Source organism: Hamadaea sp. NPDC050747 (assembly GCF_040654195.1).
In the GTDB taxonomy this organism is placed as follows: Bacteria; Actinomycetota; Actinomycetes; order Mycobacteriales; family Micromonosporaceae; genus Hamadaea.
The window spans coordinates 283,920-398,124 of record NZ_JBFAHM010000001.1; the positions used below are offsets into that span (position 1 = coordinate 283,920).

A 114,205-nucleotide genomic window follows, 5' to 3' on the forward strand; every position below is an offset into this window, starting at 1 on the left:
GGTGGAAAACCTGCTCGGCGAGCGCGGCCGCGGTTTCAAGCAGTTCCTCACGATCCTGGACGAGGGCCGGGTCGCCATCGCCGCCCTCGCCACCGGGCTCGCTCAGGGCTGCGTGGACGAATCCGTCGCGTACGCCCGGCAGCGCGAAGCGTTCGGCTCGCCGATCTCGGCGTACCAGGCGGTCTCCTTCATGATCGCGGAGATGGAGACGAGCGCGCAGACCGCACGGCTGGCCTGGCGGGACGCGGCTCTGCGGCTGGTCGCCGGGCAGCCCATCCGCAACGCCGCCGCGATCGCGAAGCTGTACGCGGGCGACGCCGCGATGACGAACGCCCGGAAGGCGACGCAGATCCACGGCGGATACGGGTTCATGAACGAGTTCCCGGTCGGCCGGTTCTACCGGGACGCGAAGATTCTGGAGGTCGGCGAGGGCACCTCGGAGATCCAGAAGATGGTGATCTCGCGGGAGCTCGGGCTGAGCTGATTTACGCCGATCGGCGGGGCTGAGTCGGGTTCCGGACATCCCCGCCGATCGTGAGATGCTCTCATGCCGGGATGCGGATCTGGGCCGGCTGGCTGACACGAGGGCGATGGCTGATCGTCGCCGGGTGGGCACTGCTCGCGATTGCGGGCGGTGCTCTCGGTGGCAGCGTCTTCGACCACGCCCAGAACGTCGGCCAGCTCTCCGCCGACGCCGAGTCGCTCCGAGCCGAGGCCCGGCTGCAGCAGCTCAAGCCGGAGGGCGAGACCGTCTTCGCGATCTCGCGCGACGTCGACCCCTACGACCCGGCGCTGGTCGCCACCACGACCGAGGTCGCCCAGCAGGTACGCGGTCTTCCCGGCGTCCACGAAGTCGGCGACCTCTACACCGCGCCGGGCGGTCAGATCGGCCAAGGCAACCGGAGCACGCTGGTCCGGGTCACCTTCGAGCCCGGGGCGTCCGAAGCCGAGATCGACGCGGCCGTCGCGGTGCTCAGGCGACTGCCGAACGTGCTGGTGGGCGGTAAGCCGCTGGCCGAGTGGGCCTTCGCCGACCAGGCCGTCGCCGATGCCGCCCTCGGGGAGGGCCTCGCGCTGGCCGCGTTGACTCTGCTCCTCGTCGTCGTGCTGCGGCGGGGTGCGATCGTCCCGCTGGCCGCGGCGGTCGCGGCAATCACCACGACCCTGCTCGCCCTCGCCGGGCTCGCCCGCCTGGCGCCGATCAGCGAGTACACGGTGAACGTGGTGACGCTGCTCGGACTCGGGCTGGCCGTCGACTACTCGATCCTGCTGCTGTGGCGGTACCGCGAGGCGAACGACCTGGCCGTCGCGCTGCGTACGGCGGGGAGAGCAGTGCTCGTGTCCGGCGGGATGGTCAGCGCGGCCATGGCCGGACTAGCCGTCTTCGGTGAGCCCCTGCTCGCTGCGATGGCTTTGGGCGGGCTGCTCGTGACGGTGGTCGCCACGGCTGCCTCGCTCACGCTGACTCCTGCGCTGCTCGCCATCCTCGGGCCGCTCGCGCGCTCACGCGGACCGCTCCGTGCCCTCGGCCGGCCCGGCGCTTCCGCGCGCTCAAGCGGACCGCTCAGCGCTCAAGGGTCCTTCCGGGTGATCTTGGCGAGAAGAGGTCGTTATAGCGACCCTAACTCGCCAAGATCGATTCTGGAGCGGCTGGCCGCCGTCGCCCAGAAGGGGCCCGAATCGGTCGCCTTCGCCAGCGCCGCGTTGCTGATCATCCTGACCCTTCCGTTCGTCGCCGCCGAGCTGCGGAACACCGACGCGCGCGGACTGCCGAGCAGCGCGGAGGCGCGGCAGGCGTACGAGGTCTATCTGCGGGATTTCCAGCGCGGTCAGGCCGACGTCATCACCGTCGTCGTGGACACCGGCAGTGGCGGGGCGGCGATGCGGGACTACCTCGACCGGCTCAATCGCCTGCCCGGGGTCGACCGGCTCCAACTCCGGCTGGAGATGCCGGCCGACGCGACCGTCGTCGACCTGACTCCGGCGAGCTCCAGCCAGGGTCCGACCGTCGTCCGGGCGGTCCGGGAGGTCCCGGCTCCGGCGAAATCCCTGGTCGGCGGGCCCGCCGCCGAATTAGCGGATTACCAGGATTCGGTTACCGGTCATTTTCCCGTCGTGCTGACAGTCTTGTTGGCGGCCGCCGGAGCGCTGCTCTTCGCGCTCACCCGGTCGGTCGTCATTCCGGTGAAGGCGGTCCTGCTCAACCTGCTGACCCTGGGGGCGTCGCTCGGCGTACTCGCGGTGGTGTTCGGCGGCCGGCTCGACGTCACCACGCCGGTGCTGCTCTTCGTCTTCATCTTCGGGCTGACCACGGACTACGAGGTCTTCCTGCTCGCCCGGATCACCGAGGAGTACCGAGCTGACCGCACTCCTGGCGGCTCGGCCAGGAGCCTCCCCGGCAAGTACGCCACCGACGAGGCGGTCCGGCGGGGCATCGCGCGTACGGGTCCGGTGGTGACCCTCGCCGGACTCAGCCTGATCCTTGTCTTCCTCGGCTTCGTCCTGGGTGGCCTGTCCGCCGTACGCGAGATCGGGGTGGGCATGGCGGTGGCCATCGCCCTGGACGTGACCGTCGTCCGGGGTCTCCTGCTGCCGGCCGCCATGACGCTCCTCGGCCGCTGGAACTGGTGGCCCGGCGACAAGGACGGCGAAGCGTCGGGGGCGAACCGGGCACCGGGCACCGAGCGCGTTCCCAGCGAGGTCCCAGCCGCCGCCCGGAAGATCACGAGCCGATAACACAGCAGGACACCAGGGCACGTTTGTGTCGGAAACACGCACGCAACCTGGTCAAACGGCCGACACGACCTGCCGTCGGCGACCTTGGCTGGCTACTCTTCGAGGCCGTGGAACCCGCAGCCGAGACGCGTAGTCCGTCCATGAAGGACGGATTCGCCGTGCTGCTCCGGCGGCACCGGCTCGCGGCCGGGCTGACCCAGGCCGAGCTGGCCGAAGCCGCCGAGGTGGGCGTCCGCACCGTCCGGGACCTGGAGGCGGGACGCAGCGTACGCCCGCAGCGGTCCACGGTCGAACTGCTGGGTGCGGCGCTCGGCCTCCAGGGGCGGGATCTGACCGTCTTCGTGGCCGTCGCCCGGGGGCGTACGCCGGCAGACCAAGGCCCAGGCCTGGCCAAGCCCCGGGCGCTGCCGAACGCGGGGGAGTTGATCGGGCGCGATCGGGATCTCGCCGGGCTCACCGAGCGTCTGCGGACGACGGCCGGGGTCACCACACTGGTCGGGCTGGCCGGGTCGGGCAAGACCGTGCTGGCCTTGACCGCGTCGGCTCAGCTGCGGGACGAGCTGCCCGGGGGAGCGGTCGGCATCAAGGTGTCGCCGGACGAGGGGGAGTCCGGAGTACTGGACAGCATCTGCGCGGTCATCGGCGTCGGGCACCCGGACGGGCTGGCCGAGGCGTTCCGTCAGCCGACATTGTTGCTGGTGGACGCGGTGGACCGGTCGCGGCCCGCGGTCGCCGCCGCCGTACGCCGCCTCGTCGCGATCGCTCCACAGTTGCGTATCGTCGCCACCGCGCGCGGTCCGATCGGGGTGGCCGGCGAATGGGTGTGGCCCGTCGCGCCGCTGCCGGTGCCACCGGCCGGCACGCGTACGCTCGCGGAGGCCCGAAAGCATCCCGCCAGCGCCCTGTTTCTGGAGCGCTGGGCGCGGCACCGGGGAGACGCCCCGCCCGAGTCCGAAGTAGCCGCGATCACCGACCTCGTACGCCGCCTCAGCGGGCTGCCGCTGGCGATCGAGCTGGCAGCGGCCCGAGGTCGGCTGCTGGACCCCAGCGAGATGCTGGCACGGTTCGGGCAGGACGGTGCAGTCGTGGACGCGGCCGAAGCGGTCCGGGCGGCGGTCGTCGCGAGCTACCGCCTGCTGACTCCGGCGCACCGCCGAGCGCTGCGGTACCTGTCCACCTTCACCCACCGCTGGTCCATCGAGCTGGCCGAGGAGCTGCTCGCCGAGCTGGACGTCGACGTCGTGGAGTTGCTCGACCGGCTGACCGATCTGGGTCTGGCGACGGTGCGGGGGCAGGGCGCCGTCCGGTTCATGGTGCTCGAATCGGTCCGGGAGTACGCCCTGGAACAGGCCGAACTGGCCGAGGAGCTGACGTTGGCCCGCCGGCGGCACGCCATCGTCTTCGCCCGGTTCGCCGCGCGTACGGCGCCCATGTTCAGCGGGGCCCAGCACGGCGCGGCGATCGCGCGGCTGGACGACGTCGCGGGCAATCTCTGGTCGGCCCTGACCCATTCGGCCGACGACGATCCGCACACCGCGTTGTGCCTGGCCGCCAAGCTGCCCCGGTGGTGGCGCTTCCGGGGCCGGGACGTCGCGGGCCGCCGCTGGCTGCGGCGACTGCTGGACGACGAGCGCACCGCCGACGCCGATCCGCTCGTGCGAGCGTGGGCACTGGTGGGCGTGGCCCAACTGGCCAACGAACACGGCGCGGGGGCGGAGGAGATCGATTCGGCTCGGGCGGCCGTGCGGATCTTCGCCGAGCGCGTCGAGGTCACAGGCGAGCTGGCCGCGCGTACCGTGCTCTTCGCGTTGTGCATGGGCAGCGGCGACTTCGACGAGGCCCGCGAGCAGAGCCTCGAGGCGCTCATCCTGGCCAGTCGCACCGGGCGCGCCCGGGACATGGCCGTCGCCCAGAGCAATCTGACCTGGCACGACATTCGTGCTGGAGACCTGGTGGGCGCCCAACGGCGGCTCGCGGAGGTCGACCGGCTCACCGCGCGTACCGGGGACGTCCGGCTCCGTGCGCTCGGCCGCGGCAACCTGGCCGAGGTGCTGCGGCTCAGCGGGCGGCTCGCCGAGTCCGTCGTGGTCGGCACTCAGGCCCTCGACCTGCTCGCTGAGGTCGGTGACCCGAGCCACCGTCGCCGTCTGCTCACGACCATCGCGCTCGCCCAGGCCGAGAGCGGCGAGGCGGGTGAGGCCGACCGCATCCTCGCCGAACTGCGGGCCACCACGCCGCCCGAGGTCGAAGACCCCGCATGCGCGGTGGTCGAGGCCGCGATCGCGCTCGCCCGGGGCCACCGCAGGCTCGCCAGCAGCTGGTACGCCGCCGCAGCGGACGCCTACGAGGGCGGCCACGACCTGCGCGACGTGGTGCAGGCTCTCGTCGGGCTGGTGGCCGCCTCCGACGATCCAGCCGAGCGGCAGCGCGCCCGCGATCGCATCGCCGCCCTGCTCAAGACGAGCGGAATGGTGCTGACCGAACGCGAACGCGCCGTCCTGGCCTGACCCGGGCCGACCCCGCTCAGCTGGCTGTGGCGGTCGGCTCCGGGCTCGTCGTCGGCTCCTCCGAGGGTGGCGCGGTCGCCACGATGAGGCGGATGGTGTCGCCCGGCGCGACGACGGTGCCGCCCACGGGAACGGTCGTGATGACGGTGCCCGGCGTGCTTCCCGGATCCTCCTGGTAGGTCACCGAGTAGGTCAGGCCGAGCTGGTCCAGCCGGGACTTCGCGACAGCCTCGGTCTCCCCGGCGAGGTTCGGCACCTCGATCTGGGTGGTGGGAGCGCTGGTGGCCGTGGTCTCCGACGGGCTCGGCTGCGTCTGCGTCGGCGACGGGCTCGGGGCGGCCGACGTCGCGGTCGGCACCACGGCCGTCGGAATGGGCTCGGGCTCGTCGGACCGCCGGAGCAGGAGCACCACCGCCACGATGACGGCCAGCGCCACGAGGACGGCGACCACGCCGATCAGGATCGGCAGCCACCAGTTCCGGCCCGGTTCCTCGACGTCGTTCCAGTCCTCGGGCGGGACCGCGTCCCGGACGGCGTCGGGGCGTACCTCGGCCCGGCCGGTCCAGTGCTCACCCGGAGTGACCTGGGTGGCGTCCGAGCCAACGGGCGGCAGTTGTTCGGTCGGGATCGCCTCGGTCGGCGCGTCGTACGCCCCCGGCAGCGCCTGCGTGGCGTCCGGGGGAATGGCCTGCGTCGCGTCCGGCTCGATCGGCCGGGTGGCGTCCGGCTCGATCGGCTGGGTGGGCTCGGCGGGCTCGTCCGCAGGACTTGGCGATCTCTCCGACATGTGCCCGTCCTACCACGATTGCCGTACGCCTGCTGGCGCGGCGCGCTGACCACTACGGAGTCGGGCTGGCCGACGCCCCTTCGCCGCAGGTGATCTCCACGTGGTCGTTCCAGCGGGCGGTGCCGCCGGAGTCGGGGTCCGGCGACTGGCTGAGGACGACGCCCTCCTGGCCGGTCTTGTAGGTCGGCAGCAGACCGTTGTTGCCCAGGGGAACCCGGGCGTCGCGGCACGGAAGGCCGACCACCTTCGGCAGCACGGTCTCCGGCGGAGCGCCGGCCACGTAGACCTTGACGGTGATGCCGGCGCGGATCCGCGAGCCCGCCTCCGGGGAGGTCCGCGTGACGAGGCCGTCCTGACCGGCCTCGCCGAAGACGAGGACGACACCGAGCTTCGCCGTACGTAGCTGGGTGAAGTACTCGCGGAAGTCGCGGCCCTGCCCGTCCGGGAGCATGCCGGTCGCCGCCGGTGTCGTGGAGGTGGCCGACACCACCGGGCTGGGAGCGAAGGTGGGCGACTCGTCCACCGACGGCCTGGCCGACGGAGAGGTGGTGACCACCGAGGCCGATGTGGACGGCGCCGCTGAGGGGTTCGCGTTGGCGAGCAGGAAACCGCCGGTGGCCCCGATGATCGCGAGCACGGCGACGGAGGTCGCGATGGCCGCGATCATCGCCGGGCTGAGGCCCTGGCGTGGGGGATCGGCGTCCACTCTGGTCGCCCACGGGTCGGTCATCGTCGCTTACTCCTGTTCCCTGTTCCCTGGCGGCGCGTCACTCGCGGCGGCTCACAGTGTGCAACCCGGGAGCGACACCAAGCCCGTGTGCAGGCCCAACTGACACCAAGTTGACACATGTCGCGGTGGTACGGCGTCAGCGATAGTCTGCCCACCACTGGATACCTCGCGGGAGGACGAGACGATGTCCGCACGAGGCTGGACCGGATCGGTCGCCGTCGCGGCCGGACTGGCCGCCGGGATCGGCGCCGCGCAGCTCGGAGTCGGTTACGGCTTGGGAATCATCGGCTGGCTCGGCGACTCCGCGGGCTGGGCCGCGGCGCTGGCTTGGACTGTCTGGGTCGCAGCGCTGTCTGTGGCCGTGGCCGCACTCACCGTCGCTCGGCGTACCACTGTGGACTCGACCTCGTGGTCCCGCGGCCTGTGGCGGGCCTCGGTCGCCTGCGCCGCGGCCCTGGGTGGACTGGCCGTCGTGCCGTTGACCGCGCTGCCGGCCCGGGAGGTCTCGACGAGCGTGACCTTCGCGCCGGCCTGGGTCGTCGGCTGGTACGCGACCGCGGGCGTGCTGATCGGCCTGGTGCTCGCGGCGGTCGTGCTGTCGGCCCGCGCGGCGGCGGCGAACCTCGTGGCGACGGCGTCCTGGTGGTGGCTGGTGGCGGTGCTCGCGGTGGTCGACGCCGTGGCGGGCGGCCGTGGCCTGGCCCCGACGCAGTTGGGCGTCTGGCGGTTCACACAGGTCGACTCGGTGAGCGACGTCGAGGCGGTCGCCCTGGACCTGCCGGGCAGCGGCTGGTGGCAGTCGATCTACCTGCCCGGAGCGCTGCTCATGCTCGGATCCACCTTCCTCCTCGGGCTGCTCGCCGCGTGGCCGGCCGGTCGGCGGGGTGACGCTCGGGCCTCGGTGGCGCTGTCGGGCGTCGTGGGGCCGGTGCTGCTGGCCGCGGCCTCCGTGCTCGCCGCGCCCCGGCTGGCGGGCGCTCCGGCCGAGCAGGTCTCCGCGCTGCTCATCGCGCCGTACGCCGTGATCGCCGGGTTGGCGGGTTCGGTGCTGGCCGCCGTCCTGACCGCGGCCCGGCCGATCGCGCTGGAGGCCCCGGCAGCGGCCGTCGTGGAGCCCGCGACCGGGCAGATCTACACGCCGAAGCCGCAGGCGGACGCTGAGGTCGAGGCGAAGCCGGAGCCGGAGGCGGAGACCAAGCCGGGAGCGGCGCCGCTCATTCCCGCGCCCCGGAACCGTCGTCGTCCGCGTCCCGCAACGGGACGGGCCACGGTGGTGGAGCGCCCGGAGGAGCCGAAGAAGCCGGAGGACCCGGAGAAGCCGGAGAAGCCGGGCGCCTGAGCGCGCCGGCCGAGATGGTATTTGGCGCGAGCAGGGCCCCCGAACGTGTCCCGTTCCCCCGCTCGCGCCAAATGACACGGCATGAGATCGCTACGCCAGTCGCCCTGGTGTCCGACGAGCAACCGTCATGCCGACCCCCCCAAAGTGGGTCGCCCCCGTGCGACCGGATCTGCGGCAAACGCTATCAACGTCGCGCTCGTTGATCTGTCCATTTTGTTGGGGTATCACGGGGTCCGGACGCTGTGACAGCGGGTTCTGCCGCCACTTCTGCCTGTCAAAAGCGAGGGGAATTCTGGCAATGGTCCTAGCGTCCGATACCACCCTGGAGCGAACCCCTTAGGCTGGAAGCTCATTGCAACGACTCGGTTACCCACAGCAGCAGACCGAGAGCCGGGGAGGGCATATGGGCAAGGACGTCTCGGAGGGGACGTTCACCAGCGCGGATCGGATGCGGTACCGGCAGAAGGTCAGGCGATGTCTGGACACCTTCGCCCTGATGCTGGACGACTTCGCGTTCGACGCCGACGCGCCGACGACGGGACTCGAGATCGAGATCAACCTGATCGACGGCGAGCACGAGCCGGCCATGCGCAACCTCGGGATCCTCGAAGACCTCGAGGACCCCACCTTCCAGCCCGAACTCGGTCAGTTCAACCTCGAGATGAACGTGCCGCCTCAGCTCATCGGCGGCGACGGGCTGGCGCAGTACGAGAAGCGGCTCCTGGAGACGCTGGCCCGCACCGACGCGAAGGCCACCGAGCACGGCGCCAACCTGGTGCTCATCGGCATCCTCCCGACGCTGACCGTCGAGCACGCGATCCTGGACAACCTCTCGACCAACCCACGCTATCGCGTCCTCAACGAGCAGATCCTCAACGCCCGGGGCGAGCACATCACGCTGGACATCCGGGGCGTGGACCACCTGAAGATCGAGACCGAGTCGATCGCGCCCGAAGCGGCCTGCACCAGCCTCCAGTTCCACCTCCAGGTCTCCCCGGAGAAGTTCGCGAACTATTGGAACGCCGCTCAGTCGGTCGTGGCCTTCCAGCTCGCGGCGGGGGCGAACTCGCCGTACCTGTTCGGCCACCAGTTGTGGCACGAGACCCGGATCGCCCTGTTCAAGCAGGCCACCGACACCCGCCCGGACGAGCTGCGGGCGCAGGGCGTACGCCCCCGGGTGTGGTTCGGGGAGCGCTGGATCACCTCGATCTTCGACCTGTTCGAGGAGAACGTCCGCTACTTCCCGCCGCTGCTGCCGATCTGCGACGACGAGGACCCGCTGGAGGTGCTGCGGTCGGGCGGCGTACCGCACCTGGGGGAGTTGCGCCTCCACAACGGGACCATCTACCGGTGGAACCGTCCGGTCTACGACGTCATGAACGGCCGACCGCACTTGCGCGTGGAGAACCGCGTGATGCCGGCCGGGCCGACGATCGTGGACATGATGGCCAACGCCGCCCTGTACTACGGCTTGGTCCGCTACCACGCCGAGCAGGATCGTCCGATCTGGACGCAACTGAGCTTCAGTGCGGCCGAGGACAACTTCCACGCCGCGGCGCGCCGGGGCATCGCGGCCCCCATCTTCTGGCCCCGCGTCGGCGAAGTACGCGCGACCGATCTACTGCTGGACGTCATGCTCGCCAACGCGGCCGAAGGGCTCGACGGGTTCGGCGTTGACGCGGCGGTGAGCAACCACCTGCTCGGCATCATCGAGCAGCGGTGCCTCAGCGGGCGTACCGGGGCGACCTGGCAGGTCGACACCGTGCGGGCGGCCGAACGGCGGGGACTGGACCGCCCGTCGGCCCTGCGGCACATGCTGGCCCTGTACGCCGAACTGTCCAGATCGAACGCTCCGGTGCACACCTGGCCGGTGGAGTAGCACCGATCGGCCGTTGGCCGTCGAGCCCGGCAACTCCATAGTCCACTGTGTGCATCTCGGGGACATGAAGCCACGCCTTCGGCAGGAAGCCGTCGTGCTGGTGACCGTGCTCGGCGTCGCGTCACTGTTCTCGACGCTGGCGGTCGCCCACCCCGCACCTGGCCGGGCCGCTCCGACGTCGTCGCCCGCCACCGTGCCACCGAGGGTCGGCACCACGCTGACGCGCTCACCGACCGCCGTGCTGCAGCCGACTGCCGCGCTGCAGCCGACCGGGCCGCTGGAGCCGACCGGGCCGCTGGAGCCGACCGGCGCGTTGCAGCCGACCGCGCCGGCCTGGCAGCCGCGCCGATTTACCGTGGTCGGCACCGGAGACGTCCTGCTGCACCAGGGACTGTGGCGGCAGGCGCGAGCGGACGGGCACGGACGCGGGATGGATTTCCGGCCGCTGTTCGCCGGGATCAAGCCCGTGATCGCCGGGGCCGACCTCGCCGTCTGCCATCTGGAGACCCCCCTCGGACGCCCGGGCGGGCCGTTCACCGGATACCCGGTCTTCACTGTGCCGCCCCAAGTCGTCCCAGCGCTCAAGGACACCGGATTCGACAGCTGCTCGACGGCCTCCAACCACAGCCTCGACGCGGGACTCGACGGCATCCGGCGTACGCTCGACGCCCTCGACGCGGCCGGACTGGCACACACCGGAACGGCGCGGTCACCGCAGGAGCGCGCCACCACCACGATGCTGAACGTCGCGGGCGTACGCGTCGCGCAGCTGTCCTACGCGTACGGGTTCAACGGGATCCCGCGTCCGAAAGGCAAGGAGTGGGCGGCCAACCTCATCAAGACCGCCACGATCCTCGCCGACGCGCGTACGGCCAAGGAGCGGGGCGCCGAGGTCGTCATCGTCTCGCTGCACTGGGGTACGGAGTACCAGCACTCCGCCACCGCCGAGCAGGCCTCGATCGCGCGTACGCTTCTCGCCTCGCCCGACATCGACCTGATCCTGGGCCACCACGCGCACGTCGTGCAGCCCTTCGAGGAGATCGGCGGCGAATGGGTCGCCTACGGTCACGGCAATCTCGTCAGCACCCAGAGCTTCTCCGCCGACACCCGGGACGGGGTGATCTCCCGCTTCACCTTCGCAGAGATGGCGCCTGGCCGATTCCGTGTCGTGCTGGCCGAAGCGTTGCCCGTCTACATGCGGCTCGGGTCGGGAGCAGCGCGTGTGCTGCTCGTGTCGGCCTGCGTACGCGGAAAGGGCTCGACGGCGGCGGACTGCGCGGCCAGCGGCCGGCGGACGACCAAGGTGATCCGATCTCGGCGCGCCACGGTGCCCGTCGCATGAATACCCCGCGGAGTGCCCGTCGCATGAAGACCCTGCGGGGCGCCCGTCTCACGAAAAGACCCCGCGGGCCGGTCGGGTGCCCGCGGGGTCCAGTCAGCTCGACTTAGAGATCGAACTCCCCGTCCTTCGTGCCGGCGACGAAGGCGTCCCACTCGCCCGGCGTGAAGACCAGCGTGCCGCCGTCCCGATTCTTCGAATCACGTACGGCGATGGCGCCGCCGACGAACGCGACCTCGACACAGTTGTCACAGCTGGGACTGCTACGAGTGCTCTTGCGCCAGACCGCGTTGCTCAGGTCGACGCGAAACCCCTTTGTCTCGATCTCCACAGTGGCTCCTCTACTAGCTGCTGAATCCGTTCGGCGGACTGCTCCGGTCCGAGCGCCGCCGTATGGATGTGCTCGAAGAGATTCTTGTACCTCTCCAGCTCGTCGCGTTTGTCGATGAAGAGGCCCCCGGTGGCATTCTCCGCGAAGACCACGGATCGGTCGCCCGGTTCGCGGAAGTCGAGGATGGCGAATGTTCCGTCCATTCCCGCGTGTGAACCGATTTCAAACGGAAGCAGCTGAAGTGTCACGTTAGGCCGGTTAGCGGCGACGACCAAATGCCGCAACTGGTCGCACATGACCTCGTCGCCTCCGACTGGCCGGCTCACCGCGGCCTCGTCGAGCACAACCCACAGGTGGAAGGAGTCTTCCTGGTCCAGCAACGATTGACGCTGCATTCGGACACGCACCCGTGAGGAGATTTCTTCGTCACTGCGGCCGGGCAGGATGCCCATGGTGGCCCGCGCGTACGCCTCCGTCTGGAGTAGACCCGGAACGAGCTGCTGCTCATAGGTCCGTACGCGGACCGCCTCGGCTTCCAGCCCCACGTAGGCGCTGGAGAGAACTTGGCTGAAGGGATGCCACCACGCCTTCTGGCGGGCCTCCCGGGCGAGTTCGATCAATTCCTGGATCTCGGCCTCGCCCGCGCCGTAGATCGTGAGCAGATCCCGCACATCCCGCACATTGACCGAGGTGTGCCCGGTCTCGATGCGGGAGATTTTGGATTGCGAGCACTCCAGTTGGTCGGCGACGTACTCCAGTGAGTAGCCCGCGCGCTCGCGACGATTACGCAGCTCAGCGCCCAAACGTCGCCTTCGGACGGTCGGGCTTTTACGGTCGATGGTCACGGCGCACCTCCGCGACGGGTACATAGTCGGCGTACGGTACGCCCTTGAGCAGGGACAACCTCCCCATTGTCCGGAGTCTGCCCGCTATGAAACCGCACTTCAAGTGTCCGAACGCGCACATAGGGTCCGACAAACCGACTACCCGATCATGACGGATATCCGGTCATCCACCGCAGAGTGACAATCTGCTCCGTGCAACTTGCATTGATCTTCCTGATGGTGCACAGTGAGTGGGAAATCGGGCACTCATCGTGATCAACACGAGGCAACGTCCGGCGTGATCGTCATGCCTTGTGCCGTTTCGGCGCATGGCCGTTACTTCGTTAACGACTCAGATGAGGCGAACGACTCCCGGGAGGGCATCGTGACACCGAAGGCCGGCGACATCCTTCACGTCACCCGCGACGCGAGCGTGCAGTTCGCGACGCCGATCTTCTTCCGGGTCATCCGGGTGCACGACTGGCCGACTTACGACGGCTGGCTCTGGCTCGACGGCTACCAGCTCAACGCCGCAGGTGACGCCGTCGAACGCCGCTCGATCTTCGTGCAGGGCAACGGATTGCGCCAGGTCCGCCAGAACCCGGCCGGCACCGGCGCCGCGATCGGCGCTGGTCACCGTGGCCGCACGAACCTCCAGGATCGAACGGTGGCCGGAACCCATGTCCGTCCGGCCGTGCGCCACGCGTCGGCGGTCGCGACCGGCTGAAGCGACCGAATCGGCGCCCAGCCGTCCGATCGCCCGGTACGCCGGGCGGCCGGACGGCTTTACTCTTGCGGCTACTCAGCCGCCCTCGGCCCGCCCCAGCTGTCCGGTAGCCGACCCGCGAGTTCGCGGGGGATGACCTCGTCCAGCTGCGACCGGCGTCGTTCCGCGACCGCCCGGCGAGCCGCGGTCAGCCAGTCCGGAGTGGTCGCCGGCGAACCGATGCCGAATCGGAACCAGGCCGGTTGATCGGTCAGGCTCGCGTACCCCTCGATCAGCTCGTCGATCAGCTTCACGAGTTCGGACCGGGCGTTGCGGCCCGCGGCCAAGGTGACGTGGTGCTCGGCGAGGTACGCGGTCCGCCGGTCGGCTGTGGAACGCAGCCGCGCCCGAACCTCGGCCGCACGCCGACGCTGGACGGCCGCGATCACGGCGGTGGCCCTATCCCGCTTGAGCTGGCGTACGAGCGCCGCCCGGTGGGACGGGCGCAGCCAAGACAGTGGACTGGCCAACGCGGTCTGCGCCGCGCGGATCTGCAGCTGGATGCGTTCCTCGAACGCGGTGGCGAGGGAGAGCTGCCGATCGGCCTCGGCGAGCCGATCCGACGGCGGCGGTTCGGGCGCGGCGGCGTACACCCGATCGGCCTCGTCGACGAGGCGCCAGAGCCAGGCCTCCTCATCGCCCATCTCGTCCAGTTCGAGACGCGTACGCGTGGCCGGCCGGAAGGACTCGGCTTCCCCGGTACGCGCCGCCGGGACGGAGACGTGCCCGATCGTGACGTCCACAGAGGCGTCGGCGTCGCAGCCGCAGTTCCGGCACTGGGCCGAAGTGTTACGTGGATCAGCCACGCCGTCTCCCGCAGGGCAGTGAAAAGAGCACGGCCGTGCGTACAGGCGCGGGGAAACCGTCGCTTGGCCCATTCCGCCTCGTTGTATCAGAAAGTGGGGCCGCGATCGACGGCGACCCGCCGCGTGACCAGCAGTTTTTTGCGGGTACGCCCGCCGGCTCGAGGAGTGTGACCGTGACGATCAGCCAGGAGAACGCCGGCGCCGCGCCGACGCCCGAACGCCTGATGGGCCAGCTCCCAGGCTTCCAGCTCAACCCGGCCGGGTTGACCCCGAGCCAGGTGAACGGGACGGAGCAGCCGTCTCCGACGCCGAGCCGGTGGGCGGCGAGCGAGGCCGAGGTGGACGACGCCCGTCCGCTCGACAGCGGCGCGCCGATCGGTCTCGGGCTCGACGAGCCGGTCTTCCCGCCGCCCGCGTGGCTGGAGGAGACCGGGCTGGCCGACCACCCGTTGCTGCGGGGACTGCTTATGGAGCTGCCGCCCAAGGGCGCCGCGCCCTCGCCGGAGTGGCTCAACCGGTGGTTCGAGGCGGCTCGGGCGATTCTCGAGCTGCTCTACGTCCGTGCCTAGCCGGCGCTAGACGGGGAAGGTCGGGACGGGCTGCTCGGTCGGCGTGGGCGGGGTGGCCTTCCACAGCCCGATCCGCTGCGCGCCGAGCCGGGCGAGGTACTCCGGGTTGAGCAGCAGATAGCGGCGCCAGAGCCGCTTGGGCTCCAGGCCCAGCCGCCAGAGCCACTCCAGGCCGTAGCGCTGCATCCACGGCGGCGGCTTGCGCAGCCCACCGGCGTGGTAGTCGAAGGCGGCCCCCACCGCGAGCAGCGGCATCGCCAGGTGCGGACGCAGCGCGTGAGCGAAGTTCTCCTGGCGCGGGCAGCCGAGCCCGACCAGGACAATCCGCGCGCCCGACGCCGTGATCCGACCCGCGATCTGTTCGGCCTCGCCCGGCTCGACGGCGCGGAACTTCGAGGCCTCGATCCCGGCGAACTTCAGCGCCGGAAACATCCGCTGAAGCGCCGGGACGAGCCGGTCGAGCGTGGGCGGGGTCGATCCGTAGAGGTAGACCGGCAGCCCGGCGGCGGCGGCCCGCTCCAGCACGCGGAGGGTCAGCGTGGGTCCGTAGACGCGGTCTCGCAGACCGGCGCCGTGCAGCAGGTTGAGCGCCCACCGAACCGGCTGCCCGTCCGGCGTCACGAGGTCGAAGCTGTTGAGGCGGGCGCCGAGGGCGGGGTCGTGGACCCCTTCCATCACGCCGTGGACGGCCAGAGCGGTGACCGCCATCGGACGGCCCTGCTCAGCGGCGGCGATGATGCGGTCGGTGGCCTCCGCGTAGTCGGTCGCGTCGACGAGTACGCCGAGGACGCTGCGTTTGCGCGTCGCGACCGTGGTCACGAACGGGTCCACTTGTCGGCGTTGGCCTCGTAGATCTCGCGGAGGATCGCCGGGACGTCGTAGGTCATCCGCCAGTCCGGGTAGTGACTGCTGAAGCGGGACATGTCGCTGACGTACCACTGGTGGTCGCCGATGCGCGCCTGCTCCACGTAGTTGATCTGCGCCTCGTGACCGGTGATCTCCTGCGCGATCTGGAAGGCCTCGATGTGCGAGGTGTTGGAGAATCGGCCGCCGCCGAGGTTGTAGACCTCGCCGCTGCGCGGAGCGCGGAAGAAGGCCTCGAACGCGGTGAGCACGTCGTGCGAGTGGATCGCGTCGCGGACCATCTTGCCCTTGTACCCGTAGAGGTTGTAGGTCCGGCCTTCCATCACGCATCGCATCAGGTACGCGAGGAAGCCGTGCAGCTCGGCGGCGGAGTGCGCCGGCCCGGTGAGCGTGCCGCCGCGGAAGCAGGCGGTCTTCATCCCGAAGTACCGGCCGTACTCCTGGACGGCGACGTCGGCGGCGACCTTCGACACGCCGAAGATGGAGTGGAGGCTGCCGTCGATCGACATCTCCTCGGGGATGCCCTCGGCGTAGTACGGGTGCGCCGGGTCGAGCTCCCAGCGGGTCTCCAACTCGACCAGGGGAAGCCGGTTGGGCGTGTCGCCGTAGACCTTGTTGGTCGAACAGAAGATGAAGGCGGCCTCGGGGCAATGCTGCCGGGTGAACTCGAGGACGTTGAGGGTGCCCACCGCGTTGACGTCGAAGTCGGTGAACGGCTCCTTCGCCGCCCAGTCGTGCGACGGCTGTGCGGCGGTGTGGATGACGAGGGAGATGTCACTGCCGTAGCGCTCGAAGATCTTGGCGAGCAGCTCGCGGTCGCGGATGTCGACGTCGTAATGGGTGTACGAGTCGCCGAGCTCGCTGGTCAGGCGGACCAGGCTCCAGGCGGTCGAACCGTCGTCGCCGAAGAAGTACTTCCGCATGTCGTTGTCGATCCCGACGACCTGCAGACCCAGCTGGGCGAAGTGGCGGGCGGCCTCGGACCCGATCAGTCCGGCCGAGCCGGTAACCAGCGCAACACTCACCGTTAATACTCCTGGCCTGCGTCTTCGGGGCACGGGGACACCGGACAGCATAGCCGCGGAGCAGGCGCGGGCAACCGGCCGGGATTCATGGACGAAGCGCCGGAGGGAGTACGGCTGTCGGGTTGCCGACGCACTGCCCTGACATACAGTAAGGGCGCCGAGCCTCAGCTCAGCGCCCTTACGGCGGTGGGGAAGGAGGGAGTTGAACCCTCACGCCCTTTCGGGCACACGGACCTGAACCGTGCGCGTCTGCCATTCCGCCACTTCCCCAGAAGTGGACAGCCGGCACAGCTTACGCTATGCGTGCTGTCACCACCAACCAGGTTGTTCCCAAAGGCAGAGCCGGCGGCGAGAATTCACCGTTTGGGCCAGGTGGCGGCGCGGGAAGAAGATTAGCACGGCGATCTCGGGCGGCCGAATCGGCCGGTCGGGAAGGCAAGGTGGATTGGGGCGCAGACGTGACGGGTGGCGGGCGGATAGCATCATGTCCTCGGAACCCGAGGAGGACCGGTGAGCGTGCTGCAACGCTTTGAGAAGAGGCTGGAAGGCCTGGTGGAGGGCGCCTTCGCGAAGGTGTTCAAGGGCGTCGTCCATCCCGTGGAGATCCTGAACGCCATGCAGCGGGAGGCCGAAGCCCACAAGGCGATCCTTGCGGGCGGCCGCACGCTGGTGCCCAATCGCTATGTGATCGATCTCTCGCCTTACGATCACAGCCGCCTGGCGCCGTACGCGGCCGCCCTGGCGCAGGAGCTGGCGCAGTCGCAGGCCGAGTTCATCGGAGAGCAGGCCTGGACCGTCTACGGCGACGTGATCGTGGAGATCGAGCGCGGCGACGGGCTCGACACCGGGATGTTCCGGGTGACCGCCGAAGTCTTCACCGGCGCCGAACCCGGCGGCGGCTACGCCGAGCCCGCCTACGACGCGCCGCCGGCGTACCAGGGGTATGACCAGCCCGGCGGCTACGACCAGCCGGGGGGCTACGGCGCGCCGCAGGCCGGCGCCCGCAACGTGCGCTTGGTCTCGGCCGACGGCCGGACCTACCCGGTCGCCATCGGCTCGACCGTGATCGGCCGGGGCGACCAGGCGAACCTGCGGCTGCCCGACGTCGGCATCTCGCGCCGACACGCCCGGATCGACTACGACGGCGGTCAGGTCGTCCTGACGGACCTCGGGTCCACGAACGGCACGATGGTCAACGGCCAGCGCATCTCGGCCGTGGCCCTCAACCCGGGTGACATGATCCAGATCGGCACGACCACGCTGACCTTCCGCGTGGACGGCTAGCGGCCGTGCCGGAATTCGTTCTCGCCGCCGCCCGGTTCGGCTTCCTCATCCTGCTGTGGATCTTCGTGTTCACGGTGGTGGGCGTCATCCGCCGGGATCTCTTCGCCGGGGCGCGTGCGTCCCGGCTGGTCGCCGCGCCCCGCGGGGTGGGTGCGGCGGCGGCGGGACCGTCCCGACCGGCCAAGGTCAAGAAAGGCCGGGCCGCTCATCAGCTGGTGGTGACGGCGGGCGCCCTCGCGGGCACCCGCCTCACGCTGGGCGAGGCGCAGATCACGATCGGGCGGGCCGAGGACTCCACGCTCGTCATCACCGACGACTACGCCTCCGCCCGGCATGCCCGGCTGGTCCCGCGGAACGGTCAGTGGTTCATCGAAGATCTGGGCTCGACGAACGGCACTTATCTGGACCGGAACAAGGTGACCGGCCCTACCCCCGTACCCCTTGGCGTGCCGATCAGGATCGGCCGCACTGCCCTCGAGTTGCGACCATGACCCTCACCCTGCGCTACGCGGCCCGCAGTGACCGCGGCCTGATCCGAGACGGCAACCAGGATTCCGTCTACGCCGGGCCGCGGCTGCTCGCCGTCGCCGACGGCATGGGCGGCATGGCCGCCGGTGACGTCGCGAGCAACATCGTCATCGGTGCGATGGCCCCGCTCGACGAGGACGTCCCGGGCGATGCCCTGGTCGATGCCCTCCGCGGCGCCGTCGAAGCCGCCAACCAGCAGCTTCGCGACACGGTCGACGCCAATCCCCATCTGGAGGGGATGGGCACGACGCTCACCGCGATGCTCTTCTCCGGTACCAAGATCGGCCTCGTCCACATCGGCGACTCGCGGGCCTACCTGCTGCGGGACAACGAGTTCGCGCAGATCACCAAGGACGACACCTACGTGCAGATGCTGGTCGACGAGGGCCGCATCTCCGCCGAGGAGGCCAGCAGTCATCCGCAGCGCTCCCTGCTGACCCGGGCCATGGACGGCCGGGACGTCGAGCCGGAGTACTCGGTGCGGCAGGTCATGCCGGGCGACCGCTACCTGATCTGTTCGGACGGCCTGTCCGGCGTGGTCAGCGCGGAGACCATCGGCGAGACCATGCGCGAGTACGTCGACCCGTCCCAGTGCGTCGACCGGCTCATCGCCCTCGCCCTGCGCGGCGGCGGCCCCGACAACATCACCGTGATCGTCGCCGACGCCCACGACGAGGACATCGTCGAAGACGTGCCGGTGGTCGGCGGGGCGGCCGCCCGGGATCGTGGAAACGAGAGCGCCGGTGGCGAGTCGACGCCGGCCGCCCGTGCGGCCTCGCTGACCGCCAACGCCGCGCCACGCCCGGCCGCCCCGACCGAGCCGCAGAACTCGGCCGAGGACGAACCGCGGCCCCGCCGCCGTCCCTGGCTGACCGTGGGGATCCTGGTGGTCCTGGTCGGCATCCTTGGTGGCCTGCTGTACGCCGGCTGGCATTACACCCAGTCGCAGTTCTACGTCGGGGTGACCGAAGACGGCTACGTGGCCGTCTTCAAGGGCGTACCGGGGTCGATCGCCGGCCTCAGCCTGTCCGAGGTCGACACGGCGAGCCAGGTGAAGGTCGACGCGCTGACCCAGGTCGCTCAGGACCGCGTACGCAAGGGGATCGCCGCCGCGACCGAGACTGAGGCGCAGCAGATCCTGGCCGGTCTGACCAGTGACAGCCCGACGAACCCCAACCTGCTGCCGACCTGTACGCCGTCCGCCGGTCCCTCGGCGAGCGCGTCGGCGTCGGCCGCCGCCACCACGGGTGCGACCGCCACGACCGCGGCCACCGCCTCCCCCTCCCCGAACGACGGCGCGCTGAGTCCGGCCCCCTGCCGCTCGTAGAACTCCCACCGTGAGGATGCTGTGACCGCTGCCGCCGTCTCCCCGCCCGTCGCCGCGCCCCCGGCGGCGGGGAAGCGCGCGCGCCGGGCCCGCCGCACCGAGCTGATTCTGCTGGTGCTCGGCATGATCGTGGTGGTCGGCTACTTGGCGGCGGCCGAGGCGAACCTCCTCGACACGATCACGCCGGACTTCTGGGTGCCGGCCGGCATCCTGGGCGTGATCTACGCCGCCATGCACCTGGTGATCCGCTTGCGGGCGCCGTACGCCGATCCGGTGATCCTGCCGGTGGTGGCCACGTTGAACGGCCTCGGCGTCGTCTTCCTGCGCCGGCTCGACCTCGGCAAGGCGAAGACGGGCGAGCGGGCCGACTTGTCGATCTTCGCCGGGGAGGGCGGACGGCAGCTCCTCTGGACGGCCATCGCGGTCGCCATGGCGGCGGTGCTGCTCTGGTTCCTCACCGACCACCGGACGATCTCCCGGTACGCCTGGACGCTGGGCTTCGTCGGCATCATCCTGATGATGCTCCCGGCCATCCTGCCGAGGCGGTTCTCCGAGGTCAACGGGGCCAAGCTGTGGATCAAGCTCGGTTCGTTCTCGATTCAGCCCGGTGAGTTCGCCAAGCTGATGCTCGCCTCCTTCTTCGCGTACTACCTGGTACGCAAACGGGAGGTGCTGGCGCTGGCCAGCAAGCGAGTGCTGGGGATCGACTTCCCCCGGGGCCGCGACCTGGGCCCGATCCTCGCGGTCTGGGTGCTCAGCCTGGTCGTCCTCGTCTTCGAGAAGGACCTCGGCACCGCGCTGCTCTACTTCGGCCTGTTCATCGTGATGCTCTACATCGCGACCGAGCGGGTCAGCTGGCTGCTCATCGGTCTGATCCTGTTCTTCGGCGGCGCGTTCCTGGCGTACTTCCTGGGCAAGGTCATCGGTGGGCCGTTCGCCAACTTCTACGACCGGGCCAACATCTGGCTCGACCCGTTCAGCGGCGACCGGCCCTACAACGAGGGCTACCAGCTCGTGCAGTCCCTGCTCGGGCTCGGCACCGGAGGTCTGTTCGGCACCGGCCCCGGTGCGGGGTCGCCGGGCCAGGTTCCGGAGGTCCGCAACGACTTCGTCTTCGCCGGGATGGGCGAGGAGATCGGGCTCATCGGGCTCACCGCGCTGCTGTGCCTCTATCTGCTCATCGTGGTCCGCGGCTTGAAGTCGGCGCTCGGCGTACGGGACTCCTTCGGCAAGCTGCTCGCCGGTGGCCTGGCGTTCACCTTGGGTTTGCAGGTGTTCGTCATCGTCGGCGGGGTGAGCCGGTTGATCCCCCTCACCGGCCAGACCACGCCGTTCCTGTCCGCCGGTGGATCCTCGCTGATGGCCAACTGGTTACTCGTCGCCATCCTGCTGCGGGTCTCCGACGCGGCCCGCGCGCCGCTGGGTGCGCCGGGCGGCATGATCCGGCCGCCGGTGGCGACACCGGCTCCTGGCCGAGCCCCGGTGGGGACGGCCTCCGCTCCGGCCGGTGCGCTGCGACCCGCGCCCGGTGCCGGGCCGGCGCAACACCCGGCCCACCAGCAACCGCCGGCCCATCACCCGGCGTCGGGAACCCCGAGTGCCCCTCCGCCCGTCTCATCGGGCGTGCCCGCGCCCCTGCCCGGCACCGCCGAGCAGCCGATCCTCGGCGGTCCGGCCGACGACATCGACGGTGACGCCGAGACCGAGATGATCGACTCGCCGTCCCGCCCGAAGGAGAACCCGTGAACGCCCCACTGCGCCGCGTCGGAGTGGTCGCGATGGTCCTCTTCGGGCTGCTGTTCGCGAACCTGAACTTCGTCCAGTGGCACAAGGCCAACGACTACCGGACCAGCCAGTACAACGGCCGCGTGCAGGTCGCCGAGTACGACCGGCAGCGCGGCGTGATCCAGGTCAGCGGCAAGCCCGGAGCACAGTCGATCACCACCGAGGACAACCTGAAGTTCCTCCGGCAGTACCCGTACAAGGCCGAATTCGCCCACGTCATCGGCTACAAGCCGGTCAACGGCGAGGCGACCGGCATCGAGTACATCGAGAACGAGTTCCTCGCCGGGACGAGCGACCAGTTGTTCGCCGACCGGCTGCGGGACCTCTGGTCGAACGAGAAGACGCCCGGCGGGAACGTCGTGACGACCCTGTCGCTGCGGGCGCAGCAGACGGCGTACAAGGAGCTGCTGAACAACGCCAACGACGCGAAGGTCGGTTCGGTGGTGGCCCTCGACCCGACCACCGGCGCCGTGCTCGCCATGGTCTCCACGCCGAGCTACGACCCGAACCTGCTGGTCAGCCACGACACGAAGGCGGCCAACGCGGCGTACGACCGGCTCGCCTCCGACCCCAGCCAGCCGCTGCTGAACCGCGCGGTCAAGGAGACGTACGCCCCCGGCTCGATCTTCAAGGTGATCGACTCGGCGGCCGCCCTTGAGCGCGGCTACACGATGAACACCTCGATCCCGGCCGGCTCTTCGTACACCGCACCCGGGACGACGCACGCGATCAAGAACGCGGCGCCCTCGATCTGCCCGGAGGCGCAGGTCACCCTGATCGAGGCGCTGACCGAGTCGTGCAACACCGGCTTCGCCCAGCTGGGCGTGGCGCTCGGGCCGCAGGCGCTGACCGACACCGCCGAGTCCTTCGGCTTCGGCGATGACAGCCTGCGGGTCGGGCAGCTCGGCAAGGACAACGGGATCCTGGTCGCTCCGAGTCAGGTGGGCAGGCTGACCACCGACAGCGGCGGCCCGGACCAGCCGATCATCGCCCAGACGTCCATCGGTCAGGCCGACGCACGGGTCACGCCGATGCAGGCGGCGCTCATGGCGGCGACCGTCGCCAACGGTGGCGTCCAGATGCGGCCGTACCTCGTGCAGCAATTGCTCGGCCCGGACCTCACGCCGTACGACATCGCCTCACCGCGTCAGCTGCGCACGGCCTGCACCCAGGGTGTCGCACAGAGCCTGCAGGCGATGATGGTCAGCGTCGTGGAGAACGGCACGGCTAAGAAAGCGCAGATCGACGGCTATGTCGTCGGCGGCAAGACGGGCACGGCCCAGAACGCCGAGAACGCGAAAGACCACGGCTGGTTCATCGGCTTCGCGATGAAGGACGGCAAGCCCCTGGTGGCGGTGGCCGTCCTGCTCGCGAACGCCGGTTCGGGGGGTAGCGGCGAGGCCGCACGCATCGGCGGACAGGTCATGAAGGCCGTCATCGCCGACCGGGGAGGTAAGTAGTAATGGTGTCCCCAGGGACGCTGCTGAGTGGGCGATACCGGCTCGATGAGCGGATCGCCACCGGCGGCATGGGCGACGTGTGGCGGGGGACCGACGAAACGCTCGGGCGCACGGTCGCGATCAAGATTCTGCTCCCGGCGCTCCTCGAGGAGCCCGGGTTCTCCGAGCGCTTCCGGCTGGAAGCCCGCACGATGGCAACGATCAACCACCCTGGCGTCGTCGACATCTACGACTACGGCAGCGACCAGCAGGTGGCCTATCTCGTGATGGAGTACGTGGAAGGCGACGCGCTCTCGCGTACCCTCGCGCGCGTCGGGCGGCTCACGCCCGCGCGCACCATGGCGCTCATCGCCCAGGCCGCGGAGGCCCTGGAGGCCGCGCATCTCAAAGGCATCGTGCATCGCGACGTCAAACCCGGCAATCTGCTGGTACGCGCGAACGGCACCCTCGTGCTCACCGACTTCGGCATCGCCCGCTCCGCGGTCGCCTCGCAGTTGACGGCGGCGGGAGCAGTGCTCGGCACGGCCTCGTACCTGGCGCCGGAGCAGGCGGCGGGGCAGACGGCGACGACCGCGTCCGACATCTACTCGCTCGGCGTGGTGGCGTACCAATGTCTGTCGGGACGGCGGCCGTTCGACGGGGACAACCCGATCGAGATCGCGATGAAGCACGTCCGGATGACGCCGCCCGCGCTGCCGCCCGACGTGCCACCCGCCGTACGCGCGATCGTCGAGCGGGCGATGGCCAAGGATCCGTCGGCTCGCTGGCCCAGCGCGGCGATCTTCGCGGCCGCGTCGCGGCAGGCGGCGGCCGTTCTCAGCAGCGAACAGTCCGGTCGTGCCGCGTCGCCGAGTGCGCCCGTGTCGCCGGTGCCTTATTCGCCTGCGCCGTCATCGCCGGCTCGTCCGCCGGTCCGGCCCGTCACCGGCAGCCCGGCCGGTACGCCGGTCGGTGCCGGCCTGCCGCATCGCGTACCGGGACAGCCGGCGCAGCCCGTGCGCCCGGCCGCTCGCGTCAGCGTTCCGGCAGCTCCGGCACCGGTCTCTCCGTTGGGCGCCACCGGTGTCGCGACCGGTGGCCGCACCTCGACGGGGTACGCTGCCACTCAGGCCCCGAGTAGCGGAGGCTGGCGTACCTTTTGGATGATTTTGTTGGTTTTTCTGGCCATGGCTGCCATCGTGGCCATTGCCGCGTTCATCGGGTATACCGTCACCCGGAACACGACGGCGAGTGGTGCGGCTCACACATCCACCGTCGCGAACGTGACAAGACAGGCAAACATTTGGCAAGCTGACTCGGCCCGAGCAAACCTAGCCGAGACCTCCGCCGCGACCGCGGTGAGGGCGATCGCGACCGACACGGCAGGATCACGGGTCCTGGCGCCGACGAGCGAAGGACGACGGACGAGATGACGCAGGCCCGGCTGCTGGGTGGCAGGTACCAGGTCGGCGAGCTGCTCGGCTACGGCGGCATGGCGGAAGTGCACCGCGGGCGCGATCTGCGCCTCGGCCGGGACGTCGCGATCAAGATGCTCCGCACCGACCTCGCCCGGGACAACACCTTCCAGATGCGCTTCCGGCGGGAGGCGCAGAACGCGGCCGCCCTGAACCACCCGGCGATCGTCGCCGTCTACGACACCGGCGAGGAGCGCGCGCCGACCGGTGAGGCCCTGCCCTACATCGTCATGGAGTTCGTGCCGGGCCGGACGCTCAAGGAGGTGCTCGCCGCCGAAGGGCGGCTGATGCCCCGCCGGGCGCTGGAGATCACCGGCGACATCTGCGCCGCCATCGAGTTCAGCCACCGGCACGGCATCATCCACCGCGACATCAAGCCCGGCAACGTCATGCTGACGCCGCAGGGGCAGGTCAAGGTGATGGACTTCGGCATCGCCCGGGCCCTGGCCAGCGGAGCCACGACGATGACGCAGACGTCGGCCGTCATCGGCACCGCGCAGTATCTGTCGCCTGAGCAGGCCCGGGGCGAGGCCGTCGACGCCCGATCCGACGTGTACGCCACTGGCTGCGTACTCTTCGAGCTTCTGTGCGGGCATCCGCCGTTCGTCGGCGACTCGCCCGTCGCCGTCGCGTACCAGCATGTTCGCGAAGACCCGCCGCCGCCCTCGAACAGCAACCGGGACGTCACGCCGGACATCGACGCGGTCGTCCTGAAGGCGCTGGCCAAGAACCCCGCGAACCGCTACCAGTCCGCCGCGGAGATGCGCGCGGACCTGCTTCGGGCGGCGAACGGGCGGCCGGTGCTGGCGACGCCCGTGATGCGCGAGGACGAGACGCTGCCGCTGAACGCGCCGACCGCGCGCGTCGCCACCGGGCGCAACGGAGCCCGAGTCGGTACGCCCAAGCGCAAGAAGACGTCGGGCGCGGTGATCGCGCTGCTGTCGTTCCTCGGCGTGCTCGCGGTGATCGCCGTGACCGTCGGCCTGGTGCTCCTCAACCAGCCCAAACGGATCGGTGTGCCGTCCGTGCTGGGCAAGACGTACGCCGAGGCCCAGTCGGAGCTGACCGCACTCGGCTTCAAGACCAGTCCCGGCGAGCCGATCACCAGCGACTCCTGCGACAAGGACAAGGTCACCGACCAGACGCCGAAGGGCGGCCAGAAGGCCGACGCGAACTCCACCGTGACGCTGCGCGTCTGCACCGGTCCGGGCCAGGTCCAGGTGCCGAACCTGGACGGTCTCACCAGGACGAGCGCGGAGCAGCTGTTGACCCAGTTCGGTCTGGAGCCCGACTTCAAGCCGGTGGACAGCGACAAGCCGGCCGACTCGGTGATCTCCTACAGCCCCGGGAAGGGCACGACGGTGGAGAAGGGCTCCAAGGTCGTGGTCCAGATCTCCAAGGGCAACCGGGTGGTCGTCCCCAACGTCGTGGGCATGCCGGAACAGCAGGCCTGCACCAGGATCAAGGAGGCTGGCCTCACCTGCAAGATCGAGCAGGGTAAGGCGGTCACCGATCCTGCCAAGGACGGCCTGGTGAGCAGCCAAAGCCCCAAGAAGGACACGGTCGTCGACAAGAACACCACCGTCACGATCAAGGTCGACTACCTCGAGGAGACCAACCCCTCCGAGACGGCGTCGCCCACCCCGACGACGACGGGCTGATCAGGCCGTAGGGCTCAAGCGGCGAAGGCGGCCAGGCGACGCTCGTCGACCTCGGCCGCCAGCGCCTTCGCCGGCTCCAGCGCGTCGGGGAAGCCGCAGGCGGCGAGCCAGTTCGCCAGCATGAGGTGACCGCCCTCGGTGAGCACGGACTCCGGGTGGAACTGGACACCTTCGATCGGCAGCGTCCGATGCCGCATGGCCATCACGACGCCGCGGCCGCCGTCCGGGGCGACCGTCCAGCCGGTCACCTCGATCTCGTCCGGCAGCGTCGACTCCACGACCGCCAGCGAGTGGTAGCGGGTCGCGGTGAACGGCTCCGGCAACCCCTCGAGTACGCCGACGTTCAGGTGCGTCACGAGCGACGTCTTGCCGTGCAGCAACTCCGGAGCGCGGTTCACCGTCGCCCCGAAGGCCGCCCCGAAGGCCTGATGCCCCAGGCATACGCCGAAGATGGGCACGTCGCCGCCGCACTCGCGCAGGACGTCGAGGCAGATCCCCGCGCTCTCCGGCGCACCCGGGCCGGGGGAGAGCAGGATGCCGTCCGCCCCGAGCCGGGCCGCTTCGGCGACCGAGATCTCGTCGTTGCGGCGTACGTCGCACTCCACGCCCAACTGGCCGAGGTACTGGACGAGGTTGTAGACGAACGAGTCGTAGTTGTCGATCACGAGAACGCGCATGGTCACCCCACCGTGGTCGGAATCGGAACCGAGGTCGCCGACGGGTCGACGGAGTGCGTGGGCACCGTGTTGTTCGTCTCGGTGTCGTACGGGATCACGTCCTGGCCGGGGACGATCTCGCCGACCTGGACGTCGTCGAACGGCAGCAGCGGTTCGGCCCAGGGGAACGCGAAGAACCACATCAAGGCGCACAGACCGGCGACGGCGGCCACGCTCGTCGAAATCCGGACCCACAGCGGTCCCGGCAGGTGGCGCCAGATCCACGCGTACATCTGCTCAGCCCTTCAATTCCGCGGGGGGACCGTCGGCCCGGGGCCGCTCGGATCCGTCGACCAGGGCGGCGTGAATGATCAGCCGCTGGTAATTGTCCCACTTGGGATTGCAGGTGGTCAGGGTCAGGAACCGGTCCAGGGAGACGGTCGGGTTGCCCGGCGTGACCTTGTCGTTGGTCGACTTGGCCGCCGCCTTCACCTCCGGCGGGTTCGGCGACACCACCTCGACCTGGGTCGGTTTGACGATCCGGGTCTTCACCACCGCGTAGACGTACCAGGTGGTCCGGGTCTCCACCACGATCTTGTCGCCGACCTGAAGTTTGTCCAGATCCCAGAAGACCGAGCGCATCCGGTGGCCGGCCATGGCGAAGTTGCCGTCCTGGCCGGGCATCGCGCTCTTCGGGTAGTGCCCGGGGGCGTACCGGATGTCGGCCGGGGTGACGCCCTGGACCACGACCCAGTGCTTGTTCAGCCGGGGGATGTAGAGCCGGGCGATCGCGTCGCCGGGCGGCGCGGCCAGCGTGTTCGTGGCGGTGCTGGCGCTCGGCGTCGGCGTCGGGTTGTCCCAGGCCTGGGCGAGCTGCTGATTGAGGTCGCTCTGGTGCGAGTCGACGATCGCCGCCTTGCCCCACACCTCATACGCCGCGAACAGCAGGAGCACCAGCCCACACGTGATGAGCAGCTCACCCGTCGTCCGCAGGGTGGTCCGGATCACCGATCCGACGGTGACCCGGGTGTAGTCCGCGTACGCCGAGGCGTAGACGTCCTTGCGCCGGACGGCACGGATCGGTGCGCCCGAGTCGTCCCGGTCCCGCGGCGGCTTGCCGGGCTCGGCCGGGTCGCTCGGGTCGGCCGGAAGAACGTCGGGGATCTTGCCGATCAGCGAGGTCTCGTCGATCCGGGGGATGACCGCGGTGGCGTCGGCGGCCGGGATACGCGGAATGGTCGCCGTGGCATCGGCCGCCGGGATACGCGGAATCGTCGCCGTGGCGTCGTCGGCGACGGGCTGACCGCTGACGGGCTGACTGCTGACGGGCTGACTGCTGACGGGCTGACTGCTGACGGGCTGACCACTGACGGGCTGACCACTGACGGGCTGACCACTGACGGGCGCAGCGCTGACGGGGGCCGGACTCACCGGTGCCGGGCTGATCGGTGCCGGGCTGATCGGCGCGGCGCTGGTGGGCGCCGGACGCTGAGGCACCGGGCCGGTCGGCGCGGGGACCGGTGACGGTGCAGCGTCCGCCGGCACGACGGGCAGGACCGCCGTCGCGTCGGCCGGCTCCGGCCGGGCGGCGGGCGTGGGGCTCGGCTTCGGCCGGGGCGAACTCACCGGCTGCGCCGGCTCGGGGGTCTCCGCGGTGATCCGCGGGATGACCGTCGTCTCGTCGTCGGCAGAGTCAGGGGCGCGGTGCCGGCTCATCGGGCCACCTCGGCGTGGGTGAGATCGGTGGACCCCGTGTACGCGGGCGCGACGATCTCCGATTCGGAGACGACCTGGTAACCCAGCCCGTAATCGCGGACGGCGTCCTGGAAGGCGCGTACGCCCGGCTCGGCGTCGAGCGCGGCGCGTAGCCGGTTCGGGTCGCCGATGGCCTTGATGACGAAAGGCGGCGAGTACACCTGGCCCTCCAGCAGGATGGTGTTGCCGACGCAGCGGACCGCGCTCGTCGAGATGATGCGTACGCCCATGATCGTCATCGCCTCCGCGCCACCCGCCCACAGGGCGTTGACCACGGACTGGACGTCTTGCTGGTGGACGACCAGGTCGTCATTGGTGGCCCCCTCGGGACGGCTGCCGCCGGCCCCGGCCGGCGCGTCGTTGAGACGGACCGTGACACCGGGGCCCTTGAGGGCGACCAGCCCGGCGGCCTGCCGGCGGGCCTCGGCCTGGGCGCGCGCCTGCGCGATGGGGGTGTCCGACCCGGCCAGATTGCCGGTCAGTTCATCGACCTCGGTCCGCAGCCGGGAGGCGGTCGCCTGTTCCTCGGCGATCCGGGCCTGCTGCTCGGTGATCACCTGGGCCATTTGCGGCCGCCTATCCTCACGGAGGTCAGTCCCCGAGGCGACGTTTGCGCTGGTGGTGAACAGTACGCCGGCCGCGATCATGATCGCGGGGACGCCGACGGACCAGCCGAGGGACCGCCCGGTACGGCGGCGAGGCCGTAGGATACCCACTGCTCGCCCGACCGCCCGACGCCACGACGAGGAGCCGGATGTGTACTCCACCACTCCCCCTTCTCGTCATGGCGTGTCGATATGACTACGCTAGCTGTTGAACATTATTCAGGCCGGTCCGCGCCGTCATCCTCCGGTGCGGTGACCCGGTCCCGGAATTCGGGTCAAACCAGCCCCAGGGAGAACTACGGTGCCGAAGTCGCAGGTCCGCAAGAAGAAGGTCTACACGCCGCCGACCGACGTGCGGCCCACCGCTGCGATGGCCGACAAGCGGCCGAGCCCGATCTGGCTGCCCATCACCGCGGTGACGTTGATCGTTCTGGGTATCGCCTGGCTCGTCGTGTACTACCTCTCGCAGGGGGAGTATCCCGTACTGAGCTGGAACTACTGGAACATCGCGGTCGGGTTCGGCGCGATGGTCGTCGCGCTCGGCCTGCTCTCCAAGTGGCGCTGACCCGGTCTTAGACCACATAAAAGGCCCCACAGCCGAAGCTGTGGGGCCTTTTACCACTCTTCCGGGCGGTCAGCGCGTCCCGTCACCGAGGGTGGGCGGTGCGCCGCGCCAGCGCGACAGCGTATCCCGCAGGCAGGCCTCCGTCGTCCCGGTCGCGGGCGGATAAGCCGAGCGCTGACACGCCGTCGGCGCGCTCTGGGTCAGCAGGAGCACCAGCCAGTCACCGGCCACTCCGGTGGTGGTCACCGCGCGTACCTTCACGGTCCGCGTGCGGCCGTCGGCCGCCACGGAGAACCCGCTCGCCGAACTGGCCAGCACCGTGGGCGCTCCCCGCATGCCCGAGTTGTACGCCAACTCGTAGTGATCCAGCGTCGTCCCGGCCGGGAGGAAGCCGCCCGCCATGCTCAGTCCGCCGACCACGGCGGTCGTGCCCTCGTAGTACGCGTACCCCTTGGGAGCCGACGGGCGGTTGGCACAGCCGTAGATGTGGAAGTCGTCGACATACCAGTCGTAGTAGTCGGCGTTCGACGCGCTCGAGAGCCGGAACCGGAACTTGACCGTTTTACCCGCCAAGCTGGTCAGGTTGAGCCGGATGTCGGAGTAGCCCCGGGTCTGGGTGAGCCCGGTGTAGCCGAGCGCGGCGGGCGGAGCCTGCCAGGCCCCGTTGTTGATGCTGACCTCCAGCACCGTCGCCGCGCCGGTGGACCGCGACAGGGTGGACTGGGCGAACCGCAGGTACGCGTTCGCCGGAACCGTCACGGCTACCGGCATCGTCGCCGTGGCGCCGTTCCCGGTCGGGCCGCTCGCCCAGGTGTTCAGGGAGCTCGTGCCGGACGCGGCGTACTGGTAGGGGGCGTAGCCGGCGGGAAGCCCGGCCGGGATGTACTCCCAGTAGTTCGTGTTCGACAACAGCCAGCCGCCCGCCGACTCGAACCCGTCGAAGTACGCCGTGTCGATCGGCTGGGTGGCCGACGACGGGCACAGCGCCAGGTGGGTCACGCCGGTGCCGGCGAGCGTCTGGGCGCCCGCCATGTTGGTCTGCGTGATGGCCGCATCGACCGCACCGCAGTTCGCCGGGGTGATGCCGAACTTGCCGATCAGCTGTGTGCACGAGCTGCGGAGCGCGGCGGCCAGCACCGTGTAGTCCGCGCCCGACGGCAGGACGTGCATGACCCGCCACCAGAGCTGCGCCGACTGCCGGTTGGTGAGGCCGTTCGTCCCGGTCGCGATGAGGTACGCCGCCTTGTTCGCCACGCCGGAGTTGATGTGGACGCCACCGTTGTCGTCGTCGCCGTTGTACCAGTACTGGCCGCCGAGCGTGGCGGGCTGCCGGTAGCCGACGTCCGGGATGGCGGTCGGGTCGTCCATCCGGCGCAGCGGCACCGGAAGCGTCGATGACGCAGTCAGGTCCTCGCCCAGCCACCAGGCCTTCGCCGGGTCGTCCTGGGCGGTGGCGTACTGCTGGTCGAACAGCTCGCCCATGATGTCGGAGAGCGCCTCGTTGATCGCCCCCGCCTGGTACGCGTAGTACAGGTGTGAGGAGTACTCGGTGATCGCGTGCGTGTACTCGTGGGCGGTCACGTCGTCGACCACGAACCCGGTACCGAAGACGAATTGGCTGCCGTCCCAGAAGGCGTTCTCGTACGGGCAGTACTGCCGCACCAGGTACTTGTAGCAGGCGCGGACGGTGGCCCGAATCTGCGCGCCGCGCCCGTCGAAGGAGTCCACTCCGAAGGAGTCCTGGTAGAACGAGTGGATCGCGCCGAGCAGGTCGTATGCCTTGTTGACCTCGGCGACGGTGCTCGCGACGCCGCCTTCCTTCCGGGTGGTCGGCTGCAGGCCGAGCGGGCTGGTCGTGGTGCACGCGTAGTTGGCGGCGACGTCCACGTTGACGGCCGTGTTGGCGAGGTCGCAGATGACGCGGTAGCGCGCCGACTGCCGCTCGGACATGGTCAGCCGGGTCTGGCCGTCGAGCGCGTCCACCAGGACGGTCGCCACGTCGCCGCCGTTGCCGGCGCGTACGCCCACCTGCCAGGTCGGGCGGAGGCCGGCCGCGCCGGGGGCGCCGAGCACGGTCGGGTCGTACAAGGTCAGTTCCGGCGTGCCCGCCCGTAGTGTCGTCGCGTCGAGGCCGACCTTCTCCGCCGTCGACGCGACGGCCGTCGCGGCCGCGGTCGCCGCCGGGACGGCCGGCTTGGTGGCGACCGGCGACAGGCTCGACGTCTCGGCGATCGCAGACTGGACTCGCTTGCCGTGGCTCGTCACCACGATCTGGCCGCCCAGCACGGGCAGGCCGCCCGCCGTCTGCTGGTAGCGGCTGATCGTGTCGCCGCCGGGCAGCGTCGTGGTCTGGGACTTGCTGAGGGAGTGCGCAGCGGTGAGCCCGAAGGCCGCGGCGTATCGGGTGGTGAAGGCGTCGGCGCCGGCCGTGGTCAGCGCCTTGCCGGCCTCAGCCGTCGCGGCCGTGACCGTGCCGGCGGGCGAGACGAGGACGGTGTTCTTCCCGTTGCCGGCCGTCCGCAGTTCCCGGATGCCGGCGCCGATCGACGTCGACCCGTTCGGCGGCGTCTGGCTGCGCTGGTCGGCCGTCGTCGACGAGCCTGAAGTCGAGGTGGCCTCCGAAGCGGGGCCGTCGCCGGTGCTGCCGGCCACGGGGGCGGGCGACAAGGTCGCGACAGGGGCGTCGTCCGGGACGGCGCTCGCCACCGCAACCCCGGCCAGCGCTACGCCCGCGGCGAGGAGCGCCACGCGGGTGCGTGTTCTCAAGACTGGTCCTCAAGGGGTGAGGGGGAGGATGCCGCCCGAGTCTAAGGGCGCGAAACCACGTGGCGCTGCCCCGCCGACTCCCGCCGGACGAGCGGTCCTCGTAGGCTGACCGTACGCTGTGGCGTAGTAGACGTTACTGACGGGTAACTAAGACGGTAGGCTGAGCGGCACTGGAGCCGAGCAGAACGAGGAGTGGTGCATGGGCGGCGTGCAGATCGTCACCACGATCGGGGCTTTCGCGATCACCGCGGTCGCGGTCTTCCTGGTCGTCCGCGCGGTACGCAGCATGCTGGCGGTGATCCGGCTGGGCCAGCCAGACCCCACGCGTACGGGGAACAAGGGTGAGCGCCTGAAGGTCATGCTCGCGGAGACCGTCGGTCACACGCGGATGCTCAAGTGGACCGCGGTCGGCGTGGCGCACTGGTTCGTCATGGTCGGCTTCGTCCTGCTCTCCTCGCTCGTGCTGGAGGCGTACTGGGAGGTGGTCACCCCGACCGGCGAGCTGCCGATCATCGGCCACTGGGGCCTGTTCGGCGTGGTCACCGAATGGGTCGGCGTCCTCGGCATCCCGGCGATCCTCTACCTGATGGTCATCCGGCTGAGGAACCGCCCCAGCCGCCCCGGCCGCCGCTCCCGGTTCGCCGGCTCGACCATGTGGCAGGGCTACTTCGTCGAGTGGGTCGTCCTGCTCGTCCTGATCATGGGCATGCTCATCCGAGGCTTCAAGGCCGCCAACGGCCACCTGCCCTACCCGGTCTGGGCCGCGCCCGTCAGCCACGCGCTCGGCGACGTCCTGCCCGCCAGCGCGGCCGCCGTCTCGATCATCGGGATGATCAAGATCGCCGTCTCGATGATCTGGGTCATCGTCATCAGCCTCAACCTCACGATGGGTGTGGCCTGGCACCGGTTCGCCGCGTTCTTCAACATCTTCTTCAAGCGCACCGGGACCGAGCGCCCGGCGCTCGGCGCGCTCAAGCCGATGACGGACAGCACCGGTCAGCCGCTGAACTTCGAGGAGGCGGACCCGGAGAAGGACCTCTTCGGGGTCGCCCAGGTCGAGCACTTCACCTGGAAGGGCCTGCTCGACTTCACCACCTGCACGGAGTGCGGCCGCTGCCAGTCGCAGTGCCCCGCGTGGAACACCGCCAAGCCGCTGTCGCCGAAGCTGCTCATCACGAGTCTCCGCGATCACGCGTACGCGAAGGCCCCGTATCTGCTGGCCGACGAGAGCCACCGAGACCTCGACGTCCTCGCACTCGCCCGGGCGGAGAGCGAGCGGCCGTTGATCGGCGGCGCGGACGTGAACGGCGTCATCGACCCGGACGTTCTGTGGTCCTGCACCACCTGCGGCGCCTGCGTCGAGCAGTGCCCGGTGGACATCGAGCACGTCGACCACATCGTCGACATGCGCCGCTACCAGGTCATGATCGAGTCCAGCTTCCCGGCCGAGGCCGGCGTCATGCTGCGCAACCTGGAGAACAAGGGCAACCCGTGGGGTGCCCCGCCGAACACGCGAGAGGACTGGACCAAGGGTCTGGACTTCCAGGTTCCCCGAGTCGCGGACGGCGCCGAGTTCGAGTACCTGTTCTGGGTGGGCTGCGCGGGCGCGTTCGAGGACAAGGCCAAGAAGACCACCCGCGCGGTGGCGACGCTGCTGAACGAGGCCGGCGTCCAGTTCGCCATCCTGGGCAACAACGAGACCTGCACCGGTGATCCGGCCCGCCGGATCGGCAACGAATTCGTCTATCAGATGCTCGCCCAGCAGAACGTCGAGACGCTCAAGGAAGCCGGCGTCCTGAAGATCGTGGCGACCTGCCCGCACTGCTTCAACAGCATCGGCAACGAATACAAGCAGCTCGGCCTGGACGTCGAGGTCGTGCACCACACCGAGCTGCTGGCGCACCTGGTCAAGACCGGCAAGCTCACCCCGGTCCGCCCGGTCGACGGGGGCTTGACCTACCACGACCCGTGCTACCTCGGCCGGCACAACCGCGTCTTCACCCCGCCACGCGAGGTGCTCGGCGCGGCCCTCGGCGACCAGCCCGTACGCGAGATGCAGCGCACCATGGAGCGCTCGTTCTGCTGCGGCGCCGGTGGTGCGCGGATGTGGATGGAGGAGCGGATCGGCAAGCGGATCAACGTGGAGCGCACCGAGGAGGCCATCGCGACCGGCGCGGCCACCATCGCGGTGGGCTGCCCGTTCTGCTCGACGATGATCACCGACGGGGTGAACACCGCGGGGGCGGGGGAGAAGGTCGAGGTCGTCGACGTCGCCACCGTCCTGTTGCGGTCGGTCAAGCCGGAGCCCACCGCGGCAGCGGCGACGGCCGAGTAGGCGGCTTGTAAGATCCACGTCATCGACGGTCTACTGCTCACGGTCCTGCTGCCACTGGTGCTCTTCGTGCTCCTGACGGCGGGCAACGCCTTCTTCGTGGCGGCGGAGTTCTCGCTGGTCACGGTGGACCGGGCGGAGATCGACGAGCTGGCCGACTCCGGCGACAAGCGCGCACGCACGGTACGCCGTGCGTTGCGCGCTCTGAGTTTCCAGCTCTCCGGGGCGCAGCTCGGCATCACGATCACCGCGCTGCTCACCGGTTACATCGCGCAGCCGGCCTTCGACGTGCTGCTGTCCGGCCTCGGTCTCGGCCCGGCGATCAACCACGCCATCGCGCTCACCCTGGCCACCCTGCTGTCGATGCTCTTCGGCGAACTCGTCCCGAAGAACGCGGCACTGGCCCGCCCGATGCCACTGGCGTTACGGACCTCCGGACCGCTGCGCGTCTTCTCGCGTACCTTCACGTGGCTCATCGCGGCCCTGAACGGCAGCGCGAACTGGCTGGTCCGCCGGTTGGGGGTCGAGCCGCAGGAGGAGCTGGCCAGCGCGCGGTCGCCGGAGGAGCTCGGCCTGCTCGCGGCGATCTCCGCGCGGGCGGGCGCGTTGCCCTCGGACACTGCGCTGGTGCTCCAGCGCACCGTGCGGTTCGGCGAGAAGCGTGCGGCCGAGGCGATGACGCCGCGAGTCGACGTGGTCGGCCTGACCGCGACCGACACGGTGGCGGATCTGATCACGACGTCGATCGAGACCGGGCACAGCCGGTTCCCGGTGTACGAGCAGACCCTCGACCAGGTCACCGGGGTGGTCGAGCTGACCGACGCGCTGGCGGTGCCGCCCCACCGGCGTGCGGTGACCAGCGTCAACGCGGTCGCGCGCGAGCCGGTGCTCGTGCCCGAGTCGCTCGACCTGGATGCGGTGTGGGAGGCGCTCAACGCCGCCCGGGCCGAACTGGCGATCGTGGTCGACGAATACGGCGGCACCGACGGCGTGGTCACGCTGGAGGACCTGGTCGAGGAGATGGTCGGCGAGATCGCCGACGAGCACGACACCGATTGGGTCGACGTCGAGCTGACCGCACCGGCCGACGCCCGCGAGCACCTGGTGGACGGTGTGCTGCGCGAGGACGAGCTGCGGGAGCAGACCGGCTTCCGCCTCCCGGACGGCCCCTACGAGACGCTGGCCGGCTTCCTCATGGCCCGGCTCGGGCACATCCCGAGCGTGGGCGAGACGGTACGCGAGAACGGCTGGGAGTTCACCGTCGTGGAGACCGACCGCCACCGGGTCGAGCAGGTACGCGTCGTCCGCCCGGAGTCCGACGACGAGCACGAGGACGATGCCGCGTGACCGGTATCGTGATCATGATCCTCCTGCTGCTGGGCAACGGGTTCTTCGTCGGCGCCGAGTTCGCCCTGATCGCCTCCCGGCGTACCGTGCTGGAGCCGAAGGCCGCGACCTCACGGCGTGCGCGGTGGGCGCTGACCGCGATGGGGCAGATCCCACTGATGATCGCGGGTGCGCAGCTCGGCATCCAGATCTGCTCGATCCTGCTCGGTGCGATCGCCGAACCGGCCATCGCCCACCTGCTCGAGACTCCGTTCGAGCTGGTCAACCTGCCGGAGCAGCTGGTGCATCCGGTGTCCTTCGTGATCGCGTTGGCCATCGTCGTCTACCTGCACACGGTCCTGGGCGAGATGGTCCCGAAGAACATCACGCTCGCCGGGCCCGAGGCCTCGGTGGTCTGGCTCGGCCCGCCGATGCTGCTCTTCTGCACGGTCACCAAGCCGCTGCTGCTGGTCATGAAATGGCTGTCGCGCCGGGTCCTCAAACTCTGGCGGATCGACGCGGTGGACTCGGTGAAGTCGGTCTTCACCGCGGAGGAGCTGGCCGGCCTGGTCACTCAGGCCCGCTCGGAAGGCCTGCTCGATCCGGAGCAGCATGCCCGGATCTCCGGCGCGCTGGCGATGCATCAGCGTACGGCGGGGGACGCGTTGCGCCCGTGGGCCGAGGTCGACCTGGTCACCGACGACACCTCGCCCGCCTCGCTCGAAGTGCTGGCCACCCGGACCGGCCGGTCCCGGTTCCCGGTCGTTCAGCGGCTCAGCCGCCGCGTCCTCGGATTCGTGCACATCAAGGACGTGATCGGCATGAGCGGCGCGGCCCGGCGAGCCCCTATCCCGCCCGACGTCATCCGGCCGCTCGCCGTGGTGCCGCCGGAGCGCAGCCTCGCCGAACTGCTGCTGGCGATGCGTCGCGAACGCCGGCACATGGTGCTGGTCAGCGACGGGCGCCGCCCGATCGGCGTGGTGACCTTGGACGACGTCCTGGCGGCGGTCTCGGGTCGCTGACCCCTCCCAGCGATCATCGAGCTGCGTTGACCGCGAGTAAACAGGCGTGAGCAGGGTGAAGTTTCCGCACTGACGCCTTGCGTACGCCGAACGCCCGCCCCTAGGGTGATGAGCTGTGCCCCACCCCCGCACTCTCTACCGTGGACTGATTACGGCCCTCGGCGTGTTGCTCATCGGCTTGGTCCCCTCGACGGTCTACGCCGCGCCCAGCGTGGCCGAGATCGAGAAGCAGATCAACGAGGCCTGGGAGAAGCTCGAGCCCGCGATCGAGCAGTACAACAAGGTCCACAACGATCTGACCAAGAACCAGAAGAAGGCTCGCGACCTTCAGAAGAAGATCGCGCCGCTCAGCCTCCAGGTGCAGGTCTCGCTCGGCCAGGTCGCCGACATGGCGAGCGCCTACTACATGACCGGGCCGGCGTCGCGGCTGACCGGGCTGCTGAACGCGAAGTCGCCGGATCAGTTCCTGGACCAGTTGACGACGCTGGAGCAGATCTCGCAGACCCAGCAGCAGGCGATCGCGGGGGTCGCGGCGCAGCGGGACATCTATGACGGGCAGAAGGCCCAGCTCGACCAGCTCATCGCCACGCTCGCCCAGCAGGATGCCGCGTTGGCGGCGCAGAAGAAGTCCATCCAAGCGGAGATGGATCGCCTGCAGAAGCTGCGCATCCAGGCGTACGGGTCGTCGACGGTCGGTGGCAGCCTCCGGATCGGCGTCTGCCCGCCGGTGCTGCCGGGTGGTGCCCGCGCCACCGCGGTGAAGAGGGCGTGCTCCCTCATCGGCAAGCCGTACGTGTGGGGCGCTGACGGGCCGAACTCCTACGACTGCTCGGGCTTGACCAAGGCAGCGTGGGCGGCGGCAGGCAAGAGCCTGGAGCACTACACCGGCGCCCAGTGGAACGAGTCGCACTACGTGAGCCGGGCAAACCTACAACCCGGTGACCTGGTGTTCTTCTACTCCGATCATCATCACGTCGGCATATACGTCGGTAACGGGCTCATGGTCCACGCCCCGCACAGTGGTGACTACGTGCGAATGGCGTACATATCGAATATGCCGATCAGCCCCAGCGGGACGCGTTCCGTGCTTTAACGGACAATTGTGCCGAATTTCGGCACAATTGTCCCAATGAGGGGTCTCCGTCTCAGCCTGGGCAGCGGAGCCGGCCTGCTGGCCGTTCTGCTCGCGACCGTCCCGGCTCCCGCCAGCCCGACCGCCGCCGTCCGCACTCCGGACCAGCGGCGGGCCGCCGGTGAGGCCGTCACCCTCCGGTACGCCTTCGACGCGGGCTTGGCGGATCCGATCTGGGACGCTGATCGGACTCTCCGGCTGCACCCCGTCGGGGTGATGGGCGGTGCTCTGACAGCCAAGACCCGCGCCGGCACGGTGGCGGTCGGATATCCGCCGGTCTGTCCGGGTGACGAGGCCGAATGCCCGAGGGCGATCCTCGAGAGCGATCCGGGGCCGTGGCTGAATCCAGGGCAGGCCGACGTCGCATGGGGCGCGCAGGTGTTGCTGGATCCGCAGGACACCAGTGACGGCGAGAACATCGTGCAGAAGGGCTTCTCGACTCAGGGCACCCAGTACAAACTCCAGGTGGATCACTTCGCCGGCCTGCCCAGTTGCGTCGTCGCGGGATTGGTTTTCGGGGTCAACCGCATCTATGTCGCGCAGTGGCGTCACACCGTCGCGGACGGTGCGTGGCATCGGTTGGATTGCGTACGCCGAAGCACCGGACTGGCGTTGTTCGTAGACGGTGAATTGCGGGCGAGCACCGTGATTCCCGCGCAGTTGTCCATTGTGAACTCCGATCCGCTCCGGTTGGGCGGCAAGGGGATCGGGCCGTGGAACGACCAGTTTCACGGCATTCTGGACGACGTCTACGTCACGGTCGGGTAATTCATTGACTACACATTGAAGTGCGCGCGCGTCTCGGGTTGCGGTTTGATAACGCACGACTTTAGAGTCATCGAGGCGCAGGAAGTCGGTCGGCCATCCGGGGCGGCCCCTCGCGCCGCCGCCGAACCGCGACACCGTCGTGGACCGGGGACCCAGGTAAGTGAGGCGCGTGTCGCCTCGGGGGTGAATCCGCGTCAGCGGTAGCGCATCTTCCAGCGCGAACCCGGCAGCTAACCCGGTAGGCGGTGAGGGCGACTGCGAACGTCCTCGGTGGAAGAGGAGACCCACCCACGGTGGCCAGCCAACCCACCCGCAAGAAACGTGCCCTGATCACTCTCGCGCTCTCGGTCGTCGCCACGATGGGGATGCTGCTCAGCAGCGAGGCGGTCCGGGCGGACCCGTCGGTCAGCGCGCTGGAGAAGCAGATCGACGACGCCTGGAACAAGCTCGAGCCCGTGCTGGAGCAGCACAACGACACCAAGGAAAAGCTCACCGCCGAACGCAAGCGGCTCGAGGGACTGAAGAAGCAGCTCGATCCGCTGGAGCTCGAACTGCACGTGGCCAGCGCGCGAGTCGGCGAGTTCGCCGCCTACCTGTACACCGGCGGCAACACGACCGAGCTGAACGCCCTGCTCTCGGCCAAGTCGCCGACCGATGTCACGGACCAGCTGGTGCTGCTCGACCAGTTCTCGCGCATCCAGCAGGACAAACTGTCGGATGTCATCGCCAAGCGCGACGACCTGGCGAACAAGAAGAAGCCGATCGACGACAAGATCGCCGCGCTCGCCGACGCCGAGAAGAAGCTCAACGACCAGGCCAAGCAGCTCAACAGCCAGATCAAGACGCTGCAGGATCAGGTCCAGAAGTTGTACGCGACCACCGGCGGACTCGGCGACCTGCGCCCCGCCCCGTGCCCGGCGACCTACCCGGGTGGCAAGGCCGCCACTGCGGTCAAGTACGCCTGCCGCCAAATCAGCAAGCCCTACGTCTGGGGCGCCGACGGACCCGACTCCTTCGACTGCTCGGGCCTGACGATGGCGGCGTGGAAGGCGGCCGGCATCTCGTTGCCGCACAATGCGAAGTCGCAGTGGAACTCGGTCCAGCACGTGTCACGGGCCAACCTGCGTATCGGCGACCTCGTCTTCTACTACTCCGACATCCACCACGTCGGCATGTACGTCGGCAACAACTGGATCGTGCACGCGTCCCGAGCCGGCGTACCGATCATGATGCGAAAGATCGACGCCGCACCGATCTACGGGTACGGCCGCCCCTACGGCGCCTGACGGCTGCGCTTTCCCGCGTTCCCGCGTTCCCGCGTTCCCCCGTTCCCCGCTGGATCAGGGATCTCGGTCGAATCTTGCCCCAAGATTCGACCGAGATCCCTGATCCAGCGCTCGCTGCGGCGAGCGGTAGCCCCCTACGGGACAGTCACCTAGCTCGCACGACGGAGCGCTGAACCCGTCGCGACGGCGATGTCTCGCGCTCGGCGTACGACGAGCATTCTCGGCATGACTCGCCTTTCGTTCGTCCTCTTCGGATTCCTCTTGTCGGTGCTCCTGACCGTGGCCGGGCACCTCGACGGCAACGGCCTTTCGCCTTGGGCCCACACCATCAGCGACTACGCGGCCGCTGATCGCGGTGGGGCGGTGGAGACCGCCATGGGCCTCGCCGCGCTGGCCACCTTGGCGTTGCTGCCGTCGCTCCATCGAGCCGACCGGCTGGCCACCGCGCTGCTCAGCGTTTGGAGCGGCGCTCTCCTCGTCGCCACCGTCGTCCCGACCGATCCGGTGGGCGAGGTGCTCAGCACCACCGGCTATGTCCACCGGTACGCCTCCACCGTCGCGTTCGCCGCATTGCTGGCGGCCGGGCTGCGGCTGGGCTTTCGCCGACTCACCGCCGCCGGAGCAGCCGCCGCGCTGGCCATGCTCGCCTCCACCTACCTCCTCCACCGGTACGCCATCGGCCTGACCGAGCGCGTCATGGCCGCCGCCGAGTTCGGCATGTTGATCGCCCTCACCTGGCGGCTGCTGCGGGTGGCCGCCATCCGTCAAGGTTTCCTTGACGGCGCCGGGCGTGTCAAGCTAGCCTTGACAGCATGATGATCGAGAAGGCCTGCACGACGGACATCGGCCCGGCAGTGACCGCTGCCGGGCTGGCCGCCGTAAACGAGGCCAGCCGCCAGGCCGACCGCATCCTCGGCCCGCGCCCCCTCCCCGGGACGCCCGAATGGGAAGCAGAGCAAGGCGACGCCGCGACGACCCGCGACATCGCGACGGGACTGCTGCAACTGCGAATCGAGTTGGCGCTGGGGCTGGACCCGTTCGGCACCGTGCTGGGTCTGCGCCGCTGGGGAGCCACGTGGGAACTCATCGCCCGAGCCGCCGGCGTCAGCCGCCAAGCCGCGCACGAGCGCTGGGGCAGACGCGTACGCGAGACGCTCGGCCTCCTCGAGAGCGCCGAAGCCGACCTCTGACGAGGCCGGCTTCGGCTAACAGCAGTAGTTCTTCTTAGCCAGCTCGGAGAAGCTGCCGGGTTCCGGCGTTCGCGAACACTGGAGGATGCCCGTCGTCGAGTTGTCCCACGCGTGAACGTCGCCCATGATCGCGGACTGACCTGCGCAAGTGACCGTGAACGGGAGCGTCAGCTCGCCGACGCCCACGAAGCCGATGTACCGACCGGGCACTTTCACGTTGTCCAGAAACGAATCCACGCCGCTCAGCGGTGGGCTCTTCGCCTCATCGACGGGAATGCCGAGATCCTTGTTCGCCTGTGCGAGCAACCAACGGACCCATTCCTCCTCACGCGGGCCGTTGGCCACCTCAGCCACCAGCCGCGCCTCTGGCCGTACGACGCCGACACTGCGCTCGCCGGAACTACTGATCTCCAGCTGCTTCGCGCCGGTGAGAACCTTGACGGTGCTCTTCGCACCCCAGGTGACGGACGCCTGATCAGGCCGGCAGTCGACCACGCTCCCTGCGCTGGCCTTCGGCCCGACCGGTTCTGGAGCCGACGGCGTACAGGCCGCTAGCCCAGTCGCGAACGTCAGGAGGGCAAGCCCGGATACCAGTCTCATCTTCTCTCCTACCGAACGGTGACTTCGGCCGTGGCCAGCCGGACGACGCTCAGTATTAGCGCGACTGGGCCCGTGACCCTACCGCGAAGATCATGTCTTCGTCATGGGCAGGCGGCTCGGCTGCAGGGTCGCCGCCACGGGGCGAGAAGGAAGGGACCCCGGAGAGTCGAAAGCCCTGGTGGAGATCTAGGTCTCGACCAGGGCTCTTCGTATGGAGCGGGTGAAGGGAATCGAACCCTCACTGTCAGCTTGGGAAGCTGATGTTCTGCCATTGAACTACACCCGCAGGCGGCGCAACTCTATCAGGTCTGCCCCGGGGGTGCGTAACCCCGGCATCCGATGATCGGCTGATGTCTCTGCCACGATGATGACCGCAGCACGGCGACAGTCAAGGCCGGGCGTACTATTCTCGACCGTCGTCGATCCTCCGTAGCGTCCGAGGAACCCCCGATCCCGGGGCGCACTGTCGCGACACGACTACCGGCGTGTCGTGGGGAGGAGATGGCATGGCAGACGCAGGGCGTAAGCCCATGAAGCGTGCGGCCGGACTCGCGGTGGTCGCTGCGGCCGCCTTTGTGCTCAATGCTTCACCGGTGGCGTTGGGCGCGTTCGCGGCGACGTCGGCGGCTTGTTACGACCCGGTTGTGAGCGGCGCGGCCACTGCGAAGGCGAAGCCCGGCAGCGTCGGCAAGGTCGACCCGAACGAGTTGACCGCCGCGCAGACCGATGCCCGTGAGAAGGAGACCAACGCCCTGCTCAAGGGCAAGGGTAAGACGCCGGGCGCGGTCACGGCCGCCGCGACGATCACGATCCCGGTGGTCGTCCACGTGGTCAGCTCGGACGGCACGCGGGCCAACGGGAACATCCCGGACAACCTGATCACCGCCCAGCTCGACGTGCTCAACAAGTCGTACGCGGGCGGCTACGGCGGCTCGGCGACGGCCTTCCAGTTCCAGCTGACCAAGGTGAACCGGGTGGTCAACTCGGCGTGGTACCCGATCGTCTACGGCTCGCAGGGCGAGAAGGAGATGAAGGCGGCGCTGCGTGAGGGTGGCGCCGGCACGCTGAACATCTACACCGGTCTGCTCAGCGACGACCTGCTCGGCTGGGCGACCTTCCCGACGCGGAAGCTGTCGAGTTCGGACGGTGTCGTGATTCTCGCCGAGTCGGTGCCCGGTGGCACCGCGTCTCCCTACAACGAGGGTGACACGGCGACGCACGAGGTCGGCCACTGGCTGAACCTCTACCACACGTTCCAGGGCGGCTGCTCCAAGACCAACGACAAGGTCTCGGACACGCCGGCGGAGCAGTCGGCCGCCTTCGGGTGCCCGGTCGACCGCGACACCTGCTCGGCCTCGGGCACCGACCCGATCCACAACTTCATGGACTACACCGACGACGCCTGCATGTACGAGTTCACCGCGGGCCAGGCCCAGCGGATGCTCGACGGGTGGACGGCCTACCGGAGCTGACAGGATCTCGCCGCGTTGACTGACTGCGAGGTCAACGCGGCGAGAAAACGGGGGAACAGGGGTCTTGAGCCGGGGGGCGTCAGGCCGCGATCACATCCCGGAGCACTGCGGGAACATGCCCGCGTCGCCACCCTCGGCGGCGCGGGCTTCGCCGTTCGGGCGGGGATTCGCGCCACACCTGGGCCACGCCGGACCGGGCTCGCCCGTCGCTGGTGGGGCCCATGGGGGAGTGCAGCATCGCGACCTCGACGTGCAGTTCGAAGAGGCGCCAGTCGACCGAGTCGTCGGCGCCGGCTCGCGCGGCGATGCGGGCGATGACCGCGGCGTCCTCGACCGGCCGGGCCGTCCCGGTCAGGTACGCCTCGACGTCGGTCTCCTCGGCCGGGAAGGCGTGTAGCGCGTATCGGCCGTCGCGTTCGAGGTCGCGGCGTTTCGGCGAGTCGATGAGGAAGCAGTAGGCACCCTCCTCGGTGATGAGCGGGGAGACGGGGTGCACCCGCGGGCCGCCGTCGGACCGGACCGTGGCGAGGTAGCCCAGTCCCGGGCCGTACTGGTGGAACAGCGCACGGATCTGCGCGGCGAGCCGGGGAGATGCCGCGGCGAACTGCGTCCAGGAAGCCATACCACGATTCTATAGAACAGACGTACGAACACCTAGCCGAATCGCCGAGGTAGCGCGGAAGTAGTACATAAAGCCGGGCAGGTAGAGTCCCAGGGGTGCTGCTCTCCGACCGCGACCTCGTCTCCGAGCTGAAGGCCGGCAATCTGCTGCTCGACCCGTTCGAACCGGACCTGATTCAGCCGTCGAGCATCGACGTGCGACTGGACCGGCACTTCCGGGTCTTCAACAACCATCTCTACACGCACATCGATCCGGCCGTCCAGCAGGACGAGCTGACGGCGTGTGTCGAGGTGGACGACGATCAGCCGTTCGTCCTGCACCCGGGCGAGTTCGTGCTGGCCTCGACGCTCGAAGTGGTCACTTTGGGCGAGCAGCTGGCCGGCCGCCTGGAGGGCAAGTCGTCGCTCGGCCGCCTCGGTCTGCTCACTCACTCGACCGCCGGCTTCATCGACCCGGGCTTCTCGGGCCACGTCACGCTCGAGCTCTCGAACGTGGCCAACCTACCGATCAAGCTCTGGCCCGGCATGAAGATCGGCCAGCTCTGCCTCTTCCGGCTCTCGTCGCCGGCCGAGCATCCCTACGGCTCGTCCGTCTACGGCTCGCGCTACCAGGGGCAGCGCGGTCCGACGCCGAGCCGTTCGTGGCAGAACTGGCGGACCTGGCCCACGCGCTAGCTCAGGCCGAACATCTCCAGGCATGGGCGCAAACCCTCGATCTCCACGGGTACGCGTGAATGCTGCGACCAGCGTTCGCGAGTGAGTCGCAGCCGACGGGAAATGGCGGGCACGCCGCGCACCGCGTCGACCTGGACGCCGTCGGGCTGATAGCCCAGCTTCTCCGAGACGCGCAGCGACGAGTGGTTGTCCAGGAATGCGGCCGAGCACGCGCTCAACGCACCGAGGCCGTCGAAGGCCAGGGCAAGCACGGCGGCGCGCATCTGCGTACCGAGTCCTTGGCCGTGGAACTGCCGTCCCAGCCAGGACCAGCTGCGGACTTCCCGCGTGACGGCGTACTCCTTGGCGCTCAGGATCTGCCGGCCGATCGGCTCGCCGCCCCGGAAGGCGACCAGCCCGAGACTCCAGTCGTCGGGCCGCCATTGGCCGAGTTCGGCGAGCGCGCCCAGAATCACCCGGCGTCCGACGTCGGGCTGCTGTGTCCACGGGTGCATGAACGGCATGACGTCCGCGTCGTGGATCCCCGCCGCGGCGACGTCCCCCAGACGGGCGAGTTCGTCCAGCTGCGGCAGGCGCAGCTCCAGATCGGGCGTACGCACACGTAAGCCGTACAACGGGAGATGGGCTACCAGCACCGGGTCATCCTTGAGGCTGACCGGTCGCGGGGCAACCGGTTATCGGCGTACCCCTCCTCCGCCCGGTCAGAATGCGGTCGTCTGTCGGGTCAACCTCATCGTCGTAGCCGCCGCGATCCGGCATGCTAATTGCCGTACTCGAACGACTGCTGTGGTCGTCTCGCCGGCCACTTTCCCCAGGCACCCGCGCCGGCGTCGGCGCGGCCGCCATCCTGCTCCTATGCTTGGCCATCCTGGAGTGGGCAGACGGACCCGAGCCGCACTACATCGGCCTGATGGCGACGGCTCCGTTCCTGGCGGCCGCCTTCGCCCCGTGGCGATCCGTGCTGGTCGCGGGCGGCTTGGCCACCGCACTCGGGACCGTGTTCGCCGTGATGGGCGGTGCACGCGGCCAGACCACGTTGCTCAACGTCATCGGGATCGCCCTCGCGACCGGCCTGGCGTCAGCCGCCGCCGCGGTACGCCAGAAGCAGGCCGAGCGGATCGCCGAGCTGTCCCACCTCGCGATGATCGCCCAGCAGGCCGTGCTGCGGCCGCTCGGCCCGACCGTCGGCGGACTGTCGATCGCGGGCCGATACATCTCCGCGACGGCGGCGGCCGACATCGGCGGGGACCTGTTCGAGGCGGTCGAGACGGCCTACGGCGTACGCATCATCGTCGGTGACGTCCGGGGCAAGGGCCTGGAAGCCGTACGCCTGGCGAGCATCGTGCTCGGCTCCTACCGCCACGTCGCGTACGACCGGGCTGATCTGCGGGCCATCGTGGCCGACCTGGACCGGGCGGTCGCCCGCAGCGTCGGCGAGGAGGATTTCGTCACCGCGGTCCTCGTCGAGGAACGCGGTGGAACGCTGACCGTGGTGAACTGTGGTCACCCCGCGCCGCTCCTGCTCCGGCGGGGCAATGTCATCCCGCTCGAACCGCCGGCGCCGGCCCCGCCGCTGGGCTTCCTGCCCTCGGTCAAGGCCCGGGTGGAACGTCTGGAGCCCGGTGACCGGCTGCTGATCTTCACCGACGGGCTCGCCGAGGCCCGGCGGGACGGCCGGTTCTTCCCGATCGCGGAGCGCGCCTGGCGACTGCTCGGCCATGGGACCGTCGGCGACGGGCTGGCCTCCGTCGAGACCGCACTGGTCGAATGGGTCCACGGACGGTTGGACGACGACATCGCGCTCGTTCTGCTCGAATACACCGGTCCGCAGCCCGGTGGGCCGATGCCCAGCTGGGAGGTCGGCACCGCGCCGTCGTCGGCTCGGCCGGCCTCGGAGGGCGGCGGATCCCCGCCGCGGACGCCCTCACCCGGTCTGCCCCCCGATCGGCCGGACGCCGGGCCGATCCAGTCGAGCGGTCCGCGCTCTACGCGTACCGCTTAGGAGACGAAACGGGCCGTGCGGGCGCGACGGGCCTGGCCCATCGCGAACGCCGCCGGAAGGGCGCTCGGCGCGCGGTGCCGCCCGATGTAGCGGGCGGGGGTGCGGCTGTCGAACAGCCGGGCGATGATCACCTTCATAGTCCGTTCCTCCCCTGTCGAGTCACTCTCAGGAACGAAAGCCTCCGAAGAAGGTGACGGGGCGAGCGGCGTGTCGGGTTGCCCTGGTCGGACCGGGCCTACTCACTTTTCCGGCTTAACGGACGAAAGTGGCACTTCTTTCAACGTGCGCGGTGATTTCTCCCCGCCCGGTTACCGCTGAGTAATGTTTGCGCGCTACAGTCGAGGTTACTGATCGGTAACCGGCACACACCAAAGGGCTTGGGGAAGCGATGACGCACTACAAGAGCAACCTTCGGGACCTGGAGTTCAACCTCTTCGAGGTCTTCGACACGCCGTTCGGAACCGGCCCGTACGCCGACGTCGACGCGGAGACCGCGCGAGGCGTGCTGGCCGAGGTCGACCGGTTGGCGCGAGTGGACCTGGCGGCGAGCTTCGCCGAGGCCGACCGGAACCCGCCGGTCTTCGACCCGGCGACGCACTCCGTCACCGTTCCGGACGCCTTCAAGAAGTCCTTCCAGGCGTTCATGGACTCCGAGTTCTGGCTGCTCGACCTGCCCTCGACGGTAGGTGGCACGCTCGCGCCGCGCAGCCTGTGGTGGACCATCGCCGAGATGGTGCTGGGCGCCAACCCGGCGGTCTGGATGTACTCGTCCGGCCCGTCCTTCGTGAACACGATCCTCTCGGAGGGCACGGAGGAGCAGAAGAAGTGGGCGCAGATCTTCGTCGACCGCCGCTGGGGCTCGACGATGGTGCTCACCGAGCCGGACGCCGGCTCGGACGTCGGCGCCGGCCGGACCAAGGCCGTCCCGCAGCCGGACGGCTCCTGGCACATCGAGGGCGTCAAGCGCTTCATCACGTCCGGTGATCAGGACATGACCGAGAACATCATCCACTACGTGCTGGCCCGGCCGGTCGACACTCCGGGAGCCGGCGGTCCGGGCACCAAGGGCCTGTCGCTGTTCCTGGTGCCGAAGTTCCACTTCGACCCGGAGTCCGGCGAGCTGGGCGAGCGCAACGGCGTCTTCGCCACCAACGTCGAGCACAAGATGGGCCTGAAGGTCTCGGCCACCTGCGAGATGACGTTCGGCGGGCACGGCGTACCGGCCAAGGGCTGGCTGCTCGGCGAGGTGCACGAGGGCATCCGGCAGATGTTCCTCATCATCGAGAACGCCCGGATGATGGTCGGCACCAAGGCGATCTCCACCCTGTCGACCGGCTACCTCAACGCGCTGGAGTACGCCAAGGAGCGGGTCCAGGGCGGCGACCTCAAGTCGATGACCGACAAGACGGCTCCCCGGGTCACCATCACGCACCACCCCGACGTCCGCCGTTCGCTGATGCTGCAGAAGGCGTACGCGGAGGGTCTGCGCGCGCTCTACGTCTACGCCGCGCAGTGGGCCGACAAGGCGCGCATCGCCGCCGCTGCCGGTGACGCGGACGCCGCGAAGAAGGCGACGAAGATCAACGACCTGCTGCTGCCGCTCGTCAAGGGCGTCGGGTCGGAGAAGGCGTTCGAGCTGCTGGGCTCGGAGGCGCTCCAGACCTTCGGCGGGTCCGGCTTCCTGCAGGACTACCCGCTCGAGCAGTACGTCCGCGACTCGAAGATCGACTCCCTCTATGAGGGCACGACCGCGATCCAGAGCCTCGACCTGTTCTTCCGGAAGATCGTCCGGGACAACGGCAAGGCGATGCTCACGGTCGCGGCGGAGATCACCGAGTTCCTGTCGGACGACAACGAGAACAGCGAACTCAAGCAGGAGCGCGAGGCGCTGGGCAAGGCCGCCATGGAGTTCCAGCGGATGGTCGGCGTCCTGACCGGCTGGTTGGGTGAGGCGGCCGGGGGCGACCCCGACGCCGTCTACAAGGTCGGCCTGCACTCCCGCCGGCTCCTGCTCGCCCTGGGTGACCTGGTGGTCGCCTGGCTGCTCCAGCGGCAGGCGACCGTCGCGCTCGCCGCGCTCAACGGCGAGGTCAGCGAGGCGGACCGGGCGTTCTACACCGGCAAGATCGCGGCGGCGAAGTTCTTCGCCTCCGAGGTGCTGCCGAAGCTGGGCGCCGACCGCCGCATCATCGAGGGCGCTTCGCTCGACCTGATGCAGCTCGACGAGGCCGCGTTCTAAGTCCTCTCATGTGGACGGCGTCGGGCTTGAAGCTCGGCGCCGTCTGCCGTTCCGGTGAAGATTGCCACAACCTACGGTGTCGTAACCTACGGTGCCGTAACCTGATGACGTGAGCATGACGGCTGACCTGAAGCAGAAGCTGAAGCCGACCGACATCGGCAAGCCGCGCCTGCGCGGCTGGCTCCACGCGTACGCGTTCTTCATCGCCCTGGCCTGCGGGGCGGTGCTAATCACGCTGGCCGCCTTCCAGCCCGGCATCGCACCCGTCGTCAGCGTCGCCATCTACAGCGTCACCGTCTGCGGGCTCTTCGGGATCAGCGCGCTCTACCACCGTCGGGTGTGGAGCGAGCGCGGTTACCAGATCATGCGGCGGCTCGACCACGCCATGATCTTCATCTTCATCGCCGGGACTTATACGCCGTTCTGCGTACTGCTGCTGGACCAGAGCAAGGCGACCGTGCTGCTCCTCATCGTCTGGGCCGGCGCGATCGCGGGCGCGGCGGTGTCGCTGATCTGGCCGCACGCCCCCCGCTGGGTCTCCGCCCCGATGTATATCGCCCTCGGCTGGGTCGCCGTCGCCGTCCTGCCCGACATCCTCCACAACGGCGGTGTCGTGGCCCTCGTCCTGCTGCTGGCGGGCGGTTTGGCGTACACCGTCGGCGCGGTCTTCTACGCGCTGCGCCGGCCTAATCCGTGGCCGACGGTCTTCGGGCACCACGAGTTCTTCCACGCTTGCACCCTGGTGGCCGCTCTCTGCCACCAGATCGCGGTCTACTTCGCCCTCTACGCCTGACCCCCAAGATGGCGTCGGTACGGTGAGCGGATGGATCTCAACGCGGACCTCGGTGAGGGCTTCGGGCACTGGACTCTCGGCGACGACGACGCGCTGCTCGCCGTTGTGACCAGCGCGAACGTGGCCTGCGGCTTCCATGCGGGCGACGCGGGGATCATGCGCCGGGTCTGCGCGGGCGCAGCCGAACACGACGTCGCCATCGGGGCACAGGTCGGCTACCGGGATCTGGCCGGGTTCGGCCGCCGCAAGATCGAGTATGAGCTGCCGCAGCTCCGGGACGAGCTGATCTACCAAGTCGGCGCCCTCCAGGCGCTGGCGGCCAGTGAGGGCGCGCGAGTCCGGTACGTCAAACCGCACGGCGCCCTGTATCACGCGATCGATCATGTCCCGGCGATCGTCGAAGCCACCCTCGCGGTCGGCCTGCCCTTGCTGTGCGCGCCCGAATCACTCCTGTCGACCGAGGCCGCCGACTCCGGCGTACAAGTCGTCTTCGAAGGATTCGCAGACCGCGCCTACCGCGCGGACGGCACGCTGCTCCCGCGCGGCAAGCCGGGCGCGGTGATCGGCGACATCGAGGAGGTCGTGGCCCGCGCGTTGCTCATGGCCGTGGACCAGCGGGTCATCGCGCTCGACGGCACGGTCGTCCCGCACAACGTCGACTCGATCTGCGTGCACGGTGACACGCCCGGGGCGGTCACGCTCGCTCAGCGGGTACGCACAGCGCTGGAGTCAGCGGGGGTCGGCCTCCGTCCGGCGGTGTGACTGGGTCGTCTCGCCGCCCAAGGTCAGCATGCGGCAGGATTGTCGGATGCGAGTGAGGGCACCGGAGTTACGCGGTCGAGGCTGGTTGAACACGGGCGGCAAGGAGCTGAGGCTCGCCGACCTGCGGGGCAAGATCGTCATTCTGGACTTCTGGACGTTTTGCTGCATCAACTGCCTGCATGTCCTGGACGAGCTGCGCCCGCTCGAGCAGAAGTACGCCGACGTCCTGACGATCGTCGGGGTCCACTCGCCGAAGTTCGAGCATGAGAAGGATCCCGACGCGCTGGCGGCGGCGGTCGAGCGCTACGGCGTCGAGCACCCGGTGCTGGACGACCCGCAGCTGGAGATGTGGCAGCAGTACACGGCCAAGGCGTGGCCGACGCTGAGCGTCGTCGACCCCGAGGGTTACCTGGTCGCGAGCATGGCCGGCGAAGGGCACGCGGAGGGCCTGACGCGCCTGATCGAGCAGATCGTCGCCGAGCACGACGCCAAGGGGACGCTGCACCGGGGCGACGGGCCCTACGTGGCGCCGCTGCCCAGTAAGACCGCGCTGCGGTTCCCCGGCAAGGCGCTCGCGTTGCCCGGCGGCAGCCTGCTCGTCAGCGACTCCGCCCGTCACTCGCTGGTCGAACTCGCGGCAGACGGCGAGACGGTGGTCCGCCGGATCGGCTCCGGTACGCGTGGCCGCGCCGACGGTGGTCCCGCGACGGCCAGCTTCTCCGAGCCGCAGGGTCTGTGCCTGCTCCCGGCGAAGGTCTCCGACCAGGTCGGCTATGACGTCGTCGTCGCCGACACCGTCAACCACCTGCTCCGGGGCGTACGCGTGGAGACGGGAGAGGTCACGACGATCGCCGGCACCGGGCGGCAGTGGCGGTCGACGGTGGACTTCCACCCGCACGACGCGGTCAGCGTCGACCTGTCGTCCCCCTGGGACGTCGCGTACTACGACGGTCGCGTCGTCATCGCGATGGCGGGTATTCACCAGCTCTGGTGGTTCGACCCCATTCGGCGTACCGCCGGGGCCTATGCCGGGACCACGGTGGAGGCCTTGCGCGACGGCGACCTGGAGCAGGCGTGGCTGTCGCAGCCCTCGGGCCTGTCGGTCTCGGCGGACGGCAAGCGCCTGTGGCTCGTGGACTCCGAGACCAGCGCGCTGCGGTACATCGAGGACGACGAGCTGCACACCGCCGCCGGCCAGGGGCTCTTCGACTTCGGGCACGTGGACGGCCCGGCCGACACCGCGCTCCTCCAGCACCCGCTCGGCGTCTGCGCGCTGCCCGACGGCTCGGTTCTCATCGCCGACACCTACAACGGGGCGATCCGCCGGTACGCCGACGGCCAGATCTCCACGGTGGAAGCCGGATTGGCCGAACCCAGCGACGTCGTCGTGACCGCCGACGGTGCCGTCCTCGTGGTCGAGTCCGCCGCCCACCGGCTCGTCCGGCTGGCGCCGGGCGCCGTGGACTCGCTCGTGGACGGCGGCCGCCTGACGGTCGAACGCCCGGCCACCCCGATCAGCTCCGGCGAGGTCACGCTCGAAATCCTGTTCACGCCGCCACCCGGGCAGAAGCTCGACGAGACCTACGGACCGTCCACCCGGCTGGAGGTGTCGGCGTCCCCACCCGACCTGCTGCTCGAAGGAGCCGGCGTGACGACGTCACTCGTCCGGCGACTCGTCGTCAACCCGGATGTGGCGTCCGGCGTACTGCAGGTCGTGGCGCAGGCCGCCACCTGCGACGCCGACGTGGAACACGCCGCCTGCCACCTGGCTCGGCAAGACTGGGGCGTACCCGTGACCGTGGACGCCGCCGCTTCCGATCGGCTGGCGCTCGCGCTGCTCGCTCGCTGAGCCTGCTTCCTACGCTTCGCGCGCTGGCCGCTTCTTGCGCTTCGCGCGTTGTGCGCTTCGCGTGTTGTGCGCTTCGCGTGTTGTGCGCTGGATCAGGGTTCGCGGTCGAATCTTGCACGATGATTCGACCGCGAACCCTGATCCAGCGCTGATCTCTCGGCGGGCGGGGCGCCTACGCGACGTCGAACGTGTAGTCGGTGTACGTGAGCCAGGAGCCGTAGGCGTCGACCGCCCACACCGTCAGGACGTGGGATCCGGCTGAAGTCGGCGTCCAGGTCACCGTGGCCGTTCCGTCTTGTCCGGCGGTGACCGTCGCGTACTCGCCATAGTCGAACTGGTAGGTGTAGGCGGCCGTCCCCGGAAGCCGAGGCGTGAGGACGAACACCGCCTCCTCGCCGACTCCGTTCACGGTGGCGGTCACCTTTGGCCCGGTCAGCAGCAAGAGGAAGACCTTGTATTCCGGGCTCACCCAGCCGTTGGCGCTGCGGCCGCGTACGGCGAGCTCCGCGACGTCCGATCCCTCCGCGATGATCGTGACCTCAGCGGTGCCGTCCGGTCCGGGCGTCACCGTCCACTCACGATCGTCCAAGCGATAGGTGTACTCGACGATCGGCGAGATGCCCGGGTGCGGAGTGAACCGCACCGTCAACCGGCTGCCGTAGTCGACCTCGTAGACGCCGGACGGACTCTCCGCCCCGTTGACCGTCAGGCGGGGTGCAGTGTCCGCCACGAGGATCGTGTACCTGGCCTCCGGGCCGACGTTCCCAGCCCCGTCGATGCTGCGTACGTGCAGGACGTTGACGTTCCCCGGCGGGGACAACGTCAGCGTGGCGATTCCGCCGGGTGCGTCGGCCCGCAGGTATCCGGGCAGGTCGAACGGGTCACGCCAGATGGGCGTACCGTGCTCGTCCACCTGCCCGACCGGTACGCCGAACGAGCCCGTCCAGTCGTACTGGAAACCCACCACGTCCGCGACCCCGTTCGCGGAGAACGTGACGGTGCCGGGCGTTCCACCCGGCACCCACACCGACTCCGGGAAGTCCGCGCTCGTGACGACCGGCTCGGCTGCCGGACTTTCGCCGTCCGGGGTGAAGTAGCAAGTGGTGGACCAGTCGGAGAAGTCAGAACCGTCCGACACCCGCGCCTGCCAGGCATAGCTTCGGCCCGACGTGAACAGCGAGGCCGGAGCGAAGATGCTCGACTGGTAGCCGTTGCGGGCCCGTTCGGTGAACACCCTCCGCAGGTCGGGCTGGTCCGTAGGCCAGATCGCCCATTCCGCGGTCAAGTTGTCCGTGTCGTGGCTGTCGGCGTCGGCGAACATGGCGGACAAACCGATGGAGCCGGCCGAAACGGGGTTCCCCGGCGCCGTGGACGCACAGGGCCGCCCACGGTTGAACAGTTTGGCCGAGTCGACCGTGGGCGGAGTGTTCGATGCGACCGACAAGACGATGCTGTTGCCGCTGTTCAGAATGGCCCGGCCGTACTCCGCGTCACCTTCGACGTCAGCACCGACCCGGATCTCGAACGACACGCTGTGCAGCCCGGCCTGGACGGCTTCGCGTACCAGGTCGGTGGCCGGCGTGGCGATGATTCGCGGGCAGAGTCCGTCGCCCGCCCGGTCGGCGCCCAGCAGGGCGACCTCGGCTGGCGGGTTCGCCCACGTGGCGGCTCCGCCCGTCGTGGACCACACTTCGATGGAACGCTTCGAGCAGTCGGCGACCGAACGCTCCTCGAAGAACAGGTTCGCCGCCGAAATCTTCTTGCCGGCGTATGCGGTCAGGTCGAAGGTGACGTAGGAACGGGAGAGATGGTGCTTGCCTTCGGCGTCGCGCCAGGCACCGAGCGGCGCGGTGCCGAGATTGGCATCGCGCACGTCGACGCCGCTGTGCGCATCCCGGGAGTCGGTGTACACCCAGGCGGTGAGCGGCGCGCGATCGCTGTACGCGTGGGCGGCCGCCGGCGTGGCGGTGGCCGTCATCCAGCCGGCGACGGCGGACACGGTCGCAAGGACGGAGACGGAAAGCCTTCGTCTGGTGGTCGAGATCTTCACTTTGTCCTCCCCGTGTGCCGATCACTGATTTGTGACCTGCGCAGCATGGTAGGGGAGGAAGGCCCGTTCGGTGGGCCCGAGAGCCGGTGCTCTGGGATCAGGCGGCGATTGGCTGCGGTCGGCTGACCGTCTCCGCCGACGGCAGTTCGCGGCCGTCCTGCTCGGCCGTGATCAGGCGGCGGAGCGAGAGAGCCAGCAGCGAGGCGATCAGGCAGCCGCCCACCGTCAACGCCACCCAGATCCCAGCGCGGCCGCCGGCGATGAGCGGAGCGGCGGTCACCGGGCCGACGATGCCGCTGATGCTCCACACCATCGAGCCCAGGGCGTTGAAGCGGCCGCGCAGTTCGTCGGTGGCCAGCGCGTTGATCAGCGTCGGATTCACCGGCGAGATGAGCGTCTCGCCGAAGGCGAAGACCGCCGCACAGGCGATGACGGCGATGCTGGAGATCACGGCGTTTCGCCCGTCGACGACCCCGGCGACGCCGAGGATGAGCCAGGACGCGCCCATGATCACGCCGACGAGGGCGAGGATGCGCGTGCGGCTGCGGCCCTGGATGAGGCGGACGACGATGAGCTGGGCCAAGACGATGACCAGGGTGTTCGCCGTGAACGCCAGGGCCACGACCCGTTCCTTGACGTGCGCGACGTCGATGGCGAACGCGGTGAAGCCGACCTCGATCTGGGCGTATCCGCTGATCGTCATGACGACGCTGAAGGCCAGCAACCGCCGGAAGCCCCGATGCGAGAAGACCTCCCGGTAGCCCGCTTTCCGGGCGGCGGGCTGGTCGCCGGTCGCCGCCGGCTGGACGAGCCGTTGCCCGACCCCGCGCATGAACAGCAGGTTCAGGAACGGAATCAGGTACGCGACGGCGTCGAGCGTGTAGATCAGCTGGAACGTGCTGGGCCGCTCGATGTCGACGATCGACCCGGCGATCACCGAACCGACGCCGATGCCCAGGTTGAGCAGGGTGAAGTTCAGACCGAACGTCTTCTGCCGCTCGTGCTCCTCGGTGACCGAGGAGAGGATGACGTTGACGCCGGCCCAGATGATCCCGCCGCCGAGGCCGATCAGCGTGGCCGCCGTGAAGGCTAGCGCGACGTTGTCCACCAGGCCCATGCCGAAGACGCCCGCCGCCTCGACGAGCAGCATCGGGACCACGATCCGCCGGGCGCCCCACCGGTCGACGGCCCAGCCGCCGATCGGGCCGATGACCAGGGCGCAGACGGCGATCCACCCGATGACGAGCCCGGCGGTGAACGCCGAGATGTCCCGCACCTTCGTCAGATAGATGAACATGAAGGGCAGCGTCAGACCGCGGCCGATCGCTGAGAAGATCGTGGCCAGCAGGATGCGCCGAGCCTCGACACGATGGGGCAGCAGGTCATGCAGCATGCCCTCATCCTGGCGGCCAGGTACGACACTCGGCCAGCGAGTTTCCGTAAGGCGTGTCGGTGATCACACGCCTTACGGATGGTGGGCGGCCGCTGTCAGGCGACGGGCTCCAGGCAGTAGATGTCCGAACCCTGGGTCAGGGCGTCGTTCTGCGGGTTCGGGCAGTCCTTCTGGTCGGCGACCTTCTTGACGATTTTGAACGCGCCGGACCCGGCGGTGCCACAGTCCACGACCGACGCGGAATTGCCGGTGCGCTGGACGCACTGCCCGACCGCCAAGGAGTCGCTGCTGCCGCCGCCGCCGCCGAACAGCTTGTTGACGGCGAACAGTACGCCGAAGGCCACGCCGATCAGCAGTACGCAGGCCGCGATCACCATGACGAGGACCTTCGCCGTGCCGCCCTTGCTCGGGGCGGGCTCCGGTTCGGCGCTGAACTTGTCGAACCGGTTCTGATCCGGTGGCGTAGGCGTCGAAGGCTGCTGCTGTGGAGGTACGCCGGCCGGGCGTTGCTGCGGGATCGCCGGCTGCTGCTCACCCCAGGCGTTGGGGGGCGGCGTACTGGGCTGTTGCGGCTGGGCGGGCGGGGCGGACGTCGTCTGCGCCGGTCCCATCAGGTCGCTGTACGCCGACATCCCGGCCCCGCGTCCGGCCGGAGCCGGGCTGACCGGCGGCTGGACGGGTGCGGCCGGAGCCTGCGGCTGGGCCGGGGCGGCGGTCTGCGCGCCCGAGCCGTAAACGGTCGGCTGAGTGGGGCTTCCGTACACCGTGGGCTGGGTCGGCGCGCCGTAGACACCGGGCTGCCCGGAGGTCGGCGGTACGCCACCCGCCTCAGCGGGCGAAATCCGGCCGACCGACACCGACGCCCGGGCCGAAGCCTGTGCGGGGCGGCTCTGCGGACCGGCCTGCGCCGGGATCTGCGGGGCGGCCGGCTCGGGTGCGGCAGCGGGTGCGCCGTACTGCGCCGGGGCGGCCTGGGCCGCCGGGGAGCCGTAAGTCCCGGAGGCCGGAGCCGGGCTGGTCGGGGCCGGTGGCGCCATGGGGACGCTGGACGGTGGTTCGGACGCCGGGCTCACCGGCTGCGCGGCAGTCGAGCCGTAGACGCGGCCGGATCCGCGCGACTGCGGAACCGCCTCGGCCGGCGGAGCGATTCGGCTCGCCACGGGGACGGCGGCCTTCGCGACCGTGCCGGCGGCACCGGCAGCGGCGGCTCCCACTGCTCCGGCGGCGACGGCTCCGGCCACCGCAGCCGTCGCCGGGGCGACAGCCGGTGCGGGGATCGGCGCCGCCTCGGGCGATGGCGTCGGTGCACCGTACACACTGGACTCGACGGGGTTCGCCGGAGCCGGTGCGGGCGGAGCCGCCGAGCCGTAGACGCTTCCGCTGGAAACGGGCTCGCTGTAGGACGAGCCGTTGTACGCGGGCGCGGGGTCGCTGTAGGACGGAGCCGGCTCCGGGTCCGCGTACGACGGTGCCGGGTCATAGGAAGGCGCCGGGTCGTATGAGGACGACGGTTCATACGAAGGCGCCGGGTCATACGACGGCGTGGGTTCGTACGAAGGAGCCGCGTCGTGCGAGGGAGCAGCGGATCCGTAGACGCCGCCACCGGACGACGGTGCGGCCGGCGAGATCGGCTCCTCGAAGACCGACGTGTACGCACGCGGCTCGGAAGCGGGCTCGGGCGCCGCTTCGCCGCCGAACGGCGACCAGCCGGTCGAACTTGCCTCGGGGATCTCGAATGCCCAGCTCCCGGTACGCCCCTCCGGTGCAGCCGAGGAAGCGCCGCCCGTGGAGACGGGCGTAGCAGCCGCAGGCGGCTCCTCGACCGGCGGCGGGCCACTGGGCGCGAAGGACTGCCAGGCCGGGGGCGACGACTGCGCCCACGACGGGGAGTCCTCCGAGCGGGTGGCCGCACTCCAGGCGTCCGGGGCCGGCTCGGCCGGGTTGGGCAGCGGAACGACTGCCGGCGGCGGAACGTACACCGATTCGCCCGGAAGCGGGGCGAACGACGAGTTCTGCGCAGGCGGCGGGTCGTACGAGGACCCGGGCGGGTCGTAGGACGACGCGGGCGAGTCGTAGGACTGCGCCGGCGGGCTGTACGACTGCGCGGGCGGGTCGTAGGACGACGCCGGTGAATCGTAGGACTGCGCCGGCGGGCTGTACGACTGCGCGGGCGAGTCGTAGGACGGCGTCGACGGCTCGTAAGAAGCCGCCGGAGGCGGCGGGGGAGCGTCGTAAGCGGGTGCCGGCGGCGGAGCGTCGTATGCGGGCTGGGCGTCATGAGCCGCCGCACCGCCGTCGGGCGGGAAGCCGCCGAACGCGCGCGCCGGAGCCGAGCCGCCGTATGCGCCGTTCGCGGCGGGCGGTGCCGCCTCGTCCGCGCCGAACATCGGGAACGGCGAGGCTGGTGCCGCCTCGTTGGGCTGCCCGGGAGCGAAGTCCGGGAAGTCCTCGGCGGCCGGCGGTGTGCCGAACACGCCGTAGCGGTCCGACCCGGCGTCGCCCGCGCGGTCGGGGAACTCGGACGTCATTCGCGCGCCTCCTTCACGTACCGGTCGTACCGTACCGGTCCGCAGCGCGGACGGGAACCCGGGCCATGGGCCGACCTAGTCGCCAGAGTTGGGTGCCAAAACCGGACAGAACGAGAAAACCGCAGGTCAGCCGCGTGGTGTGATGGCTGCGAGCAGCTCAGGGCCGCGACGGTCGACCGCGTCACCTCCGATGATCACGCCCAGCCAGACCGCGCCCACCCCGTACGCGACGCCGACGGGCAGGGCCAGCCAGGTCCACAGATCGCCGGTCAGTGCAGCCGCCAGGATCAGCGGCGAGGACAACGCGACCGAGCCGACCATGGCGACCAGGGCGAGCAGGCTCTTGGTCAGGCCGCCGCCGGTGTTCACCGCGAACGGGTTCGACGTCTCCGGGAGGGCGTACGGGCCGAAGACGCTCACGATCACGCACGCCGCCAGGCTGACCCCGTACGCGCCGAGCAGGGTCCCGATCCGCAACGGGATCTCGGCGGCATTGCCCCCGAGCACGGTGACCAGCACCGAGATGACCACGATCAACGGGACGATGTAGAGCGAGTACCCCAGGACGCGGCTGAGGATCTCCCGTCGCCCCGGTACGCCGGTCGCCAGGTGCAGCGCGTACGCCGTGCCGTCGAAGCCGAACTGGTTGGCGACCGCGACCGCGGCCAGTACGCCCACGAACACCATCGCTCCGGTGCGGATCGCCGGATTGTCCGGTAGGGGTTCGATGTCCACGTCTTCGCCCAGTAGTCCCGACGGGCCGCCGAGGTTGAACAGCACCGGCAGGAAGACGCCCAGGACGGCGAAGGTGATCAGGTTCGCCCGGCGACGGGTGTCTCGCCACCAGTAGCGTGCCTCGCGTACCACCATGGCTCCCCCGGCCGTCGCCGGAAGCCATCGCAACCGGCCGAAAAGCCTGGTCACGGGTGAGCCGGAGCCGGCAGTGCGCCTTGGACCGGAGGCGTCGGTCGCGCCCAGCATGGCCCGTTCGATGGTCGCCGACCACCACCACAACAGCAGAGCCGTGGTGGCCGCGCCGATCCCCACCTTCGCCAGTCCCGCCAGGTAGTCGCCCTGGGCGGCGGAGACCGAGGCCGACCAGGGTGCGGCCAGCGGGGTCCAGCCGAGAATCTCGGCGAAGCCCTTCAGCTGGGAGAAGTCGGCCCGGGAGAGCGCTGAGATGCCGAAGATCTGCGCCGGCCCGAGCAACGCGGCCAGCAGCGCGAGGCCGATCGCGGCCAGGTCGCGTACCCGGCGGGAACCCAGCAGGTTCGCGAACGCGCTGGTGACCGCCCGCGAGAGCGCCACGCACATCAGCAGGCCGACCACCACGCCGAGCGCGCTCACCACCGCCGCGACCGCCCCGTGGCCGAGGGCCGTCCCGATCACCAGCCCGGAGGTCGCGACCAGGGTGGCCGCGACCGGGACGCCGAGCAGCGCGGCCGTGAGCAGACCGGTGATCAGCGTGCGCCGGGGGATCGGAAGCAGGGCGAACTTGGCGGGGGTGAGGGTTTCGTCGACGCCGAACCAGAGCAGCGGGCCGAACAGCCAGCCGATCACGAGCAGCGCCCCGGCGAACACCGGGACCAACGCCGTCAGCTCGGGGTAGGCCGGTTGCATCGAGGCGATCAGGGCGAGGCAGCCACCGCCGCCGAACCAGACGCCGAAGAACAGCGACAGCACGAACATCGCGATCCGCGCGGGCTTACCGCGGAATCCGTTGCGCAGCACCCGGAGTTTGAGCCGGGCGAAGAGACTCACAGCCACTGGAGTTCCTCGCCGGTCGCGGTCCGCCCGCCGACCACCTCGACGAACACCTCTTCGAGATCCCGCCCGCCGGTCACCTGTTCCAGCGTGCCGACGGTGCGGATGCGCCCCTCCGCCATGATCGCGACGTGGCTGCAGAGCCGCTCGACGACTTCCATGACGTGGCTGGAGAAGATCACCGTCCCGCCACCTTGGACGTATCGCTGGAGGATGTCGCGGATCAACGAGCCGCTCACCGGGTCGACCGCCTCGAAGGGCTCGTCCAGCACCAGCAGCCGGGGCGCGTGCAACAACGCGCAGGCCAGGGCGATCTTCTTCTTCATCCCCGCGGAGTAGTCGACGACCAGCGTCCGGCCCGCGTCGGCCAAGGCCAGCACGTCCAGCAACTCCTTCGCGCGCTGGTCCACGATCGCGCGCTCCATGCCGCGCAACATCCCTGTGTACGCGAGGAGCTCCGCCCCGTCCAGGCGGTCGAAGAGGCGTACGCCGTCCGGCATGACCCCGAGCAGCGCCTTGGCCTGGACGGGATCCGCCCAGACGTCGTGCCCGAGGACCACAGCCGTGCCCTGATCAGGACGCAGCAGCCCGACCGCCATGCTCAGCGTCGTCGTCTTGCCCGCGCCGTTCGGGCCGAGCAGCCCGAAGAAGCTGCCGGTCGGGACGTCGAGGTCGACGCCGGCGACGGCGACCTTCTGGTCGAACCGCTTCACGAGGCCATGCAGGGCTAGTGCTGTCACGCACTGAGCTTAAGGTTCTACCGCCCGTTCCCCGCGAGCCAGTTGCGCCGGCCCGCCTTCGCCCGCGCCCGCTCGCCCGTTTTATTCCGGCTGGATCAGGGACCTCGGTCGAATCTTGGCGCAAGATTCGACCCGGATCCCTGATCCAGCGCTGAATGCTGCCGCACCCGACGGAGCGCGGGACGTCAGGAGACGACGCGGAGCGCTTCCGGCGCGTGCAGCCGGAACATGATCTGCCGAATGTCGGCGGGCACCCGATGCTGGGTGGCGAACGAGACCGCCACCATCACGGCGAAGGCGAGTGGCACCGTCCACGCCGCCGGCTGTGCGATGAGTTCGCCGAGTGTGCCCGGCATCTCGGGACCGAACACGGTGACGAGGACCGAGGCCGCGGCCGCCCCGCCGCCGGCCAGGACGCCGGCCGCTGCGCCGAGGTCGGTCAGACCTCGCCACCAGGTGCCGAGCACGAGCAGCGGGCAGAAGCTCGACGCGGCGACCGCGAAGGCCAGCCCGACGACTTGGGACACGTTCAGGCCGGTGACGTTCAGGGCGAGCAGCAGCGGAATCGCGCCACCGCTAACGGCGGCGACCCGGAAAGCGCGGACCGAACCCCGCCCGAACACATCGGTCGCGAGCACGCCGGCGACCGCGGTGAGCAGCCCCGACGCGGTCGAGAGGAAAGCGGCGAACGCCCCGGCCGCCACCAGCGCGCCGAGCAGCTGCCCCAGTACGCCGGACCCGAGCGCTCGTTCCGGCAGCAGCAGCACGACGGCGTCGCTTCGGCCGGAGGCCAACTCGGGTGTCCAGATGCGCCCGAGGACTCCGTAGAGCGTGGGGAAGAGGTAGAACGCCCCGACGAGACCCAGCACCACCAGGGTCGTACGCCGAGCGGCCGCACCGTCGGGGTTGGTGTAGAAGCGTACGAGGACGTGGGGGAGGCCCATCGTGCCGAGGAAGGTCGCCAGCATCAGCGAATAGGTGCTGAACAGACCGCGTTCGCCACCCTCGCTCGGCAGCAGCCAGGCCAACGGTGCGGGGACTTCCGGCTGCCCCGTCGAGCGCCAGTGCAGCACGAGGAAGATCGCCGGCACCGCGAGCGCGGTCAGCTTCAGCCAGTACTGGAAGGCCTGGACGAAGGTGATGGCGCGCATCCCGCCGAACGCCACATTGGCCGTCACCACGCCCGCGACCAACACCGATCCCGCCCAATAGGGCGAACCCGTCACGGTCGCCAGGGTCAGCCCGGCGCCCTGGAACTGCGGCACGAGGTAGAGCCAGCCGATGAAGACGACGAATCCGGTGGCCAGCTTGCGCAGCCGCCGCGAACCGAGCCGAAGCTCGCAGAAGTCGGGCAGGGTGAACGCGCCCGAGCGGCGTAGCGGCGCGGCGACGAACAGCAGCAGCGCCAGATATCCCGCGGCGAAACCGACGGGATACCAGAGCATGTCCACGCCGTAGCGCAGGATCAGCCCGGCGACGCCGAGGAAACTCGCCGCGCTCAGGTACTCCCCGCCGATCGCGGCCGCGTTCCAGGTCGGGCTGATGACCCGGGAGGCCACCAAGAAGTCGCTGGTCGTGCGGGCCAGCCGCAGACCGTAGGCCCCGATGCCCAGCGTCGCGAGCGTCACCACGCCGATCGCGGGGATCAGGTAGGGGTTGCTCACCGCCGATCACCGCCGGCGTCGCGGTGCAGCGCGGCGTAGTCGGTCTCGTTGCGGTCCGCCAGGCGCACGAAGGCCACGCCCACCGCGATCAGGAAGGGGTACGCGAGAAAGCCGAGCAGCAGCCACGGCAGCCGGAATCCGGCGATCCGAACCTCGCCGAAGCTGGGCGCCAGACTGAACAGCAGCGGCAGCGTGCCGAGCCCGACGAGCACGACGACGGCGAGCCGGAGGGCGAGCGCGAGCTGTGCCCGGACGAGACCCCGGAGCAGGACGTCCTGGACGGCCGCCGGATCGGCCGGATCGCCACCGCGCCGGGGGGTGGCGATCTCCGCGAGCACCACCCGAGTGCGGACCGGCCCCGGCGCGTCGTCAGTCCGCTGAGCAGCGGACTCCGAGCCGTCGGGGGGCGGTGTCATGCCGGGAGTCTATCGACGAGGCACGACACCGCCATCCCCCTCAGCGCTGGTAGTCGTACCCCCGGCGGCCCTGGCACGGGCCGAACCCGGTCGGGAACCGCTCGGCCAGAATGCGCCGGGCCTCGGCCCGGCTCCAGTTCCACTCGTACCAGTCATCCTGGTCCTCGCTCAGCTCCCGGTCGATGTCGCCGAGGACGCAGTTGCGGGCGTTCTCCGGCAGGTCGACCAGGGCGGGCACGGCGTCGGCCGACATCGCGCCCAGGTACCAGAGGTCGATCTTCTCGCCCGCCTGGTACCGGTCGATGTTGTGCTGGGCGATGTAGTGCTCGGGGTTGAGCGCGGCTGCGGCGAGCAGCATGACGACCCAGATCCCGAGGACGGCCCGGGACAGCCACGGCGCCTTCATCTTCCAGCCGGCCAGCAGGACCAGCAGGAAGCTGATGCCGAGGAAGATCTCCAGCATCGCGACGGCGAAGCGTTCCCGGGTCAGCCCGTACGTGTCGACGTAGAGCTGGAGCCGGGTCAGGGCGGAGACCACGATGACGATGCTCAGTACGCACAGCGTCCCGAGCAGGATCTGCAAGGTCAGCCGTTCGCGGCGCTGCTCCTTGTGCCCCCAGCGGGCGGCGGCCGCCACGATCATCAGGGTCAGCAGCGAGACCACCACCAGCTGCCGGAAGCCGGCGACGGCGTACTTGGCGTAGGTGATCTGCGAGTGCTCCAGGACGTAGGTGTTCCCGCCGAACAACGCCGTGAACTGCACGGCGACGAAGCCGACGAAAAGCAGGGCGAGCGCGGCCAGCGGCAGGGCCAGCAGGTCGCGGCCGAACCGCGGGCGGCCCGGGCTCTCCATGCCCCGCAGGTCCGGTGGGTTGCTGGCGAGGAACACTCCGCCCGCCGCGAGCAGCAGGCCCACGCACAGCAGGAAGATGCGCAGGATCATGTTGCCGGCGTCCCAGTGCGGGATGACCTTGCCGATCCGGTTGAAGAACGCCTCGAGGTAGTGGGCGAAGACGGCGTCGGCCGAGGCGAACAGCGCCCCGAAGATCAACAGGAGTACCAGCGTGATGACCAGCGACAACACGACGTTGGCGTTGCGTCGGGACCGGGCGGCGGCGGCGGAGGCGTCCCCGTCCTGCCCGGCCGCGCGGCGTCGTTCCGCCCGGCGCGCCGCCATCCCGGCCAGGCTCTGCGCCACCCAGGGGATGCTGCGGAATCCGGCGATCGGCGCGGCGACCACGCCGAACAGCATGGCCCGTACCGACTTGCCGCCCGCCGCGGCCAGCGAAGCGCAGGCGAGCGCACCGATGACGAAGTAGAAGGTGAGAAGTCCCGACGCTCGGATGGCGCTCATCGTCAGCAGCGCCAACGCGGCCAGCCCCCAGACCAGGCGCATGATCCGATCGTTGCGGCTGACCTCGGCGTCACTGCGCCAGGCGGCGTACCCGACGCCGAGGGCTGCGGCGAGACCGGCGATCGGCCAGCCGATGCCCGGCTTGCTCAGCGGCAGGGCCAGGGCGAAGCCGAGTCCGCCGAGGAGGATGCCCAGCAGTGCCAGGGCGGGGGCGGGACGCCGCGGCCCCGGCCACCGGGTCTGCGTGAAGCTCGGTGGCGGCGGCTTGCGTGGGGCGTACCCGGGTTGGTTCGTCCAGTAGCCCGTCGGGGGCGGCGGATATGGCGGCATGGGCTGCGGCGCCCCGGGCGGCGGAGCCTGGGGCGGCACCGCGAACACCGGCTGCCCGGCCGACTGCGGAGTCGGCTGGGGCATCGGCTGCGCGGATGGTGGTTGCGCCGCGGGTTGCGTGGGAACCACGTTCGGTGCCGGCTCGACGGTCAGCGCTGTCGCGCCGACCGGAGTCGCCGCCGGCTCCGCGGTCCCAGCCGGCTCGGCCGCCTGTGCCGTCACGGCCTTCTTCGCGGGCGCCGCCTTCTTCGCAGGCGTGGCCTTGGCCGGTGCTGCCTTCTTGGCGGGCGTGGCCTTCTTGGCCGGGGCGGCCTTCTTCGCCGCCGGGGCCGCGGCCGGATCGGCGCCTGCTGCCGCCTTCTTCGCCGGCCGGGTCCGCTTCGCCGGTGGCGCGGGCGGTTCCGCCTCCGCTGGGACCGCGGGCGAGGCTTCTGCCGCCTCCGGTGTGGACGGCGTCGCCTCTTCCGGCGGCAGGGGCTGTTCAGGCGTCTCAGACATCCGGCTTCTCCTGTCAGACCAGCGGGTCCGTCACAGCGGACTGGACTGTAACTGGAAGGAGGCTCAGGCGGGGGCCCCGCGTTGCCAGCCCTGCTTGGCGGCGCGGACGAGACGGTCTTTCAGCTCGCGGGTATGCCGACGGCTGACGGGCAGCTCAGCGCCGTCGACGACGACGACGTAGCCGGTGTTGGTCAGCCGTAGTTCACCTATAAGTCTGATCTGCACCAGGTACGAACGGTGGATACGCACGAAGCCTGCGTCAGCCCAGCGCTCGGCCAGCGTCGCCAGCGGTACGCGGACGAGATGGGAGCCGCCCGCCGTATGCAGCCGGGCGTAGTCGCCCTGTGCCTCCACCCAGCGGACCGCCGAGCGGGGCAGCATCTTCGTGACCCCGGCCAGCTCCACCGGGATCGACACGTCCTCGCCCGCCGGGACCGGCGGGGCGACCGGGAGGACGAGCCGGGCGACGACCCGCCGGACGGACTCGGCGAGCCGGTCGGCCCGGATCGGCTTGCGGACGTAGTCCACGACGCCGAGGTCGAAGGCGTCCACCGCCGCGTCGTCGTACGCGGTCACGAAGACGACGGCGGGCGGCCGGGCGAACCGCCGCAGGACGCGGGCCAGCTCCAACCCGTCCAGGCCGGGCATCCGGATGTCGAGGAAGACCGCGTCGACCTCGTGATCCCGCAGGATGCGCAGGGCGTCGGTCGCGTCGGCGGCGGTGTGCAGCCGGGCGATGCGCGGATCGGCTCGCAGCAGATAGGCCAGCTCGTCCAGGGCGGGCGGCTCGTCGTCGACCGCCAGGACGCGCAAGAAGGCCGGAACGTCGGGCGTACTCACGCGGACACTCCGGGGTGGAACTTCGGGATCCGGAGACTGACCTTCGTCCCCGCGCCCAGTGCGGTCTCCACGATCAGCCCGAACCGGTCGCCGAACACCGACCGGAGTCGTTCGTCCACGTTGGCCAGGCCGACGTGCTGGCCGGCCTCGTCGTCCTCGGTCAAGTGGTCACCGCCTCCGGGGCGCCTCGCCAGGATGGCCGGATCCATCCCGACACCGTCGTCCTCCACCGTGATGTGGCATTCCGAGCCCGCGTCCTCGGCCTCGATCCGCAGACTACCCACCCCGGGTTTGCGGGACAGCCCGTGGCGTACGGCGTTCTCGACGAGCGGTTGCAAGCACAGGAACGGCAGCGTCACGGGCAGCACCTCGGGCGCGATCCGCAGGCGTACCTGGAGACGGTCGCCGAACCGGGCGCGTTCGATCGTCAGATAGCGGTCGATCGACCGCAGCTCCTCGGCCAGCGTCGTGAACTCGCCGTGCGCCCGGAACGAGTACCGGGTGAACTCGGCGAACTCTTCGAGCAGCTCCCGCGCCCGGTCCGGGTCGGTACGCACGAACGAGGCGATCGCGGTCAGCGCGTTGTAGATGAAGTGCGGGCTGATCTGGGCACGGAGGGCGCGTACCTCGGCGCGGGCGAGGCGGGCGCGGGACCGGTCCAGCTCGGCCAGCGCCAACTGGGCCGACACCCAGCGACCGGTCTCCAGGGACGCCTGGACCAGACCGGGAGCCGGGCGATCCGAGGTCACGGCGGCCAACGCCGCTCGGGCGGTGACGCCGTCCCCGGTCAACGGCACGATGACCGCGCCCCGGACCGGGCAGTCGATCCGCTCGCACGGCAGCTCCTCGATCGTCAGGACAGCGGTACGCCCGGAGCGGATCCCGGCGCTCGCCGCCGCCACGAGCTGTTCCGAGTGGTGGCCACCGAGGCCGTCCAACGCGAGTTGCGTACCGTCCTCGTAGAGGCCGAGACCGGCCGACCCGATCAGGGGACGGAGATGGCGTACCGCCCGGGTCGCGGAGGCCGGAGTGAGACCGGCCCGCAGCGGCTCCGCGGCCAGGCCCGCCGAGTGGAGCACCTGATAGGTGGCGCGCTGGGCCGCGGTGGCGATGCGCGGACGGCGACGGAGCCGGACCACCGCGCCCACCGCGAGCGCCAACGCCAGGACGAGCGCGAGCGCGGCGAGAGCGGTGGGCATGCGCGCCGCGGAGCTAGTACGCGCCCTTGCGGGCGAACACCACGCCGACCGTCCGCCACAGGATGGCCAGGTCGTAGGCGAGCGACCAGTTGTCCACGTAGTAGAGATCCAGCCGCACCGCCTCCTCCCACGTCGTGTCGGAGCGGCCGGAGACCTGCCAGAGGCCGGTCATGCCGGGCCGCACGAGCAGACGGCGGCGGGCCGGGCCCTCGAAGTCGTCGTCGCCGGCGGGCAGCGGACGCGGCCCGACCAGGGACATCTCGCCGAGGATGACGTTGATGAGCTGGGGCAGCTCGTCGAGCGAGGAGGCCCGCAGGAACCGCCCGATCGGGGTGACCCGGGGGTCGTCCTTCATCTTGAAGAGCAGGCCGTCGCTCTCGTTGAGGTCGACCAGAGTCGCCAGGCGCTCCTCGGCGTCGGTGTACATGGTCCGGAACTTCCAGACCCGGAACGTGCGGCCCTCGTGGCCGATCCGCTTCTGCCGGAAGAACACCGGACCGGGGTCGGTGATCTTGATGGCCAGCGCGATGATCGCGAAGATCGGCAGGAGCGCGATGACGCCGAGGATGGCGCAGATCCGGTCCATCGCGTTCTTCGCCAGGAGCGAGACGCCGGACAGCGTCGGCTCCTCGACGTGCAACAGCGGCAGACCCTCGATCGGCCGGATGTGCACGCGGGGACCGGCGATGTCGGTGATCTGCGGCGCGACGACCAGGTCGACGCCGGAACCCTCCAGCTCCCAGGCCAGCTCACGCAGCTTGCCGGGCTCGGAGTTGGCCGAACCGCAGATGGCGATGGTGTCCGCGCCGACCTCGTGGACGAGCCCGATGATGTTGCGGTTCGTGTAGACCGGGATCGGGACCTGGGCCCGGCGGGCGGCGGAAACGCCGTCGGTGAGGTGTATCGCCACCGGCTGCAGCCCGGCGGCCGGGCTACGCGTGACGATCTTGTAGACGTAGAGCGTCTCCTGCAGGGTGCCGACCAGCAGCGTGCGGTGGTTGGCGTGCCGGATGCGCCGCCGAACGGAGTGCAGCGCCCGCCGGGCCAGTCCGCGCAGGATCAGCATGTAGACCAGGGCGCCGAGGACGGCGGTCAGCACGGACCACCGGGACAGCAGCACACGGAAACCGAAGGCGGCGACCGAGACGGTGGCCAGCACGGCCACGCCCGCACGAACGACACGTTTGAACTCGTCCGCCCCGATGCCGAGCCGGCGACGGTCGTAGGCCCCGTTGCCCCAGAGCAAAATGAGCCAGCAGACCGGCAACGCCACGTAGGCGATCTCGGCGAAGAACGGGACGTTGAGGCCGGTGCTCGCCCGCGTCTCCCACCAGGTGACGGCGGTGTAGCTGCCGAGCACGGCGGCGGCGTAATCGAGGACGATCAGCACCATGATGTAGGGCCGATGCCATCGGGCGAGCCGCGGACGCGTGCGCATCCAGACCGAGCGCGTGACGCCGTTGTATTTCTTCCGAGCGCCGTTCACCGCGGCGGCCCGGCGACCGGCGCCGGTTCTCGGCCCGCCGTCGGCGGGTTGACCTGTGGACTCTCCGGCAGCCGGAACCGTCGGAAGCTCTTGCGTGGGCTCCGACTCGGTGCGTCCCGCGACCTCTGGAGGCTTCTTGAGACTCGTCGTCACCTCACCCGGGTCCTCCCGTGCCACGTTCGCCAGTCTTCCATTCCCACCACCGAGACAGGGCTCACATGTAGTGGGGAGGAAGCCCGAGTCACTATACCGACGTTTGACGGGTGCGGAAGAGGGCTGATCATGCAGTGACTCTGAGTTCTCCGCACGTCACCTCAAGAGTTTGGACAGCCGGCGGTCCGCGAGGGGCTTTCCGCCGGTCTGACAGGTCGGGCAATACTGCAGGCTGGAGTCGGCGAAAGAGACTTCCCGGACGGTGTCTCCGCAGATCGGGCAGGGCTGCCCGGTACGCCCGTGGACCCGCAATCCGCCCTTCTTCTCGCCCTTCAAGGTGGCCGCCTTCTGCCCGACCGACCGGTTCACCGCGTCGGTGAGGGTGTCGAGCATCGCGTCGTAGAGCGACTTGATCTGCTCGTCGGTCAGCTTCCCGGTGAGCGCGTACGGCGAAAGCCGGGCGGCGTGCAGGATCTCGTCCGAGTACGCGTTGCCGACCCCGGCGATGATCTGCTGGTTCCGCAGGACGCCTTTGATCTGCCCGGACTGCTTGCGGACCAGCCCGGCGAACTCCTCGAGCGAGAGCCCGAGCGGCTCCGGGCCAAGCGAGGCGATCTGCGGGATCGTTTGGGGGTCGCGGACGAGGTAGACGGCCAGCTTCTTCTGCGTGCCCGCCTCGGTCAGGTCGAAGCCGGACCCGTCGTCGAGGCGTACGCGCAAGGCGATGGGGCCCTTGCCGGGCTTGAGTGGAGTGGCCGAGGTGAAGGTCTCCCGGTAGTGCAGCCAGCCCGCTCGGGCCAGATGTGTCACCAGCATGAGATCGTCGCCCAGACTGATCTCCAGGAACTTGCCCCGCCGGCCGGCGTCGGTGACCGTCCGTCCGGTCGCCGCGCTCACCGGTGGATCGAACGTCTTCAGGGCGCTGATCGCCGAGACTTCGATCCTGCTCACGGTGTGGCCCACCGCACGCTCGCGCAGGAAGGCGGCGAGCGCTTCGACTTCGGGCAGTTCTGGCACCCGTCCAAGTTACCCCGACCGATAAGGTTCTTCAGGTGTCCGGGACGTGGAGACGGGGCTGGGTCATCGCCGCCCTCGCCGTGGTGCTGGCTGCGCTGATGGCCCTGCACGGGTACATCCCGAACGGGGTGCGCAACCTCGGCAGCCTCCTGGAGACGTTCCTGCCCTGGCTCGGGCTGCCCATCCCGATTCTGGCCGGGCTGGCGATCTACCGGCGCTCGGCACCGGCAGGCATCGCGGTCCTGCTCCCGATCGTCGTCTGGCTTGCCCTCTTCGGCGAGATCGTCCTCCCGGCCAAGGGCGGCGGCTCGCACGATCTCCGGGTGGTCAGCAACAACGTCCTGGCCGGGAACGAGGACCCCGCCGCCACCAGTCAGGCGCTCATCGCGGCCGATCCCGACGTCATCGGTCTGCAGGAGATCCCCGCGAGCGCCGTCTCCGCGTACGAGGAGGCGTTGGGCTCGGCGTATCGGTATCACGTGGTCCGGGGGACCGTCGGGCTCTGGAGCCGCTACCCGATCACCGAGTCGAGCGCGGTCGACCTGCGACTCGGCTGGGACCGAGCGCTCCGGGCGGTGGTGAGCGCCCCGGCTGGGACGGTCGCCGTCTACGTCGCCCACATGCCGTCGGTCCGGGTGGACGTCGATCAGGGGTTCACCGCCGACCAGCGCGACGACAGCGCGGAGGCGCTCGGTGAGGCCCTCTCGGCCGAGGAGAACTCCCGAGTGGTCCTGCTGGCCGATCTGAACGGCAGCGTCTACGACCGGGCGCTCGCCCCGATCACCGCCCAGCTGGACTCCGCTCAGGCCGCGGCGGGCAGCGGCTTCGGGTTCACCTGGCCGGCCGGCTTCCCCCTGGCCCGCATCGACCACGTCCTCATCCGGGGCGTCGACGTCGCGCACGCCTGGGTGCTGCCCGCCGACGGAAGCGACCATCGGCCGGTGGCGGCGGACCTTCGCGTCGCGTGAGCCCCGCGCCAAGGTGCGTGGGGCTTGGCGCGCGCTCCTTCCGGCGCGGCGGTCTAGCGCGTTATGCGGGATAAGGCGGCTATTCGGGCTGCGCAAGGGGACGTTATCCCGGATAACGCGCCGAGCCCACGCGCCGAGCCCACGCGACCCGTGGGTGCGACCGCGCCGAGCCGCCGCGACCCGTGGGTGCGACCGCGCCGTCGACGGAGTCGACCGGGTAGCGTTGCGCACCGTGAAGGTCGTCGTCGCCCATAATCGCTACCGGTCGGACGCGCCGAGCGGCGAGAACATCATGGTCGACCTGGAGTCCGCCCAGCTCGCGGCGGCGGGCGTCGACGTGGTCCCGTTCCAGCGCGAGTCGGACGACATCCCCTCGCTGCCGGCCACACAGAAGGCGTTGCTGCCGCTGTCGCCGATCTGGTCGCCATCCTCCACCCGGGCGCTGGCCGACCTGCTGCGCCGCGAGCGGCCGGACGTCCTGCACCTGCACAACCCGTATCCGCTGCTGTCGCCGGGCGTGGTCCGGACCGCGCACAAGCATGGCGTGCCGGTGGTCCAGACCGTCCACAACTACCGACAGGTATGCGCACCGGGGCTGTACTTCCGGGATGGTCACGTCTGCACCGACTGCAAGGGCAAGGCGTTCGCCCTCCCGGCGATCCAGCACAAGTGCTACCGCGGCTCGGCGGCGCAGAGCGCGATCATGGCCACGACGCTGGCCGTGCACCGGGGCACCTGGCACTCGGTGGACCGCTACATCGCCTTGACCGAGAGCATCGCCGCCCACCTGCGGGACTACGGCATCCCGCCCGAGCGGATCGCGATCAAGCCGAACGCGGTCGAGGATCCCGGCCCGCCGGCCCCGGTGGGGGAAGGCGTCCTGTTCGCCGGGCGGCTGTCGCCGGAGAAGGGCCTGGGCATCCTCCTCGACGCCTGGCGCCGGACCGAACCGGGAACGCTGGGCACGCTGCGGATCGCCGGAGACGGCGACCTGCGGCCGTTGGCGGAGGCCGCCGCCGCTGAACGGCCGGACGTGGAATACCTCGGACCGCGCGACCGGGCGGGCGTACGCGACCTGATGCGCGCCTCCGCGCTCGTGACCGTGCCGTCCACCTGGTTCGAGCCGCTCTCGACGGTGATCATCGAGGCGCTCGCCAACGGACGGCCCGTCCTCGGGACCGCCCTGGGCGGCAGCCCGTACCTCATCGACTCGGCGGGGTGGGTGGTCGCGCCGACCGCCAACGCGCTCGCCGGAGTGCTGCCGCTCGCCGTCAAGGAAGCGGGTTCGCTGGCGCAGAGCGCGCGGGAGCGTTACCTGGCCAACTTCCATCCCGACGTGGTGACAAGTCGCCTCATCGAGATCTACTCGTCCGTCGTCGGATCCCGCCGCGCCTAGCCGGCCCGGCCGGCTCAACTCGGCCGGCTTCAGCTCGGCTGGTACGCCTTTCGCGCGGTGAAGGCGATGCTGGCCAGCAGGAACCCGCCGTTGACGACGGTGAAGGCGACCGCGTACCAGACGGCCCAGTCGGGCTGGATCGCCAGGACGAGCCCGGCGAGGAGGAAGACCACTCCGGGATCGCGTACCAGCTTGACCACCCGGACGGGCAGTGACCGCGAGGGCATCATCGACGCCGCGTTCGGGCCGGACTGCAGCACGCTCGTGATGAGGTTGACCATCCACGTCCCGGCGAACATCGTCAGCAGCCAGACCGGCGCGTCCGAGCGGGCCGCGGCGACCGCCGAGATCGCCGTTACCAGAGCGATCTGCGACGCCACGTCACAGAGGATGTCGATGCGGGCGCCGGCCGCGGAGCCCTGGCCGGTGACCCGGGCGAGTTGGCCGTCCGAGCAGTCCAGGACATACGCCACCTGCCAGCCGACGAGAGCCAGGACGCCGATCCAGCCGGCCCAGGAGTCCGCGCGGAGTACCACGACGACGGAGACGGCCAGCCCGACGACGAGGTTGGCCAGCGTCAACGTCGTCGGCCGGACGCCCGTCCGCGACGCGGCGTACGCGATCGCCGCGCCGAGCCGTTGGCTGAAGGCCTCCGAGAACAGTCCGCCACCGCGGTTGACCTGGTAGAAGTCACGGACGGACGGCATCGACGTAGTCCTCCACCAGGGTGCGCAGCTTGGCCGGCGACATCGTAGCGCCGACGCCGAGGTGTTCCAGGATCGTGTAGCGCTCGGGCCGGGTCTTGGGGGCGAACTCGACGACCTCGACGAAGTCGTCCAGGGACAGCCCGAGGTCGGCCGGGAGCCGGGGCAGTCCGTGCCGGGCGAGCACTGCCGACATCTGCCGGAAGCGGGGCTGATCCCCGCGCAGGAAGGTGCAGAAGAGGCCGCCCAAGCCGACCTGCTCCCCGTGGCTGCCGTGGCCCGGCTTCAGGATGTTCATCGAATGCGAGATCTCGTGGCAGCCGCCGCTGGCCGGGCGGGAGGTGCCGGCGACCGCCATGGACAACCCGGCCATGATGAGGCCCTCGGCCAGGGTGATCAGGTATCCGTCGTCCGAGATCGAGCCGGGGTGGTTGATGAGCGCCTCGGCGCTGGACCGGGCCATGGCCACGGCGAGGCCGTCGACGGGTTCGCCGGTTTCGCGGGCGGAGAGCTCCCAGTCGGCGACCGCGCTGATCTTGCAGAGCACGTCCCCGATGCCGGCCTTGGTCTGACTGTCCGGTCCCGACTCCACGAAGTCCAGATCGACGAAGACCGCCAGCGGAATGTGCACGCCGTAGGACGGCCGCGCCCCGTCGTGGTCGAGAGTGGCGGTGGGGGAGGCGATCCCGTCGTTGGCCAGGCTCGTCGCGACGGTCACCATCGGCAGGCCGTAGCGGCTGGCGGCGTACTTGGTGGTGTCGACGGTCTTGCCGCCGCCGATGCCCACCACCGCGTCCACGCTCATGGTGCGCAGCTGCGTACCGAGCTCCAGGGCGGACTCCAGAGTCCCGCCGGTGACGTGCAGGATCTGCGCCTTCTTCAGGGTCGGCGCGATCAGCTCGGCGATCTTCTCGCCCTGCCCTGGGCCGACGACGATGGCGACCTCCCCGTTGGCCGACACCCGGCCGTCGGCGAGCAGCTTGCCCAGGCTGGCCACGGCGCCCCGGCGGACGTCGATGGTCAGCGGCGCCTGGACCGAGCGGGTCAGTAGCGGCATGCGATCTCCCGGGCGCGGGCGAGGTCGTCGTGGTTGTCCACCTCGACCCACTCCACCCGGCCGATCGGGGCGCCGGTGATCAGGCCGCCGCGGTTCGCGTACTCCTGGTAGCCGTCCTCGTAGTAGAGGTTGGGGTCGCGCTCCCAGGTCGTCTGGAGCGCGTCGGCAAGGTCGGCCGCGACCTCCGGCTGGATGCGGGTGAGCCCGATGTACTCCCCGTGCGCGGTCGCCGGGTCCATGAGCTTCGTGATGCGATCGAGGCGGCCGTCCGGTGCGAAGATCACCTTCATCTCCTCGTCGGCCAGCTTCTTCTGGTCGTCGATCGCCAGGGTGATGCCGTTGGCCGGCGCGGCCAGCAGGGTCCGCTCCACGCTCTGCGGGTGGACGGTGTCCCCGTTGACCAGCAGCGCGCCCTGGGCGAAGTGCTCGCGCGCCAGCCACAGCGAGTACGCGTTGTTCCACTCCTCGGCCTTGTCGTTGTGGACGAGGGTGAGCGTGATCCCGTACTTCTCCTCCAGCGCCGCCTGGCGGGAGACCACGGCCTCGGCCCGGTAGCCGATGACGGCGGTGATCTCAGTGAGGCCGACGGCGGCCAGGTTGGCCAGCGCAATGTCGAAGATCGTGGTCTCGCCGTCGACCGGCACCAGTGTCTTGGGCACCGTGTCGGTGTAAGGGCGCAGACGCCGCCCGGCGCCGGCGGCCAGAACGAGACCGATCATGGGAGAACCTCCTGCTGGATGCGGGGTCCGGGGGTCGGCCCCGGGTGCAGCCCGACCAGCTTAGTGGAAGTCCGTACAAGCGGAGTTCACCCGCCGGTCACCCGCTTCACCCCGCCCGGGTGACCCGACGACATATGTCAAGTCTTGAGTGTTGGCCGCATCGCGGCGAGGATGTCCATACGGTTCGTTTCAGTGAGGTGACGACCGAAGGGCGGCGTTGATGATGTTTGTCCGAGACGCGATGACAAAGCCGATTCTCGTGGTCGGCCCGGAACACACCCTCCGCCAGGCCGCGCAGCTCATGGCGGCGCGCCGGGTGGGGTCGGCGATCGTCATGGACCCGGACGGCGCCGGGGTCGGCATCCTGACCGAACGAGACCTCCTCTACGCCATCGGCGCCGGCAAAGATCCGGACGTCGAGGTGACTAACGGGCATATCACCTGGGAAGTCGTCTACGCCCGGCCGGACTGGTCGCTGGAGGAGGCCGCGATGGCGATGTCCCGCGGCGGCTTCCGGCACCTGGTCGTGCTGGACGAGGACGAGGTCCTGGGCATCATCTCCGTGCGCGACATCATGCGGGTCTGGGCACAGCGACGGGCCGAGGCGGCGGCGTCGGTCTGACCGGGCCGCTCACCATTCGGGAGCCCGGTAAGTCGCGCGCGTCCGCGGCCTGGCCATCGGTACGCTGAGCAGCTATGTCCCCTGCGCAGCTCATCTCGTTCGCCCGTGGTGCCCCGTCGCTCGACATCGTCGACATCGACGGGCTGAAGGCCGCGGCCGTCCGTGCGTTCGACGCGGACCCGGCCGGGGTGACCGCCTACGGCAACAGCCTCGGTTACCAGCCGCTCCGGGAGTGGATCGCGGCCAAGCACGGCGTACCCGCCGACCAGGTGATGGTCACCAACGGCTCGTTGCAGGCCGATGCCTTCCTCTTCGAGCACCTGGTCAAGCCGGGCGACCACGTGATCGTGGAGAAGCCGACCTACGACCGGACCCTGCTCAACCTCCGTAACCGGGGCGCCGTCGTCCACCAGGTGACGCTCGAGCCCGACGGCATCTCGGTGACCGAGCTGCGCGGGCTGCTCGAGGCGGGCGTACGCCCGAAGCTCGCGCACATCATCCCGAACTACCAGAACCCGGCCGGGGTGACTCTGTCCGAGGAGAAGCGGCACGCACTGGTGGCGCTGGCCCGGGAGTTCGACTTCGTGATCTTCGAAGACGACCCGTACGCCGACATCCGTTTCCGGGGCGACGCGCTGCCGCAGATGATCTCCCTCGACACCGATGGCGTCGTCGTCCACGCGTGCTCGTTCACCAAGACGGTCTGCCCGGGTGTCCGGGTCGGCTACCTGATCGGGCCGGGCCGGATCATCGACGGGATCGCCAAGACGGCGACCAACACCTACATCTCCGCCGGTCAGGTCGCGCAGGGCATCGTGCACCAGTTCTGCGTCTCCGGCGACATCGACCGGTCGATCGCGAAGGTGAGCGAGGCGCTCGGCGAGCGGGCCAAGGTGCTGGGCGAATCGCTGCGCGCCCGGATCCCGGGGGTGCGCTTCACCGAGCCCGACGGCGGCTACTTCCTCTGGATCGAACTTCCGGAGGACGTGCACGTCGACAAGCTCCTGCCGGAGGCGGCCACTCGCGGCGTCGCCGTCGTCAAGGGTTCCGACTTCCTCCTGGAGGGCGGCGAGCACGCGCTTCGGCTCGCCTTCTCGGCGGTCACCGTGGACGAGATCGACGAAGGCGTACGCCGGCTGGCCGAGGCGATCGAAGCCGTCCGCGGCTGAACCGTCGCCCGAAGCTCAGCACCAGCTCCTGATCGGATAACCGACCGATAACAAGGCGGCGTCCCGGCCTTCCGCCGGGGCGCCGCTCGGTTCAGAATGCTGCCGAGCCTCATTCCCCCGAGCGCGCCGGGCGGGCCGCCTGCCCCCACCCCCCGAACGCGGACGGTCCGCCCGGCGCCCTCGGCCTTCTCAGTGCGCGTAGCCTTGTTGGCCGTACGAACGGCTTTGGGAGGAGGCGTCATGGCGGATCGGATCGGCAACGGCGAACCCAAGGGATTGCGGGCCTGGACGGCTCCGGTCCGGGCGGTCACCCGGATGTGGGGTGGCACGTTCGACGAAAGCCTGCCGGAGGAGCCCGGCCGCAGCGGCATTGTGGACTGTGCGGTCTACGTCGACGGCGTACGCCGTCCGGGTGAGATCGACTATCGCAGCGCGCTGGAGGCGGCGCGGGCCGAACCGACCGCCTTCGTCTGGCTCGGCCTCAACGCTCCGCGTCCGGAGGAGATGACCGGCATCGCCGAAGCGTTCGGGCTGCATGAGCTGGCCGTCGACGATGTGATCAACGCGGGGCAGCGACCGAAGCTGGAGCGCTATGAGGACTTCACCTTCCTCGTGCTGCGCTCCGCCCGCTACATCCCGCACGAGACGCTCAGCGAGCATGCCGAGGTGATCGAGACCGGTCAGGTCATGCTGCTCATCGGCGACCACTTCGTGATCACGGTCCGGCACGGCGAGGCGTGCACCCTCCGGGGCGTACGCAAGGAGCTGGAGACCCGGCCGGAACTGTTGCGTCTCGGGCCCTGGGCCGTCGCGTACGCCGTCACCGACCATGTCGTCGACCTCTACGTCGACGCCTCCGAGCGGCTCGAGGACGATCTGGACGAGGTCGAGGAGAAGGTCTTCTCCCGCGAGGGCACCGCCCAGGTGCAGCAGATCTATCAGCTGAAGCGGGAGATGGTGGAGTTCAAGCGGGCCGTCCTGCCGCTGCAGCGCCCGATCATGTCGCTGGTCGGCGACTCGTCCGAAGTGGGCAAGGAGCTGCGGCGTTACTTCCGGGACGTGCAGGACCACCTGACTCGGACGGTCGAGCAGATCGCGGGGTTCGACGACCTGCTGAACTCGATCCTCCAGGCGCGACTGGCTCAGGTCTCGGTCGAGCAGAACAACGACATGCGCAAGATCGCGTCGTGGGCCGGTATCGCGGCGTTCTGGACGGCGGTCGCCGGGATCTACGGCATGAACTTCGACAAGATGCCGGAACTGCACTGGCAGTACGGCTATCCCATCATCTTCGCCGTGATGGTCGGCGGCTCCCTGCTGCTCTTCCGGTTGTTCCGCCGCTCCGGCTGGCTCTGATCGCTCTCCTGAAAGCGCTGGATCAGGGTTCGGGTCGAATCTTGCTCCAAGATCCGACCGAGAACCCTGATCCAGCGCGGAAAAGGGGCCGAGCGCTCAGCGCTCGATGTCGACCTTCTCGATCACGATCGGCGTGGTGGGCCGGTCGGACCGGTCCGTCGCCGTCGTGGCGATCGCCATGACGACCTGCTCGGACGCCTCGTCGGCGACCTTGCCGAAGATGGTGTGCTTGAAGTTCAGCCACGGGGTCGCGCCGACGGTGATGAAGAACTGCGAGCCGTTGGTCTTCGGCCCCGCGTTCGCCATGGCCAGCAGGTACGGCTTGTCGAACTGCAGCTCCGGGTGGAACTCGTCCTCGAAGGTGTAGCCGGGGCCGCCACGGCCGGTGCCGGTCGGGTCGCCGGTCTGGATCATGAAGCCCTCGATCACCCGGTGGAACGGCGTGCCCTCGTAGTAGGGGCCGTTGCCGGCCTGGCCGGTGCGCGGGTCGGTGTATTCCCGGGTGCCCTCGGCCAGCTCCACGAAGTTGCGGACGGTCTTCGGGGCGTGGTTGCCGTAAAGCTCCAGGCGGATCGGCCCGAGGCTGGTGTGCAGGATTGCGTAGCGGGCGTCAGCCACGTGCTTGCTCCCGTCATCTGGCTCGCCGTCCGGCGCACCGGGCGGTGCGAGGACACGGCGAGGCGTTCATTGCCGCCCCCGATCCTCCCACTTCGTCCAGAGGTGGGGACGGGCGGATCGCGCGTTCCGGTGGTGCGACCTGCTCGGAAGGGGCACGATATTTGCGGGGACACCATTGGAGGTGGGGGTTTTGTTCGGTTTCGGGGGGACTCCGAAGACGCATGGCCAACTGGCCAAGGAGGAGTTCGGCGCCGGCTGGGATCACATGGTGCAGGCCGCGTCGCACGCTGCCGGAGGCATGGGATCGGCGGTCGGGCCACGGGCCCACGCCATGCGGTCAATGATCACGCCTGCCGCTGGGCGTGTCCGCGGCATCGCGTCGTCGGGGTGGGACACTACGGTGAGCACGATCTCGCCGCTGGTGATGGCCGCTCGGGAAGGCGCCCGGGAGGCGACCGAGGCGGCCCTCAAGGAGAAGGCCAAGCTCGCGAAGCTGGCCAAGAGGGAGGAGCGGATGAAGCAGAAGCGGATCGGGCTGGCCGTCGGCCTGCTCGCCGCCGGGGTTGCCGTCGGTGCCGCCGCCGCGCTGGTGATGCGCCGCCGCCGTCGGTCGACCTGGGAGGAGTACGACCCGTCGCAGGCGCTCGACACCGCGATGGAGTCGGCCTCCAACACCCTCGACAAGGCGTCCAACGGCCTTGAGAAGGCGTCGGACAAGACGGCGGAGAAGATGCGGAGCGCCGGCGACAAGGTCGGCGGCATGGGCCGGAACGCCGCCGAAGAGACGCGCGCGATGGCCAATGAGATGACCGACACGCCGTCGCCGTCGAAGAACGGCGTACGCCGGAGCTGACGGTCGCGGACGACAAGCCGGTGGGACTGCAAGCGCCCACCGGCTTCACGGCAAGCTGACGTAGCCTGGTCGGCATGACAACTGTCGGCCAGGTACCGGTCTGTTACCGTCACCCCCAACGTGAGACATATCTGTCCTGCTCACGGTGTGGCCGTCCGATCTGCCCCGACTGCATGATCCCCGCGTCGGTCGGGCATCAATGTCCGGAGTGCGTCCGCGAGGGTTCGCGCAACCAACGGACACCCGTCACCGCGTTCGGCGGCGACGCCCGTCGTGGTTCTCAGGGTTACGTCACCAAGGGCCTCATCGCGATCAACGTGGCCATGCTCCTTATCGGACTGCTGATGAGCGGCGCCGGCAGTCTGTTCGGCGGCAACTGGGGCGGTCTGCTCGGTGGCGACAGCTCGCTGAGCGAGTGGGGCGGCATGGTCGGCTCCCAGACCGTCATGTCCGACGGCCGGCTGCAGTATTACGACGTCATCGCGCAAGGCGAGGCGTACCGCTTCCTGACCAACATGTTCCTGCATGCCGGCCTGCTCCACCTGGCGCTGAACATGTGGGCGCTCTGGGTCGTCGGCCGGGTGATCGAACAGGCCCTCGGCCCGCTGCGGTTCCTCGCCCTTTACCTGGTCGCCGGGCTCGGCGGCAGCCTCGCGATCTACCTCTTCACCGGGCCGTACCTGACCGTCGGCGCGTCCGGCGCGATCTTCGGCCTGTTCGCGGCGCTGTTCATCCTGCTCCGGCGGGTCGGCCGGGACGCGACCGGGATGCTCTCGCTGATCCTGATCAACGTCGTCTTCACCTTCGTCGTCCCGGGCATCTCCATCGCCGGGCACCTGGGCGGGCTCTTCACCGGTGCGGTCGCCGCCGCCGGACTGGCCTACGCCCCGCAGAAGAACCGCGCGATCATCCAATACACCTCGCTCGGCGCCATCTTCGTGGTGATCGTCGCGGTCGCCCTGATCCGGGCGGCGACGCTCAGCTACTGACGCGGCAGGGTCACGGTCAGCGCCGCCCCGCCTTCGGGCGCGTGCCCGGCGCTGATCGTGCCACCCAATCGGCGTACCAGTCCGGCCGCCAAGGCGAGGCCGAGACCGCTGCCCACTTTGCGTACCCCTTGATATCGCTGGTGGAGCGCGCCGCGCTGGAAGGCGACGGCGAGATCGTCGTCGGTGAAGCCCGGTCCGCCGTCGCGGACCTGGACTATCGCGGCCTGCGGGTTCGCGGTCAGCTCGACCATGATCGGCCGGCCTGGCGGGACCACGCGCAGCGCGTTCTCCAGCAGGCCGTCGATCACCTGCCGGAGGCGGCCGGGGTCCGTGGTCACCCGCAGCTCCGCGTCGGGCGCCTGCACCTTCAGTGGTACGCCGTGTGCAGTGCACCGGGGCTGCCAAGCGTCGTGCACCGCCCGGACGACCGGGACGAGATCCACGATCGCGGTCTGGAGGGGGAAGTCCACCGCGTCCAGGCGCGCCAGGGCGAGCAGGTCGTCGATGAGCCGGGCCAGGTGGTCGGCCTCGCCGAGCATGGTCTTGCCGACCGGCGCGGTCTCGTTCTCCTGGACCACCCCGTCGGCGAGCGCTTCGGCATAGCCGCGCAGCGTGGTCAGCGGCGTCTTCAGCTCGTGCGAGATGGAGAGCAGGAACTCGCGTTGCCGGGCCTCCGAGACGGCCAGCGCTCCGGCCAGCTCGTTCAGGGCCAGCGCCAGATCGGCGACCTCCGGGGGTTCCTCCACCGGTACGCGTACCGCGTGATCCCCGGCGCGGATGCGGGCGGCGGCGACGGCGGCGTTCCGCAGCGGACGTGTCAGCCGACGAGCCAGGAGTACGCCGGCCAGCATCCCGGCGAGCAGGCCCGCCCCGAGGGGGAACCACAGTCCCTTGAGGACGGCCCAGGCGGTGCCGGTGGCGGCCGGCGCGGTCAGCACCACGCCGTCGCCGTCCCCGACCGGGCGGCCCTCCACCAGGGACAGTCTTCCGCCGAGCGACGTCCGCCGGCTGATCGACTGGCCCTGACTGATCTGCCGCACGATCGACTCCGGCAGACCAGGGCGGTCGCTGACGCCGTTGCGGATGAGGTAGATCTCGACGTCTCGTTTGCGCAGCGTGGTCGCGAGGCGCTCCTCGTCGGCCGTACGCCCCCGGTCGAGCCGGTTCCGCAGCACCTCGGTCACCAGCTGCGCTTCTTCGGCGAGCACTTGGCGAGCCCGGTTGTCGGCCACGCGTACCGCGATCGGGATCGCGACGAGGGCGGTGACCAGCACGGAGACCAACGCGACCGCCGCTCCGGCGAACCCCGCTCGGGTGACCAGGCCGGCTCGGCGCGGTTGAGACGGGGTCAGCAGCTGCAGCGGCCTGGTCAGCTCGTCGCGCACGCGTACCCCACTCCGCGGACGGTCCGGATGACGGTCGCGTCGGCACCGAGCTTCGCGCGTACCTGGGCGACGTGCACGTCGACGGTCCTCGTCCCGCCGTGGGCGGCGTACCCCCAGACCGCGCTGAGCAGCTCCTCCCGGGTGAACACACGGCCGGGCCGCTGCATCAGATGGGCGAGCAGGTCGAACTCGGTCGCCGTGAAGGCGAGGTCCCGGCCGCTCGCGGTGACCGTCCGCGTGGCCGGATCGAGGCGTACGCCGCCGACGGTGCGGCTGCGGTCCGGCTCCGGCCGCCCGCCGCTGCGGCGCAGCACCGCGCGGAGCCGGGCGACCAGTTCCCGCGGGCTGAACGGCTTGGTCAGATAGTCGTCGGCGCCCAGTTCGAGCCCGACGATCCGGTCGACCTCGTCGTCGCGGGCGGTGAGGAAGACGACGGGAGTCCAGTCGTCGTCGGCCCGGAGGCGGCGGCAGATCTCGGTGCCGTCGAATCCCGGCAGCGCGATGTCCAGTACGCACGCGACCGGGCGCAGCCGCCGGGCGGCCGCCAGCCCGGCCGGGCCGTCGCGTTCGACGTGCACCCCGAAGCCGTCCCGCTGGAGGTAGAGCCGGACCAGATCGGAGATGGCCGGCTCGTCCTCCACGACGAGGATCAGTCCCTTGTCGGTCACCGCCCCATCTTGTACGGAGTTTGTACGAGGCAGGTAAGGCGGAGGTCAGATCAGTACGCGCCCAGCGGGCTGACCAGCCGGGGCGGCTCGGTCGCGACAGTGCGCTGGGCGGCGAGCGTACGCGGCTTGAAGATGTGACTGAGCAGCGCGTCGAGGTGCCAGACGTGCTTCGGATGCCCGACCTTGATGAGGAACCGTTCGCGTACGCCGTCGATCGCGGTGGCCGCGAACTCGACGGCGCCCAGCCGCTGGTCGGGGTGCCAGACGACGTTGCTCAGGTGGCGCAGCTCGGTATTGAGGTGCAGCCGCATCTGCCGCAGCAGTCGCGACTCCTGCGTCACCACGAGCCGCCGATAGGTGAGGACGAGCAGATACTCCCGGCCGAGGGGCCGCTCCGGGCGCGTGCATCGAGTGACCAGGACCGCGCCGTCGTCGGGCTCGACACACCGGCGCATCACGTGCATGTGGCGGGTGACGGTCGCCATCGGGAGACCGGCTTCCGCCGTCGCTGGCAGAAACGTTCTGGAGAACACGTCCACGGAAGTTTCAACGAGTGCAAGATGCACCGGACACCGCTTACCAGCTTCGTACCTGGAACTGATCGGCGGGGAGCATTCTCGGCGCAGCATCTGGACATGCGAAAGGTTCTTGTTTCGATGCTGCTCGGGGCGGCTCTACTCGGTGGCGCGACCGCCTGCGGACCCGCCGACGTCGCCGGTGCGACCGGCCAGGCCGCCGCAGAGTTCACTCCGGAGGGTGAGGCTTTGGTTGCGCTCGGCTTCGATCCGGAGGCTGTGGCCGCCGCCGAACCCGGGTTCGCCGCCGCGATCGCCCCCGCGTCCACCGTCACTCCGTCGCCTTCCGGCAAGCGGGACTGGCGCAAGCGCCGGGCGGTACGCGTACTGCTGGCGAGGAACACGCTGCACGGCGAAGCGGTGGTACAGAAGAAGGACGGAACCACGGTCACCGTGCTGGTCCAGAAAGGAGTGATCACCGAGTTGACCGCCGATCGAGTGACGGTCAAGTCGGCGGACGGCTTCACGCTGACCTGGTCGCTCGGCGATCAGCTCCGAGTCGTCGAGAAGCGGAAGGCGGTCCAGCCGACCGAGGTCAAGGTCGGCCAGCAGATCGGGGTGGCCGGGGCCCGGCAGCAGGACGACGCGGTCGCCCGCTTCATCCTGATTCCAGCGCAGAAATAGTCGTTCGTCACCGGATCCAGTATTCTCAGCGGTGCTGCGAGCCACGCAGCACCGCGATTGTGCGCCGGCCTCGGGTCAACGGCTACGCTGTCCCCGATCTGTCGGGGTGAGGCTGGAGTTCTGCCGCCATGAAGCTGTCCATTTTGATGCCGGTCTACAACGAGGAAGAGCGGCTGCCGGAGGCGCTGAAGCAGGCGCTGGCGGTCGAGTACCCGTGCGACGTCGAACTGGTCGTGGTCAACGACGGCAGCTCGGACCGGACCCGGGAGATCCTGGAGGGCTGGGAGGACGCCCGCCTCCGCCCGATCAACCACGAGCGCAACAAGGGCAAGGGCGCGGCGATCCGCACCGCGGTGGACGCGGCCGACGGGGATTACATGGTGATCCTCGACGCCGATCTGGAGTACGACCCGAAGGACATCCCGCGCCTGCTGGAGCCGGTCCTGGACGGCAAGGCCAAGATCGTCTACGGCAATCGGAGCTTCGGCGGGCACGCCGCCTTCTCCTTCTGGTACGTCATGGGCAACAAGGGCGTCACCCTGTTCGCCAACATCCTCTACAACAGCTACATCGGCGACCTCGAGACCTGCTACAAGCTCATGCCGCTGGAGCTGTACCGCTCGCTGGCGATCAAGTCCAAGGGCTTCGGCATGGAGGCGGAGGTCACCGGTAAGCTGCTGCGCCGCCGGATGCGCCCCTACGAGGTGCCGATCAGCTACCACGCCCGCACGCGCGAGGAAGGCAAGAAGATCACCGCGATGGACGGGGTCGAGGCGCTGCTCATCCTCCTGCGCGAGCGCATCCGCCCAGTGCCTAGGCAGCGGTGACGGTCAGCACGACCTTCCCCAGGTGAGCGTTGGCGGCGACCCGCTCGTGCGCCTTCGCCGCCTCCTCGACCGGGAACGTCGTGTCGATCACGGGACGGATGCGCCCATCCTCGATCATCGGCCACACCTCATCGCGTACCGCTGAGACGATCGCGGCCTTCTCCACCACGGGCCGCGAGCGGAGCGTGGTGCCGGCCACCGTCAGGCGCTTGCTCACCAGCGCGCCGAGGTCCAGCTCCGCGCGGCGCCCGCCCTGCAGGCCGATGATCACGAGCCGGCCGCCGGTGGCCAGGGCCGTGACGTTCTTCCCCAGGTACGCGCCCCCGATGATGTCGAGGACGAGATCAGCCTGTACGCCGCTGAAATCGTCCTCGCGATAGTCGAGGAGTTCGTCCGCGCCCAGCTCGCGCAGCTTCTCGTGCTTCTCCCGCCGAGCCGTGGCGACCACCCGAGCGCCGAGCGCCTTGGCATATTGGATCGCGAACGTGCCGATCCCGCTGCCGCCGCCGTGAATGAGCACGGTCTCGCCCGGAGCGAGCCGCCCCACCATCGTGAGGTTCGACCAGACGGTGCAGGCGACCTCGGGCAGCGCCGCCGCCTCGACCAAGCTCAAGCCCTCGGGCTTGGGCAGGATCTGGCCCTCCGGCACGGCGACGCGCTCGGCATAGCCACCCCCGGCGAGCAGCGCGCACACCTCCGACCCGTCGGCGAGCCGACCCGCGCACTCCAACCCCAAGTACGCCGGCGCACCGGGCGGCGGCGGATAGAACCCCTGAACCTGCAACAGGTCGGCGCGGTTCACCGCGGTCGCGGCGACCTCGACGAGCACCTCACCCGGACCCGGCTCCGGCTCGGGCACCTCGCGCCAGACGAGGTCACCGGTCATAGCACGCATGCCTGTAGGCTACGGTGCGAGCCCGTCACAACGGGCTGGGAGGGTTCGCCTAGTGGCCGAGGGCGGCGGTCTTGAAAACCGCTAAGGCAGCGATGTCTTCCAGGGTTCGAATCCCTGACCCTCCGCAGGTGATGGTTATCAACACAGGTAGGGCAGTTATCCACAGGGTCTGTGGATAACTGCCCGCGTAACCCAGTCGATCTTGTTCGGAGATCCGGGCTACGCTGCGGCAATGGAGATTCGGCTCGCGAATTCGAGTGATCTGCCGCTGCTGTCGGGGATCGAGGTCGAGGCCGGGCGCTTGTTCGCCGACGCCGGGATGGATGAGATCGCCGGGGACGAAGGCGCGCCGCTGTCCGTGCTGGCGGAGCACCAGGCCGCCGGGCACGCGTGGGTCGCCGAGGTCGACGGCGCGGTGGTGGGCTACTTGATCGCCGAGGAGGTCGACGGCTGCCTGCACGTCGAGCAGATCTCGGTGCGGCCGGCGTACGGGCGGCGTGGCATCGGCGCGGCGTTGCTGGAGGCGGCCGCGGAGTGTGCGCTCGCCGAAAACCGGCCGGCGTTGACGCTCACCACGTTCGTCGAGGTGCCCTGGAATGCGCCCTACTACGCTCGGCACGGCTACCGCCTGCTCGCCGAGGACGAGCTGACGCCCGGGCTGCGGGCAATTCGGGAGCGCGAAGCCGGGTTGGGGCTGGACAAGTGGCCGCGTACCGCGATGCGCCGCGACCTCGCCTAGCAACCCCGCGGGCGTGCGTGAAGGGCCTGAGGTCAGGGGCGGATGCAGCAGCCACTGCAGATCTTCGGCTGCTCGAGGGTGAACGCCAGGCAGCACGTCTTCCGCTGGACGGAGAGCCCCGACTCGGTCGTGCAGATGTCCACGAGGTCCTCGAGGTCCAACGCCGCGAGCAGGCACAGCAGCGAGTCGTGAGTGGAGCCGGGGAGCGCGTCGCTGGCCCGGATCATCCCGTACGCGATGCCGGAGGCGACCGAGCCGAGCAGCGTACGCCGGCCGACGTTGACCTCGGTGCGGATCGCGTCGAGCAGCGGGTTGAGGTGCCGGTCGAGCAGCGTCGTACGCAGAGTGGCGAGCAGTTCGTCCTCGTCGGCGACGACGATGGTCCCCGGCGTACCGGCGAGCCGGTCGGTCGGGAGCACGGCGAACGGTACCGGCGCGGTGCCGACTGTCAGGAACGGCGCCTCGTCGTGGAACTGGACGTAGGTGGTCTCGGCCGTCAACAGCGGTACGCGTCGCGCCGCCGCCCAGCTCAGCACGGTCGGCAGTCCGGCCCAGTAGCTGTAGCTCTTCCACGCGAGGGTGGCCGCCGCGTGCGGGGCCGCCTTCCAGCGTCGCGCCGCCGCCTGCAGCAGCAGGTCGAGGCCGGCCGGTTCGGTCAGCTTGGCCGCCTGGAGCCAGCCGGGGCCGGTCGCGACGTCGAGCCGGATCGCCTTCGCGGCGTCCATCACGGCGAGCGCGTTGGCGACGGGAGTCCAGGCCACGGGCGTACGCCGAGGCGGCGCGAGCACCCCTGCCGTCATCCCAGCCACCCTTCGGCCCACCTGTCTGGACTGCCCTCACGGAGAGCAACCGGGCCAGCGTAACCCCATTAGGCTAGGCTTACCAGACCGGGGCGCCACTTTGCGGTTCATCAGATCTCAGTGTGCCGTGATTTCCGACTCATGGCGGCCTGTTCTCCGAGATGCGTTCGCCCTTTGTCAAGCCACTTGTCGGGTATTCATCACGATCAGTACATAGATAGTCGTGCGCCCGAGACTGGAATCCTCACGCGCGCGAGCCACCGCGAACCGGCCGGACCCGCGCGGAGCGGAGGGTGGCGATGGCGACGTCGGGGGCCGACCGTGCGGCGGAAGCGTTTGCAAGCGAGCTGGCTCGCTGGCGGATGGATCGCGGCATGTCCAAGAAGCAGCTGGCCGGACTCATGGGTTTCGATCCCTCCTATGTCAGCCACATCGAGGGACGGCGGCATCGCCCGACCGAGGACTTCGCCCGCCGGGCCGAAGCGGTGCTGGCCACGGCGGGTGCGCTCTGGCAGCGGTTTCAGGAGTTCGAGGAGGCTCGGCACGGTCGTTCGGCCGCGTTGATCGCCCGTGACTCGCCGATGCCGCCGCAGTGGCTGCCACCGGGGACGGGCTTGGTCGTCGAGCACGAGGAAGCCTTGCTGGCGTACCGCGATGGGCAATATGTGACGACCGTAAGGCGTTCGCTCTACAACGCCGGCGTCGACCCGGTCAGCCGCTACTTGATCCGCGTCGCGGTGGACCGATTTCCCGGAGATCCGCAGCGGTCCAACCGGCATCACCGGGAACATCCGCTGGAGCTGGACGAGCTGGCCCTCCAGGCGTCCTGCGGCGACGGTTCGGCGTACGAGCGGATGCACTGGCGCGTGAAGCAGGACCGGGACGCCTTCAAGGAGATCTGGCTGCTCTTCGAGAACGAGGAGGGCCGCTTCCCGCTGTATCCCGGCGAGCGCACGGCGGTGACTTACAGCTACCGCGTCGGCGAGGAGAAGTGGGGCAGCTGGTTCCAGCGGGCGGTCCGCCTGCCGACCCGGCGGATGACCGTCCGGATCGACCTGCCCCAGACGCTCGACCCACAGGTGTGGGGCGTCGAGACCTCCATGTCCGCCGAGGAGACCCCGCTGCGTACGCTCATCGAGAAGCAGACGGAGGGTGACCGGGCGATCTTCACCTGGACCACCGACAACCCGAGCCTGAACGCGCGTTTCCGCCTGCAGTGGCGCTTCCGTGCCGTGTCGTCGGCGCCCCCGGCGCTGCACCTGCCCACCGGGGCGGAGGGGCAGCCGCTCGCGCCGCGACTGGCGTCGGTGGGGGTCGTGCAGTGGCCGCCGCCTACGCAGCGGGAGCCCACCGCCGGACAGCTACGCGCGACCACCAACGGCCGGCATCCCCTGCGCGCCCGCGCCCGCCGGCTGGACCTGCCGGACGAGGAGGAGCAGGCCCGCCTGATCGTCGCCGACCTGACGGTGGCGTTGGAGGAGATCGGCCGGCTGCATCCGTTCAACAAGGGCATGGGCCTGGCCGCGCCGCAGCTCGGCGTGGACGCCGCCGCCGCGGTCATCCGCCAGCCCGGCCGAGGTGAACCGTTCGTGCTGCTCAACCCGGTGATCGTGGAGGAGTCCACCGAGGCCGACGAGCAACCCGAAGGCTGTCTGTCCTACTTCGACTTCCGCGGCTGGGTCCGGCGACCGCTGCGCATCGTGATCGAGCATCAGCGGTTCGACGGCGGCCGGGTGGTGAGCACCTTCGAACGTGGGCTGGCGCGGCTGGTCGGGCACGAGGTGGACCACCTGGCCGGACGGCTCTACGTCGACCGGATGCCGCCGGACGCGCCGCTGGTTCCGTTGGCCGACTACAGCTCGGGGCCGTGGGTCTACGATCAGCAGCCGTTGGAGCAGAAGGCCTGGTAACCGACGAAGGCGACCACGTCGAGCAGGGTGTGCGCGACGATGAGCGGCCCGATCCGCCGCCATTTGAGGTAGACGAGCGCGAACACCACGCCCATGATCGCGTTGCCGACGAACCCGCCGAACCCTTGATACAGGTGGTAGGAGCCGCGGAGCAGGGCGCTCGCGGCGATCACCGCCGGGACCGACCAGCGCAGCTCCCGCAGTCGGGTCACCAGGTACCCGACCACGACCACCTCCTCCAGCACGGCGTTCTGCACGGCGGAGAGGATCAGGACCGGCACGCTCCACCAGAGGTCTGGCAGTCCGGACGCGCTCACCTCGGTGTTCAAGCCGAGCGCGCGAGCTCCGAAGTAGAGGCCCAGCCCGGGAATCCCGATCAGCGCGGCCAGCGCCGCGCCTCCGCCCAGATCGAACCAGGGCCGCTGCAGGTCCAGGCCGAGCACCAGGCGCGGCTTGCCGGGGTCCCGCCCCAGCAAGTGGTACGCGAGCCCGACGACGACGAGGGCGAAGAAGATGTCGAGCAGTTGGTACGTGAGGTCGAAGTAGGGCCGGACCGAGCGGGAGACGTTGAGGGCGGACGTCTGACTCGACAATGGACCGGGCTGGGTCAGCTTGGAGATCAGCGACACCAACGAATAAATCGCCGATTGTCCAAGTGATAGGCCGAGGACCAGGAGCAACTCGTTGCGGCGGCGTACGGCGAGGTTCCTCACGCCCCGCACTATCGCACAAGTTGTGCGACTTGCCGTCACTGATTGTCGCGAGAGTCGTTACGTGTCCGACCTGCAACGGCTGTTGAAGGAGTCCTGGACCCTCGTCGAAGAGGAGCAGGACAAGTTGGCCGGCTACTTCTACGCCCGTATTTTCCTAGGTCGTCCCGAACTCAGAGACCTCTTTCCGGTCACCATGGATGTCCAGCGAGCACGACTGCTGGGCGCGATCGTCAGCGCCATCCAGACCGTCGACGATCCCGAACGATTCGACGAGTACCTGCGGTCCCTCGGCCGCGACCACCGCAAGTTCCAAGTCGTTCCGGAGCAGTACGAAGTGGTCGGCGCGGCGTTGCTGGAGGCGCTGCGTACCTTCGGCCGGGGCGACTGGACTCCCGAGTACGACCAGGCGTGGCGGGACGCGTACGACGTCATCGCCCGCAAGATGCTGGCCGGGGCGGAGGCCGACACCAACCCCGCCTTCGTCCACGCCGAAGTAGTCCACCACGAACGGCGCGGACGCGACATCGGCATGCTGCGCGTACGCCCACTGCAACACCTGGAGTACCGCCCGGGGCAGTACGTCAGCCTGGAATGCCCGAAGTACCAGCCGCGCGTGTGGCGTACGTATTCGATCGCCAACGCGCCCCGGCCCGACGGGACCATGGACTTCCACATCCGGGCGCTCGGCGCGGGCTGGGTCTCCGGCGCGCTGGTCCGGCGTACGCTCCCCGGCGACATGCTCCGGCTGGCCGCACCCATGGGGACCATGGCTGTCGATCGGCGGTCGCAGCGCGACATCGTGCTGATCGCCGGCGGCACGGGCCTGGCGCCGATCAAGGCGATCATCGAGGAGCTGGCGACCTTCAACCGGACGCGCTGGGTGCACGTGTTCTACGGCGCCCGGGATCGGGAGGACCTCTACGACCTGCCGGACCTGCAACGGCTGGCCGCGGTTTACCCCTGGCTGTCGCTGATGCCGGTCTGCTCGCACGACTCCGGCTGGGGCGGCGAGGAAGGCCTGCTCAGCGAGGTCGTCCGGCGCTACGGCCCATGGCAGGACCACGACTTCTACCTGTCCGGCTCACCCGCGATGATCCGCGCGACCCTGCGGGCGCTCAACGAACTCCAGGTTCCTTCGATGCGCGTCAAGTACGACGCCTTCGCCGACTACTAGGCCGCTAGGTGATGAGGCCGGGCGAACCGTCTCGCCCGGCCTCGGTCACTCAGCCTTCTCGGAACTCGACGGCGAACGGCCCCGTCCGTGGAATGACGACGACGTTCGCAGTCGCGAAGTCGGTCCCTCCTTGCCAGATCGGGCCGCCTTCGTCGCCGCAGTAGCACTGCAGCTTCACGCGTTGCGGGCCGAGGACGAACAGCTCGGCGGTGACCGGTGCGGCGGATGATCCGTCCCGGATGCCCATGATGTCGCCCGTGACGGCGTTACGCACGAGGAACCGGCTGCTTCCGGTACCGGACCAGGTGATCGTCACCTTGGTGCCCTGCTTCAGCCGGTAGTCGTACGTCGTCGTCTTGCCCGTCCGAACCTTGACCAGGTCGGCCAGCCACCGGTTGCCGGTCCCGCCGCTCCACTGGTTCGCGTGACCGTCCGCCCCGAAGTACAGCGGCCACTTGTACGGGCCGAGATAGTCCACCGTGTAGGTGCCGTCGGAGGCGATGGGCGTGTAGCGGACGTCCGCCCCGCTGCCGAAGTCTGGCTGGACGATGCCGACGTAACCATGGGTCGGCGTGCCGCCGGTCGAGGTGGTGACCTTTCCGCTGATCATTCCAGCCCGATCAAGCCTGATCGTCGGCACGGCCAGCGTTTGTCCCTTGGCGACGGAGAAGACGGCCGCATCGCCCTGCACCCCGGTCCCGCCGGTGGTGCCGACCCATTGCGCCCCCAGAACCGACCCACGCTCCGGCAGCGCGAACAGCTCGTACTCCCCAGGCTCGACGTACATCGTGACCCGGCCGTCGCTTCCGCTGCGTCGGCAGTAATCGCTGATCTCGAAGCTCGTCCGGGTCGCGGTGTAGAGGCAGACGTCGGCGACCGGCTGCCCGGTCGCCCGGTCCACCACGCTCGTCGTGAGCTTCGCCAACGGCTGCATGACCGCCGTCACCTGGCTCTGCTGGCCCGCCGTGATCGTCACGGTCGCGACGTCGGCCTGGAAGGAGTAGCCCTCGGAGCTGACATTCACCCGGTAGGTCCCGGCCGGGACGTCCGGGATGATCAGTTCGCCGGTCTCCGTGCCACTACCCAGATATCCGCCGTCGAGGTACGCCTCGAATCGCGGAATGGATGCTCCGGTCAGCGCGTCGGTGGCCGTGATCCGGAGGCTGCCTGTCGGCAGGCGCGAGTCGTCGACGGTGGTGGTCTGGCCGGCCGTCACGGTGATCACGCTGGCCGTCGCCGAACTGATCTTCCCGTAGGCCCACTGCTGGAAGCCGGTCTCCCAGTTCTCGAAGGCGATCGTGTAGTTCCCGGCGAACAACTGCTCGAACGCGTAGTCGCCGGACATCGAAGTGCTGGTGTAGACGCCCGCGCCGGACTGGACTGACGACACGCTCACCGACAATCCCGGCATCGGGCTGCCGTCAGCCGCGGTGAACCGCCCCGCGATCCGGCCGATCCCGGGCAACTGCTCGTCCACCGTGGTCACCGAGTCGCCGATGACCCGGAACCTCGTGGCCTGATCCTCGGCGAGTTTGCCCGGAGCCCACTCCTTCGCTCCGGAGCTCAACCGGACCGACAACAGATAATCGCCTGGTTGCAGACCGTCGATGCGGTATGCGCCGGTCGCGTCGGTCTGCCCGTAGCCCATCGAGGGACCGGCCTCCGCGCCGACCGAGACGTACGCGGCGGGCGTGCCGTCGGCGTACGTCACGTGTCCGGCGAGCGAGCCGGTCGGCAGAGCGGTGTCGTCGACGACAACGGTCTGGCCGATGCCGACGGTGAACACCGTGGCCGTCGCCGGATCGCGAGTCCCGTACGCGTACTGGGGTGTGCCGCCGGTCCAGAACGACACGGTGTAGGAGCCGGGCAGCACGGCGACCCGATAGGTGCCGTCTGCCACCGTGTTGGTCGACGCGGTGCTGATCCCGTCCACCTGAACGTAGGCGCCGTCGACGCCGGCTCCGGAGCTGTCAGTGAACTTGCCCTGGATGACACCAGTCGGCAGGAAGGACTCGTCGACGGTGGTCACCGCCCCGGCCGTGACGGCGAACAGATCCGCGTCGGCAGCGGAGAGTTTGTGGTGCGCGTATTGCTTGGGATGCCCGGGGTATCCCTCGCCGCGGACCCAGACGCGGTAGGACGCGCCGGCCGGAACGCCGTCGATCGTGTAGTGGCCGGTGTAGTCGGTCGTGGCGTAGCCGTTGAAGGACTCGTCGGTGGATTCGACCGACACCGTCGCGTACGCGGCCGCAGCGCCGTCGGCCTCGGTGATCGTTCCGCTGATCGTTCCGGTGTCCTCGGCGTACGCGGGACTGCCGAGCGCGACGGCCGCGAGGATCGCGGCGGTCATCGTTCCGAGCCCGCGCAGGAGTGATCTGCTCATGCTTCCCCAAGGGGTGAGAAAGGGACGGGTTCGGGGTGGGCCAAATCGATGCCCGATGAGCTCCCCGTGGCGCTCACGATAGTGGACCCCTACGACGATCCGGTGCCCGCGAACGCACGCCCCGCGATGGAGCCGGGGTGGTCGCTTGGGCCGGTGGCGTGGCTGCCCGCGGGCCCCGCCGCGCCCCACCGGATAGTCGCTTTGCTCTCCCTCGGCGGGGCAGGGTATTCTCGTCCGGCGACGATCTCACCGATCGCCGTTGGAGGCTTCGCCTAGTCCGGTCTATGGCGCCGCACTGCTAATGCGGTTTGGGTTTAACGCCCATCCGGGGTTCAAATCCCCGAGCCTCCGCTCGCCGATCGCCTCGGGCCTCGTGCTCGATGTGACCGGGGAAACCCGATTAGTCCGCTCGGTGGACCTTGTGTAGACTGAGCGGGCGCCGAGCGCCCGTAGCTCAACGGATAGAGCATCTGACTACGGATCAGAAGGTTAGGGGTTCGAGTCCCTTCGGGCGCGCAGCACGGCCCCCATCCCAACGGGATGGGGGCCGATCTCGTTTCTGGGGTTCGGTCTCGCGCCCTACGCCGTCCGGCGCGCCGACCGCCGTCAGGAAGCCTCGCGATCCTTCACGTAGACGGCCTCTCCCTGGCGTCCCTCGATCAGGCCTTCGGCCTTGAGGACCAGCATCGCGCCGCGGACGGAGCCGTAGCTGATGCCGTATTCCTCCCGGAGTTGCGAGATCGACGGCAGCTTGTCCCCGGGGCGCAGCTCACCAGACTTGATCTGTTCACGGATCGTGTCCGCAAGCTTGACGTACTTGGCGGTCATCTTCTTCTCCCTGACAGGCTCGCCTGAGTAGTAGATCACTGTCACTGGGGTTCCATCAACTACCAAAAGCCGCTCAACGTAGTCGAGGAGAATTACTACGTCGAATCAGTTCATCGATAGACACTTATCACCTTCGGGCTGGGCGACCAGGTGAAGGCTTCTGGACGGAAGCATCGGGTTTGCCGTACGCGGGTCCGGAAGGCCATCCTCCAAGCGTCCGATGCGCTGTCGCGTTATCAAAATGTTACGTAGCGTGCGATCTTGACGCTGTGTAGCCGTCTGCCAGATGTCTGTCCGGAAATATCGCCCGGATCCGAATCCAAATCGGTCGCCGTTTAACGCAGAGTCACTTGATCAGGTCCGGCCCCGAATTCACGGTTACCGGTGAGTAGCTAGAGGGCTTGTGACGTATCTCGCGGAGCGGAAACATGCGTGACACAACATTGCCGTCCGTTGCCATCCACGCTCCCTCTCGGCTACCGCAGAGCCGATCCGCGTTAACGGCGTACGACGGGCAACAGCTTCGAGGAGGACCCCCAGTGAAGGACTCGAACGGCAACCCGGTGCAGGGTCGCACCAGGTGGCGGCGGTTCGCTGCCGTCGTCATCCCGGCGGCGGTCGTCGCCGGCGGCCTGATGACCGGCGTCGCGCAGGGCAAAGTGCCCGTGGCGCTCAACGTCTCCGGGCAGAGCTTCAAGATCAGCGCCAACGAGCTGACCGGCACCGGCTTCACCCAGTACGGAAGCGTCGCGGTCAAGAAGGACGGTACGCAGATCCCGGTGGCCGCGTCCGGCATCAAGTCGGCCGAGCTCGTCAACCTCTGCCAGTCCGTCGTCGTCGTGCCCGGCCACCTGTCGCTGGTCATCCGGGCCGGCCGTACGGACGGCCACCCGGCGACCGCCCAGAACCTGCTCATCGGCATGGATGCCCTCGCCGGTGACGCCACGTTCACGAACATCGACATCGGCACCGACGCCTCCGCCCTGTCCAAGGATGGCTTCAGCAGCCACGGGCAGACCGGCGCGTTCGGCCAGGAGGCCGACAAGGTCGAGATCCACAACCTCAAGCAGCGCGCGTACAGCACCAACGCGGGCACGTTCACCCTCACCGGCCTGTCGATGAAGGTGGACCTCACGGGCTACGAGTGCTTCGCCGACTCGGCTCTGGACTGACCGCGCCCATGGTGTGACGATCGGCCGGCCGCCCGACCCCTGGGCGGCCGGCTCGACGGTCACCCGCACTGCCTGGAGGCAAACTCCTATGGAAAACACCCCTCGGGAACAGGAGACGACTGCCGTCGAGCAGCCGTCGCCGGCCGTCCGAGCGGACCCACCCTCCGTCTGGCAGCGGTTCCGCACCTGGCGGCGGGCTAGGCCGTTCTGGGGTGGACTGCTGGCGATCCTGGCCGGCGTCGAGATCTACGCCTCGACGCAGACGTCCATCGGGGACATCGTTCTCAAGGTGGGCGTCGAAGGGTTCCAGGCGTACCTGATTCCCCTGATGCTGGTCCTCGCGGGCTTCCTGGCCTGGTTCACCCCGGCGCAGCGGGCCTTCTACGGGATCATCAGCGCGTTCATCTCGGTGTACGCGTTGATCGGCGTGAACTTCGGCGGCTGGATCCTGGGCACGCTGCTCGGGATGACCGCCGGTGCGCTGATCTTCTCGTGGAGCCCGGTCGACCCCGAGTCGGCGAACGCCTCGGGCGGCCCCGGTTCGGACGACGAGCCGGGATCCGCCGCGGACACCGAGGACGACGGGGACGAGCACAGCCCGCGGCACGCGGCCACCGACGAGATCCGTGAACCGGATCTCGGGGAGCCCGACCTCGTCCGGGGTCGGGCCGACGGAGCCGCCCGCGGGAAGCTGCTCGCCGTCACGATGGTGCCGCTGCTGATCGCGGCCATCGGCGTCGTCGCGATGCGATCGGCTCCGGCGGCGTACGCGGCGAGCTGTCCCACGCCGAGCCGCACTGCCACCCGCGCTCCGAAGCCGTCGGCGAGTACTTCGCCGGCGGCTCCGGCGCCGTCGGCCAGCCCTTCGGCGAAGGCGTCGCCGTCCGCGTCGCCGTCGCCGTCGCCGTCCACGGGCGTCCTCGGGCAGATCGTCGACGGTCTGATCGATCTGTTCACCCCGGACAGCCCGTCGCCGACCCCCTCGGCGTCGGGGACGACCCCCAAGCCGGCCACCTCTCCGGGAACCACCACTCCGAAGAAGGTGACCACGACCAAGTCGCCGGCCAGCCGGCGTACCGTGACCTGCCCCGGGCAGTCGGCCTCGGCCTCGCCGTCGGCCGTCCCGCCCGCGAAGCAGTTGCAGGCCGCGGCCGGTCAGGTCGACGTCACGGCCAAGCCGGGGCTGCTCACCGGCTCGAAGGTCACCATGGTGAACCTGGCGTTCCAAGGCATCGTGGACCTGCCGACTGCGGACGGCACGATCCCGGTGCTGAAGTTCACCATGAACAGCTCCGTCACCGACGACTTCAAGCTGCACACGTACGGCCGGGGCAAGTCGCCGGACGTCGACTTCATCACCGATCAGCTGACGGTGCGGGAGAACGTCGTCTTCTACACCAGCCGGTTCCAGGCCAAGCTGTTCGGCCTGCTGCCGGTGGACTACTCGCCGTCGCACCCGCCGGACATCCCGATCCCGCCGCTGATCCCGATCATCTTCACGGATCCGCACATCGAGCTGGTCTGGGTGAACTCCGACGTGCTGACGGCCAGGCCGCAACTGGTCACCAAGCCGGTCTGAGCGGCGACCACTCCGCAGACATGACAAGGGCGGGCATCCCAGCCGGGGTGCCCGCCCTTCGCGTACGCCGTCAGAGGCGGGCGAGCGCCTTCTGCAGCGGGTCCAGGCCGAGCGAGCCCAGGTTGAGCGCGTCCCGGTGGAACGTCTTGAGGTCGAAGTCGGCGCCCTTGCGCCGCTTGGCGTCGTCCCGGGCCTGCAGCCAGATCCGCTCGCCGACCTTGTACGACGGCGCCTGGCCCGGCCAGCCCAGGTAGCGGTTCAGCTCGAAGCGCAGGTTCTCGTCCGGCACACGGCAGTGCGCCCGCATGAACTCCCAGCCCAGCTCAGGCGTCCACCGCTCGCCCGGGTGGAAGCCGAACGGGTTGTCCCGGGGGATCTCCAGCTCCAGGTGCATGCCGATGTCGACGATCACCCGGGCCGCCCGGAACGCCTGGCCGTCGAGCATGCCGAGCTTGTCGGCCGGGTCGGCGAGGTAGCCGAGGTCGTCCATCAGCCGCTCGGAGTACAGCGCCCAGCCCTCGCCGTGCCCGGAGCACCAGCAGAGCAGCCGCTGCCACCGGTTCAGCAACTCCGACCGGTACGCCGTCTGCGCGACCTGCAGGTGGTGACCGGGCACGCCCTCGTGGTAGACGGTGGTGACCTCACGCCAGGTGGAGAACGAGTCGATGCCCTGCGGCACCGCCCACCACATCCGGCCGGGCCGGCTGAAGTCCTCGCTCGGGCCGGTGTAGTAGATGCCGCCGTCGGAGGTCGGGGCCAGGCAGGCCTCGATCCGCTGGATCGGCTGCGGGATGTCGAAATGCGTACCGTTGAGGTCGGCGATGGCGCGCTCGGCGAGGCTCTGCATCCACTCGCGGAACGCGTCCTTGCCGTCGATGCGGTACTTCGGATCGGCGTCGAGCTTGGTGACGGCGTCGTCGATCGAGGAACCCGGACCGGCGATCTCGGCCGACACGGCGCGCATCTCCGTCTCCAGGCGGTGCAGCTCCTCGAAGCCCCAGGCATACGTCTCGTCCAGGTCGACCTGCGCGCCCAGGAAGTACTGCGAGGCGAGGGCGTACCGCTCGCGTCCGGCGGCCTGCTTCTCGCGTCCCTTCGGGGCCAGCTCGGTCCGCAGAAACTCCCCGAAGGACGAGGTCGCGGCGGTGGCCGCGGTCGCCGCCTCGGTGAGCCGGTCCGCCAGTGCGCCGCTGGCGTTCAATCGCCGGGCCAGGCCGTGGTAGAAGTCGTCGCCGGCCGGGTCGGTCCAGATGTCGCACTGCTTGGCGACCTCGATGATCTGCTGCCGGGCGGAGACGTGGCCCTCGGCCGCCGCCTTCAGGACGGTCCGCTGATACTGCTCGACCGCCGCCGGAATCAGCTCCATCCGGGCCGCGATGTTGACCGCGGCCTCCTCGCCCTCGGTCGGCATGAGGTCGAAGACCTGGCGTACGCCGTGGATGGCGGACGAGATCACGTTGATCTCGCTTTCGTCCTCGCCGGCCTCGTAGCGGGCGAGCGACAGGTTCAGTCGTTCGAGCATCGCCTCGCGTGCCACGAACTCGGTGTCGCCCTCCGGCTCGGTGGCGTTCAGCTCCGCCACGGTCCGCCGGGTCAGGTCGGCCTGCGCGGCGAAGCCCTCCGGGGAGAGGTCGTCGAGTTTGTCGTCGTATCCGGTGATGCCCACGTACGTGGCGCCGATCGGGCTGAGTGGGGCCCACTCCTCCACGTACTGGTTGGCGATGTCGTCAATCCGTCCCATGCGTTGAAACTAGCGGACCGGGCCGAGGGAACGCAGGCAGTAATTAGCGCCACGGCGTCTGAATTCCGCGCGACTCGGGCCGGGCCGATCTGGCAGTGTGTCAGGAGTGACCGCGCCTATCACTCCTGACAAGGGCAGCTCCGCCGCGTGGCTGCCCGCTTTCGCGGCGAACGTCCTGATCTGGGGCGCCAGCTTCGTCTTCATCAAGTACGGCGTCCTTGAGATGCCGGCCATCTGGGTCGGGGCGATCCGGATCGTTCTCGGCGCGATCACGTTGCTCGTGATCATGCTGATGTTCAAGGAGCGGCTGCCGCGCGATCCGAAGATGTGGGCGCATCTGATCGTGCCCGGAGTGGTCGGCGTCGCGATCCCGTTCACCTTGTTCCCGCTGGGCGAGGAGCGGGTGCCGAGCCTGGTCGCCGGGATCTGGAACGCGACCACCGCGCTGTGGGTGCTGCCGTTCGCGGTGTTCGTCTTCCGCACCGAGAAGTTCCGCGTACGCTCGGCGCTCGGATTGGCGCTGGGTTTCGTGGGCGTACTGGTCGTCCTGGGCTTCTGGCACAGCGGTGGGGCCGACCTGACCGGCCAGCTCATGTGTGCCCTGGCCGCGTTCTGCTACGGCATCTCGATCCCGTACATCAAGCGGTTCACGACCGGCCGGGGCGTCGCCGGGATCTCCATCGCCGCCGGGCAGAGCGTCGTCGCCGCCATCGCGATCGTGCCGGCCGCGCTCCTGTCGGCGGGCGCCCCGCCCACCCCCGGTGAGCTGTCGATGAAGGCGATCGGGTCCATGCTCGCGCTGGGCGTGTTCGGCAGTGGCGTGGCCTTCGCCCTCAACATGCGGGTGATCACGAGTGCCGGAGCGTCGACGGCGGCCTTCGTGACCTACCTCGTGCCCCTGGTCGCCACGACGCTCGGCATCGTGCTGCTCGGTGAGTCGCTGACCTGGAACCTGCCGGTCGGCGCGCTCGTCGTGCTTGCCGGAGTGGCGGTCGCCCAAGGCTTGATCCGGCTGCCTCGGCGAGCCCCGGCCGTCGCTGCGGAGGGCGCCCCGAGCCGAGACTCAGTGCGCGTGTGACGCGCACCAGTCGAGCAGGGCGTCGGCGTCCATCGCGTTGACCACTCGGTCGGCAGTCAGCCCGGCGGTCTGCGCCCGTTCGCAGCCCAGCTCCTGCCAGCCGAGCTGGTCCACAGCGTGCGCGTCGGTGTCGATCGCGAAGCGCAGACCGTCCACGTCGGCGGCCCGTTTGAGCAGCTCACTCGGGGGATCACGGCGGTCGGGACGGCAGTTGACCTCGATCGCCTTGTCGTACTCAACGGCGGCGGCGAAGACCGCGTCGGCGTCGAAGCTGCTCGGCGGCCGCCACCGGGACGCGGCGTGCGCGGCATCTGTCTTCACCCGTAGTTTGCGGCCGGTGCAGTGGCCGAGGATGTCGAGGTTCGGGTCGGCCAGCGCGGTGAGCATGCGCCGGGTCATCACGGCGCGGTCGTCCCGGAGTCCGCTGTGGACGGAGCCGACCACCACGTCCAACTCGGCGAGTAGTTCGGGGTCCTGATCCAGGCTGCCGTCGGCGAGGATGTCGACCTCGATCCCCGTGAGCACCCGTAAGCCGGTGCCCATGAGCGCGGCGTTGATCTCGGAGATCTCGGCGAGCTGGCGACGCAGCCGGGCGGCGGTGAGCCCGTTCGCGATGGTCAGCCGGGGGGAGTGGTCGGTGATGACGACGTAGTCGTGGCCCTGTTCCGCGGCGCCGCGGACCATCTCGGCCAGCGTCGCCCCGCCGTCGGACCAGTCGGTGTGGACGTGACAGTCGCCGCGCAAGGCGTTCCGGAGCGGGTTCACCGGTCCAGCCTGCCAGACCGGCATTGTTCGCACGCGCTGAACGGCGTACTGTGCAGCGTCGCACGTGTCGACACGACTTTCGGGGAGGTGCCGTGATCGCACGTCTGCGAGCCTTGGCCAGTCTCGTGATGCTGGCCGGGTTCTTCGTCTTCGCACTGGTTCTGCTGGTCCTGGGGGTCGGCGTCGGGATCTGGGCGATGGGCCACAGCCACGCCGCGATCAAGCTGGTCCTGCTGGCCGTCCTGGGCTTCGGCGGCGCGATCGTCGTCGGTGCGAAGCGAGCCCTGTTCTACAAGGCGCCGCCGCCGGACGGGGTCGCGATCGACCCGCATCGGGCGCCGGAACTCTGGGCCGAGGTACGCCGTCTCGCCGAAGCGGCCGGCACCCGCGCCCCGGACGAGATCCGGGTCGTGCCCGAGGTGAACGCGGCCGTCTCCGAGGACTCCCAGCTCCTCGGCCTGATCGGCGGCCGGCGCTACCTCTACATCGGAATGCCGCTGCTGGTGTCGCTGACCGTCAGCCAGTTCCGGGCGGTCATCGGCCACGAACTCGGTCACTACTCCAACGCCCACACCCGGCTCGGCGCGGTGGCCTTCCGAGGTCGCCTCGCCATCGGCGGCGCGCTCGACCACCTCGGCGGCAGCCTCATGGGACTGCCGTTCCGGGCGTACGGCCGGATCTATCTGTTGGTCGACAACGCCGCGTCGCGGGCGCAGGAGCGTGAGGCCGACCTGATCGCGGTCCGGGTCGCCGGTACGCACGCCGCCGCCTCCGCGCTGGCCGAGCTGCCGGTGATCGACGCGGCCTGGTCGTTCTACTTCGATCGCTACGTCGGACCGGCCTCGCAGGCGGGTTTCCTGCCGCGCGACATCTTCCGCGGCTTCCACGACATGTCCCAGGCCCGCCGGGAGGAACTGGCCGAGCTGCGCAAGCAGCCGCCGCCGGAGCAGAAGTCGGTATGGGACACCCACCCGCCGATCGGCGAGCGGGTCGCCCGAGTACGCGCGCTCCCGCCGGTCTCCTTGATGGAGGACACCCGGCTGGCCGGTGCGCTGATCCCGGCCCTGGACCAGCTGGGCGAGCAGTTGCAGCAGTCCGTGGTCAACGTCGGCGACCGCCGGGTGACCGGCGACTGGTCGGAGATCGCCCAGGCCTCGAACACCGCGCGGTTGCAGGACACCTGTGACGATCTGTTCCGCCAGGCGGCCCGGGTCCTCGCCGTGCGAGACGTCAGCCTGACCGATCTCCTGTACGCGATCGAGGTCGGCCGCGGCCCGCAGCTGGCCGAGGGATTCTTCCCGGGCACGCCGCCGCACGAGGCGTACGCGCAGCTGCCGCAGGTGCTGGAACCGTTGCTGACGCTGGCCGCGCTGCGGAGCGGGCAAGTCCGCTGGGTGCATTCCTGGTCGCAGCGGGCCGAGTTGGTCGGGCCCAACGGCCAGCCGGTCGACTTCGCGGCGCTCGCGAAGCTGGCCGTCGAGCCGCAGACCGTCGGCCAGGCCCGCAACCACCTGGCTCAGCTGGGCATCGCCGTCGAGCAGGCCCGGGTCGTCGAGGCGGTCGCGACGGCCAAGAACGCCGACGTCATCGGCGGCATCGGCAACACCAAGGTCGGCAAGACCGACTGCGACATGCTGATCCTCGACAACGGCCTGATCCTCATCGCCGGTGGCGGCGACAGTAATCAGGGCAACCAGCGCATGGTGACCGCGCTGCGGTCGGCGCCGGTCGCCGAGTTGGCCAAGCGCTATACCTTCGTTCCGTACGAGGAGATCGCGGCGGTGACCATCACCAAGAAGGTGCCACTGAAGGCGACCTTGTCCATGCGCAACGGCGAGCAGTTGGAACTGAAGGAGGGCTGGACCAGCGACCTGCTGCACAAGCAGAGCCGCGACGTCCTGCTGGAGATCCTGGAAGGGATCGGGCCGAGATGACCGCCGAGTCGATGGCGATCGAACAGTTCCCGGAAGGCCGGCTGCCCGAAGGCCGGCCCACGGAGGACTTCGAGGAATTCGAGACGCGGGCGATCGGCGACTTCCGCCTCGTCGCCCTGCTCTTCGGGGCGGTGCTGGCGGGCGCCATCGCGGCCAGCAGCCCGCACGACGAGGAGTCGGTGCAGAAGTGGGTGCTCTATGTCCTCATCGGCGCGCTGATGGGCGCGGCGGCCGGCGAAGGCTTCGGCTTCGGCATCTCCCGCTGGCGTGAGGTCACCCGGATCCGGCCGATCTCGATCTGGCGCGTCCTGCCGATGCTGGTGCTGGTCGTGGCGATCGCGATCGGGCTCATGTGGCTCACGCCGGTGGTCTCCTCGGCGATCACTCCGCGCGGATGGGCGCTGTCGACCATCGCCATCATCGGGGCGCTGCCGCTGGCCGCGACGTTGACCGCGGTGCAGCTGGTGACCCGGCGCAAGCTGCCCGGCTCGGTCGGCCAGCAGCTGGAGACGCTGCTCTGGTTGCGGCGTACGGTCTCCCGGATGCTCAGCGAACTGGGTGTGCTGGTCCTGCTGGTGATGGCGGTCAACCGGGCGGCGCTGGAGTTCGGGGAGAAGCAGGACCCGATCGTGGTCATCTTCGCCGGGGCGATCGGCTCCTTCATCGTCGGCATCATGTACGTGCCGGCCGCGACCACGTTGCGCCGCCGCGCCAGCACATACGTGCAGCGCAACTTCACGCTCGACGGGGTCGGCCAAGGCGAGCTCATCGGAGCGGCCGAGGATCTCGGGAAGCTGGAGAAGCTGCTCGGGCTCGATCAGACCACCTTCGGGGACCTCCGGTCCGGGCTCGTCATCCTCACGCCGTTCGTGGTGAGCGCGCTCTCCGCGCTGCTCCCCAAGTTCTGACCGTCGAGCGCTGGATCAGGGTTCCGGGTCGAATCTTGCTCCATGATTCGACCGAGAACCCTGATCCAGCGCCACAACGAAAGGTCAGAATCGGAACTGGGCGAAACGCCGCTGGGTCGTCCCGTTGATCTGGGTGAAGGAGCCGCCCGCGGCGATCTTGCCGAGCCGCGTACTGGCCGCCATGGTCTCCACGCCCATGACGCCGTTCGCGTCGGCGAGCCAGGGCAGCAGCCGGCCCGACAGGTCCAGCGCGGCTAGTTTGATCCGGTCGGTCGAGCCCTCCTGACACGCGCCCTTGTCGCCGACCGCGGCCGATTTGCAGATGCGGTCGAAGTGGCCGCCCATGACGATCGTGTCGTTGACGCGTACGACCGATTGGACGTCGCCGTCGGCGGTCACCGTCCACTTCGTCGCGCCGGTCGTCGCGTCGAGCGCCATCGCCCGGCCGCCTTTGCCCGCGACGGCCGCGTACAGGACGCTTCCCGTCAGCGACAGGCTGCTCACGGCGTACCCGATGGTGCTGCGGAACGCGGGCCGGACAGCGCCGGTCTGTGGATCGACCACCGCGATGCGCGCGGTGTTCTTGAGCCCGTTGACCTGCATGAACGCCCCGCCCAGCAGGATCCGGTCGCCGGTGGCGACGATGGTGTTGACCGAGTCCTGCGCGGTTGGCTTCCACTGTGGATCAAGCGCGCCGGTGGCGAGGTCGAAGGCGGCGAGCCGGCTGCGGGGCTGCCGGTCCACCTGGGTGATCGTGCCGCCGACGTAGATCCGGCCGCCGCTGACCGCGATCGCGTGCGGGTGCCCGTAGACCGAGTGGCGGAACGGGCCGAGCGCGCCGGTCACCGGGTCGAGCTGGGCGAGATTGTCGCGGGTGTAGCCGTTGACGGCGCCGAAATCACCCCCGACGTAGACGCCGCGATCCGTCGCGGCGATGGCCCGCACGCGGCCGTCCGCGACCGGGCTCCAGTCGAGCAGCTTGCCGGTCCGCGCGTCGATCGCGGCCAGCCGGGTCCGCGCGACGAGCTTGCCCGTGGTGTCGATCGCGTGCGTGAAATCGCCGCCGAGATAGAGCCGATCGCCCAGGTAGGCCATGCTCTGGATGGTCCCGTCGAAGGTCACGGTCGATTCAGGGGAGGCCCGCACCTCCGCGTGGGCCACGCCGGGAATCAGCGCCCCGGCGAGGATGAGGCCAGCGGTCAGAGTGCGAACAACTCGTGACATAACGGATACAACGAGGCAGTCCACCGGGAGCCACTGGGCTATGGCACGCTTCCGTCGTGAATATCGCGGTGGTCGGTCTCGGTCTCATCGGCGGATCTCTGCTGCGGTCCCTCGCCGCGGCCGGCCACCAGGTGCTCGGTTACGACGCAGATCCAGCGGTACGCGCAACGGCGCGCACTGCCGCCGCCAAGGCCTCGGTGGATCACCGGTGGCAGATCGCGGCCTCGGTAGGGGAGGCGGGGAAGCCGTCCGAACTGGTCATCCTCGCGGTTCCGCTGACCGCGGTGGCCGGGGTGCTGGACGAGTTGGTCGACGCCGGCTTCACCGGCCTGATCACCGACGTCACCAGCGTCAAAGGCCCCGTCCGCGATCTTGTCGAGGAGCGGATGCGCCGGGCGGCCACGCCGTTGGCGGGATTCGTCGGCGGGCATCCGATGGTGGGCCGCGAACAGTCCGGCTTCGAGGCGGCCGACCCGTACTTGTTCACGCAGTGCGCCTGGGTCCTCTGCCTGGAGGAGGAGACGTCGCTGCCGGACTGGTTGCATCTCGCGGCCCTCGTGACCTCGCTGGGCGCCCGGGTGGTCCCGACGACCGCCGCCGACCACGATCGTTCGGTGGCGCGGGTCAGTCACCTTCCGCATCTGCTGGCCGCCGCCCTCGCGGCGAGCATCGCCGACGACCCGCTCAGTGCCACGCTGGCGGCCGGTTCCTTCCGGGACGGTACGCGAGTCGCCACCACCCGGCCCGAACTGACGGCCGAAATGGCCGGAGGCAACGCCGAACCGGTCGCCGCGGCGCTGGACTCGCTCCTGGCCGACCTGGACAAGGCCGGTACGCTGCTGCACCGCGCCGACCCGGTCCGCGCCCTCCTGCCGTGGCTGCGGCCGGGCCACGACGCGCGTACGCAGTGGCCCGCCCTCGCCGGGGACTCGACCGACCTGCCGGCCCGGGCGGACGTGCTGCGCCGGCTCGGCGGGGTCGGCGGCTGGATCATCGACGTCGCCGACGATCGGCGTACGGTGACGGCCGTCCGCCCGGCCCGCCCCTGACGCCCCTGGCGCACCTGCCGCCCCTGGCGCCCCTGGCGCTGGATCAGGGTTCTCGGTCGAATCTTGACCGATGATTCGACCCGAAACGCTGATCCAGCGGGTTTGCTGGGGCGATACGAGCCGACACCCTGTGGGATCGGACCCGTTAACCGAACATGAGACCGACATTGCGCGAGCCCTACCCGGTACGCGTACCGGCAGTGCTCGCGGGGCTGGCCGGGGCAGGCGCATGGCTGGCCGGCTTCGGTGCGCTCGCTCCCGACCTCGCCGCGTACGCCTGGTGGATGCTCGGTTCGGGGGCGGCCGCGTGGCTCGCCGCATTGGCGTTGTGCCGTCACGGGGACCGGGGTGTCGCGGCCGGAATCGCCGTCGCCTTGGCCATCGGATGGTCGAGTACGGCGCTCGCTCTGGCCGTCACATGGGCGCAGACGGGGACATGGCCGTTGTGGTGACGTTGGGTAGCCGTACAGTGGCAATAGTGGGCTTGACGTGCGACGTCGGTGCGGGCAGTCTCACCTTCGTGTGGACGCTGCAACGGCTTGACCCGGAACGGCGGCGCCGGCGACTTCAGCTGCTGACGGAGTTGGCCGACGCCAAGTCGGTGCGCGTACGCCTGGCTCCTCGCCGTGCTCGCGGCGACCAGTTGCGTGATCTCATCGCTCTGCGGCGCAGACTCGCCGGATGAGTCGTGGCCTCCGCCGAAGGCCGAGGTCACCGGATACTGTCACACAAGGCCCCGATGTCGCGGGGACTGAAGTTGACCTTCGAGGAAGACGATCGTGTCGCACTTTGCCGCCGCGGTGGTCCGGGGCCGCTCCGGGTGGACCGCCACTGAAATCGACCTGAGCGACGCCGCCGATGTCGAGGATGTCGCCGACCGCTTGCGTGACGTCGACCTGAACGCGTCCGTCTCGCTGCTCTTCGTGGAGTCCGACGACTCCTATCTGGCCGTCCTCCGCCTCGACGAGGGCGAGGACCTGCGGGTCTTCGGCTCCGACTCGGCCTTCGTCGACGAGTCCCGGCTGGGCAAGCTGCTGCTGGGCGACCTGACCATCGGCGGCACCATCGAGCCTGCGCTCGAGCCGACCGACGCCGAGGACTTCGCCGAGGACGCCGACGACACCGAGGAGGAGGAGCGCCCGGCCGCCGATCCCACGGTGAACCCGATCGGCGACGCCGACCTGCTGGCCGACCTCGGGGTCTCCGCGCACCACCTCCTGGAGCTGTGCGCGACCGACGGGCTCATGCCGGCCGACGTCACGGCCGAGATCTGCCAGGTCATCGGCTGCGCCGACGAGGTCGAAGAGCTGCGCGAGGCGTGACCGCGCTCGCCGAGCGGCACGCCCGGTGGATGCGCCGCGCCCTGGAGGTCGCGCGGACCGCGGTCGCTCAGGGTGACGTACCCGTCGGCGCGATCCTGCTCGACCCGGACGGCAACGAGGTGGCGTTCGGTCACAACGAGCGCGAAGCCGGCCTCGATCCGACCGCGCACGCCGAGATCGTCGCCATCCGCCGCGCCGCCGCCCGGCTCGGCACCTCGCACCTCGACGGCTGCACCCTCGTCGTCACCCTCGAACCGTGCACGATGTGCGCGGGGGCGATCACCCTCGCCCGGCTCGGCACCGTGGTCTTCGGCGCCTGGGAACCCAAGACCGGCGCCGTCGGGTCGCTCTGGGACGTCCTGCGCGACCGGCGGCTCAACCATCGACCCGAGGTGTACGCCGGAGTGCTGGCCGACGAATGCGGCGCCCTCCTCCGCGACTTCTTCCGCACCCCTCCCTGTGCGTGATCATTGCGTCAGCCACGCTGTTTCGGCCTGCGAAATGTCTGCCTTAACGACATGGCTGACGCGATGATCACGTGACTCGCGGCACGAAAGGTTTACGATCGGTCGGTCTTGTACTTAGGCTGAGCGAGTGACTACGAAGACGGACGGCCGAGTCGTCCGCGGCGACCGGACCCGGAACGCCGTCCTGGACGCCGCGGTCGCGATGGCCACCGAGTCCGGCCTGGACGGCCTGTCCCTCGGTCAGCTCGCCGAGCGGCTCGGAGTCAGCAAGTCAGGCCTGTTCGCGCACTGGCGCTCGAAGGAAGAGCTGCAGCTCGCGGCGATCGAGCACGCCCGCAAGATGTGGGCCGACCTCGTGGTGGCGCCCGCGCTCCAACAGCCGCGGGGCGTACGCCGGATCTTCGCGCTGCACGAAGCCCGATTGCGGTTCTACTCCGACAATGTGCTGCCGGGTGGCTGCTTCTTCGCCGTCGCCGAGTTCGAGCACACCGGGCGTACCGGGGTGGTGCCCGACCGGCTCGGGGAAGTCCTCGGTGAATGGCTGACCCTGCTCCGGCGGCTCCTCCGGGAGGCCGTCGACCTCGGTGAACTTCCCGCCGACCTCGACGTCGAACAGCTCGCCTTCGAGATCGACGCGGCCGGCGTCGCCGCGATGCTGCATACCCGGCTGCTCTCCGTGAGCACTGCTCACGCGCGTACGGCGGTCCTCACCCGGCTCCGCGCGCTGACCACCGATCCGACCCTGCTTCCGGAGGAACGATGACCGAGACCCTGCAGTACGCCGGCGTGATCCGCCAGGTCGTGGTCCACTTCGACGACCTCGACCCGTCCGCCGTCGTGCACAACTCCCGGTACGCCCTCCTGCTGGAGCGAGCGGTGTCGAACTGGTTCAGCGACCACGGCTACTCCTTCGCCAACGGACGCCCGAGCAGCGAAGACATGATCGTCGGCGTACGCGAGTTCGCGATCACCTACAACGTGCCGATCCGTGGCACCGGCCCGATCGACGTGCACTTCTGGATCGACAAGCTCGGCCGCAGCAGCGCCGTCTACGGGTTCCGCTTCCTGTCCCCGGACCACACCACCGTGTACGCCGAAGGCCGCCGAGTCATGGTCAAGATGGACTTCGCGACCGGCGTACCGGTGCCGTGGACCGAGGACGGGCTGGCCCTGGTGGAGCCGCTGGTCAGGCGATAGCGGTGTCGAGGGCCACCTCGACCATCTGGGAGAACGTCTGCTCGCGCTCCTGGGAAGTGGTGGCCTCACCCCGCTTGATGTGGTCGCTGACGGTGAGGAGCGTCAGCGCCCGAGCGCGGAAGCGAGCCGCGATGGTGTAGAGCGCGGCTGACTCCATCTCCACCGCGAGCACACCGTAATCCGCGAGCTTGTCGTAGAGGTCGGGGCGGTCGGTGTAGAACGCGTCGGCCGCCAGCACCGGGCCGACGTGCATCTCGATGCCCCGCGACTCGGCCACCTCGACCGCCTTGCGGAGCAGCCCGAAGTCGGCCACCGGCGCGTAATCGACCAGACCGTCGAACCGCACCCGGTTCATGTTCGAGTCGGTCGCCGACCCGTTCGCCGCGATCACATCGCGCAGGTTGAGCGACTCCGAGAGCGCGCCACAGGAGCCGACCCGGATCAGCGTCTTCACGCCGTACTCGTTGATCAGCTCGTGCGCGTAGATCGACGCCGACGGCATGCCCATGCCGGAGCCCTGGATCGAGACGTCGACGCCCCGATACTTCCCGGTGAACCCGAACATGTTGCGGACCGTCGAGTAGCACTTCGCGTCCTCGAGGAACGTCTCCGCGATCCACTTCGCGCGCAGCGGGTCACCCGGCATGAGAACCCGCTCGGCGATCTCGCCGGGCTTTGCTCCGATGTGCGTGCTCATGGTCCCGATCTTCGCACGTTGACCGGTTCGCCGGGCGGCGGTTACCCATGTGACCGGGTGCCCTGGGGTCGTGTAAGGTAGCGCGCGGTGGTGTGTCCGAGTGGCCTAAGGAGCACGCCTCGAAAGCGTGTGAGGGTGCAAGCCCTCCGCGGGTTCAAATCCCGCCGCCACCGCGTTTGATAAACGGTCCGCGCTCTGCGCGGGCCGTTTTCTTATGGGGTGAGCGCAGTCACCGGCGGCCGTGATCTCCGGCTCGCGGAGCCGGCAGGGAGGGCCGTCCGACGGCCCGACCGGTGCCCGACGGGAGCGACGGTCGGTAGTCCCGCGGACCGGGGCATAAAAAGGGCCCCCCGCGTACCCGCTAGAGCTCGCTTATCCTTGCTGCCTTCCGGCCCTGGGGAGGTTCACGAGGTAACGCCACGCGAGGGGCGTGACCACTGTACCCGGTATCCCGGGTGGGACGAACGCCGGGCCTTATGTATCCTTCTCCACGGAGGATTCGCCTAGAGGCCTAGGGCGCACGCTTGGAAAGCGTGTTGGGATAAAACCCTCACGAGTTCGAATCTCGTATCCTCCGCTCGGTTGAGCAGTACAAACGCGGGACCAGCCCTATCCAAGCTGGTCCCGCGTCTGCGTCTGGTCTTGGACGTACCCTCAAGCGGCTTTCCGTCCGTCCCGTTCCAGGGCCCTCGCCGTCTCCGCCGTCCGCTGTCAGCGTCGCCGGAGCAGCTTGGCCAGCCCGGCCGGCCCGACCAGCAACAGCGTCGCGACCGCCCCGATGATCAGCGGCACGCCGACGAAGGGCAGCAGGACCGCCGATCCCACCAAGGCGACGCCGATCACTTGGGCACGCAAGAGCCAAGAACTGGTGTACAGCCGATCGACAAGTCCCATGCCGGTCATGGTAAGCACCATCCGCGACTCGCTCAGGCGCCCGCTCGGCTCCGGCCTCGCCGCGTCAGCTCCCCACCCCGCCTCGCTCCGTTGATCATGAGTTGGCCGTTGTCCCGCTGGTGTGTCGGGACCGGAACTCCATGATCAACGGGGAACCGCCGCAAGACGGGCGTGACGCCCCTCGGCGATGTCGGCCGGTCGTGAGAGGCTATGAGTCGGCAATCGGGAGGTGGTCGTCCGTGGCGTTGGCGCTCTATCGCAAGTACCGTCCGCGCACCTTCGCCGAGGTGATCGGGCAGGAGCACGTGACGGAGCCGCTCATTCAGGCGCTCAGCTCCGGGCGGTTGAATCACGCGTACCTCTTCTCGGGGCCGCGCGGCTGTGGCAAGACCTCCAGCGCTCGCATCCTGGCCCGGTCGCTCAACTGTGAGAAGGGCCCCACCCCCGAGCCTTGTGGCGAGTGCGAGTCCTGCCGGGCGCTGGCGCCCGACGGCCCCGGTTCGATCGACGTCATCGAGATCGACGCCGCGTCCCACGGAGGCGTCGACGACGCCCGGGAGCTGCGGGAGCGGGCCTTCTTCGCGCCGGCCGTCAGCCGCTTCAAGATCTACATCATCGACGAGGCGCACATGGTCTCGTCGGCGGGCTTCAACGCGCTGCTCAAGCTCGTGGAGGAGCCGCCGGAATACGTGAAGTTCGTGTTCGCGACGACCGAGCCGGAAAAAGTGCTCGGCACGATCAAGTCGCGGACGCACCATTACCCGTTCCGGCTGATGCCGCCCGGCGTCCTGCGTCCGTACCTGGAGAAGCTGTGTGACCTGGAAGGCGTCACCGTTGATCCGTTGGTGCTGCCGCTGGTGGTCCGGGCCGGTGGCGGCTCGGCCCGGGATTCGCTGTCGGTGCTCGACCAGCTCATCGCGGGCGCGGGGCCCGAAGGCGTCACATACGCGCGCGCGGTCGCGCTGCTCGGCGTCACCGACGCCACGCTCATCGACGACGTCTGCGACGCGCTGGCCGCGGGCGACGCGGCGGCCGCGTTCGGCGCGATCGACCGGGTCGCCGAGGCCGGCCACGATCCGCGGCGGTTCACCGCCGACCTGCTGGAACGGTTGCGCGACCTGATCCTGCTGCGGCAGATCCCGGACGCGGCGGCCAAGGGCCTGATCGACGCCCCGGTCGACCAGCTGGATCGGATGCAGGCTCAGGCGCAGCGGCTCGGCCCGGCGACGTTGTCCCGGTGGGCCGAGATCGCCCACAACGGACTCGTCGAGATGCGGGGCACGACCTCGACCCGGCTGCTGCTGGAACTGATCACCGCCCGGATGCTTCTGCCCGCGGTGGACGCCTCCGAGGTCGGGCTGCTGTCCCGCATCGAACGCCTGGAGCAGGGCGTACCGAGCGTCGGGCCGGCGGGTTCGGCGGCGTCTTCCACCGGGTCCGCTCCGGCGAGTGACGGCGACGGGCGGGCGGCGGCCCGAGCCGCGGCGGCTTCGGCGGCCCGATCGGCTGGCCCGGCCCCGGCCTCCGCCGCTCAGGCTGCTCCGACTCAGGCTGCTCCGACTCAGGCTGGACCGGCCCAGGCCGCTTCGGGCGCGGCGGCTGCGCCGATGTCTTCGGCACCTGTCACGGCGGCCGAGCCAGAGGCCGCCCGACCGGCGTCGGCCCCGCCCGCGGACCGCCCGGTATCCGCTCCGGCGAATCCGGCGGCCGGCGTACCGAAGAGCGCCCCGATCGATCGCCCAGTGTCCGCCCCGGCGACCCCGGGGGCTGCCCCGGTCTCCACGTCGGCGAACCCAGCCGGGGTATCGGAGAGCGCTCCGGTCGACCGCCCGGTGTCCGCTCCGGCGAGCCCGGCGGCCGGCGTACCGGAGAGTGCCCCGGCGAGCGGCGAGATCGACGCTCCGGCCCTGCGCCGGGCCTGGGACGAGATCGTCCAGCTGACCGGGCGCAGCAACAAGCGCACGGCGGCGATGGCTCGCGACGGGGTCGTCCGTGACGTCGAAGGCACCACGATCGTCCTGGTCTTCAAGGCTTCGTTCCACGCCAACTCGGTCAGCGCCGATCCCGGCGCACTCCTGGACGCCGTCCACGAGGTGGTCGGCGGGCGCTGGCAACTGCGCTGCGAGGTCGGCGGCGACCAGCGGGGCGGTGGTGGCGGTGGGTCGGTCTCGCGTACCGCGAGCCGACCGGCGCAGCCGACTCGCCCGGCGGCATCGCCCCGTGAGCCCCGGAGCGCGCCTCCGGCCGATGCGGAGGATTGGCCAGCCACCGCACCGATCGGTGGTACCAGCGGCGGTGGCAGTGGTGGCGACGTCCCGGTGAGCGCGGCTGGACCGTCGGCGTCCGCGCCGGTCCGGAGCCAGCCGCTTGCGCAGGCGCCCGCCGCGCAGACCGTCTCCGCTGGTGGGCGAGCCGCCACGGCGACTGCGGTCGTCGATGAGGACTTCGGCCCACTCGACGAACCACCCTACGATCCCGAGTTCGACGGGCCGGTGAACCGTTCGGCCGCCGGCGGTGGAGCGACGGCGACCGCGGTCGCTCCGCAGCGCGCGGGCGCGGCGGGCGCTCGGGCCGCAGCCCGCTCGGCAGCGGCAGCGGCGGCGGGCAAAGCGGCGGCCCCGGCTGCCGGGCGCTCCGCTTCGCGTACGCCTCCTGCCCCGCCGACGGCCGCGCCGCGGACCGGAACCGAAGCGGAGGAGCCCGGCTTCGACCCGGGCGACGAACCCACCGACGAGGTCGTCGACGCCGCGACCGCCCGGCAGTCGGTCGAGCAGCAGGCGATCGAGTCGCTCCGGCAGTCGTTCTCGCACGTCGAGAAGATCGCCGACCTCTGAGGCCGCAGCGTTCGGGCGGCCTGGCCGGCCGCGCCGATCGGTTCGGACTTCGCTCCACCGCATTGGTTTCCGCGCGATCGCCCCACGGTCGTCATCGACTGCCAGCAGGTGAGACTGCACGAGCTCTAGGCCCCATCGTGGATCCGGCAGCGGGCTTGATCAAGTGCCCGTGGTCAGCTGCGAACGGGGCGATTTAGGAGATCATGTTCCCGTGGCATGCGGAAACGGGTCGTCTGGCGCATGCCACGGGCACATGATCTCCGATTGGAGCCCGAAATCGCTGACGCAGGGCACTTGATCTAGCGCCGACCCGGCGGCCGACACAGCGGCCGACCCGGCAGTCGACACAGCGGCCAGCCCGGCGGCCGAAATGGCAGCCGACGCAGCGGCCGAAAACGGCGGCCGAGCCGGCGGCCGGAAGGCGAGCGATAGGGAAGCGGCGGCGAGCGCGAGGATCGTCGGTCCGCTGCATTAGTCTGGGCGCGAAAGCATTCGTGACGAAAGGCTGACAGATGCGTCCCGGTGGCATGCCCAACATGCAGCAGCTCATGAAGCAGGCGCAGCAGATGCAGCGCAAGCTCGAGGCCGCGCAGGCGGAGTTGGCGGAGCTGGAGCTGACCGGCGCCGCGGGCAACGGCCTGGTGACCGTCACCGTGACCGGTGACGGCGCACCCAAGAGTGTGAAGATCGATCCGAAGGTGGTCGACGCCGACGACGTCGAGACTCTGGAGGATCTCGTCCTGGCCGCGTTCACCAGCGCGCTCGACGAGGCGGCGAAGGTTCGCGACGCGAAGATGGGGCCGCTGACCGGCGGCATGGGTCTGCCGTTCTGATGTACGAGGGTGCGATCCAGGATCTGATCGACGAGCTGGGCCGGCTGCCCGGCATCGGGCCGAAGAGTGCCCAGCGGCTGGCGTTCCACGTGCTCGCGGCCGACCCCACCGACGTGCGCCGGTTGGCGCAGACGTTGCTGCGGGTCAAGGACGTGGTGAAGTTCTGCTCGATCTGCTTCAACGTCGCCGAGGACGAAAAGTGCCGGATCTGCCGGGACGCCCGGCGAAGCGACGAGGTCCTGTGTGTCGTGGAGGAGCCGAAGGATGTCGTGGCGATCGAGCGGACCAACGAGTTCCGCGGCCGCTACCACGTCCTCGGCGGAGCCATCAATCCCCTCGAAGGGGTCGGCCCGGACAATCTGCGCATTCGCGAGCTGATGGCTCGACTGTCCCATGGGGACGTCAAGGAGCTGATTCTGGCCACCGACCCGAACACCGAGGGTGAAGCTACCGCCACGTATCTGGCGCTGCTGGTCAAGCCCATGGGGATCACCGTGTCGCGCCTCGCGAGCGGTCTCCCGGTCGGCGGCGATCTTGAGTACGCCGACGAGATCACCCTGGGCAGGGCGTTCGAGGGACGTCGGACCATCTGACCGGGCTCACAACGATCCCTGACGGGGCTCACAACGATCTGATATCGGCCCCTCCTCTGTCCACCGATCAGCTATTAGTGTCCGGCTATCGGTGAAG

At 69.7% G+C, this 114,205-nt stretch carries 101 protein-coding genes, 7 tRNA genes, 1 other RNA gene, 2 pseudogenes and 1 riboswitch (1 of these 112 running past the window's edge); of the genes and pseudogenes, 63 read left to right on the forward strand and 48 right to left on the reverse strand.

Going from position 1 to position 114,205, the window contains the following annotated elements; translation table 11 throughout:
* The 3 genes from AB0H43_RS01370 to AB0H43_RS01380 all read left to right on the forward strand — a co-directional run.
* Positions 1–484 carry the final stretch of an acyl-CoA dehydrogenase family protein gene (locus AB0H43_RS01370; protein ID WP_359994682.1) on the forward strand. The gene continues 662 nt to the left of window position 1, outside the view, so 484 of the gene's 1,146 nt are visible here — the last part of the coding sequence; the start codon falls outside the window, past its left edge; its stop codon occupies positions 482–484.
* Positions 485–555: 71 nt separating this feature from the next.
* The gene (locus AB0H43_RS01375; RefSeq protein ID WP_359994685.1) at positions 556–2,736 is read left to right on the forward strand and encodes an MMPL family transporter; all 2,181 of its coding nucleotides are present in this window, start codon (positions 556–558) and stop codon (positions 2,734–2,736) included.
* Positions 2,737–2,876: 140 nt separating this feature from the next.
* On the forward strand, positions 2,877–5,243 hold the full coding sequence (locus AB0H43_RS01380; protein ID WP_359995727.1) for a helix-turn-helix domain-containing protein: 2,367 nt from the start codon (positions 2,877–2,879) through the stop codon (positions 5,241–5,243).
* Between the two features lie 16 nt (positions 5,244–5,259).
* On the opposite strand, the gene AB0H43_RS01385 is transcribed toward AB0H43_RS01380, so the two are convergent.
* Positions 5,260–6,030, reverse strand: a complete 771-nt coding sequence (locus tag AB0H43_RS01385; RefSeq protein ID WP_359994688.1) for a PASTA domain-containing protein — start codon at positions 6,028–6,030, stop codon at positions 5,260–5,262.
* A gap of 52 nt (positions 6,031–6,082) precedes the next feature.
* The gene (locus tag AB0H43_RS01390; protein ID WP_359994691.1) at positions 6,083–6,760 is read right to left on the reverse strand and encodes a PASTA domain-containing protein; all 678 of its coding nucleotides are present in this window, start codon (positions 6,758–6,760) and stop codon (positions 6,083–6,085) included.
* 184 nt (positions 6,761–6,944) lie between these two features.
* On the opposite strand from AB0H43_RS01390, the gene AB0H43_RS01395 reads away from it, so the two are divergent.
* The 3 genes from AB0H43_RS01395 (at position 6,945) to AB0H43_RS01405 (ending at position 11,320) form a co-directional block, all read left to right on the forward strand.
* Positions 6,945–8,099 (forward strand): hypothetical protein, encoded by a 1,155-nt coding sequence (locus AB0H43_RS01395; protein WP_359994694.1) that lies wholly within the window; start codon positions 6,945–6,947, stop codon positions 8,097–8,099.
* Between the two features lie 403 nt (positions 8,100–8,502).
* Positions 8,503–9,978 carry a glutamate--cysteine ligase gene (locus AB0H43_RS01400; RefSeq protein WP_359994696.1) on the forward strand — a complete coding sequence of 492 codons (1,476 nt, stop codon included), beginning with the start codon at positions 8,503–8,505 and terminating at the stop codon, positions 9,976–9,978.
* Positions 9,979–10,042: 64 nt separating this feature from the next.
* Positions 10,043–11,320, forward strand: a complete 1,278-nt coding sequence (locus AB0H43_RS01405) for a CapA family protein (protein WP_359994699.1) — start codon at positions 10,043–10,045, stop codon at positions 11,318–11,320.
* A gap of 103 nt (positions 11,321–11,423) precedes the next feature.
* Here the strand turns inward: AB0H43_RS01405 and AB0H43_RS01410 are convergent, their stop codons facing one another.
* A complete protein-coding gene (locus AB0H43_RS01410; RefSeq protein ID WP_290866529.1) occupies positions 11,424–11,642 on the reverse strand; it encodes a DUF397 domain-containing protein in 219 nt (72 codons plus the stop codon).
* Positions 11,612–12,487 (reverse strand): helix-turn-helix transcriptional regulator, encoded by an 876-nt coding sequence (locus tag AB0H43_RS01415; RefSeq protein ID WP_359995731.1) that lies wholly within the window; start codon positions 12,485–12,487, stop codon positions 11,612–11,614. Before AB0H43_RS01415 ends, AB0H43_RS01410 begins: the two co-directional genes overlap by 31 nt.
* A gap of 370 nt (positions 12,488–12,857) precedes the next feature.
* On the opposite strand from AB0H43_RS01415, the gene AB0H43_RS01420 reads away from it, so the two are divergent.
* Positions 12,858–13,199, forward strand: coding sequence for a hypothetical protein (locus AB0H43_RS01420; RefSeq protein ID WP_359994701.1), 342 nt, complete (start codon positions 12,858–12,860; stop codon positions 13,197–13,199).
* A 71-nt stretch (positions 13,200–13,270) separates the two neighbouring features.
* Here the strand turns inward: AB0H43_RS01420 and AB0H43_RS01425 are convergent, their stop codons facing one another.
* Entirely contained in the window at positions 13,271–14,044 is a 774-nt protein-coding gene (locus AB0H43_RS01425; RefSeq protein WP_359994704.1) for a hypothetical protein, read from the reverse strand.
* 173 nt (positions 14,045–14,217) lie between these two features.
* Between AB0H43_RS01425 and AB0H43_RS01430 the strand changes: the two genes are divergently transcribed.
* Positions 14,218–14,613, forward strand: coding sequence for a hypothetical protein (locus AB0H43_RS01430; protein WP_359994707.1), 396 nt, complete (start codon positions 14,218–14,220; stop codon positions 14,611–14,613).
* A gap of 6 nt (positions 14,614–14,619) precedes the next feature.
* Here the strand turns inward: AB0H43_RS01430 and AB0H43_RS01435 are convergent, their stop codons facing one another.
* From AB0H43_RS01435 to AB0H43_RS01445, 3 genes are all read right to left on the reverse strand, one after another.
* Complete coding sequence (locus AB0H43_RS01435; protein ID WP_359994710.1) at positions 14,620–15,432, reverse strand: WecB/TagA/CpsF family glycosyltransferase; 813 nt, start codon at positions 15,430–15,432, stop codon at positions 14,620–14,622.
* Positions 15,429–16,502, reverse strand: a complete 1,074-nt coding sequence (locus AB0H43_RS01440; RefSeq protein WP_359994712.1) for an NAD-dependent epimerase/dehydratase family protein — start codon at positions 16,500–16,502, stop codon at positions 15,429–15,431. The genes AB0H43_RS01435 and AB0H43_RS01440 overlap by 4 nt, the downstream gene beginning before the upstream one ends.
* Before the next feature lie 187 nt (positions 16,503–16,689).
* A tRNA-Leu gene (locus AB0H43_RS01445) sits at positions 16,690–16,772 on the reverse strand.
* Positions 16,773–17,012: 240 nt separating this feature from the next.
* Here AB0H43_RS01445 and AB0H43_RS01450 point away from each other — a divergent pair.
* The 7 genes and pseudogenes from AB0H43_RS01450 (at position 17,013) to pknB (ending at position 26,001) form a co-directional block, all read left to right on the forward strand.
* Entirely contained in the window at positions 17,013–17,786 is a 774-nt protein-coding gene (locus AB0H43_RS01450; protein WP_359994715.1) for a DUF3662 and FHA domain-containing protein, read from the forward strand.
* Positions 17,787–17,791: 5 nt separating this feature from the next.
* Complete coding sequence (locus tag AB0H43_RS01455) at positions 17,792–18,277, forward strand: FHA domain-containing protein (RefSeq protein WP_359994718.1); 486 nt, start codon at positions 17,792–17,794, stop codon at positions 18,275–18,277.
* A complete protein-coding gene (locus tag AB0H43_RS01460) occupies positions 18,274–19,641 on the forward strand; it encodes a BofC C-terminal domain-containing protein (protein WP_359994721.1) in 1,368 nt (455 codons plus the stop codon). The genes AB0H43_RS01455 and AB0H43_RS01460 overlap by 4 nt, the downstream gene beginning before the upstream one ends.
* A gap of 123 nt (positions 19,642–19,764) precedes the next feature.
* A pseudogene (locus AB0H43_RS01465) lies at positions 19,765–21,063 on the forward strand (FtsW/RodA/SpoVE family cell cycle protein); the annotation flags it as partial.
* A 320-nt stretch (positions 21,064–21,383) separates the two neighbouring features.
* Positions 21,384–22,886, forward strand: a complete 1,503-nt coding sequence (locus tag AB0H43_RS01470) for a penicillin-binding protein 2 (protein WP_359994724.1) — start codon at positions 21,384–21,386, stop codon at positions 22,884–22,886.
* A 2-nt stretch (positions 22,887–22,888) separates the two neighbouring features.
* The gene (locus AB0H43_RS01475) at positions 22,889–24,298 is read left to right on the forward strand and encodes a protein kinase (RefSeq protein WP_359994727.1); all 1,410 of its coding nucleotides are present in this window, start codon (positions 22,889–22,891) and stop codon (positions 24,296–24,298) included.
* Positions 24,295–26,001 carry a Stk1 family PASTA domain-containing Ser/Thr kinase gene (gene pknB / locus AB0H43_RS01480; protein ID WP_359994730.1) on the forward strand — a complete coding sequence of 569 codons (1,707 nt, stop codon included), beginning with the start codon at positions 24,295–24,297 and terminating at the stop codon, positions 25,999–26,001. The genes AB0H43_RS01475 and pknB overlap by 4 nt, the downstream gene beginning before the upstream one ends.
* Positions 26,002–26,015: 14 nt before the next feature.
* On the opposite strand, the gene AB0H43_RS01485 is transcribed toward pknB, so the two are convergent.
* From AB0H43_RS01485 to AB0H43_RS01500, 4 genes are read right to left on the reverse strand one after another with little or no spacing between them, the layout of a single operon-like run.
* Positions 26,016–26,678, reverse strand: a complete 663-nt coding sequence (locus AB0H43_RS01485; protein WP_359994732.1) for an aminodeoxychorismate/anthranilate synthase component II — start codon at positions 26,676–26,678, stop codon at positions 26,016–26,018.
* A 2-nt stretch (positions 26,679–26,680) separates the two neighbouring features.
* Entirely contained in the window at positions 26,681–26,950 is a 270-nt protein-coding gene (locus AB0H43_RS01490) for a hypothetical protein (RefSeq protein WP_359994735.1), read from the reverse strand.
* Between the two features lie 4 nt (positions 26,951–26,954).
* Positions 26,955–28,373 (reverse strand): class E sortase, encoded by a 1,419-nt coding sequence (locus AB0H43_RS01495; protein ID WP_359994738.1) that lies wholly within the window; start codon positions 28,371–28,373, stop codon positions 26,955–26,957.
* A complete protein-coding gene (locus tag AB0H43_RS01500; RefSeq protein WP_359994740.1) occupies positions 28,370–29,179 on the reverse strand; it encodes a DUF881 domain-containing protein in 810 nt (269 codons plus the stop codon). The genes AB0H43_RS01495 and AB0H43_RS01500 overlap by 4 nt, the downstream gene beginning before the upstream one ends.
* A gap of 139 nt (positions 29,180–29,318) precedes the next feature.
* On the opposite strand from AB0H43_RS01500, the gene AB0H43_RS01505 reads away from it, so the two are divergent.
* Entirely contained in the window at positions 29,319–29,582 is a 264-nt protein-coding gene (locus AB0H43_RS01505; RefSeq protein ID WP_253759298.1) for a cell division protein CrgA, read from the forward strand.
* Positions 29,583–29,651: 69 nt separating this feature from the next.
* Here the strand turns inward: AB0H43_RS01505 and AB0H43_RS01510 are convergent, their stop codons facing one another.
* Positions 29,652–32,348 (reverse strand): M4 family metallopeptidase, encoded by a 2,697-nt coding sequence (locus AB0H43_RS01510; protein WP_359994744.1) that lies wholly within the window; start codon positions 32,346–32,348, stop codon positions 29,652–29,654.
* 199 nt (positions 32,349–32,547) lie between these two features.
* Between AB0H43_RS01510 and AB0H43_RS01515 the strand changes: the two genes are divergently transcribed.
* The 8 genes from AB0H43_RS01515 (at position 32,548) to AB0H43_RS01550 (ending at position 41,404) form a co-directional block, all read left to right on the forward strand.
* Complete coding sequence (locus AB0H43_RS01515) at positions 32,548–34,683, forward strand: (Fe-S)-binding protein (RefSeq protein WP_359994747.1); 2,136 nt, start codon at positions 32,548–32,550, stop codon at positions 34,681–34,683.
* Positions 34,684–34,731: 48 nt separating this feature from the next.
* A complete protein-coding gene (locus AB0H43_RS01520; protein WP_359995733.1) occupies positions 34,732–36,027 on the forward strand; it encodes a hemolysin family protein in 1,296 nt (431 codons plus the stop codon).
* A complete protein-coding gene (locus AB0H43_RS01525) occupies positions 36,024–37,028 on the forward strand; it encodes a hemolysin family protein (RefSeq protein ID WP_359994749.1) in 1,005 nt (334 codons plus the stop codon). The genes AB0H43_RS01520 and AB0H43_RS01525 overlap by 4 nt, the downstream gene beginning before the upstream one ends.
* Positions 37,029–37,143: 115 nt before the next feature.
* The gene (locus AB0H43_RS01530; protein ID WP_359994752.1) at positions 37,144–38,121 is read left to right on the forward strand and encodes an NlpC/P60 family protein; all 978 of its coding nucleotides are present in this window, start codon (positions 37,144–37,146) and stop codon (positions 38,119–38,121) included.
* 36 nt (positions 38,122–38,157) lie between these two features.
* A complete protein-coding gene (locus AB0H43_RS01535; RefSeq protein ID WP_359994755.1) occupies positions 38,158–38,928 on the forward strand; it encodes a LamG domain-containing protein in 771 nt (256 codons plus the stop codon).
* Between the two features lie 109 nt (positions 38,929–39,037).
* A riboswitch (cyclic di-AMP (ydaO/yuaA leader) is annotated at positions 39,038–39,187 on the forward strand.
* Between the two features lie 34 nt (positions 39,188–39,221).
* Positions 39,222–40,214, forward strand: a complete 993-nt coding sequence (locus tag AB0H43_RS01540) for an NlpC/P60 family protein (protein WP_359994758.1) — start codon at positions 39,222–39,224, stop codon at positions 40,212–40,214.
* A gap of 225 nt (positions 40,215–40,439) precedes the next feature.
* Entirely contained in the window at positions 40,440–41,030 is a 591-nt protein-coding gene (locus tag AB0H43_RS01545; protein WP_359994761.1) for a DUF998 domain-containing protein, read from the forward strand.
* A complete protein-coding gene (locus tag AB0H43_RS01550; protein WP_359994764.1) occupies positions 41,027–41,404 on the forward strand; it encodes a hypothetical protein in 378 nt (125 codons plus the stop codon). Before AB0H43_RS01545 ends, AB0H43_RS01550 begins: the two co-directional genes overlap by 4 nt.
* A 15-nt stretch (positions 41,405–41,419) precedes the next feature.
* On the opposite strand, the gene AB0H43_RS01555 is transcribed toward AB0H43_RS01550, so the two are convergent.
* Positions 41,420–41,899, reverse strand: a complete 480-nt coding sequence (locus AB0H43_RS01555) for a hypothetical protein (RefSeq protein WP_359994767.1) — start codon at positions 41,897–41,899, stop codon at positions 41,420–41,422.
* A 317-nt stretch (positions 41,900–42,216) separates the two neighbouring features.
* A tRNA-Gly gene (locus AB0H43_RS01560) sits at positions 42,217–42,290 on the reverse strand.
* 220 nt (positions 42,291–42,510) lie between these two features.
* On the opposite strand from AB0H43_RS01560, the gene AB0H43_RS01565 reads away from it, so the two are divergent.
* Positions 42,511–43,476, forward strand: coding sequence for a zinc metalloprotease (locus AB0H43_RS01565; protein ID WP_359994770.1), 966 nt, complete (start codon positions 42,511–42,513; stop codon positions 43,474–43,476).
* 79 nt (positions 43,477–43,555) lie between these two features.
* On the opposite strand, the gene AB0H43_RS01570 is transcribed toward AB0H43_RS01565, so the two are convergent.
* Complete coding sequence (locus AB0H43_RS01570) at positions 43,556–44,098, reverse strand: pyridoxamine 5'-phosphate oxidase family protein (protein WP_359994772.1); 543 nt, start codon at positions 44,096–44,098, stop codon at positions 43,556–43,558.
* Positions 44,099–44,193: 95 nt separating this feature from the next.
* Here AB0H43_RS01570 and dcd point away from each other — a divergent pair, with 95 nt between their 5' ends.
* Complete coding sequence (dcd, locus tag AB0H43_RS01575; RefSeq protein WP_359994775.1) at positions 44,194–44,772, forward strand: dCTP deaminase; 579 nt, start codon at positions 44,194–44,196, stop codon at positions 44,770–44,772.
* Here dcd and AB0H43_RS01580 read toward each other — a convergent pair.
* The gene (locus AB0H43_RS01580; RefSeq protein ID WP_359994778.1) at positions 44,769–45,407 is read right to left on the reverse strand and encodes a GNAT family N-acetyltransferase; all 639 of its coding nucleotides are present in this window, start codon (positions 45,405–45,407) and stop codon (positions 44,769–44,771) included. The two genes, dcd and AB0H43_RS01580, sit on opposite strands and share 4 nt — an antisense overlap.
* 122 nt (positions 45,408–45,529) lie before the next feature.
* Between AB0H43_RS01580 and AB0H43_RS01585 the strand changes: the two genes are divergently transcribed.
* Positions 45,530–46,774 (forward strand): PP2C family protein-serine/threonine phosphatase, encoded by a 1,245-nt coding sequence (locus tag AB0H43_RS01585; RefSeq protein ID WP_359994781.1) that lies wholly within the window; start codon positions 45,530–45,532, stop codon positions 46,772–46,774.
* Here the strand turns inward: AB0H43_RS01585 and AB0H43_RS01590 are convergent.
* The gene (locus tag AB0H43_RS01590) at positions 46,771–46,911 is read right to left on the reverse strand and encodes a hypothetical protein (protein WP_359994784.1); all 141 of its coding nucleotides are present in this window, start codon (positions 46,909–46,911) and stop codon (positions 46,771–46,773) included. The two genes, AB0H43_RS01585 and AB0H43_RS01590, sit on opposite strands and share 4 nt — an antisense overlap.
* A gap of 251 nt (positions 46,912–47,162) precedes the next feature.
* Between AB0H43_RS01590 and AB0H43_RS01595 the strand changes: the two genes are divergently transcribed.
* The 4 genes from AB0H43_RS01595 (at position 47,163) to AB0H43_RS01610 (ending at position 52,417) form a co-directional block, all read left to right on the forward strand.
* Positions 47,163–49,013 (forward strand): acyl-CoA dehydrogenase, encoded by a 1,851-nt coding sequence (locus tag AB0H43_RS01595; protein WP_359994787.1) that lies wholly within the window; start codon positions 47,163–47,165, stop codon positions 49,011–49,013.
* Between the two features lie 115 nt (positions 49,014–49,128).
* Positions 49,129–49,806, forward strand: a complete 678-nt coding sequence (locus AB0H43_RS01600) for a hemolysin III family protein (protein WP_359995735.1) — start codon at positions 49,129–49,131, stop codon at positions 49,804–49,806.
* Between the two features lie 30 nt (positions 49,807–49,836).
* Positions 49,837–50,568, forward strand: coding sequence for a 5-oxoprolinase subunit PxpA (locus AB0H43_RS01605; RefSeq protein ID WP_359994790.1), 732 nt, complete (start codon positions 49,837–49,839; stop codon positions 50,566–50,568).
* A 46-nt stretch (positions 50,569–50,614) separates the two neighbouring features.
* Positions 50,615–52,417: an NHL domain-containing thioredoxin family protein gene (locus AB0H43_RS01610; RefSeq protein WP_359994793.1), complete on the forward strand. Its 1,803-nt coding sequence runs from the start codon at positions 50,615–50,617 to the stop codon at positions 52,415–52,417.
* A gap of 172 nt (positions 52,418–52,589) precedes the next feature.
* Here the strand turns inward: AB0H43_RS01610 and AB0H43_RS01615 are convergent, their stop codons facing one another.
* From AB0H43_RS01615 to AB0H43_RS01670, 12 genes are all read right to left on the reverse strand, one after another.
* The gene (locus tag AB0H43_RS01615) at positions 52,590–54,467 is read right to left on the reverse strand and encodes a hypothetical protein (protein WP_359994796.1); all 1,878 of its coding nucleotides are present in this window, start codon (positions 54,465–54,467) and stop codon (positions 52,590–52,592) included.
* A 97-nt stretch (positions 54,468–54,564) separates the two neighbouring features.
* A complete protein-coding gene (locus tag AB0H43_RS01620) occupies positions 54,565–55,860 on the reverse strand; it encodes an MFS transporter (RefSeq protein WP_359994799.1) in 1,296 nt (431 codons plus the stop codon).
* Between the two features lie 95 nt (positions 55,861–55,955).
* Positions 55,956–58,388, reverse strand: a complete 2,433-nt coding sequence (locus AB0H43_RS01625) for a hypothetical protein (RefSeq protein ID WP_359994802.1) — start codon at positions 58,386–58,388, stop codon at positions 55,956–55,958.
* 126 nt (positions 58,389–58,514) lie between these two features.
* Positions 58,515–60,155 carry an ABC transporter permease gene (locus AB0H43_RS01630; RefSeq protein WP_359994805.1) on the reverse strand — a complete coding sequence of 547 codons (1,641 nt, stop codon included), beginning with the start codon at positions 60,153–60,155 and terminating at the stop codon, positions 58,515–58,517.
* A complete protein-coding gene (locus AB0H43_RS01635; RefSeq protein ID WP_359994808.1) occupies positions 60,146–60,892 on the reverse strand; it encodes an ABC transporter ATP-binding protein in 747 nt (248 codons plus the stop codon). The genes AB0H43_RS01630 and AB0H43_RS01635 overlap by 10 nt, the downstream gene beginning before the upstream one ends.
* Positions 60,893–61,077: 185 nt before the next feature.
* Positions 61,078–62,556: a cation acetate symporter gene (locus AB0H43_RS01640; protein WP_359994811.1), complete on the reverse strand. Its 1,479-nt coding sequence runs from the start codon at positions 62,554–62,556 to the stop codon at positions 61,078–61,080.
* Complete coding sequence (locus AB0H43_RS01645; protein WP_359994814.1) at positions 62,553–62,972, reverse strand: hypothetical protein; 420 nt, start codon at positions 62,970–62,972, stop codon at positions 62,553–62,555. Before AB0H43_RS01645 ends, AB0H43_RS01640 begins: the two co-directional genes overlap by 4 nt.
* Positions 62,973–63,012: 40 nt before the next feature.
* Complete coding sequence (locus AB0H43_RS01650; protein ID WP_359994817.1) at positions 63,013–65,154, reverse strand: DUF4153 domain-containing protein; 2,142 nt, start codon at positions 65,152–65,154, stop codon at positions 63,013–63,015.
* Between the two features lie 63 nt (positions 65,155–65,217).
* On the reverse strand, positions 65,218–65,994 hold the full coding sequence (locus AB0H43_RS01655; RefSeq protein ID WP_359994820.1) for a LytTR family DNA-binding domain-containing protein: 777 nt from the start codon (positions 65,992–65,994) through the stop codon (positions 65,218–65,220).
* On the reverse strand, positions 65,991–67,193 hold the full coding sequence (locus AB0H43_RS01660) for a histidine kinase (protein ID WP_359994822.1): 1,203 nt from the start codon (positions 67,191–67,193) through the stop codon (positions 65,991–65,993). Before AB0H43_RS01660 ends, AB0H43_RS01655 begins: the two co-directional genes overlap by 4 nt.
* Positions 67,194–67,206: 13 nt before the next feature.
* Positions 67,207–68,679: a sugar transferase gene (locus AB0H43_RS01665; protein WP_359995738.1), complete on the reverse strand. Its 1,473-nt coding sequence runs from the start codon at positions 68,677–68,679 to the stop codon at positions 67,207–67,209.
* Between the two features lie 309 nt (positions 68,680–68,988).
* Entirely contained in the window at positions 68,989–69,849 is an 861-nt protein-coding gene (locus tag AB0H43_RS01670) for a DNA-formamidopyrimidine glycosylase family protein (protein WP_359994825.1), read from the reverse strand.
* A gap of 35 nt (positions 69,850–69,884) precedes the next feature.
* Between AB0H43_RS01670 and AB0H43_RS01675 the strand changes: the two genes are divergently transcribed.
* Positions 69,885–70,817, forward strand: a complete 933-nt coding sequence (locus tag AB0H43_RS01675; protein WP_359994828.1) for an endonuclease/exonuclease/phosphatase family protein — start codon at positions 69,885–69,887, stop codon at positions 70,815–70,817.
* A gap of 232 nt (positions 70,818–71,049) precedes the next feature.
* Positions 71,050–72,213 (forward strand): glycosyltransferase family 4 protein, encoded by a 1,164-nt coding sequence (locus AB0H43_RS01680; RefSeq protein ID WP_359994831.1) that lies wholly within the window; start codon positions 71,050–71,052, stop codon positions 72,211–72,213.
* Positions 72,214–72,242: 29 nt separating this feature from the next.
* On the opposite strand, the gene AB0H43_RS01685 is transcribed toward AB0H43_RS01680, so the two are convergent.
* The 3 genes from AB0H43_RS01685 to AB0H43_RS01695 are packed head-to-tail and all read right to left on the reverse strand — an operon-like array spanning position 72,243 to position 74,693.
* The gene (locus tag AB0H43_RS01685) at positions 72,243–72,920 is read right to left on the reverse strand and encodes a CDP-alcohol phosphatidyltransferase family protein (RefSeq protein ID WP_359994833.1); all 678 of its coding nucleotides are present in this window, start codon (positions 72,918–72,920) and stop codon (positions 72,243–72,245) included.
* Positions 72,904–73,974, reverse strand: a complete 1,071-nt coding sequence (locus AB0H43_RS01690) for an iron-containing alcohol dehydrogenase family protein (RefSeq protein WP_359994835.1) — start codon at positions 73,972–73,974, stop codon at positions 72,904–72,906. The genes AB0H43_RS01685 and AB0H43_RS01690 overlap by 17 nt, the downstream gene beginning before the upstream one ends.
* A complete protein-coding gene (locus AB0H43_RS01695; protein ID WP_359994838.1) occupies positions 73,962–74,693 on the reverse strand; it encodes a phosphocholine cytidylyltransferase family protein in 732 nt (243 codons plus the stop codon). Before AB0H43_RS01695 ends, AB0H43_RS01690 begins: the two co-directional genes overlap by 13 nt.
* Positions 74,694–74,916: 223 nt before the next feature.
* Between AB0H43_RS01695 and AB0H43_RS01700 the strand changes: the two genes are divergently transcribed.
* The 3 genes from AB0H43_RS01700 to corA all read left to right on the forward strand — a co-directional run bounded on the left by AB0H43_RS01700 (position 74,917) and on the right by corA (position 77,840).
* Entirely contained in the window at positions 74,917–75,315 is a 399-nt protein-coding gene (locus AB0H43_RS01700) for a CBS domain-containing protein (RefSeq protein ID WP_290870314.1), read from the forward strand.
* Positions 75,316–75,389: 74 nt separating this feature from the next.
* Entirely contained in the window at positions 75,390–76,484 is a 1,095-nt protein-coding gene (locus AB0H43_RS01705) for a PLP-dependent aminotransferase family protein (protein ID WP_359994841.1), read from the forward strand.
* A 240-nt stretch (positions 76,485–76,724) separates the two neighbouring features.
* Entirely contained in the window at positions 76,725–77,840 is a 1,116-nt protein-coding gene (corA, locus tag AB0H43_RS01710) for a magnesium/cobalt transporter CorA (RefSeq protein WP_359994844.1), read from the forward strand.
* Between the two features lie 96 nt (positions 77,841–77,936).
* Here corA and AB0H43_RS01715 read toward each other — a convergent pair whose 3' ends face one another.
* Positions 77,937–78,458 (reverse strand): peptidylprolyl isomerase, encoded by a 522-nt coding sequence (locus AB0H43_RS01715; RefSeq protein WP_359994847.1) that lies wholly within the window; start codon positions 78,456–78,458, stop codon positions 77,937–77,939.
* A gap of 400 nt (positions 78,459–78,858) precedes the next feature.
* Between AB0H43_RS01715 and AB0H43_RS01720 the strand changes: the two genes are divergently transcribed.
* Positions 78,859–79,311: a hypothetical protein gene (locus tag AB0H43_RS01720; protein WP_359994850.1), complete on the forward strand. Its 453-nt coding sequence runs from the start codon at positions 78,859–78,861 to the stop codon at positions 79,309–79,311.
* Positions 79,312–79,385: 74 nt separating this feature from the next.
* Positions 79,386–80,300, forward strand: coding sequence for a rhomboid family intramembrane serine protease (locus AB0H43_RS01725; RefSeq protein ID WP_359994853.1), 915 nt, complete (start codon positions 79,386–79,388; stop codon positions 80,298–80,300).
* Here the strand turns inward: AB0H43_RS01725 and AB0H43_RS01730 are convergent.
* Genes AB0H43_RS01730 through AB0H43_RS01740 form a run of 3 tightly spaced genes read right to left on the reverse strand, consistent with a single transcriptional unit; the run spans position 80,294 to position 82,892 of the window.
* Positions 80,294–81,652, reverse strand: a complete 1,359-nt coding sequence (locus tag AB0H43_RS01730; RefSeq protein ID WP_359995741.1) for a HAMP domain-containing sensor histidine kinase — start codon at positions 81,650–81,652, stop codon at positions 80,294–80,296. The two genes, AB0H43_RS01725 and AB0H43_RS01730, sit on opposite strands and share 7 nt — an antisense overlap.
* A 17-nt stretch (positions 81,653–81,669) precedes the next feature.
* Positions 81,670–82,353 carry a response regulator transcription factor gene (locus tag AB0H43_RS01735; protein ID WP_359994855.1) on the reverse strand — a complete coding sequence of 228 codons (684 nt, stop codon included), beginning with the start codon at positions 82,351–82,353 and terminating at the stop codon, positions 81,670–81,672.
* Between the two features lie 50 nt (positions 82,354–82,403).
* Positions 82,404–82,892: a hypothetical protein gene (locus AB0H43_RS01740; RefSeq protein WP_359994858.1), complete on the reverse strand. Its 489-nt coding sequence runs from the start codon at positions 82,890–82,892 to the stop codon at positions 82,404–82,406.
* 96 nt (positions 82,893–82,988) lie between these two features.
* Between AB0H43_RS01740 and AB0H43_RS01745 the strand changes: the two genes are divergently transcribed.
* Together AB0H43_RS01745 and AB0H43_RS01750 are read left to right on the forward strand one after the other, a co-directional pair.
* Entirely contained in the window at positions 82,989–83,552 is a 564-nt protein-coding gene (locus AB0H43_RS01745; RefSeq protein WP_359994860.1) for a hypothetical protein, read from the forward strand.
* A 128-nt stretch (positions 83,553–83,680) separates the two neighbouring features.
* Complete coding sequence (locus AB0H43_RS01750; RefSeq protein ID WP_359994863.1) at positions 83,681–84,379, forward strand: glycosyltransferase family 2 protein; 699 nt, start codon at positions 83,681–83,683, stop codon at positions 84,377–84,379.
* On the opposite strand, the gene AB0H43_RS01755 is transcribed toward AB0H43_RS01750, so the two are convergent.
* Positions 84,366–85,274: an NAD(P)H-quinone oxidoreductase gene (locus AB0H43_RS01755; RefSeq protein ID WP_359994867.1), complete on the reverse strand. Its 909-nt coding sequence runs from the start codon at positions 85,272–85,274 to the stop codon at positions 84,366–84,368. The two genes, AB0H43_RS01750 and AB0H43_RS01755, sit on opposite strands and share 14 nt — an antisense overlap.
* 38 nt (positions 85,275–85,312) lie before the next feature.
* Here AB0H43_RS01755 and AB0H43_RS01760 point away from each other — a divergent pair.
* Positions 85,313–85,399 (forward strand) — tRNA-Ser (locus AB0H43_RS01760).
* A 107-nt stretch (positions 85,400–85,506) separates the two neighbouring features.
* Entirely contained in the window at positions 85,507–86,013 is a 507-nt protein-coding gene (locus AB0H43_RS01765) for a GNAT family N-acetyltransferase (protein WP_359994870.1), read from the forward strand.
* Positions 86,014–86,045: 32 nt separating this feature from the next.
* On the opposite strand, the gene AB0H43_RS01770 is transcribed toward AB0H43_RS01765, so the two are convergent.
* Positions 86,046–86,813, reverse strand: a complete 768-nt coding sequence (locus AB0H43_RS01770; RefSeq protein WP_359994873.1) for a hypothetical protein — start codon at positions 86,811–86,813, stop codon at positions 86,046–86,048.
* A gap of 299 nt (positions 86,814–87,112) precedes the next feature.
* On the opposite strand from AB0H43_RS01770, the gene AB0H43_RS01775 reads away from it, so the two are divergent.
* Positions 87,113–88,723: a peptide deformylase gene (locus AB0H43_RS01775; protein WP_359994876.1), complete on the forward strand. Its 1,611-nt coding sequence runs from the start codon at positions 87,113–87,115 to the stop codon at positions 88,721–88,723.
* Here AB0H43_RS01775 and AB0H43_RS01780 read toward each other — a convergent pair.
* Positions 88,693–89,436 (reverse strand): CPBP family intramembrane glutamic endopeptidase, encoded by a 744-nt coding sequence (locus AB0H43_RS01780; protein WP_359994878.1) that lies wholly within the window; start codon positions 89,434–89,436, stop codon positions 88,693–88,695. The genes AB0H43_RS01775 and AB0H43_RS01780 overlap by 31 nt on opposite strands.
* Positions 89,437–89,497: 61 nt before the next feature.
* Here AB0H43_RS01780 and AB0H43_RS01785 point away from each other — a divergent pair, with 61 nt between their 5' ends.
* Positions 89,498–90,610 carry a globin domain-containing protein gene (locus tag AB0H43_RS01785; protein ID WP_359994881.1) on the forward strand — a complete coding sequence of 371 codons (1,113 nt, stop codon included), beginning with the start codon at positions 89,498–89,500 and terminating at the stop codon, positions 90,608–90,610.
* Positions 90,611–90,659: 49 nt separating this feature from the next.
* On the opposite strand, the gene AB0H43_RS01790 is transcribed toward AB0H43_RS01785, so the two are convergent.
* Positions 90,660–92,993 carry a carboxypeptidase regulatory-like domain-containing protein gene (locus AB0H43_RS01790; protein ID WP_359994884.1) on the reverse strand — a complete coding sequence of 778 codons (2,334 nt, stop codon included), beginning with the start codon at positions 92,991–92,993 and terminating at the stop codon, positions 90,660–90,662.
* Positions 92,994–93,254: 261 nt separating this feature from the next.
* Here AB0H43_RS01790 and AB0H43_RS01795 point away from each other — a divergent pair.
* A tRNA-Ser gene (locus AB0H43_RS01795) sits at positions 93,255–93,344 on the forward strand.
* Between the two features lie 92 nt (positions 93,345–93,436).
* Positions 93,437–93,509 (forward strand) — tRNA-Arg (locus AB0H43_RS01800).
* 90 nt (positions 93,510–93,599) lie between these two features.
* On the opposite strand, the gene AB0H43_RS01805 is transcribed toward AB0H43_RS01800, so the two are convergent.
* Positions 93,600–93,821 carry a winged helix-turn-helix domain-containing protein gene (locus AB0H43_RS01805; protein ID WP_359994886.1) on the reverse strand — a complete coding sequence of 74 codons (222 nt, stop codon included), beginning with the start codon at positions 93,819–93,821 and terminating at the stop codon, positions 93,600–93,602.
* Positions 93,822–94,360: 539 nt separating this feature from the next.
* Between AB0H43_RS01805 and AB0H43_RS01810 the strand changes: the two genes are divergently transcribed.
* Together AB0H43_RS01810 and AB0H43_RS01815 are read left to right on the forward strand one after the other, a co-directional pair.
* Positions 94,361–94,993, forward strand: coding sequence for a DUF6230 family protein (locus AB0H43_RS01810; protein WP_359994888.1), 633 nt, complete (start codon positions 94,361–94,363; stop codon positions 94,991–94,993).
* 88 nt (positions 94,994–95,081) lie between these two features.
* Positions 95,082–96,572 carry a DUF6114 domain-containing protein gene (locus AB0H43_RS01815; RefSeq protein ID WP_359994891.1) on the forward strand — a complete coding sequence of 497 codons (1,491 nt, stop codon included), beginning with the start codon at positions 95,082–95,084 and terminating at the stop codon, positions 96,570–96,572.
* A 70-nt stretch (positions 96,573–96,642) separates the two neighbouring features.
* Here AB0H43_RS01815 and AB0H43_RS01820 read toward each other — a convergent pair whose 3' ends face one another.
* Positions 96,643–98,313 carry a DUF885 domain-containing protein gene (locus AB0H43_RS01820; protein ID WP_359994893.1) on the reverse strand — a complete coding sequence of 557 codons (1,671 nt, stop codon included), beginning with the start codon at positions 98,311–98,313 and terminating at the stop codon, positions 96,643–96,645.
* Between the two features lie 106 nt (positions 98,314–98,419).
* On the opposite strand from AB0H43_RS01820, the gene AB0H43_RS01825 reads away from it, so the two are divergent.
* Positions 98,420–99,391: a DMT family transporter gene (locus tag AB0H43_RS01825; RefSeq protein WP_359994896.1), complete on the forward strand. Its 972-nt coding sequence runs from the start codon at positions 98,420–98,422 to the stop codon at positions 99,389–99,391.
* Here the strand turns inward: AB0H43_RS01825 and AB0H43_RS01830 are convergent.
* Positions 99,377–100,147, reverse strand: a pseudogene (locus AB0H43_RS01830) (PHP domain-containing protein); the annotation flags it as partial. The gene AB0H43_RS01825 and the pseudogene AB0H43_RS01830 sit on opposite strands and share 15 nt — an antisense overlap.
* Positions 100,148–100,248: 101 nt before the next feature.
* Here AB0H43_RS01830 and AB0H43_RS01835 point away from each other — a divergent pair.
* Together AB0H43_RS01835 and AB0H43_RS01840 are read left to right on the forward strand one after the other, a co-directional pair.
* Positions 100,249–102,090 carry a M48 family metallopeptidase gene (locus tag AB0H43_RS01835; protein ID WP_359994899.1) on the forward strand — a complete coding sequence of 614 codons (1,842 nt, stop codon included), beginning with the start codon at positions 100,249–100,251 and terminating at the stop codon, positions 102,088–102,090.
* Positions 102,087–102,998 (forward strand): hypothetical protein, encoded by a 912-nt coding sequence (locus AB0H43_RS01840; protein WP_359994902.1) that lies wholly within the window; start codon positions 102,087–102,089, stop codon positions 102,996–102,998. Before AB0H43_RS01835 ends, AB0H43_RS01840 begins: the two co-directional genes overlap by 4 nt.
* Positions 102,999–103,082: 84 nt before the next feature.
* Here AB0H43_RS01840 and AB0H43_RS01845 read toward each other — a convergent pair whose 3' ends face one another.
* Complete coding sequence (locus AB0H43_RS01845) at positions 103,083–104,222, reverse strand: PQQ-binding-like beta-propeller repeat protein (RefSeq protein ID WP_359994905.1); 1,140 nt, start codon at positions 104,220–104,222, stop codon at positions 103,083–103,085.
* Positions 104,223–104,278: 56 nt separating this feature from the next.
* Here AB0H43_RS01845 and AB0H43_RS01850 point away from each other — a divergent pair, with 56 nt between their 5' ends.
* From AB0H43_RS01850 to AB0H43_RS01880, 7 genes are all read left to right on the forward strand, one after another.
* The gene (locus AB0H43_RS01850; protein ID WP_359994907.1) at positions 104,279–105,271 is read left to right on the forward strand and encodes a prephenate dehydrogenase/arogenate dehydrogenase family protein; all 993 of its coding nucleotides are present in this window, start codon (positions 104,279–104,281) and stop codon (positions 105,269–105,271) included.
* A gap of 155 nt (positions 105,272–105,426) precedes the next feature.
* Positions 105,427–105,723 carry a hypothetical protein gene (locus tag AB0H43_RS01855; protein WP_359994910.1) on the forward strand — a complete coding sequence of 99 codons (297 nt, stop codon included), beginning with the start codon at positions 105,427–105,429 and terminating at the stop codon, positions 105,721–105,723.
* A 26-nt stretch (positions 105,724–105,749) separates the two neighbouring features.
* Complete coding sequence (locus AB0H43_RS01860) at positions 105,750–105,956, forward strand: hypothetical protein (protein ID WP_359994913.1); 207 nt, start codon at positions 105,750–105,752, stop codon at positions 105,954–105,956.
* A gap of 94 nt (positions 105,957–106,050) precedes the next feature.
* A complete protein-coding gene (locus AB0H43_RS01865) occupies positions 106,051–106,593 on the forward strand; it encodes a tRNA adenosine deaminase-associated protein (protein ID WP_359994915.1) in 543 nt (180 codons plus the stop codon).
* Positions 106,557–107,060, forward strand: a complete 504-nt coding sequence (tadA, locus tag AB0H43_RS01870) for a tRNA adenosine(34) deaminase TadA (RefSeq protein WP_359995744.1) — start codon at positions 106,557–106,559, stop codon at positions 107,058–107,060. The genes AB0H43_RS01865 and tadA overlap by 37 nt, the downstream gene beginning before the upstream one ends.
* A gap of 127 nt (positions 107,061–107,187) precedes the next feature.
* Positions 107,188–107,823 (forward strand): TetR/AcrR family transcriptional regulator, encoded by a 636-nt coding sequence (locus AB0H43_RS01875; RefSeq protein WP_359994917.1) that lies wholly within the window; start codon positions 107,188–107,190, stop codon positions 107,821–107,823.
* Positions 107,820–108,257 carry a thioesterase family protein gene (locus tag AB0H43_RS01880; RefSeq protein ID WP_359994920.1) on the forward strand — a complete coding sequence of 146 codons (438 nt, stop codon included), beginning with the start codon at positions 107,820–107,822 and terminating at the stop codon, positions 108,255–108,257. Before AB0H43_RS01875 ends, AB0H43_RS01880 begins: the two co-directional genes overlap by 4 nt.
* Here the strand turns inward: AB0H43_RS01880 and deoD are convergent.
* Complete coding sequence (gene deoD / locus AB0H43_RS01885) at positions 108,247–108,954, reverse strand: purine-nucleoside phosphorylase (RefSeq protein WP_359994923.1); 708 nt, start codon at positions 108,952–108,954, stop codon at positions 108,247–108,249. The genes AB0H43_RS01880 and deoD overlap by 11 nt on opposite strands.
* Before the next feature lie 86 nt (positions 108,955–109,040).
* Here deoD and AB0H43_RS01890 point away from each other — a divergent pair.
* Positions 109,041–109,127: transfer RNA gene (locus AB0H43_RS01890), tRNA-Ser, on the forward strand.
* Between the two features lie 166 nt (positions 109,128–109,293).
* Here the strand turns inward: AB0H43_RS01890 and ffs are convergent.
* Positions 109,294–109,387, reverse strand: an RNA gene (gene ffs, locus AB0H43_RS01895) — signal recognition particle sRNA small type.
* A 59-nt stretch (positions 109,388–109,446) separates the two neighbouring features.
* Here ffs and AB0H43_RS01900 point away from each other — a divergent pair.
* Positions 109,447–109,531, forward strand: a tRNA-Ser gene (locus AB0H43_RS01900).
* Positions 109,532–109,665: 134 nt separating this feature from the next.
* On the opposite strand, the gene AB0H43_RS01905 is transcribed toward AB0H43_RS01900, so the two are convergent.
* The gene (locus AB0H43_RS01905) at positions 109,666–109,848 is read right to left on the reverse strand and encodes a hypothetical protein (protein ID WP_359994926.1); all 183 of its coding nucleotides are present in this window, start codon (positions 109,846–109,848) and stop codon (positions 109,666–109,668) included.
* A gap of 239 nt (positions 109,849–110,087) precedes the next feature.
* Here AB0H43_RS01905 and AB0H43_RS01910 point away from each other — a divergent pair, with 239 nt between their 5' ends.
* The 3 genes from AB0H43_RS01910 to recR all read left to right on the forward strand — a co-directional run bounded on the left by AB0H43_RS01910 (position 110,088) and on the right by recR (position 114,108).
* On the forward strand, positions 110,088–112,682 hold the full coding sequence (locus AB0H43_RS01910; RefSeq protein ID WP_359994929.1) for a DNA polymerase III subunit gamma and tau: 2,595 nt from the start codon (positions 110,088–110,090) through the stop codon (positions 112,680–112,682).
* Between the two features lie 536 nt (positions 112,683–113,218).
* The gene (locus AB0H43_RS01915; protein ID WP_359994932.1) at positions 113,219–113,515 is read left to right on the forward strand and encodes a YbaB/EbfC family nucleoid-associated protein; all 297 of its coding nucleotides are present in this window, start codon (positions 113,219–113,221) and stop codon (positions 113,513–113,515) included.
* Positions 113,515–114,108, forward strand: a complete 594-nt coding sequence (gene recR, locus AB0H43_RS01920) for a recombination mediator RecR (protein WP_359994935.1) — start codon at positions 113,515–113,517, stop codon at positions 114,106–114,108. Before AB0H43_RS01915 ends, recR begins: the two co-directional genes overlap by 1 nt.
* The last annotated feature ends 97 nt before the right edge of the window (positions 114,109–114,205 follow it).

Bases quoted from the DNA above. Each gene is read 5' to 3' on its own strand.
- deoD (WP_359994923.1), bottom strand. From the start codon at position 108,954: ATGAGCACGCACATCGGAGCAAAGCCCGGCGAGATCGCCGAGCGGGTT.
- AB0H43_RS01545 (WP_359994761.1), top strand. From the start codon at position 40,440: ATGACTCGCCTTTCGTTCGTCCTCTTCGGATTCCTCTTGTCGGTGCTC.
- AB0H43_RS01390 (WP_359994691.1), bottom strand. From the start codon at position 6,760: ATGACCGACCCGTGGGCGACCAGAGTGGACGCCGATCCCCCACGCCAG.
- AB0H43_RS01650 (WP_359994817.1), bottom strand. From the start codon at position 65,154: ATGTCTGAGACGCCTGAACAGCCCCTGCCGCCGGAAGAGGCGACGCCG.
- AB0H43_RS01725 (WP_359994853.1), top strand. From the start codon at position 79,386: ATGACAACTGTCGGCCAGGTACCGGTCTGTTACCGTCACCCCCAACGT.
- AB0H43_RS01770 (WP_359994873.1), bottom strand. From the start codon at position 86,813: ATGACGGCAGGGGTGCTCGCGCCGCCTCGGCGTACGCCCGTGGCCTGG.
- AB0H43_RS01905 (WP_359994926.1), bottom strand. From the start codon at position 109,848: ATGGGACTTGTCGATCGGCTGTACACCAGTTCTTGGCTCTTGCGTGCC.
- AB0H43_RS01820 (WP_359994893.1), bottom strand. From the start codon at position 98,313: ATGGGACGGATTGACGACATCGCCAACCAGTACGTGGAGGAGTGGGCC.
- AB0H43_RS01790 (WP_359994884.1), bottom strand. From the start codon at position 92,993: ATGAGCAGATCACTCCTGCGCGGGCTCGGAACGATGACCGCCGCGATC.
- AB0H43_RS01460 (WP_359994721.1), top strand. From the start codon at position 18,274: ATGACCCTCACCCTGCGCTACGCGGCCCGCAGTGACCGCGGCCTGATC.
- AB0H43_RS01475 (WP_359994727.1), top strand. From the start codon at position 22,889: ATGGTGTCCCCAGGGACGCTGCTGAGTGGGCGATACCGGCTCGATGAG.
- AB0H43_RS01845 (WP_359994905.1), bottom strand. From the start codon at position 104,222: ATGTCACGAGTTGTTCGCACTCTGACCGCTGGCCTCATCCTCGCCGGG.
- AB0H43_RS01605 (WP_359994790.1), top strand. From the start codon at position 49,837: ATGGATCTCAACGCGGACCTCGGTGAGGGCTTCGGGCACTGGACTCTC.
- AB0H43_RS01400 (WP_359994696.1), top strand. From the start codon at position 8,503: ATGGGCAAGGACGTCTCGGAGGGGACGTTCACCAGCGCGGATCGGATG.
- AB0H43_RS01495 (WP_359994738.1), bottom strand. From the start codon at position 28,373: ATGAGCCGGCACCGCGCCCCTGACTCTGCCGACGACGAGACGACGGTC.
- AB0H43_RS01565 (WP_359994770.1), top strand. From the start codon at position 42,511: ATGGCAGACGCAGGGCGTAAGCCCATGAAGCGTGCGGCCGGACTCGCG.
- AB0H43_RS01585 (WP_359994781.1), top strand. From the start codon at position 45,530: ATGCTAATTGCCGTACTCGAACGACTGCTGTGGTCGTCTCGCCGGCCA.
- AB0H43_RS01755 (WP_359994867.1), bottom strand. From the start codon at position 85,274: ATGCGTGCTATGACCGGTGACCTCGTCTGGCGCGAGGTGCCCGAGCCG.
- AB0H43_RS01700 (WP_290870314.1), top strand. From the start codon at position 74,917: ATGTTTGTCCGAGACGCGATGACAAAGCCGATTCTCGTGGTCGGCCCG.
- AB0H43_RS01805 (WP_359994886.1), bottom strand. From the start codon at position 93,821: ATGACCGCCAAGTACGTCAAGCTTGCGGACACGATCCGTGAACAGATC.
- AB0H43_RS01745 (WP_359994860.1), top strand. From the start codon at position 82,989: ATGCGAAAGGTTCTTGTTTCGATGCTGCTCGGGGCGGCTCTACTCGGT.
- AB0H43_RS01625 (WP_359994802.1), bottom strand. From the start codon at position 58,388: ATGACGTCCGAGTTCCCCGACCGCGCGGGCGACGCCGGGTCGGACCGC.
- AB0H43_RS01550 (WP_359994764.1), top strand. From the start codon at position 41,027: ATGATGATCGAGAAGGCCTGCACGACGGACATCGGCCCGGCAGTGACC.
- AB0H43_RS01855 (WP_359994910.1), top strand. From the start codon at position 105,427: ATGAGACCGACATTGCGCGAGCCCTACCCGGTACGCGTACCGGCAGTG.
- AB0H43_RS01915 (WP_359994932.1), top strand. From the start codon at position 113,219: ATGCAGCAGCTCATGAAGCAGGCGCAGCAGATGCAGCGCAAGCTCGAG.
- AB0H43_RS01775 (WP_359994876.1), top strand. From the start codon at position 87,113: ATGGCGACGTCGGGGGCCGACCGTGCGGCGGAAGCGTTTGCAAGCGAG.
- AB0H43_RS01660 (WP_359994822.1), bottom strand. From the start codon at position 67,193: ATGCCCACCGCTCTCGCCGCGCTCGCGCTCGTCCTGGCGTTGGCGCTC.
- AB0H43_RS01570 (WP_359994772.1), bottom strand. From the start codon at position 44,098: ATGGCTTCCTGGACGCAGTTCGCCGCGGCATCTCCCCGGCTCGCCGCG.
- AB0H43_RS01385 (WP_359994688.1), bottom strand. From the start codon at position 6,030: ATGTCGGAGAGATCGCCAAGTCCTGCGGACGAGCCCGCCGAGCCCACC.
- pknB (WP_359994730.1), top strand. From the start codon at position 24,295: ATGACGCAGGCCCGGCTGCTGGGTGGCAGGTACCAGGTCGGCGAGCTG.
- AB0H43_RS01750 (WP_359994863.1), top strand. From the start codon at position 83,681: ATGAAGCTGTCCATTTTGATGCCGGTCTACAACGAGGAAGAGCGGCTG.
- corA (WP_359994844.1), top strand. From the start codon at position 76,725: ATGGCGGATCGGATCGGCAACGGCGAACCCAAGGGATTGCGGGCCTGG.
- AB0H43_RS01880 (WP_359994920.1), top strand. From the start codon at position 107,820: ATGACCGAGACCCTGCAGTACGCCGGCGTGATCCGCCAGGTCGTGGTC.
- AB0H43_RS01765 (WP_359994870.1), top strand. From the start codon at position 85,507: ATGGAGATTCGGCTCGCGAATTCGAGTGATCTGCCGCTGCTGTCGGGG.
- AB0H43_RS01600 (WP_359995735.1), top strand. From the start codon at position 49,129: ATGACGGCTGACCTGAAGCAGAAGCTGAAGCCGACCGACATCGGCAAG.
- AB0H43_RS01375 (WP_359994685.1), top strand. From the start codon at position 556: ATGCGGATCTGGGCCGGCTGGCTGACACGAGGGCGATGGCTGATCGTC.
- AB0H43_RS01380 (WP_359995727.1), top strand. From the start codon at position 2,877: ATGAAGGACGGATTCGCCGTGCTGCTCCGGCGGCACCGGCTCGCGGCC.
- AB0H43_RS01705 (WP_359994841.1), top strand. From the start codon at position 75,390: ATGTCCCCTGCGCAGCTCATCTCGTTCGCCCGTGGTGCCCCGTCGCTC.
- AB0H43_RS01815 (WP_359994891.1), top strand. From the start codon at position 95,082: ATGGAAAACACCCCTCGGGAACAGGAGACGACTGCCGTCGAGCAGCCG.
- AB0H43_RS01590 (WP_359994784.1), bottom strand. From the start codon at position 46,911: ATGAAGGTGATCATCGCCCGGCTGTTCGACAGCCGCACCCCCGCCCGC.
- AB0H43_RS01485 (WP_359994732.1), bottom strand. From the start codon at position 26,678: ATGCGCGTTCTCGTGATCGACAACTACGACTCGTTCGTCTACAACCTC.
- AB0H43_RS01610 (WP_359994793.1), top strand. From the start codon at position 50,615: ATGCGAGTGAGGGCACCGGAGTTACGCGGTCGAGGCTGGTTGAACACG.
- AB0H43_RS01840 (WP_359994902.1), top strand. From the start codon at position 102,087: ATGACCGCCGAGTCGATGGCGATCGAACAGTTCCCGGAAGGCCGGCTG.
- AB0H43_RS01405 (WP_359994699.1), top strand. From the start codon at position 10,043: ATGAAGCCACGCCTTCGGCAGGAAGCCGTCGTGCTGGTGACCGTGCTC.
- recR (WP_359994935.1), top strand. From the start codon at position 113,515: ATGTACGAGGGTGCGATCCAGGATCTGATCGACGAGCTGGGCCGGCTG.
- AB0H43_RS01535 (WP_359994755.1), top strand. From the start codon at position 38,158: ATGAGGGGTCTCCGTCTCAGCCTGGGCAGCGGAGCCGGCCTGCTGGCC.
- AB0H43_RS01685 (WP_359994833.1), bottom strand. From the start codon at position 72,920: ATGCCGTCCGTCCGTGACTTCTACCAGGTCAACCGCGGTGGCGGACTG.
- AB0H43_RS01620 (WP_359994799.1), bottom strand. From the start codon at position 55,860: ATGCTGCATGACCTGCTGCCCCATCGTGTCGAGGCTCGGCGCATCCTG.
- AB0H43_RS01395 (WP_359994694.1), top strand. From the start codon at position 6,945: ATGTCCGCACGAGGCTGGACCGGATCGGTCGCCGTCGCGGCCGGACTG.
- AB0H43_RS01645 (WP_359994814.1), bottom strand. From the start codon at position 62,972: ATGACACCGCCCCCCGACGGCTCGGAGTCCGCTGCTCAGCGGACTGAC.
- AB0H43_RS01595 (WP_359994787.1), top strand. From the start codon at position 47,163: ATGACGCACTACAAGAGCAACCTTCGGGACCTGGAGTTCAACCTCTTC.
- AB0H43_RS01515 (WP_359994747.1), top strand. From the start codon at position 32,548: ATGGGCGGCGTGCAGATCGTCACCACGATCGGGGCTTTCGCGATCACC.
- AB0H43_RS01695 (WP_359994838.1), bottom strand. From the start codon at position 74,693: ATGATCGGTCTCGTTCTGGCCGCCGGCGCCGGGCGGCGTCTGCGCCCT.
- AB0H43_RS01490 (WP_359994735.1), bottom strand. From the start codon at position 26,950: ATGTACGCGTGGATCTGGCGCCACCTGCCGGGACCGCTGTGGGTCCGG.
- AB0H43_RS01690 (WP_359994835.1), bottom strand. From the start codon at position 73,974: ATGCCGCTACTGACCCGCTCGGTCCAGGCGCCGCTGACCATCGACGTC.